The organism is Amycolatopsis speibonae, from assembly GCF_042647925.1.
GTDB classification, from domain to species: domain Bacteria; phylum Actinomycetota; class Actinomycetes; order Mycobacteriales; family Pseudonocardiaceae; genus Amycolatopsis; species Amycolatopsis speibonae.
Map to the genome: position 1 here is coordinate 1 of NZ_JBHRWK010000025.1, position 108,032 is coordinate 108,032.

Annotated in this window: 117 protein-coding genes and 2 pseudogenes (1 of these 119 running past the window's edge); 74 read left to right on the forward strand and 45 right to left on the reverse strand. The window is 69.1% G+C overall.

Going from position 1 to position 108,032, the window contains the following annotated elements:
• Window positions 1–96: 96 nt before the first annotated feature.
• Window positions 97–990 carry a RecB family exonuclease gene (locus ACFOSH_RS18590; RefSeq protein WP_378240215.1) on the reverse strand — a complete coding sequence of 298 codons (894 nt, stop codon included), beginning with the start codon at window positions 988–990 and terminating at the stop codon, window positions 97–99.
• A gap of 128 nt (window positions 991–1,118) precedes the next feature.
• Here ACFOSH_RS18590 and ACFOSH_RS18595 point away from each other — a divergent pair, with 128 nt between their 5' ends.
• Complete coding sequence (locus ACFOSH_RS18595; RefSeq protein ID WP_378240216.1) at window positions 1,119–2,270, forward strand: M50 family metallopeptidase; 1,152 nt, start codon at window positions 1,119–1,121, stop codon at window positions 2,268–2,270.
• Window positions 2,271–2,368: 98 nt separating this feature from the next.
• The gene (locus ACFOSH_RS18600; protein WP_378240217.1) at window positions 2,369–3,193 is read left to right on the forward strand and encodes a tRNA (adenine-N1)-methyltransferase; all 825 of its coding nucleotides are present in this window, start codon (window positions 2,369–2,371) and stop codon (window positions 3,191–3,193) included.
• Window positions 3,194–3,474: 281 nt separating this feature from the next.
• Here ACFOSH_RS18600 and ACFOSH_RS18605 read toward each other — a convergent pair whose 3' ends face one another.
• Both ACFOSH_RS18605 and ACFOSH_RS18610 read right to left on the reverse strand, forming a co-directional pair.
• Window positions 3,475–3,924 carry a hypothetical protein gene (locus tag ACFOSH_RS18605; protein ID WP_378240219.1) on the reverse strand — a complete coding sequence of 150 codons (450 nt, stop codon included), beginning with the start codon at window positions 3,922–3,924 and terminating at the stop codon, window positions 3,475–3,477.
• 10 nt (window positions 3,925–3,934) lie between these two features.
• The gene (locus ACFOSH_RS18610; RefSeq protein WP_378240220.1) at window positions 3,935–4,783 is read right to left on the reverse strand and encodes a hypothetical protein; all 849 of its coding nucleotides are present in this window, start codon (window positions 4,781–4,783) and stop codon (window positions 3,935–3,937) included.
• A gap of 363 nt (window positions 4,784–5,146) precedes the next feature.
• Between ACFOSH_RS18610 and arc the strand changes: the two genes are divergently transcribed.
• Window positions 5,147–6,949, forward strand: a complete 1,803-nt coding sequence (gene arc / locus ACFOSH_RS18615; protein WP_378240221.1) for a proteasome ATPase — start codon at window positions 5,147–5,149, stop codon at window positions 6,947–6,949.
• Between the two features lie 59 nt (window positions 6,950–7,008).
• Here arc and ACFOSH_RS18620 read toward each other — a convergent pair whose 3' ends face one another.
• Window positions 7,009–7,920, reverse strand: a complete 912-nt coding sequence (locus ACFOSH_RS18620) for a DMT family transporter (protein WP_378240222.1) — start codon at window positions 7,918–7,920, stop codon at window positions 7,009–7,011.
• 142 nt (window positions 7,921–8,062) lie between these two features.
• Here ACFOSH_RS18620 and ACFOSH_RS18625 point away from each other — a divergent pair, with 142 nt between their 5' ends.
• Genes ACFOSH_RS18625 through ACFOSH_RS18635 form a run of 3 tightly spaced genes read left to right on the forward strand, consistent with a single transcriptional unit; the run spans window position 8,063 to window position 10,018 of the window.
• Window positions 8,063–8,407, forward strand: coding sequence for a hypothetical protein (locus ACFOSH_RS18625; RefSeq protein ID WP_378240223.1), 345 nt, complete (start codon window positions 8,063–8,065; stop codon window positions 8,405–8,407).
• On the forward strand, window positions 8,404–9,357 hold the full coding sequence (locus ACFOSH_RS18630; protein ID WP_378240224.1) for an aldo/keto reductase: 954 nt from the start codon (window positions 8,404–8,406) through the stop codon (window positions 9,355–9,357). Before ACFOSH_RS18625 ends, ACFOSH_RS18630 begins: the two co-directional genes overlap by 4 nt.
• 55 nt (window positions 9,358–9,412) lie before the next feature.
• Window positions 9,413–10,018 (forward strand): hypothetical protein, encoded by a 606-nt coding sequence (locus tag ACFOSH_RS18635; protein ID WP_378240225.1) that lies wholly within the window; start codon window positions 9,413–9,415, stop codon window positions 10,016–10,018.
• On the opposite strand, the gene ACFOSH_RS18640 is transcribed toward ACFOSH_RS18635, so the two are convergent.
• Window positions 10,015–10,533 carry an NUDIX hydrolase gene (locus ACFOSH_RS18640; RefSeq protein ID WP_378240226.1) on the reverse strand — a complete coding sequence of 173 codons (519 nt, stop codon included), beginning with the start codon at window positions 10,531–10,533 and terminating at the stop codon, window positions 10,015–10,017. The two genes, ACFOSH_RS18635 and ACFOSH_RS18640, sit on opposite strands and share 4 nt — an antisense overlap.
• A 43-nt stretch (window positions 10,534–10,576) precedes the next feature.
• Here ACFOSH_RS18640 and dop point away from each other — a divergent pair, with 43 nt between their 5' ends.
• From dop to prcA, 4 genes are all read left to right on the forward strand, one after another.
• Window positions 10,577–12,079, forward strand: a complete 1,503-nt coding sequence (gene dop / locus ACFOSH_RS18645; RefSeq protein WP_378240228.1) for a depupylase/deamidase Dop — start codon at window positions 10,577–10,579, stop codon at window positions 12,077–12,079.
• A 97-nt stretch (window positions 12,080–12,176) separates the two neighbouring features.
• Window positions 12,177–12,371: a ubiquitin-like protein Pup gene (locus ACFOSH_RS18650; protein WP_037319666.1), complete on the forward strand. Its 195-nt coding sequence runs from the start codon at window positions 12,177–12,179 to the stop codon at window positions 12,369–12,371.
• Between the two features lie 72 nt (window positions 12,372–12,443).
• Complete coding sequence (gene prcB, locus ACFOSH_RS18655; protein ID WP_378240229.1) at window positions 12,444–13,280, forward strand: proteasome subunit beta; 837 nt, start codon at window positions 12,444–12,446, stop codon at window positions 13,278–13,280.
• Window positions 13,281–13,331: 51 nt separating this feature from the next.
• A complete protein-coding gene (gene prcA, locus ACFOSH_RS18660) occupies window positions 13,332–14,093 on the forward strand; it encodes a proteasome subunit alpha (RefSeq protein WP_378240230.1) in 762 nt (253 codons plus the stop codon).
• Window positions 14,094–14,440: 347 nt separating this feature from the next.
• Here the strand turns inward: prcA and ACFOSH_RS18665 are convergent, their stop codons facing one another.
• Window positions 14,441–15,079, reverse strand: coding sequence for an RICIN domain-containing protein (locus ACFOSH_RS18665; RefSeq protein ID WP_378240231.1), 639 nt, complete (start codon window positions 15,077–15,079; stop codon window positions 14,441–14,443).
• Window positions 15,080–15,367: 288 nt separating this feature from the next.
• Here ACFOSH_RS18665 and ACFOSH_RS18670 point away from each other — a divergent pair, with 288 nt between their 5' ends.
• Window positions 15,368–16,342 carry an ArsR/SmtB family transcription factor gene (locus tag ACFOSH_RS18670; RefSeq protein WP_378240232.1) on the forward strand — a complete coding sequence of 325 codons (975 nt, stop codon included), beginning with the start codon at window positions 15,368–15,370 and terminating at the stop codon, window positions 16,340–16,342.
• On the opposite strand, the gene ACFOSH_RS18675 is transcribed toward ACFOSH_RS18670, so the two are convergent.
• Window positions 16,339–17,817 (reverse strand): bifunctional phosphatase PAP2/diacylglycerol kinase family protein, encoded by a 1,479-nt coding sequence (locus tag ACFOSH_RS18675; RefSeq protein WP_378240233.1) that lies wholly within the window; start codon window positions 17,815–17,817, stop codon window positions 16,339–16,341. The genes ACFOSH_RS18670 and ACFOSH_RS18675 overlap by 4 nt on opposite strands.
• A 147-nt stretch (window positions 17,818–17,964) precedes the next feature.
• Here ACFOSH_RS18675 and pafA point away from each other — a divergent pair, with 147 nt between their 5' ends.
• The 4 genes from pafA (at window position 17,965) to ACFOSH_RS18695 (ending at window position 21,740) form a co-directional block, all read left to right on the forward strand.
• Window positions 17,965–19,323, forward strand: a complete 1,359-nt coding sequence (gene pafA / locus ACFOSH_RS18680) for a Pup--protein ligase (RefSeq protein WP_378240234.1) — start codon at window positions 17,965–17,967, stop codon at window positions 19,321–19,323.
• 84 nt (window positions 19,324–19,407) lie between these two features.
• Window positions 19,408–20,451 (forward strand): WD40/YVTN/BNR-like repeat-containing protein, encoded by a 1,044-nt coding sequence (locus ACFOSH_RS18685; protein ID WP_378240236.1) that lies wholly within the window; start codon window positions 19,408–19,410, stop codon window positions 20,449–20,451.
• Between the two features lie 12 nt (window positions 20,452–20,463).
• Window positions 20,464–20,805 (forward strand): ArsR/SmtB family transcription factor, encoded by a 342-nt coding sequence (locus ACFOSH_RS18690; RefSeq protein ID WP_378240237.1) that lies wholly within the window; start codon window positions 20,464–20,466, stop codon window positions 20,803–20,805.
• A 71-nt stretch (window positions 20,806–20,876) separates the two neighbouring features.
• On the forward strand, window positions 20,877–21,740 hold the full coding sequence (locus ACFOSH_RS18695) for a TIGR03620 family F420-dependent LLM class oxidoreductase (RefSeq protein ID WP_378240238.1): 864 nt from the start codon (window positions 20,877–20,879) through the stop codon (window positions 21,738–21,740).
• Here the strand turns inward: ACFOSH_RS18695 and ACFOSH_RS18700 are convergent.
• The 3 genes from ACFOSH_RS18700 to ACFOSH_RS18710 are packed head-to-tail and all read right to left on the reverse strand — an operon-like array spanning window position 21,737 to window position 23,860.
• Entirely contained in the window at window positions 21,737–22,435 is a 699-nt protein-coding gene (locus ACFOSH_RS18700) for an SDR family oxidoreductase (RefSeq protein ID WP_378240239.1), read from the reverse strand. The genes ACFOSH_RS18695 and ACFOSH_RS18700 overlap by 4 nt on opposite strands.
• On the reverse strand, window positions 22,432–22,884 hold the full coding sequence (locus ACFOSH_RS18705; RefSeq protein ID WP_378240240.1) for an SRPBCC family protein: 453 nt from the start codon (window positions 22,882–22,884) through the stop codon (window positions 22,432–22,434). The genes ACFOSH_RS18700 and ACFOSH_RS18705 overlap by 4 nt, the downstream gene beginning before the upstream one ends.
• Window positions 22,885–22,921: 37 nt before the next feature.
• Window positions 22,922–23,860, reverse strand: coding sequence for an NADP-dependent oxidoreductase (locus tag ACFOSH_RS18710; protein ID WP_378240241.1), 939 nt, complete (start codon window positions 23,858–23,860; stop codon window positions 22,922–22,924).
• A 103-nt stretch (window positions 23,861–23,963) separates the two neighbouring features.
• Here ACFOSH_RS18710 and ACFOSH_RS18715 point away from each other — a divergent pair, with 103 nt between their 5' ends.
• The 7 genes from ACFOSH_RS18715 to ACFOSH_RS18745 all read left to right on the forward strand — a co-directional run bounded on the left by ACFOSH_RS18715 (window position 23,964) and on the right by ACFOSH_RS18745 (window position 28,921).
• Window positions 23,964–24,395 carry a winged helix-turn-helix transcriptional regulator gene (locus ACFOSH_RS18715; protein ID WP_378240242.1) on the forward strand — a complete coding sequence of 144 codons (432 nt, stop codon included), beginning with the start codon at window positions 23,964–23,966 and terminating at the stop codon, window positions 24,393–24,395.
• Between the two features lie 9 nt (window positions 24,396–24,404).
• A complete protein-coding gene (locus ACFOSH_RS18720; RefSeq protein ID WP_378240243.1) occupies window positions 24,405–25,385 on the forward strand; it encodes a helix-turn-helix transcriptional regulator in 981 nt (326 codons plus the stop codon).
• Window positions 25,382–26,359, forward strand: a complete 978-nt coding sequence (locus ACFOSH_RS18725) for a helix-turn-helix transcriptional regulator (protein WP_378240244.1) — start codon at window positions 25,382–25,384, stop codon at window positions 26,357–26,359. The genes ACFOSH_RS18720 and ACFOSH_RS18725 overlap by 4 nt, the downstream gene beginning before the upstream one ends.
• Before the next feature lie 9 nt (window positions 26,360–26,368).
• Window positions 26,369–26,578: a bacteriophage holin gene (locus ACFOSH_RS18730; protein ID WP_005150907.1), complete on the forward strand. Its 210-nt coding sequence runs from the start codon at window positions 26,369–26,371 to the stop codon at window positions 26,576–26,578.
• Between the two features lie 37 nt (window positions 26,579–26,615).
• On the forward strand, window positions 26,616–26,960 hold the full coding sequence (tatA, locus tag ACFOSH_RS18735; RefSeq protein ID WP_378240245.1) for a Sec-independent protein translocase subunit TatA: 345 nt from the start codon (window positions 26,616–26,618) through the stop codon (window positions 26,958–26,960).
• A 108-nt stretch (window positions 26,961–27,068) separates the two neighbouring features.
• Complete coding sequence (gene tatC / locus ACFOSH_RS18740) at window positions 27,069–28,037, forward strand: twin-arginine translocase subunit TatC (protein WP_378240246.1); 969 nt, start codon at window positions 27,069–27,071, stop codon at window positions 28,035–28,037.
• An 8-nt stretch (window positions 28,038–28,045) separates the two neighbouring features.
• The gene (locus ACFOSH_RS18745; protein ID WP_378240247.1) at window positions 28,046–28,921 is read left to right on the forward strand and encodes a diacylglycerol/lipid kinase family protein; all 876 of its coding nucleotides are present in this window, start codon (window positions 28,046–28,048) and stop codon (window positions 28,919–28,921) included.
• Here ACFOSH_RS18745 and ACFOSH_RS18750 read toward each other — a convergent pair.
• The gene (locus ACFOSH_RS18750) at window positions 28,905–29,492 is read right to left on the reverse strand and encodes a hypothetical protein (protein ID WP_378240248.1); all 588 of its coding nucleotides are present in this window, start codon (window positions 29,490–29,492) and stop codon (window positions 28,905–28,907) included. The genes ACFOSH_RS18745 and ACFOSH_RS18750 overlap by 17 nt on opposite strands.
• A gap of 112 nt (window positions 29,493–29,604) precedes the next feature.
• Between ACFOSH_RS18750 and ACFOSH_RS18755 the strand changes: the two genes are divergently transcribed.
• From ACFOSH_RS18755 to ACFOSH_RS18775, 5 genes are all read left to right on the forward strand, one after another.
• Window positions 29,605–32,382: a DEAD/DEAH box helicase gene (locus tag ACFOSH_RS18755; RefSeq protein ID WP_378240249.1), complete on the forward strand. Its 2,778-nt coding sequence runs from the start codon at window positions 29,605–29,607 to the stop codon at window positions 32,380–32,382.
• A 738-nt stretch (window positions 32,383–33,120) separates the two neighbouring features.
• Window positions 33,121–33,915, forward strand: coding sequence for a DUF4333 domain-containing protein (locus tag ACFOSH_RS18760; RefSeq protein WP_378240250.1), 795 nt, complete (start codon window positions 33,121–33,123; stop codon window positions 33,913–33,915).
• Between the two features lie 41 nt (window positions 33,916–33,956).
• The gene (locus tag ACFOSH_RS18765) at window positions 33,957–35,156 is read left to right on the forward strand and encodes a GNAT family N-acetyltransferase (RefSeq protein ID WP_378240251.1); all 1,200 of its coding nucleotides are present in this window, start codon (window positions 33,957–33,959) and stop codon (window positions 35,154–35,156) included.
• A gap of 35 nt (window positions 35,157–35,191) precedes the next feature.
• Complete coding sequence (locus ACFOSH_RS18770) at window positions 35,192–35,587, forward strand: DUF4333 domain-containing protein (RefSeq protein ID WP_378240252.1); 396 nt, start codon at window positions 35,192–35,194, stop codon at window positions 35,585–35,587.
• Between the two features lie 44 nt (window positions 35,588–35,631).
• Window positions 35,632–36,852, forward strand: a complete 1,221-nt coding sequence (locus tag ACFOSH_RS18775; RefSeq protein ID WP_378240253.1) for a GNAT family N-acetyltransferase — start codon at window positions 35,632–35,634, stop codon at window positions 36,850–36,852.
• An 81-nt stretch (window positions 36,853–36,933) separates the two neighbouring features.
• Here the strand turns inward: ACFOSH_RS18775 and ACFOSH_RS18780 are convergent, their stop codons facing one another.
• The 3 genes from ACFOSH_RS18780 to ACFOSH_RS18790 form a co-directional block, all read right to left on the reverse strand.
• Window positions 36,934–37,911: a pirin family protein gene (locus tag ACFOSH_RS18780; protein ID WP_378240254.1), complete on the reverse strand. Its 978-nt coding sequence runs from the start codon at window positions 37,909–37,911 to the stop codon at window positions 36,934–36,936.
• Window positions 37,908–38,852: a 5'-3' exonuclease gene (locus ACFOSH_RS18785; RefSeq protein WP_378240255.1), complete on the reverse strand. Its 945-nt coding sequence runs from the start codon at window positions 38,850–38,852 to the stop codon at window positions 37,908–37,910. Before ACFOSH_RS18785 ends, ACFOSH_RS18780 begins: the two co-directional genes overlap by 4 nt.
• Window positions 38,853–38,929: 77 nt before the next feature.
• A complete protein-coding gene (locus tag ACFOSH_RS18790) occupies window positions 38,930–39,466 on the reverse strand; it encodes an NADPH-dependent FMN reductase (protein ID WP_378240256.1) in 537 nt (178 codons plus the stop codon).
• A gap of 118 nt (window positions 39,467–39,584) precedes the next feature.
• Between ACFOSH_RS18790 and ACFOSH_RS18795 the strand changes: the two genes are divergently transcribed.
• From ACFOSH_RS18795 to ACFOSH_RS18820, 6 genes are read left to right on the forward strand one after another with little or no spacing between them, the layout of a single operon-like run.
• Complete coding sequence (locus ACFOSH_RS18795) at window positions 39,585–40,163, forward strand: ArsR/SmtB family transcription factor (protein WP_378240257.1); 579 nt, start codon at window positions 39,585–39,587, stop codon at window positions 40,161–40,163.
• Window positions 40,160–41,410, forward strand: coding sequence for an MFS transporter (locus ACFOSH_RS18800; protein ID WP_378240258.1), 1,251 nt, complete (start codon window positions 40,160–40,162; stop codon window positions 41,408–41,410). The genes ACFOSH_RS18795 and ACFOSH_RS18800 overlap by 4 nt, the downstream gene beginning before the upstream one ends.
• A 10-nt stretch (window positions 41,411–41,420) precedes the next feature.
• Window positions 41,421–42,563 (forward strand): M24 family metallopeptidase, encoded by a 1,143-nt coding sequence (locus ACFOSH_RS18805; RefSeq protein ID WP_378240259.1) that lies wholly within the window; start codon window positions 41,421–41,423, stop codon window positions 42,561–42,563.
• Complete coding sequence (locus ACFOSH_RS18810; protein ID WP_378240260.1) at window positions 42,560–43,012, forward strand: Lrp/AsnC family transcriptional regulator; 453 nt, start codon at window positions 42,560–42,562, stop codon at window positions 43,010–43,012. Before ACFOSH_RS18805 ends, ACFOSH_RS18810 begins: the two co-directional genes overlap by 4 nt.
• Before the next feature lie 46 nt (window positions 43,013–43,058).
• A complete protein-coding gene (locus ACFOSH_RS18815; RefSeq protein WP_076166772.1) occupies window positions 43,059–43,286 on the forward strand; it encodes a hypothetical protein in 228 nt (75 codons plus the stop codon).
• A complete protein-coding gene (locus ACFOSH_RS18820; protein WP_005150941.1) occupies window positions 43,273–43,572 on the forward strand; it encodes a hypothetical protein in 300 nt (99 codons plus the stop codon). The genes ACFOSH_RS18815 and ACFOSH_RS18820 overlap by 14 nt, the downstream gene beginning before the upstream one ends.
• Here the strand turns inward: ACFOSH_RS18820 and ACFOSH_RS18825 are convergent.
• Together ACFOSH_RS18825 and ACFOSH_RS18830 are read right to left on the reverse strand one after the other, a co-directional pair.
• Window positions 43,569–44,642: a GDSL-type esterase/lipase family protein gene (locus ACFOSH_RS18825; protein ID WP_378240261.1), complete on the reverse strand. Its 1,074-nt coding sequence runs from the start codon at window positions 44,640–44,642 to the stop codon at window positions 43,569–43,571. The two genes, ACFOSH_RS18820 and ACFOSH_RS18825, sit on opposite strands and share 4 nt — an antisense overlap.
• 70 nt (window positions 44,643–44,712) lie before the next feature.
• Window positions 44,713–45,615: a LysR family transcriptional regulator gene (locus ACFOSH_RS18830; RefSeq protein WP_378240262.1), complete on the reverse strand. Its 903-nt coding sequence runs from the start codon at window positions 45,613–45,615 to the stop codon at window positions 44,713–44,715.
• 96 nt (window positions 45,616–45,711) lie between these two features.
• Between ACFOSH_RS18830 and ACFOSH_RS18835 the strand changes: the two genes are divergently transcribed.
• The gene (locus ACFOSH_RS18835; protein ID WP_378240263.1) at window positions 45,712–46,551 is read left to right on the forward strand and encodes an oxidoreductase; all 840 of its coding nucleotides are present in this window, start codon (window positions 45,712–45,714) and stop codon (window positions 46,549–46,551) included.
• 4 nt (window positions 46,552–46,555) lie between these two features.
• On the opposite strand, the gene ACFOSH_RS18840 is transcribed toward ACFOSH_RS18835, so the two are convergent.
• Window positions 46,556–48,130, reverse strand: a complete 1,575-nt coding sequence (locus tag ACFOSH_RS18840; RefSeq protein WP_378240264.1) for an FAD-dependent oxidoreductase — start codon at window positions 48,128–48,130, stop codon at window positions 46,556–46,558.
• Window positions 48,131–48,196: 66 nt separating this feature from the next.
• Here ACFOSH_RS18840 and ACFOSH_RS18845 point away from each other — a divergent pair, with 66 nt between their 5' ends.
• The gene (locus ACFOSH_RS18845) at window positions 48,197–48,805 is read left to right on the forward strand and encodes a TetR/AcrR family transcriptional regulator (protein WP_378240265.1); all 609 of its coding nucleotides are present in this window, start codon (window positions 48,197–48,199) and stop codon (window positions 48,803–48,805) included.
• Window positions 48,806–48,812: 7 nt separating this feature from the next.
• Here the strand turns inward: ACFOSH_RS18845 and ACFOSH_RS18850 are convergent, their stop codons facing one another.
• The 5 genes from ACFOSH_RS18850 to ACFOSH_RS18870 all read right to left on the reverse strand — a co-directional run bounded on the left by ACFOSH_RS18850 (window position 48,813) and on the right by ACFOSH_RS18870 (window position 53,082).
• Window positions 48,813–49,439: a maleylpyruvate isomerase family mycothiol-dependent enzyme gene (locus tag ACFOSH_RS18850; RefSeq protein WP_378240266.1), complete on the reverse strand. Its 627-nt coding sequence runs from the start codon at window positions 49,437–49,439 to the stop codon at window positions 48,813–48,815.
• 19 nt (window positions 49,440–49,458) lie between these two features.
• Window positions 49,459–49,983, reverse strand: coding sequence for a hypothetical protein (locus tag ACFOSH_RS18855; RefSeq protein WP_378240267.1), 525 nt, complete (start codon window positions 49,981–49,983; stop codon window positions 49,459–49,461).
• Between the two features lie 344 nt (window positions 49,984–50,327).
• A complete protein-coding gene (locus ACFOSH_RS18860; protein WP_378240268.1) occupies window positions 50,328–51,623 on the reverse strand; it encodes a M20/M25/M40 family metallo-hydrolase in 1,296 nt (431 codons plus the stop codon).
• Window positions 51,616–52,443 carry a M55 family metallopeptidase gene (locus ACFOSH_RS18865; protein ID WP_378240269.1) on the reverse strand — a complete coding sequence of 276 codons (828 nt, stop codon included), beginning with the start codon at window positions 52,441–52,443 and terminating at the stop codon, window positions 51,616–51,618. Before ACFOSH_RS18865 ends, ACFOSH_RS18860 begins: the two co-directional genes overlap by 8 nt.
• A gap of 42 nt (window positions 52,444–52,485) precedes the next feature.
• Window positions 52,486–53,082: an Rv1733c family protein gene (locus tag ACFOSH_RS18870; RefSeq protein WP_378240270.1), complete on the reverse strand. Its 597-nt coding sequence runs from the start codon at window positions 53,080–53,082 to the stop codon at window positions 52,486–52,488.
• Between the two features lie 282 nt (window positions 53,083–53,364).
• On the opposite strand from ACFOSH_RS18870, the gene abc-f reads away from it, so the two are divergent.
• Window positions 53,365–54,987, forward strand: a complete 1,623-nt coding sequence (gene abc-f / locus ACFOSH_RS18875; protein WP_378240271.1) for a ribosomal protection-like ABC-F family protein — start codon at window positions 53,365–53,367, stop codon at window positions 54,985–54,987.
• Here the strand turns inward: abc-f and ACFOSH_RS18880 are convergent.
• Window positions 54,971–56,236 (reverse strand): family 1 glycosylhydrolase, encoded by a 1,266-nt coding sequence (locus ACFOSH_RS18880; RefSeq protein ID WP_378240272.1) that lies wholly within the window; start codon window positions 56,234–56,236, stop codon window positions 54,971–54,973. The genes abc-f and ACFOSH_RS18880 overlap by 17 nt on opposite strands.
• 181 nt (window positions 56,237–56,417) lie before the next feature.
• On the opposite strand from ACFOSH_RS18880, the gene ACFOSH_RS18885 reads away from it, so the two are divergent.
• Together ACFOSH_RS18885 and ACFOSH_RS18890 are read left to right on the forward strand one after the other, a co-directional pair.
• Window positions 56,418–57,263: an LLM class flavin-dependent oxidoreductase gene (locus tag ACFOSH_RS18885; RefSeq protein ID WP_378240273.1), complete on the forward strand. Its 846-nt coding sequence runs from the start codon at window positions 56,418–56,420 to the stop codon at window positions 57,261–57,263.
• Between the two features lie 149 nt (window positions 57,264–57,412).
• Complete coding sequence (locus tag ACFOSH_RS18890; RefSeq protein ID WP_378240274.1) at window positions 57,413–58,006, forward strand: CGNR zinc finger domain-containing protein; 594 nt, start codon at window positions 57,413–57,415, stop codon at window positions 58,004–58,006.
• Here the strand turns inward: ACFOSH_RS18890 and ACFOSH_RS18895 are convergent.
• Window positions 57,995–58,747 carry a PIG-L deacetylase family protein gene (locus ACFOSH_RS18895; RefSeq protein ID WP_378240275.1) on the reverse strand — a complete coding sequence of 251 codons (753 nt, stop codon included), beginning with the start codon at window positions 58,745–58,747 and terminating at the stop codon, window positions 57,995–57,997. The genes ACFOSH_RS18890 and ACFOSH_RS18895 overlap by 12 nt on opposite strands.
• A gap of 177 nt (window positions 58,748–58,924) precedes the next feature.
• Here ACFOSH_RS18895 and ACFOSH_RS18900 point away from each other — a divergent pair, with 177 nt between their 5' ends.
• Window positions 58,925–60,004 (forward strand): glycoside hydrolase family 5 protein, encoded by a 1,080-nt coding sequence (locus ACFOSH_RS18900; protein ID WP_378240276.1) that lies wholly within the window; start codon window positions 58,925–58,927, stop codon window positions 60,002–60,004.
• A 72-nt stretch (window positions 60,005–60,076) separates the two neighbouring features.
• Here the strand turns inward: ACFOSH_RS18900 and sigJ are convergent, their stop codons facing one another.
• From sigJ to ACFOSH_RS18915, 3 genes are all read right to left on the reverse strand, one after another.
• A complete protein-coding gene (gene sigJ, locus ACFOSH_RS18905; protein ID WP_378240277.1) occupies window positions 60,077–60,964 on the reverse strand; it encodes an RNA polymerase sigma factor SigJ in 888 nt (295 codons plus the stop codon).
• Between the two features lie 81 nt (window positions 60,965–61,045).
• Window positions 61,046–62,080: a (4Fe-4S)-binding protein gene (locus ACFOSH_RS18910; protein ID WP_378240278.1), complete on the reverse strand. Its 1,035-nt coding sequence runs from the start codon at window positions 62,078–62,080 to the stop codon at window positions 61,046–61,048.
• Window positions 62,077–63,258: a thiolase family protein gene (locus ACFOSH_RS18915; RefSeq protein WP_378240280.1), complete on the reverse strand. Its 1,182-nt coding sequence runs from the start codon at window positions 63,256–63,258 to the stop codon at window positions 62,077–62,079. The genes ACFOSH_RS18910 and ACFOSH_RS18915 overlap by 4 nt, the downstream gene beginning before the upstream one ends.
• 87 nt (window positions 63,259–63,345) lie before the next feature.
• Here ACFOSH_RS18915 and ACFOSH_RS18920 point away from each other — a divergent pair, with 87 nt between their 5' ends.
• A complete protein-coding gene (locus ACFOSH_RS18920; RefSeq protein ID WP_378240281.1) occupies window positions 63,346–63,792 on the forward strand; it encodes a winged helix-turn-helix transcriptional regulator in 447 nt (148 codons plus the stop codon).
• A 215-nt stretch (window positions 63,793–64,007) separates the two neighbouring features.
• Here the strand turns inward: ACFOSH_RS18920 and ACFOSH_RS18925 are convergent, their stop codons facing one another.
• Both ACFOSH_RS18925 and ACFOSH_RS18930 read right to left on the reverse strand, forming a co-directional pair.
• Entirely contained in the window at window positions 64,008–64,586 is a 579-nt protein-coding gene (locus ACFOSH_RS18925) for a DUF2867 domain-containing protein (protein WP_378240282.1), read from the reverse strand.
• Window positions 64,583–64,867, reverse strand: a complete 285-nt coding sequence (locus ACFOSH_RS18930; protein ID WP_378240283.1) for an antibiotic biosynthesis monooxygenase family protein — start codon at window positions 64,865–64,867, stop codon at window positions 64,583–64,585. Before ACFOSH_RS18930 ends, ACFOSH_RS18925 begins: the two co-directional genes overlap by 4 nt.
• Window positions 64,868–64,959: 92 nt before the next feature.
• Between ACFOSH_RS18930 and ACFOSH_RS18935 the strand changes: the two genes are divergently transcribed.
• Both ACFOSH_RS18935 and ACFOSH_RS18940 read left to right on the forward strand, forming a co-directional pair.
• Window positions 64,960–65,526, forward strand: a complete 567-nt coding sequence (locus tag ACFOSH_RS18935; protein ID WP_378240284.1) for a TetR/AcrR family transcriptional regulator — start codon at window positions 64,960–64,962, stop codon at window positions 65,524–65,526.
• Entirely contained in the window at window positions 65,516–65,965 is a 450-nt protein-coding gene (locus ACFOSH_RS18940) for a hypothetical protein (RefSeq protein WP_378240285.1), read from the forward strand. The genes ACFOSH_RS18935 and ACFOSH_RS18940 overlap by 11 nt, the downstream gene beginning before the upstream one ends.
• On the opposite strand, the gene ACFOSH_RS18945 is transcribed toward ACFOSH_RS18940, so the two are convergent.
• A complete protein-coding gene (locus tag ACFOSH_RS18945; RefSeq protein WP_378240286.1) occupies window positions 65,947–66,567 on the reverse strand; it encodes a TetR/AcrR family transcriptional regulator in 621 nt (206 codons plus the stop codon). The two genes, ACFOSH_RS18940 and ACFOSH_RS18945, sit on opposite strands and share 19 nt — an antisense overlap.
• Before the next feature lie 245 nt (window positions 66,568–66,812).
• Here ACFOSH_RS18945 and ACFOSH_RS18950 point away from each other — a divergent pair.
• Both ACFOSH_RS18950 and ACFOSH_RS18955 read left to right on the forward strand, forming a co-directional pair.
• Window positions 66,813–66,920 (forward strand): annotated as a pseudogene (locus ACFOSH_RS18950) (nitroreductase family deazaflavin-dependent oxidoreductase); the annotation flags it as partial.
• Window positions 66,895–67,074, forward strand: a pseudogene (locus tag ACFOSH_RS18955) (hypothetical protein); the annotation flags it as partial. The pseudogenes ACFOSH_RS18950 and ACFOSH_RS18955, both read left to right, overlap by 26 nt.
• A gap of 66 nt (window positions 67,075–67,140) precedes the next feature.
• Here the strand turns inward: ACFOSH_RS18955 and ACFOSH_RS18960 are convergent.
• The 3 genes from ACFOSH_RS18960 to ACFOSH_RS18970 are packed head-to-tail and all read right to left on the reverse strand — an operon-like array spanning window position 67,141 to window position 68,869.
• Window positions 67,141–67,287 (reverse strand): hypothetical protein, encoded by a 147-nt coding sequence (locus ACFOSH_RS18960; RefSeq protein WP_020635224.1) that lies wholly within the window; start codon window positions 67,285–67,287, stop codon window positions 67,141–67,143.
• Window positions 67,284–68,507, reverse strand: a complete 1,224-nt coding sequence (locus ACFOSH_RS18965; protein ID WP_378240287.1) for a hypothetical protein — start codon at window positions 68,505–68,507, stop codon at window positions 67,284–67,286. Before ACFOSH_RS18965 ends, ACFOSH_RS18960 begins: the two co-directional genes overlap by 4 nt.
• Window positions 68,504–68,869, reverse strand: coding sequence for a hypothetical protein (locus tag ACFOSH_RS18970; RefSeq protein WP_378240288.1), 366 nt, complete (start codon window positions 68,867–68,869; stop codon window positions 68,504–68,506). Before ACFOSH_RS18970 ends, ACFOSH_RS18965 begins: the two co-directional genes overlap by 4 nt.
• 113 nt (window positions 68,870–68,982) lie before the next feature.
• Here ACFOSH_RS18970 and ACFOSH_RS18975 point away from each other — a divergent pair, with 113 nt between their 5' ends.
• The 6 genes from ACFOSH_RS18975 (at window position 68,983) to mptB (ending at window position 78,145) form a co-directional block, all read left to right on the forward strand.
• Window positions 68,983–70,788, forward strand: a complete 1,806-nt coding sequence (locus ACFOSH_RS18975; protein WP_378240289.1) for a hypothetical protein — start codon at window positions 68,983–68,985, stop codon at window positions 70,786–70,788.
• A gap of 337 nt (window positions 70,789–71,125) precedes the next feature.
• Window positions 71,126–72,913 (forward strand): ABC transporter substrate-binding protein, encoded by a 1,788-nt coding sequence (locus ACFOSH_RS18980; protein ID WP_378240441.1) that lies wholly within the window; start codon window positions 71,126–71,128, stop codon window positions 72,911–72,913.
• A 9-nt stretch (window positions 72,914–72,922) separates the two neighbouring features.
• Window positions 72,923–73,954: an ABC transporter permease gene (locus ACFOSH_RS18985; protein WP_378240290.1), complete on the forward strand. Its 1,032-nt coding sequence runs from the start codon at window positions 72,923–72,925 to the stop codon at window positions 73,952–73,954.
• On the forward strand, window positions 73,951–74,856 hold the full coding sequence (locus ACFOSH_RS18990) for an ABC transporter permease (RefSeq protein WP_378240291.1): 906 nt from the start codon (window positions 73,951–73,953) through the stop codon (window positions 74,854–74,856). The genes ACFOSH_RS18985 and ACFOSH_RS18990 overlap by 4 nt, the downstream gene beginning before the upstream one ends.
• Window positions 74,853–76,502 (forward strand): nickel ABC transporter ATP-binding protein NikE, encoded by a 1,650-nt coding sequence (gene nikE / locus ACFOSH_RS18995; protein ID WP_378240292.1) that lies wholly within the window; start codon window positions 74,853–74,855, stop codon window positions 76,500–76,502. The genes ACFOSH_RS18990 and nikE overlap by 4 nt, the downstream gene beginning before the upstream one ends.
• Before the next feature lie 83 nt (window positions 76,503–76,585).
• A complete protein-coding gene (gene mptB, locus ACFOSH_RS19000) occupies window positions 76,586–78,145 on the forward strand; it encodes a polyprenol phosphomannose-dependent alpha 1,6 mannosyltransferase MptB (protein ID WP_378240293.1) in 1,560 nt (519 codons plus the stop codon).
• A gap of 115 nt (window positions 78,146–78,260) precedes the next feature.
• Here mptB and ACFOSH_RS19005 read toward each other — a convergent pair whose 3' ends face one another.
• Complete coding sequence (locus tag ACFOSH_RS19005; protein ID WP_378240294.1) at window positions 78,261–78,677, reverse strand: TIGR03668 family PPOX class F420-dependent oxidoreductase; 417 nt, start codon at window positions 78,675–78,677, stop codon at window positions 78,261–78,263.
• A gap of 248 nt (window positions 78,678–78,925) precedes the next feature.
• Here ACFOSH_RS19005 and ACFOSH_RS19010 point away from each other — a divergent pair, with 248 nt between their 5' ends.
• Window positions 78,926–79,090: an ANTAR domain-containing protein gene (locus ACFOSH_RS19010; protein WP_378240442.1), complete on the forward strand. Its 165-nt coding sequence runs from the start codon at window positions 78,926–78,928 to the stop codon at window positions 79,088–79,090.
• A 1-nt stretch (window position 79,091) separates the two neighbouring features.
• A complete protein-coding gene (locus ACFOSH_RS19015) occupies window positions 79,092–79,250 on the forward strand; it encodes a hypothetical protein (RefSeq protein ID WP_378240295.1) in 159 nt (52 codons plus the stop codon).
• Between the two features lie 248 nt (window positions 79,251–79,498).
• Here the strand turns inward: ACFOSH_RS19015 and ACFOSH_RS19020 are convergent, their stop codons facing one another.
• The 3 genes from ACFOSH_RS19020 to ACFOSH_RS19030 are packed head-to-tail and all read right to left on the reverse strand — an operon-like array spanning window position 79,499 to window position 82,998.
• On the reverse strand, window positions 79,499–80,125 hold the full coding sequence (locus tag ACFOSH_RS19020; RefSeq protein ID WP_378240296.1) for a class I SAM-dependent methyltransferase: 627 nt from the start codon (window positions 80,123–80,125) through the stop codon (window positions 79,499–79,501).
• 48 nt (window positions 80,126–80,173) lie between these two features.
• Window positions 80,174–81,061 carry a S66 peptidase family protein gene (locus ACFOSH_RS19025; RefSeq protein ID WP_378240297.1) on the reverse strand — a complete coding sequence of 296 codons (888 nt, stop codon included), beginning with the start codon at window positions 81,059–81,061 and terminating at the stop codon, window positions 80,174–80,176.
• Complete coding sequence (locus ACFOSH_RS19030) at window positions 81,058–82,998, reverse strand: S9 family peptidase (protein WP_378240298.1); 1,941 nt, start codon at window positions 82,996–82,998, stop codon at window positions 81,058–81,060. Before ACFOSH_RS19030 ends, ACFOSH_RS19025 begins: the two co-directional genes overlap by 4 nt.
• 144 nt (window positions 82,999–83,142) lie before the next feature.
• On the opposite strand from ACFOSH_RS19030, the gene ACFOSH_RS19035 reads away from it, so the two are divergent.
• From ACFOSH_RS19035 to ACFOSH_RS19065, 7 genes are all read left to right on the forward strand, one after another.
• Window positions 83,143–83,718 (forward strand): DUF3090 domain-containing protein, encoded by a 576-nt coding sequence (locus tag ACFOSH_RS19035; protein WP_016334235.1) that lies wholly within the window; start codon window positions 83,143–83,145, stop codon window positions 83,716–83,718.
• 4 nt (window positions 83,719–83,722) lie between these two features.
• Complete coding sequence (locus tag ACFOSH_RS19040) at window positions 83,723–84,505, forward strand: SCO1664 family protein (protein ID WP_378240299.1); 783 nt, start codon at window positions 83,723–83,725, stop codon at window positions 84,503–84,505.
• The gene (locus ACFOSH_RS19045) at window positions 84,490–85,389 is read left to right on the forward strand and encodes an aminoglycoside phosphotransferase family protein (protein ID WP_378240443.1); all 900 of its coding nucleotides are present in this window, start codon (window positions 84,490–84,492) and stop codon (window positions 85,387–85,389) included. Before ACFOSH_RS19040 ends, ACFOSH_RS19045 begins: the two co-directional genes overlap by 16 nt.
• A gap of 50 nt (window positions 85,390–85,439) precedes the next feature.
• Entirely contained in the window at window positions 85,440–86,255 is an 816-nt protein-coding gene (locus tag ACFOSH_RS19050) for a DUF3097 domain-containing protein (protein ID WP_378240300.1), read from the forward strand.
• A gap of 95 nt (window positions 86,256–86,350) precedes the next feature.
• The gene (locus tag ACFOSH_RS19055) at window positions 86,351–86,782 is read left to right on the forward strand and encodes an NfeD family protein (RefSeq protein WP_378240302.1); all 432 of its coding nucleotides are present in this window, start codon (window positions 86,351–86,353) and stop codon (window positions 86,780–86,782) included.
• 62 nt (window positions 86,783–86,844) lie between these two features.
• The gene (locus ACFOSH_RS19060; RefSeq protein ID WP_378240444.1) at window positions 86,845–88,191 is read left to right on the forward strand and encodes an SPFH domain-containing protein; all 1,347 of its coding nucleotides are present in this window, start codon (window positions 86,845–86,847) and stop codon (window positions 88,189–88,191) included.
• 106 nt (window positions 88,192–88,297) lie between these two features.
• Window positions 88,298–88,780 (forward strand): pyridoxamine 5'-phosphate oxidase family protein, encoded by a 483-nt coding sequence (locus ACFOSH_RS19065; protein WP_378240303.1) that lies wholly within the window; start codon window positions 88,298–88,300, stop codon window positions 88,778–88,780.
• On the opposite strand, the gene ACFOSH_RS19070 is transcribed toward ACFOSH_RS19065, so the two are convergent.
• The 3 genes from ACFOSH_RS19070 to ACFOSH_RS19080 are packed head-to-tail and all read right to left on the reverse strand — an operon-like array spanning window position 88,770 to window position 91,185.
• A complete protein-coding gene (locus ACFOSH_RS19070; RefSeq protein ID WP_378240304.1) occupies window positions 88,770–89,150 on the reverse strand; it encodes a MerR family transcriptional regulator in 381 nt (126 codons plus the stop codon). The genes ACFOSH_RS19065 and ACFOSH_RS19070 overlap by 11 nt on opposite strands.
• A complete protein-coding gene (locus ACFOSH_RS19075; protein WP_378240305.1) occupies window positions 89,147–90,604 on the reverse strand; it encodes a DHA2 family efflux MFS transporter permease subunit in 1,458 nt (485 codons plus the stop codon). Before ACFOSH_RS19075 ends, ACFOSH_RS19070 begins: the two co-directional genes overlap by 4 nt.
• Window positions 90,601–91,185: an NADPH-dependent FMN reductase gene (locus ACFOSH_RS19080; RefSeq protein WP_378240306.1), complete on the reverse strand. Its 585-nt coding sequence runs from the start codon at window positions 91,183–91,185 to the stop codon at window positions 90,601–90,603. Before ACFOSH_RS19080 ends, ACFOSH_RS19075 begins: the two co-directional genes overlap by 4 nt.
• A gap of 323 nt (window positions 91,186–91,508) precedes the next feature.
• On the opposite strand from ACFOSH_RS19080, the gene ACFOSH_RS19085 reads away from it, so the two are divergent.
• The 4 genes from ACFOSH_RS19085 to ACFOSH_RS19100 are packed head-to-tail and all read left to right on the forward strand — an operon-like array spanning window position 91,509 to window position 93,329.
• A complete protein-coding gene (locus tag ACFOSH_RS19085; protein ID WP_378240307.1) occupies window positions 91,509–91,895 on the forward strand; it encodes a VOC family protein in 387 nt (128 codons plus the stop codon).
• The gene (locus tag ACFOSH_RS19090) at window positions 91,895–92,212 is read left to right on the forward strand and encodes a metalloregulator ArsR/SmtB family transcription factor (RefSeq protein WP_378240308.1); all 318 of its coding nucleotides are present in this window, start codon (window positions 91,895–91,897) and stop codon (window positions 92,210–92,212) included. The genes ACFOSH_RS19085 and ACFOSH_RS19090 overlap by 1 nt, the downstream gene beginning before the upstream one ends.
• 59 nt (window positions 92,213–92,271) lie before the next feature.
• Window positions 92,272–92,760, forward strand: a complete 489-nt coding sequence (locus ACFOSH_RS19095; protein ID WP_378240309.1) for an SRPBCC family protein — start codon at window positions 92,272–92,274, stop codon at window positions 92,758–92,760.
• Window positions 92,757–93,329, forward strand: a complete 573-nt coding sequence (locus ACFOSH_RS19100; protein WP_378240310.1) for a TetR/AcrR family transcriptional regulator — start codon at window positions 92,757–92,759, stop codon at window positions 93,327–93,329. Before ACFOSH_RS19095 ends, ACFOSH_RS19100 begins: the two co-directional genes overlap by 4 nt.
• Here ACFOSH_RS19100 and ACFOSH_RS19105 read toward each other — a convergent pair.
• On the reverse strand, window positions 93,320–94,078 hold the full coding sequence (locus ACFOSH_RS19105; protein WP_378240312.1) for an SGNH/GDSL hydrolase family protein: 759 nt from the start codon (window positions 94,076–94,078) through the stop codon (window positions 93,320–93,322). The two genes, ACFOSH_RS19100 and ACFOSH_RS19105, sit on opposite strands and share 10 nt — an antisense overlap.
• Before the next feature lie 75 nt (window positions 94,079–94,153).
• Window positions 94,154–94,771, reverse strand: coding sequence for a TetR/AcrR family transcriptional regulator (locus tag ACFOSH_RS19110; RefSeq protein WP_378240313.1), 618 nt, complete (start codon window positions 94,769–94,771; stop codon window positions 94,154–94,156).
• Between the two features lie 50 nt (window positions 94,772–94,821).
• Between ACFOSH_RS19110 and ACFOSH_RS19115 the strand changes: the two genes are divergently transcribed.
• The 6 genes from ACFOSH_RS19115 to ACFOSH_RS19140 all read left to right on the forward strand — a co-directional run bounded on the left by ACFOSH_RS19115 (window position 94,822) and on the right by ACFOSH_RS19140 (window position 99,895).
• Window positions 94,822–95,160, forward strand: coding sequence for a cupin domain-containing protein (locus ACFOSH_RS19115; RefSeq protein ID WP_378240314.1), 339 nt, complete (start codon window positions 94,822–94,824; stop codon window positions 95,158–95,160).
• Window positions 95,161–95,254: 94 nt separating this feature from the next.
• On the forward strand, window positions 95,255–95,704 hold the full coding sequence (locus tag ACFOSH_RS19120; protein ID WP_378240315.1) for a hypothetical protein: 450 nt from the start codon (window positions 95,255–95,257) through the stop codon (window positions 95,702–95,704).
• 139 nt (window positions 95,705–95,843) lie between these two features.
• Window positions 95,844–97,322, forward strand: a complete 1,479-nt coding sequence (locus ACFOSH_RS19125; protein ID WP_378240316.1) for an FAD-dependent oxidoreductase — start codon at window positions 95,844–95,846, stop codon at window positions 97,320–97,322.
• Window positions 97,319–98,401, forward strand: a complete 1,083-nt coding sequence (locus ACFOSH_RS19130) for a hypothetical protein (protein WP_378240317.1) — start codon at window positions 97,319–97,321, stop codon at window positions 98,399–98,401. Before ACFOSH_RS19125 ends, ACFOSH_RS19130 begins: the two co-directional genes overlap by 4 nt.
• A gap of 27 nt (window positions 98,402–98,428) precedes the next feature.
• Window positions 98,429–99,028, forward strand: coding sequence for a TetR/AcrR family transcriptional regulator (locus tag ACFOSH_RS19135; protein WP_378240318.1), 600 nt, complete (start codon window positions 98,429–98,431; stop codon window positions 99,026–99,028).
• A 138-nt stretch (window positions 99,029–99,166) separates the two neighbouring features.
• Entirely contained in the window at window positions 99,167–99,895 is a 729-nt protein-coding gene (locus ACFOSH_RS19140) for a VanZ family protein (RefSeq protein ID WP_378240319.1), read from the forward strand.
• Between the two features lie 10 nt (window positions 99,896–99,905).
• Here ACFOSH_RS19140 and ACFOSH_RS19145 read toward each other — a convergent pair whose 3' ends face one another.
• Window positions 99,906–100,373, reverse strand: coding sequence for a glycogen operon protein GlgX (locus ACFOSH_RS19145; RefSeq protein ID WP_378240320.1), 468 nt, complete (start codon window positions 100,371–100,373; stop codon window positions 99,906–99,908).
• Window positions 100,374–100,477: 104 nt separating this feature from the next.
• On the opposite strand from ACFOSH_RS19145, the gene ACFOSH_RS19150 reads away from it, so the two are divergent.
• Complete coding sequence (locus ACFOSH_RS19150) at window positions 100,478–101,209, forward strand: TetR family transcriptional regulator (protein WP_378240321.1); 732 nt, start codon at window positions 100,478–100,480, stop codon at window positions 101,207–101,209.
• A gap of 54 nt (window positions 101,210–101,263) precedes the next feature.
• On the opposite strand, the gene ACFOSH_RS19155 is transcribed toward ACFOSH_RS19150, so the two are convergent.
• On the reverse strand, window positions 101,264–101,890 hold the full coding sequence (locus ACFOSH_RS19155; protein ID WP_378240322.1) for a TetR/AcrR family transcriptional regulator: 627 nt from the start codon (window positions 101,888–101,890) through the stop codon (window positions 101,264–101,266).
• Window positions 101,891–101,999: 109 nt separating this feature from the next.
• Between ACFOSH_RS19155 and ACFOSH_RS19160 the strand changes: the two genes are divergently transcribed.
• The 4 genes from ACFOSH_RS19160 to ACFOSH_RS19175 all read left to right on the forward strand — a co-directional run bounded on the left by ACFOSH_RS19160 (window position 102,000) and on the right by ACFOSH_RS19175 (window position 106,698).
• Window positions 102,000–103,493, forward strand: coding sequence for a hypothetical protein (locus ACFOSH_RS19160; RefSeq protein WP_378240323.1), 1,494 nt, complete (start codon window positions 102,000–102,002; stop codon window positions 103,491–103,493).
• 27 nt (window positions 103,494–103,520) lie between these two features.
• Complete coding sequence (locus tag ACFOSH_RS19165; protein WP_378240325.1) at window positions 103,521–104,762, forward strand: sensor histidine kinase; 1,242 nt, start codon at window positions 103,521–103,523, stop codon at window positions 104,760–104,762.
• Entirely contained in the window at window positions 104,759–105,421 is a 663-nt protein-coding gene (locus ACFOSH_RS19170; RefSeq protein ID WP_378240326.1) for a response regulator, read from the forward strand. The genes ACFOSH_RS19165 and ACFOSH_RS19170 overlap by 4 nt, the downstream gene beginning before the upstream one ends.
• A 104-nt stretch (window positions 105,422–105,525) precedes the next feature.
• A complete protein-coding gene (locus ACFOSH_RS19175; RefSeq protein WP_378240327.1) occupies window positions 105,526–106,698 on the forward strand; it encodes a glycosyltransferase 87 family protein in 1,173 nt (390 codons plus the stop codon).
• Window positions 106,699–106,776: 78 nt separating this feature from the next.
• Here ACFOSH_RS19175 and ACFOSH_RS19180 read toward each other — a convergent pair whose 3' ends face one another.
• On the reverse strand, window positions 106,777–108,032 hold the 3' portion of the coding sequence (locus tag ACFOSH_RS19180; protein ID WP_378240328.1) for an FAD-dependent monooxygenase. It continues 226 nt past the right edge of the window; only the last 1,256 of its 1,482 coding nucleotides appear in the window; its start codon lies beyond the right edge, outside the window — the gene reads right to left on this strand; its stop codon occupies window positions 106,777–106,779.

Below are 108,032 nucleotides of genomic sequence, written 5' to 3' on the forward strand. Positions count from 1 at the left end.
TCCGCAGGCATCTGGCACAACTGGCAAACCGGCGTGACCAGCAAACGCTCACTCATCGCCTACGACCACTAACACCAACTTCACGGAATCAATCATCTAGTCCGCACGGTCCAATACGGACTCCTCACCGGGATCCGGCTCCGGCCAGCCGGGATAGGGCGGGGGAGTGCCGCCGTACTGCGGACAGAGCGCCTGGTGGTCGCACCACGCGCAGAGTTTGCTCGGGTTGGGCCGGAAATCGCCGGTCTTGCCCGCTTTGAGGATCGCCTGCCAGATCGCCTCCAGCGTGCGCTCGAAGCGGATCAGTTCGCCCTCGTCGGGGGTGTAGGCGAGCGACTGGCCATCGGTCAGGTACATCAGCTTCAGCTGGCGCGGCACGATCCCGCGAAGCCGCCAGAGGACCACGGCGTAGAACTTCATCTGGAACATCGCCTTGGCCTCGCCGATCTCGCGAGGCGCGGCGCCGGTCTTGTAGTCGACGACGCGGATCTCGCCGGTCGGCGCCACGTCCAGCCTGTCGACGTAGCCGCGCAGCAGCACCCCGGAGCCCAGCTCGATCTCGACGTGCAGCTCGCACGCCTCGGGCTCCAGCCTGCGCGGATCCTCGAGGCCGAAGTAGGTGTCGACGAGTTGTTCGGCCGACGAGAGCCATGAGGTGACGGCCTCGGGATCCTCCTGATCGAACAGTTCGATCCATTCCGGACGTTCCGCGGACAGGACCTCCCAGGCCGGCGCGAGCAGCTCCTTGGCCTGCGGAGGAGTGCGCTCGGCCTGGGGGAGGGAGAACAGGCGCTCCAGCACGGAATGCACCAGCGTGCCGCGAAGCTGGGCCTTCGTCGGGATCTCGGGCAGTCTGTCGACGGCGCGGAAGCGGTAGAGCAGCGGGCACTGCTTGAAGTCGCTGGCACGCGACGGGGACAGGGCCGGCCGACGGCGCGGGACTTCGGCGCCGGGCGGCGGATCGGCGGTGACCGTGTCGGTGTCGGGCATACGAGGAGGGTATCGCCGGGCACCGACAGTTTCGGGACCGCAACGCACCGGAGCGGCATGACCGACACCACCCGGACGGGAAGGGCTGGTTACCGGCACCCCACACCAGGGCATCTACGCTCTGGCACATGGCGGTCACGGGTGAGCAGGGCCCGCCTCGACGAGGTGTGGCGCCGGAGGGTGGTCTCCTGCTGTTCCGCGTCTCCGGGATCCCCGTGCTGCTCGCCCCTTCGTGGTGGATCGGCTCCCTGATCATCGTGGTGCTCTACACGCCACTGGTCGGACGGCTCCTGCCCGGAGCGACGACGCTGACCTCGTGGCTGCTGGCGGCCGCGTTCGCGGTCCTGCTCGGACTGTCGGTGCTCGCGCACGAACTCGGGCACTGTCTGGTGGCGTTGCGCCTGGGTATCCCGGTCCGGCGCCTGCGCCTGTTCCTGCTCGGTGGTCTCTCCGAGGTCGCCAGGACCCCCCGCGAGCCGCGGCAGGAAGGACTCGTCGCCGCCGCGGGACCGGTGGTTTCGTTGCTGCTCGGCGGTTTCTGCGGCCTGCTCATGTTCGCCGTCCCGTCGGAGAGCGCGGCATGGCTGCTCATCGCCGAATGCGCCGTCGCGAACTTCGCCGTCGGGATCTTCAACCTCCTGCCCGGGCTCCCGCTCGACGGCGGACGCCTGGTGCGCGCCGGGGTCTGGGCCGCCACGGGCCGCCGGGACAAGGGCACGCGGGCCGCCGTCGTCGGTGGTGGCCTGGTTGCGGCGGGACTGGTCGTCTGGGCGCTCTTGGGCCTGGCAGCGGGCAGCGAGGACCGCTGGCTCAGGCTCGGTGTCTGCGTCGTGACGGCGTGGTTCGTGATCCTCGGCGCGCGAAGTGAACTCGCCGCCGAAACCCGTCGAGGCTGGCCCGAAGGTGTGCGGCTGAGCGAACTCGTCCGGCCCGTTCTCCAGCTCCCGGCGGAAAGCCCCGTCTCGGACGCGCTGGCCGCTTCGGCGGGCCGCGGGGTGGTGCTGGTGCGCGCAGACGGCGTCGCGGCCGGACTGCTCGACGAACAAGCCGCCGCGCAGCTGGCCGGAACGTCACCGCACGCGCCCGCGGAGATGGCCGCGGAGCCGATCCGCGCCGACACCGTGCTGCTTTCGTCGGAGTCGGGCGAGGAGATCGCCGAGCGGGTCCGGGAAACCGCCGCTTGGCAGTTCCTGGTCGTGGACGACGAGGGCAGGCCCGCCGGGGTGCTCCGGCGTGAGGACCTGCGTGCCGCGATGACGCGGAGCCGACCCCCGGCGTAGCTCGGTACGGCCACCTGCGAGGATCGGTCGTCCCGTCCGAGGCGATCTTTCCCGCCGAGGACGCATGGGCTCAGTGTGTTCGCGCGTATGGAGGTTCAGTGTCGGTCCGTGGGCCGTTTCGTATTGGTGACCGGGTTCAGCTGACCGACTCCAAGGGGCGGCACTACACCATGGTGCTCGCCGAGGGACAGCAGTATCACACCCATCGCGGCGCGCTGGCGCACGACGACGTGATCGGGGCGCAGGAGGGTTCGGTCGTCACTTCGGCGGGCGGCAGCCACTACCTGGCGCTGCGCCCGCTGCTGCCGGACTACGTGCTGTCGATGCCGCGCGGTGCGCAGGTGATCTACCCGAAGGACGCCGCGCAGATCGTGATGTGGGGCGACATCTTCCCGGGCGCCCGGGTGCTCGAGGCAGGTGCCGGTTCCGGCGCGCTGACCTGTTCGCTGCTGCGGGCGGTCGGCTCGGAAGGCAGCGTGCAGTCCTACGAGATCCGGGACGACCACGCCGAGCACGCCGAACGGAACGTGGAGAAGTTCTTCGGCCACAAACCGGACAACTGGTCGCTGACGGTCGCGGATCTGTCGACGCACACCGGCGAGGTCGACCGCGTCGTCCTTGACATGCTGGCGCCCTGGGACCAGCTGGAGACGGTCGCCGCGCATCTGGTGCCCGGCGGCGTGCTCACGGTGTATGTGGCGACGGTCACACAGCTTTCGCGGATCACGGAAGCCCTGCGGGACCAGCAGTGCTGGACCGAGCCGGAATCGTGGGAGACCCTCATGCGGCCCTGGCACGTCGTGAGCCTCGCGGTGCGGCCGGACCACCGGATGGTCGCGCACACCGCGTTCCTGCTGACGGCGCGCCGTCTGGCCGACGGGACCGTGTCGCCGCGGGTCCACCGTCGCTCCGGCAAGGGCTGACGCAAGCGGCTTGAGGCGTGCTTGTGGCTGACACTTCAGCCAGGGTTGTGAACGGCGATTCGGGTTCTAACCCTGATCGCCACTCACGACCACCCGATCAACGCGGAACTCGACCTTCGCGGACCGGGTGCCCGGATCGACGATGGAGGTTTCGGGACGTTCAACGTCCGAAATCCTCCACGCTCGACGGGCGTCGGCGGGAGGCACACGCGCCCGCCGAAAGCGCCCTCACGACCACTCCCGCGCACAACGCAAGTTGCAAGCGACACGCCCGGCGAAAATCACGGCACGCACCACTTGCCGTCGCGCTTCTTGAGCGGGAACGGAGTGTCCTTCTGGCCGCCCGCACCCTCGACGTGCACGGTCACGGTGGCGGAATCGCCGCCGACCGACGGCGGGTCCGGGACGGTCGCGGAGACCTTGCCCGCAGCCTCCCACTTCCGCTTGAGCGCGGCCAGGTCGGCAGACGACTGCTGGACGCAGGTGAGCTTGCCGAACGCCGTCGCGTCGTGATTGACGATGGCCGCGGCGATCGCCTTGCCGACCACCTCGACCGCCGCCACGTCCGGATCCACCGGGACCGGACGGGACGAACTCGGCCACGACGTGGGTGTCACCGTGTCCGGCGCGGCCGGGTCGGAGCCGGACGGGGCCACCAAGAGCAGCCCCACCACGACACCCACCACGACCGCGCCGCATCCGGCGAGGACGGCGATCAGCCTGCTGGACACCGGTTCCGGGTCAGCCCTTGCCGCCGGTGAAGCACCAGAGGTCGGACTCCTTCTTGAAGTTCAAGTTGCCCGAGTCGGTCTTGGTGCCCTGGGTGACCTTCGCGGGCTGCTTGGCGCTGTCCCCGGTGATCTGCATGTCGCCGGTCGCCTCCATCTTGATGTCCTTGCCGATGGGGACTTCGTCCTTCGTGTTCACGCTGCGGCAGGCCGACTGGGCCACGGTCTTCCCGTCGCCGGCGTTGTAGGCGGCGATGACCGCCTGCGCCACTTCCTGCGGCGTGGCCTTGCCCAGCGGAGCCGGTCCCGAACCCTTGGGGGCCGACGACGTGCTCGGCGAGCTGGACTTGCTCCGGGTCGAGGAGGTGGACGGCTTCGAGGACGACGAAGAAGCGGAACCCGTCGGGGCGGCGCTGCTGGAGCCGGAGGGCGGCGCGGCGGTCGGGGTGTCGTCGCCCGAGTTCAGCGCGATGACGAGGGCGGTGACACCGCCGCCGACCAGCACGACCGCGCCGATCGCGATCCCGACGATCAGGCCGGTCTTCTTTTTCTTCGGCGGCTCGCCCCCGTATCCGCCTTCCGGCGGGTAGGCGTTGTAGCCACCCTGCTGCTGCCCATACGGGTCCGCCTGGCCGAACTGCTGCGTGGCACCGGGGTATCCCTGCTGGGGCTGAGGGCCGCTCTGCGGGTACCCGCCCTGCTGCTGGCCGTACTGGTCCTGTCCGTACTGACCGGGCTGCTGGCCGTACTGGCCGCCACCGGGGTATCCCTGCTGCGGCTGGGGACCGCTCTGCGGGTACCCGCCCTGCTGGCCGTACGGATCCTGTCCGTGGCCGCCGGGCTGTTGCGGCGGGTAGGTCATGGCTGTTGCCCCCTAGCTGTTCTGCGAAAATGCTCAACTCGGCCTGCCGGTCCGCCTCCCCGGCGAACGGTGGCCCGATGCTAGCCACCGAGCCGGATCGGCGCTCGATTAGGGCCGAACTGATACCGGAAACCCGTTTGCACCCGGACGGAGCCGGGTATCCCGCCGCAGGTCAGGGCAGGTGGACGGATTGTGACGAGAAGAGTGCCGGACCCGGCACCGGGATGGCCCCTTGCGTGGCGCGAACGTACGTGCTGTCAGGTCGTCCGGAACGCGACGCGCCGATCTTGTGATGCGGAAAGGCCTTTTATTGTCGGTGATCGCCGGTACCGTGGAATGAAAAGCACTCCGAGGAGGTGCCCAATGCATCATGACCTTCCCGGAGGTCGGCGCGAGGAGGCCGACCCTTCAGAAACGACCGGAGCTGGAACCACATCCGACGAGCAGGCACGTCAAATTCGCTTCCTCGAGGAGGAAGTAGCTCTGCTGCGCCGGAAGCTCACCGATTCGCCACGTCAGAACCGAGTGCTGGAGCAGCGACTCGCCGAGGCGTCGGAACGAGTGAGCCAACTCACGGAACGCAACACGAAACTGGTCGAGACGCTCCGCGAGGCGCGTGGCCAGTTGCTCGCGTTGCGAGAGGAGGTCGACAGGCTGGCCCAGCCTCCGAGCGGTTACGGCGTGTTCGTGACCGCGTACGAGGACAACACGGTGGACGTGTTCACCGCGGGCCGCAAAATGCGGGTTTCGGTCTCACCCGCGGTCGAGGTCTCGTCGCTGCAGCGCGGACAGGCGTTGCGGCTCAACGAGGCGCTCACCGTCGTCGAAGGCGGTGACTTCGAGCGGATCGGCGAGGTCTGCGCGCTGCGCGAGGTGCTGGCCCCGGACGTCGAGGGCGGCAGCCCCCGTGCGCTCGTGGTCGGGCACGCGGACGAGGAGCGGGTCGTCCTGCTCTCCGATCCGCTGGCCGAACAGCCCCTCAAGCCGGGCGATTCCCTGCTGATCGACTCGAAAGCCGGATACGCCTACGAGCGCGTGCCGAAGGCGGAGGTCGAGGATCTCGTGCTGGAGGAGGTGCCCGACGTCCGTTACGAGGACATCGGTGGCCTCACCCGGCAGATCGAGCAGATCCGCGACGCCGTCGAGCTTCCGTTCCTGCACGCGGATCTCTACCAGGAGTACCAGCTGCGTCCGCCGAAGGGCGTGCTGCTCTACGGGCCTCCTGGCTGCGGTAAGACCCTCATCGCCAAGGCGGTGGCCAACTCGCTCGCGAAGAAGGTCGCCGAAGCACGCGGCGACGCGGAGGACGGGAAGTCCTACTTCCTGAACATCAAGGGTCCGGAGCTGTTGAACAAGTTCGTCGGGGAGACCGAGCGGCACATCCGCCTGATCTTCCAGCGGGCTCGGGAAAAGGCCTCCGAAGGCACCCCGGTGATCGTGTTCTTCGACGAGATGGACTCGATCTTCCGCACCCGCGGTTCGGGCGTGTCCTCCGACGTGGAGACCACGATCGTCCCGCAGCTGCTTTCGGAGATCGACGGTGTCGAGGGCCTGGAGAACGTCATCGTCATCGGCGCCTCCAACCGTGAAGACATGATCGACCCGGCGATCCTGCGGCCGGGCCGGCTCGACGTCAAGATCAAGATCGAGCGTCCGGACGCCGAAGGCGCGAAGGACATCTTCTCCAAGTACCTGTCCGACGGTCTGCCGATCCACGCGGACGACCTGGCCGAGTTCGGTGGTGATCGCAGGGCGACGTTCGACGCGATGATCCAGCACACGGTCGAGCGGATGTACGAGGAGACGGACGAGAACCGGTTCCTCGAGGTCACCTACGCCAACGGTGACAAGGAGGTCCTGTACTTCCGTGACTTCAACTCGGGCGCGATGATCCAGAACATCGTGGACCGGGCGAAGAAGTCGGCCATCAAGTCGGTGCTGGAGACCAACCAGCCCGGCCTGCGTGTGCAGCACCTGCTGGACGCGATCGTCGACGAGTTCGCGGAGAACGAGGACCTGCCCAACACCACCAACCCGGACGACTGGGCCCGGATCTCCGGCAAGAAGGGCGAGCGGATCGTCTACATCCGCACGCTCGTCACCGGCAAGAACCAGGATTCGGGGCGGGCGATAGACACCGCCACGAACACCGGTCAGTACCTGTAGAGCGAGCCGAAGGGGCCCTTCATCGCATGCCACGCGGTGAAGGGCCCCTTCGTCGCGTCTTAGGCGGGTACGGCGTCCTTCAGCTTCTTGCGCGGGCTCAGCCGTCCGTGCGCGGCCAGGATCCCGGAAACGACGAGCAACGCGCCGACGGGCTGGTTCCACGCCAACGGTTCGTCGAGGACCAGAACGCCGAGCAGCACGCCGACGACGGGTGTGAGGTAGGTCACCGCGGACGCGTTCGACGCGCCCCACGCCGCGATGATCGACGCGTTCCAGGCGTAGGCGAGTCCGGTACCCAGCGCCCCGAGCGCGATCATGCTGAGCACGATCGGCGTGTCGAGCCGTACCGGCGTCGTCGCGATGAACGGCGCGAGCACCAGCATCACGACGGCGCCGCAGCAGACCTGCCCGAGCGCGATGGTCGGCGCGTCGAGGTTCCGCCAGGAGATGAACCGCCGCACGTAGACGAACGAGATCCCGTAGCAGGTCGTCGCGCCGAGGCACGCCAGCTGCGCGGTCAGTTCGTGGGAGACGTCGATCCCTTGCCAGACCCCGACGATGGTGAGCACGCCGAGGAATCCGAGGACCAGGCCGGTCGTGCGGGCCTTCGTGAACCGCTCGGACGGCAGGGCGGCCGCGGCGATGAGCATGGTGATCAGCGGCGTCGTCGCGTTGAAGATGCTGGCGAGCCCGGACGAGATGTACTGCTCGGCCCAGGAGAACAGCAGGAACGGGATCACGCACAGCAACACGGAGACGACCGCGAGATGGCCCCAGATCGCCGGATCACGGGGGAGTGGCTTGCGGCGCCAGGTGGCGATGACGATCAGCGCCACCGCGCCGAGGCAGACGCGGGAAAGCGCCACTTGAGCGGGCGACAAACCGGTGAGCCCGATTTTGATGAACAGAAAACTCGCGCCCCATACGATCGCGAGTGCCGCGAATCGGATCGCGATACCGAAACGTCCCAATTGTCCTTCTCCTGAGTCTTCAACTTCAGGCTCAGTGAATCCGGAATCCGCTTTGTACTCCAGCGGTTTTCGGACGATGTGTCCGACGCCTCGCGCGCGGCGATCGGCCGATTCTTGCGTATAACGCCCTATACTCCGGGGCGTGAGCGAAACTCCCCGGCGCCCGCGCGCGCCGATCACCGAGGCCGATGTCCTGGCGTGGCTCGAAACGACGGCCGCCGCCGTCCAGTCGGGGGAGGTGAGCGCTCCCGAGCTCATCGAGCTGCTGGGCGAGTTGCGGCGTGCCTCCGCGGCCTGTGCCGACGCGTCCGACTGGGCGCTTCTCGCCGCCAGGGAAGAGGGCGCCAGCCTCCGTCAGATCGCGCCGGTCTTCGGCAAGGGTTACGTTCGGGCTCCGGCGGCCCGCCTCGAAAAGCTCCACCGGCAGGCGCAGAACTCGGGCCAGTGGCTCGCGATCCTCCGCCACAAGAACGAAGGAGCCCGGTGACAGACTCGGACATCCGCGTCGGCGAACGGATCGCCGTCGGACTCGCGGCGCTCGGCAGGCCCGCGTACATCAACCTCGGCCGGGTCGAGGCGCTGCCGCCCGGTCGCGAATTCGAGGCGATGCGCGCGGCGACCTACACCGTCCTGGACGACGCGTACCGCGCGGGAGTCCGCTGGATCGACGTCGCCCGTTCGTATGGTTCTTCGGAGGAGTTCCTCGCCGGCTGGCTCGCCGATCGCGGTCACCGGGACGTGACGGTGTCGAGCAAATGGGGCTACCGCTACGTGGGGGAGTGGAAGCTCGACGCGGACGTGCACGAGGTCAAGGAACACACCGCGGCGCGCTTCGCCGAGCAGTGGGCGGAAACCGTTGACCTGCTGGGGAAAGCCGTCTCGCTCTACCAGGTCCACTCGCTCACTGTGGACAGTCCGCTGTTCACCGACGAGCGGCTCGTCGGCGCGCTGGCCGAACTCGCCGCCGACGGTGTCCCGGTGGGATTCTCCACGTCCGGGCCGTCGCAGGCCGACGCGGTCCGCTGGGCGTTCGAGCTGGAAGTGTCCGGAACGCCGGTCTTCAGTGCCGTGCAGTCGACGTGGAACCTGCTCGAACCCTCCGCCGGACCTGCCCTCGCGGAGGCGCACGCCGCCGGGAAACGAGTGCTGGTCAAGGAAACCGTCGCGAACGGACGGCTGGTGGTCGAGCCTCCGCCGTCGCTCGCGCGGATCGCGCGGGAGCACGGAACGGGCCCGGACGCGGTGGCGATCGCGGCGGTCCTGGCGCAGGACTGGCGGCCGGTCGCGGTCATCGGCCCGTCGAGCACGGCCCAGCTCGCGGAGAATCTCGTTGCAGCGAAGGCGAAGCTGACCGCCGGCGAACTCGCCGAGCTGGCCACGCTCGCCGAAGAACCGGTCGCCTACTGGCGGCACAGGTCCTGCCTCGGCTGGCACTGAGGGGCTGGACTAGTCTCGCGGCAAACGTCAGGCGGGACACCGGGGAGGCTCGAGGGTGCGTCATCGTCAGGTGCTCGCGGTGGCGACGGTCGCGCTGTTCGGTTTGTCGGGCTGCGCCGATCGTCCCAACGACCTCGACACCTACTACGACGACCCGACACCGACGCCCACGGTCGAACCCGTGCAGCCTTCGGTGAAGCCGCAGGCCGCCCCGGTCTCGCCGCCGTCGACCAGGGCTCCGGTCCCCGCGGCCGTTTCCGCCGCGCTGCTGACCGACGAGGACGTCGCCGAGGAAGAGGTCGTTCCCGGCGAGAGCAAGGTGTCCGGCTGTCTGACCGGTCTCACCCGCGGCAGCAGCCGGTCGACGGCGTGGTCGTACCCGAGCGGTTCGACGCTGGAACATCAGGTCACCGAGTACACCGACCGGGACGCTTCGAACGTCGTCGCCCAGGCGGACTGCGAAGGCAAGAAACTTACGCTGACGAAGCAATCCGGTGTCGAAGTCCAGCGCGCGTGGTGCGAAGGCACGACGTGCACGGTGTTGCTCGCCAAGGGGAAACTCGTCTCCGCCCTCAGCGTGACCGCCGGGACCGAGGCACGGGCGACCGACGCGGCGAAGCGGCTGCTGCCGATCGTCGCGCAGCGCCTCCGTTCGGCCTAGCGGGCGGCTTCCCGCCGGAACCACTCCAACGCGCCGAGCCGTCCGTCGGGGATGAACCGGCTCTCCGGATCGTCGAGCCACGAACGCAACTCGGGCAGCGTCAGCCACCGTCCTTCGACCACTTCGGACTCCTGATGGACGAAGGGGCCGTCCCACCGCGCTTCGAAGGCGAAGTTATGGGCCCGGATCGTCTCGTCGTCGGTGACATGGACGAAGAGCGGCCGTAGTTCCACTCCGTGAACACCCAGTTCTTCACCCAGTTCACGGCGGGCGCAGTCCTCCGGTGTCTCGCCCGCCGCGACGATGCCGCCGGCCCAGCAGTCCCAAGTGGAGGGATAGACATCCTTGGTGGCCGTACGGAGATGCACGTAGACGCGGTTTCCGTCACCCGAACGGACCAACACCACGCCCGCCGCGTGCCAGAGTCCTTCGGCACGGACCCGGGAACGGGTGGCCGTTCCCACCACGGTTCCGTCGAGGTCATAGAGCGCAACGAGTTCGTCACTGCCTGACATGGGGGGCATCGTCGCACGCCTCCGACCCCGTAGGGTGGTGGGTATGCGGCGGATCATGGGAACCGAAGTCGAGTACGGCATCGCGGTGCCGGGCGACGCGACGGCGAACCCGGTACTTACCTCGACCCAGGTCGTGCTCGCTTACGCGGCCGCGGCGGACATCCCGCGGGCTAGGCGGGCGCGGTGGGACTACGAGGTGGAGTCGCCCTTGCGCGACGCCCGAGGGTTCGACCTGACCGGTCCGAGCGGCCCTGGACACGACCCGGACGTCGAGGACCTCGGCGCGGCGAACGTGATCCTGACCAACGGAGCGCGGCTGTACGTCGACCACGCTCACCCGGAGTATTCGGCGCCCGAGGTGACGAACGCGCGCGACGCGGTCATCTGGGACAAAGCGGGGGAGCGGGTCATGGAGGAGGCGGCGCGCAAGGCCGCCACCGTCCCCGGCCAGCCGCCGCTGCAGCTGTACAAGAACAACGTGGATGGCAAAGGCGCGAGCTACGGCACGCACGAGAACTACCTGATGCAGCGCTCGACGCCGTTCACCGCGGTGATCGCGGGGCTGACGCCGTTCTTCGCGTCCCGCCAGGTGATCACCGGTTCCGGCCGCGTCGGTGTCGGGCAGCAGAGCGAGGAAGCGGGCTTCCAGCTCTCGCAGCGTTCCGACTACATCGAGGTCGAGGTGGGCCTGGAGACGACGCTCAAGCGCGGGATCATCAACACCCGCGACGAGCCGCACGCCGACGCGGACAAGTACCGCCGCCTGCACGTCATCATCGGCGACGCGAACCTGGCCGAGTACTCGACGTACCTCAAGGTCGGGACGACGGCGCTGGTGCTGGACCTGATCGAGGCGGGCATCCGGTTCGACGACCTGAAACTGGACGAACCGGTGCGGGCGGTGCACCAGATCAGCCACGACCCGACGCTCAAGGCGAAGGTGGCGCTGGCCAACGGACGGAAATACACCGGGCTGGACCTGCAGTTCGCCTACCACGAGATCGCGTCGGCGAACCTGGAGCGCACCGGCGCGGACGAGGCCTCGAAGGAGGTCCTGCGAGTCTGGGGCGAGATCCTGGACGCGCTTGCGCGGGACCCCCAGGAATGCGCGGACAGGCTGGACTGGCCGGCGAAGCTGCGGTTGCTCGAGGGCTACCGCGCGCGGGACCAGCTGGCCTGGGGCGCGCCGCGGTTGCGGCTGGTCGACCTGCAGTACTCGGATGTCCGGTTGGACAAGGGCCTGTACAACAGGCTCGTCACCAGGGGCTCGATGAAGCGCCTGGTGTCCGAGGAGGAGGTGCTGGAGGCGATCACGACCCCGCCTTCGGACACCAGGGCCTACTTCCGGGGCCGCGCGTTGGAGAAGTACGCCAACTCCATCGCCGCGGCGTCCTGGGATTCGGTCATCTTCGACGTCGGCAGGGAGTCGCTGGTGCGGATCCCGACGTTGGAGCCGTTGCGGGGCACGAAGGCCCACGTGGGGAAGTTGCTGGACGACTCCGCGACCGCCGAGGAGCTGGTGGAGGCGCTCACCGGTTCGGACTAGCGGTATTTCCTTTCATCGGGGTTAAGCGATCACGGATCCCACGGAATGTCGGGACCGCTGGGTAGGCTAGGAAACATCGGCCACACCGGGAGGCGAGATGGCTCAGGAAAAGATCGAAAAGCACGGCGGCGGCGACTCGGACGAAGAGTTCGAGGACGGCGGTCCGGCGGGCCAGGAGCGGCGCGAGAAGCTCGGTGAGGACGTCGACACGATCCTCGACGAGATCGATGACGTACTCGAAGAGAACGCCGAAGACTTCGTGCGTGCGTACGTGCAAAAGGGCGGCGAGTAACCGTCTTCCGGCGGCCCGCGCGGCCGCCTGCGCGGAGCCGGCGGATCACACAGATTGGAACTTTGAGCACGTATGGAACACACCTCGGGTAAGTCGGCGCTGCCCGCCGCGTACTTCTCGTCGGCGACCTCGTCGTTCTCGGACTTCCTTCGGGCGCAGGCGCCCGAGCTGCTCCCGGAGCGGCGTGTCGCGGCCGGCGCGGGCGGGCTGGACGCGCCGCACGGCACGACGATCGTCGCGGTCAAGTTCGCGGGCGGGGTGCTGATCGCCGGTGACCGGCGGGCGACGTCGGGCAACCTGATCGCTTCGCGCGACATGGAGAAGGTTCACGTCACCGACGAGTACTCGGCGGTCGGTATCGCGGGCTCGGCCGGGCTGGCGATCGAGATGGTGCGGCTGTACGCGGTCGAACTGGCGCACTACGAGAAGATCGAGGGTGTTTCGCTCTCGCTCGACGGCAAGACGAACAAACTCGCGGGCCTGGTGAAGTCCAATCTCGAGATGGCGATGGCGGGGCTGGCCGTGCTGCCGCTGTTCGTCGGGTACGACCTCGACGCGGAGGATGCCAAGCACGCGGGCCGGATCGTGTCGTACGACGCGACGGGCGGGCGCTACGAGGAGAGCGCCGGCTACCACGCCATCGGCTCGGGTTCGCTGTTCGCGAAGGGCTCGCTGAAGAAGCTGCACGACCCGGACGCGGACGCCGAAGGCGCGATCCGGGTGGCGGTGGAGGCGTTGTACGACGCGGCGGACGATGACACCGCGACCGGCGGGCCGGATCTGGTGCGCCGGATCTTCCCGACGATCGTGACGGTCACCGCGGAGCAGGGTGCGGTGGCGTTGCCGCTCGAGCAGACGACCGCGGTGGCCGAGGCGATCGTGGCCGCACGTGCGGAGCGCGGGCGCTAGCCGTCCTCCCTGTCCCTTTCCGATGAGAGCCAGAAAGAGCGGAGCACCACAGTGACGATGCCGTTGTACGCCTCTCCCGAGCAGTTGATGCGGGAGCGTTCCGAGATCGCGCGCAAGGGCATCGCGCGCGGCCGGAGCGTGGTCGTGCTCAAGTACCGCGGTGGCGTGCTGTTCGTGGCCGAGAACCCCTCGGCGACGTTGCACAAGGTGTCGGAGATCTACGACCGGATCGGTTTCGCGGCCGTGGGCCGCTACAGCGAGTTCGAAAACCTCCGCGTCGCCGGGATCCGGCACGCGGACCTGAAGGGCTATCAGTACGACCGGCGGGACGTCAGCGCGCGTGCGCTGGCGAACGCGTACGCCGCGACGCTGGGCAGCATCTTCACCGAGCAGCTGAAGCCGTTCGAGGTCGAGGTCTGCGTCGCGGAGGTCGGCGCGACCGCTGCCGAGGACCAGCTGTACCGGTTGACCTACGACGGCTCGATCTTCGACGAGCCGAAGTTCGTCGTGATGGGTGGCCAGGCCGACACGCTCAGCACGAAGCTGAAGGAAAGCTACGAAGCGGACCTGGAGCTGGAGGTGGCGCTCGGTGTCGCGGTGAAGGCCTTGCGCGACAACACCCCGGCGCCCGCCAACGGCGACTCGGACCCGGTGAAGCTCGAGGTCGCCGTCCTCGAACGGGAGCGGCGCGGCCGCAAGTTCCGCCGGGTCACCGGTGCGGCGCTGGACGCGCTGCTGCCTGCCGAGCCGGAAGAGCCGGAGGAGGACGAGTCCAAGGGCGACAAGCCCGCAGGTGAGTCCAAGAAGGACTGAGCCACTTCGGTATGTGAAGGCCCCCTTGTCCGCGCCCAGCGGGGAAGGGGGCCTTCACATATTCGGCCCGCCGTACACAGTGGACGCAACCCATGGCGACGAGGGAACTCGTGTGGTGCGAGGGGGCACCTGGGTTTGGTGACTCGACGTCGCGTCCTGCCGCGCGGCTCAGAGCACCGGAACCCTTGCGGACATGACCGGCAGGACACCTTTGCCTTACGCCTCAATAGAACTACACCTTGCCTGGCCAGTGGCGAAAAGCCCGTGAAGGCCTCCTTCCCTACCTTGACAGTAGGAAAGGAGGCCTTCACGGCGTTGAGCCGGGACGATCAGCGGCCCGCCTGGGATCAGGCGGCGCCGGTGCCCCACCACTGGCTGCGGCCACCGGCGATGAAGCTCCACAGCTGGAGCCGCGTGCCGTTGGAGGCCGAGTTGCCTTCCGCGGTCAGGTAGCGGCCGCTGCTCGGGCTCTGGAAGCGGATGTAGTTCTCGGGGTTGACGGTGCCGCCCCACCACTGGTTCTTGGCGCCGGGGATGTAGTCCCAGAGCTGCACGATGGTGCCGTTCTGGTTCATGGTGTTGAGGTCCGCGTCCAGGTAGCGGCCGCTGGCCACGTTCTGGAAGCGGGTGAAGCCCTCGGGGTTGTCGGTGATGTAGAACGCCTGGTGGTCCGCGTCGAAGTTGCAGTCCCACACCTGCATCTTGGTGCCGTTGCGGTTGAGGGTGCCGAGGTCGGCGTCCCAGCACTTGTTCGAGTCCAGTCCGGACGGGATGAGGAACATGTCCGCGTCCGCGACACCGGCGGCCTGCGTGCGGGCGCCGGTGGAGGTGCGCTTGACCGGGATGAGCTTCATGCCGTTCACGGTGACCGTCTTGAACCCGTCGCCGGTGGGCTGCGGGGCCGCGGTGGCGGCGGGCGCGGTGGCCAGGGTCAGGACACCCGCGGCGGCGGCGATGATTCCCGCCAGGCGCTTCATTTTCGTCATTTTCTTTCCCCTTTGCGGAAAGCGTTTTCTCCCAGTGAAGTGAAGGGGAACGGCAGGGCTCGTCAGGCCGCGACGAAAAGCGGCCTGGTGGCCTTGCCGGTGAATCCCCCTCATGGAAGGCTCCGCGTAAACCCCCGAGAAGCGGACCTTCTGTGGACATCATTCAGGTCTGAACCACGGCCGTCGAGGAGATTTCCGATGGCGGCAATACGGCAGTTCAGCGATGTAACGGAATGACCTGGCTCGCGATCACACGGCAACGACTCCGGGCAAAGGCGAGGACCATCCGTGCGCATCGAGCTGACGTTGCAGGACCTGACGCGCGTCCGGCTCGCGCCCGAAGCCGATCCCTTGGCCGAGCTCGTTTCCAGCCTGCAGATCCTGCAGCGGCGTGACGCGGGCTCGGCGTTGTTCAACCGGTGGCGATACCGGGTCCGGCTCGGGTTGGCGGAGTCGGCTTCGGTGCTGCTGTGGCTGTGCCGCCCGTACGCGCCGATCCCGGCGTTTCTTGTCCCGGGCGCGGAAGAATGCGGTTTGGAGGCCGGGCTCGCGGAGATCGCCCGCACCGACTCGGTGTGCTTGAAGTCGGCTTTGCGCGACGCCCCGGTGAACCGGGAGCTGCCCGCTTGGGCGGCGGGATTGCCGGACGGGGACACCGCCGGGTTGCCGAAGCTCGTCCAGGCGATGCACGACTACTTCGAACTGTCGCTGGCGCCGGGCTGGGAGCCGGCACGGGCCCAGGTCGACGCCGACCGGGGGATGCGGGCGCAGCTGCTGCTGCACGACGGGGTGGACGCGGTGCTGGCGAGCCTGCGGCCGCTGGTGCGCTGGTCGTCCCCGGTGCTGGAGATCGGAGACGGGATCGTCGGCTCCTGTGGCACGGACGGTGCGGGGCTGCTGATCTCGCCGACGTACTTCGCGGTGTGCCCGGTGGTCGTCCCGCCTGCGGGCCGGGCACCGGTCCGGCTGCTGTATCCGTCCGTGCGGCAGGCGGCCCCGTCGACCGGGTATGGCCGCGACGTGCGGAGATCGCCGGAAGCCGCGCTGGCCGACCTGCTCGGGCCGACCCGCGCGGCCACACTCGCTGTCCTCGCCGTCGGTTGCAGTACGTCGGAGCTGGCCGCGAGGCTGGGAGTGACACCGTCGGCCGCCAGCAAGCACACCACCGTGTTGCGGCGCGCGGGGCTGATCACCACCGCACGCGACCGCAACGCCGTGCTGCACTCGCTGACGCCGTTGGGCAGTGCCTTACTCGAGGCTTAGAGCCGGTAGATGGTGAGCGCGCTGGACCGCGACCGGAACAGGAAGTCGTTGCCGAGCGGGCCGACCTCGCCGTCGGTGGCGACGCGACGGTTGCCGTCGAGCAGCCGGACGTGCAGTTCCGGGACGTCGAGTTCCTGGTAGACGTGGCTGGCGTTGAGGCTGTTCGTGATCGTCGCGAGGATGAACCGCGCCCGCGAATAGGGCAGGTCGGCTCGCAGGTAGCGGACGTCGAGCAGGCCGGTGTCGAGCGCCGGGCGGTGCGAGGGCGCGAACCCCTTCGGCGAGTAGGTGCCGTTGCCGACGAACAGCAGCCAGATGCTGGTGTGCTTGCCGTTGAGGGTCACTTCCAGCGGTTTCGCGCGCCGGAGGGTGCGGGCGAGCGCGATCGCCGCGGACGGCCACTTCGGATGCCGCTTCTGCAGCTTCTCCCTTATCCGCACCATTTCCGGGTAGCCGCCGAGGCTGGCCGTGTTGACGAAGTAGCGGTGGTCATCGTCGTCGTTGATCTCGACCTCGCCGAGGTCGACGCCGACGGCGTTGCCCGCTTCGGTGGCGGCGTCGGCGTCGGGCATCGAGCGCATGCCGACGTCGCGGGCGAAATGGTTGAGGGTGCCCGCCGGGATGAGCGCGAGCGGCAGGTCGTGGTCGGCGGCGACGGCGGCCACCGCGGCTACCGTCCCGTCGCCGCCGGCGACACCGAGAGCGCGCACAGTGTTGTCGCGGGCGGCGATCTCGTCGCAGAGCTGCTCGCGCAGGTCCCGCTTGGAGTCCGGGTAGAGGATGGTGGCCTTGGGCCAGGCGAAGCGGGCTTCCTCGGTCGGGTCCTGGCCGTCGATCCCCGAATGCGGGTTGACCAGGACGAGCATGTCCTCGCCATCGCGCATTTCGGGCGCTTCCGCGGTGTGCGCGGTGCGGCCCGGGGCGTCGGGGTTCAGCGGCCACCAGTGCCGCGTCAGCAGGCCCGCGCCGACGCCGATGCCGATCCCGACGCCGACGTCACTGGGCCAGTGGACGCCGGTGTGGACCCGGGAATAGGCGACGGCGGCGGCCAGCGGCACGAGGGCCGCCCCGGCCTTGGGCGATTCCATCGCGACGGCCGTGACGAAGGCGGCCGCCGACGCCGAGTGGCCGGAGGGGAACGACGACGAGGTCGGACGCCGGACGAGGCGGCGGTGCACCGGCACCTCCTCGGCCGCGGGGCGGCGGCGGGGGAACAGCGGCTTGCCGATCAGGTTCGCCGCGGCGCTCGCCCCGGCGATGGCGGCCACGCCGCGGAGCGCGCCCCGGCGCGCCGGGCCCTTCTTCGTCGCGAGCAAGATCGCGACACACCACCAGAGCTTGGACTTGTCCGCACTTCTGGAGAGTGAAGTGATCACGTCGTCGGCCCTGGTCCTCGGCAGGGCGGCACTGCGCGCCATCAGCCGTCGGTCGGTCCGCCCGACCTTGCGGAAAGGGCGCTTGAGCTGCTTTAACACGGGTTCCCCACTTCCGGGCCGGGACGACATGTGCGTGATACCCGATCGGGACTTCCCGCACACCTTTCACCGAATGCAACGTACCGACCGCGTGTCGCCGCCCGAACGGCGCACCTTCGGTGGGTCTTCACCGCCTACTCTGGTGGAATGCAGCGGCGGATCTTTGGCATCGAGACCGAGTACGGGGTGACGTGCACCTTTCACGGGCAACGCAGGCTCTCCCCGGACGAAGTGGCGCGTTACCTGTTTCGGCGTGTCGTGTCCTGGGGGCGTTCTTCGAACGTCTTCCTGTCCAACGGCTCGCGGCTCTACCTCGACGTGGGCTCCCACCCGGAGTACGCCACGGCCGAATGCGATGACCTGGTGCAGCTCGTCACGCACGACAAGGCCGGGGAGCGGATCCTCGAAGACCTCCTGGTCGACGCCGAGCGACGGCTGGCGGACGAGGGCATCGGTGGCGACATCTTCCTGTTCAAGAACAACACCGACTCGGCGGGCAACTCCTACGGTTGTCACGAGAACTACCTGGTGACCCGTGCCGGGGAGTTCTCGCGGATCGCCGACGTGCTCCTGCCGTTCCTGGTGACCCGGCAGCTGATCTGCGGCGCGGGCAAGGTGCTGCAGACACCGCGCGGCGCGGTGTACTGCCTGTCCCAGCGAGCGGAACACATCTGGGAAGGCGTCTCCAGCGCCACGACGCGTTCGCGGCCGATCATCAACACCCGCGACGAGCCGCACGCCGACGCCGAGCGCTACCGGCGCCTGCACGTGATCGTCGGCGACTCGAACATGGCCGAGCCGACCACTCTGCTCAAGGCAGGGTCGGCGAACCTGGTGCTGGAGATGATCGAGGCAGGCGTCCAGTTCCGCGACTTCACCCTGGACAACCCGATAAGGGCCATCCGCGAGATCAGTCACGACCTCACCGGCCGTCGTCAGGTGCGGCTCGCCGGCGGCCGTGAGGCGTCCGCGCTGGACATCCAGCGGGAGTACCACGCCCGCGCCGTCCAGCACGTCAAGGAGACCGGTTCGTCGCCGCAGTCCGAGCGCGTCGTCGAGCTGTGGGGCCGGGCGCTGGAGGCGGTGGAGCAGCAGGACTTCAGCAAGATCGACACCGAGATCGACTGGGCGATCAAGCACCGCCTCGTCGAGCGCTACCGCAACAAGCACGACCTCGACCTGTCGAGCCCCCGGATCGCTCAGCTCGACCTGGCCTACCACGACATCAGGCGTGGCCGCGGCATCTTCGACCTGCTGCAGCGCAAGGGCCTCGTGCGCCGGGTGACCGACGACGGCGAGATCGAACTGGCCAAGGACACCCCGCCGCAGACCACGCGGGCGAAGCTGCGCGGTGACTTCATCGCCGCCGCGCAGGCCGCCGGGCGTGACTTCACCGTGGACTGGGTGCACCTCAAGCTGAACGACCAGGCGCAGCGGACCGTGCTGTGCAAGGACCCGTTCCGCTCGGTGGACGAACGGGTCGAAAGGCTCATTTCCTCGCTCTGAATTACTCCGTGAAGGCCATCTTGGAAGGCACTGAGCCCTCTAAGGTGGCCTTCACGGATCTTCGACCGAGGGAGAGGTGCGCCGATGCGCCGTGCGTTGCTGGTCCTGCTGGGAGCGATCGTCCCGTTGGCGTTCACCGGCGTCGCGCACGCCGCGCCGGAATGCCCCGATCCCGCGTGGACCGAGACTCCGACGGGCACGGACGCGCAGTTGCGCGGGCTCTCCGCGGTGGATTCCCGCACGGCGTGGGTCAGCGGGAGCAAGGGCACGATCCTGCGCACCACCGACCGCGGGCGTACGTGGAAGCCGGTCGCCCCGGCCGGCACCGAGGCGCTCGACTTCCGTGACATCGAGGCCTTCGACGCCGATCACGCGGTCGCCCTGTCCATCGGGCCCGGCGACGCGTCCCGGATCTACCGCACCGACGACGGTGGCAAGAGCTGGCGACTGTCCTTCCAGAACAGCGACCCGGCCGCGTTCTACGACTGTGTCGCCTTCTTCGACCACCGGCGCGGCCTCGCGATGAGCGATCCGGTGGACGGCAAGTTCCGGCTGCAGTCCACTTCGGACGGTGGCCGGACGTGGAAGCCGGTGCCCGCCGAGGGGATGGTCCCCGCGCTCGACGGCGAGTTCGGCTTCGCCGCCAGCGGTCAATGTGTCACCACGGTGGGCCCGCGTGACGCCTGGATCGCCACCGGCGGCGGGGCCCGTGCGAGGGTCCTGCACTCCGGCGACGGCGGTACCACCTGGGAAGCCGCCGACACCCCGCTGCCCAGTGGCGCTTCCGCCGGGGTCTTCTCGGTGACGTTCCGGGATCCGCGGCACGGCGTGGCCATCGGCGGCGACTACGCGGCGCCGAACGCGCCCGGTCCGGCTGTCGCGCTGAGCGCGGACAAGGGCCGCACTTGGCGGACGCCGCCGGAGGCCCCGGTCGGCTACCGCTCCGGCCTGGCGTGGCTGGGGAACACGGTCATCGCCGTCGGCCCCGGCGGGAGCGACCTGAGCCCGGACGGCGGACGGCACTGGAAGTCGTTCGACACCGGATCCCTGGACTCGGTCGACTGCGCTCGCGGCGCGTGCTGGTCGAGCGGCGCCAAGGGGCGGGCCGCCCGTCTCGGCGGGGTCTAAACTCGAAGGACCATGACCGCACACGCCGAACCCCTCCCGGAGACCACCGAGCATCTGGTCGAGGTGCTGAAGGCGCTCGCCAACCCGATCCGGCTCCAGGTACTCGGCTGGCTGCGCGAACCGGACAGGCATTTCCCGCCGGAGAGGGCGATCGCCGACCAGAACGAGGTCGGTGTGTGCGTCAGCCATCTCCAGGAGAAGCTGGGGCTCGCGCAATCCACGGTGTCGGCGTACCTGGCGTTGCTGCAGCGCGCCGGGCTCGTCCAGTCCACCCGGGTGGGGAAGTGGACGCACTACCGGCGTGACGAACAGCGGATCGCCCAGCTCGTCGACCTGCTGGGACGCTCCATCTGAGCCCGGCCGGGAATAACATATCGAGAATCTGCGATACTTCGATATGTAAGACCCGACTTGAGGAGAGACAGATGGAACTGGGGCGTTTCGGGATCTGGACGTTCGACTTCGAGGAGCAGCCCGCGAGCCTGCTCCGCGATTCGGTGCGGGAACTGGAAGAGCTTGGCTGGCCCGCGATCTGGATCCCGGAGCGGGACGGCCGTGAGGCGCTGACCCACGCCGGCTTCCTGCTCGCGTCCACCGAGCGCATCGCCGTGGTCAACGGGATCGCGCGGATCGGATCCCGTGGTGCGCGCTGGACCCGCGGCGCGGCGGTCCTGCTGGCCGACGCCTATCCGGACCGGCACGTGCTGGGGCTCGGCTTCGGCGGCGCTCAGGCCGGAGTGAAGCCGCTGGACGCGATGAACGGCTACCTCGACGAACTCGACGCGATCACCAGCGCGAACCCGCTTCCCGCCGCGCCGACGCGGCGGCTGCTGGCCGCGTACGGGCCGAAGATGCTGGAACTGGCCCGCGATCGGTCTGAGGGCGCGCACACGTATCACGTGACGGTGTCGCATACCGTCCAGGCGAGGGAAGTGCTGGGGGAGAAGGCCTTCCTCGGCGTCGAGCACGCCGTCCTGTTCGAAACCGACCCGGGCAAGGCGCGCGAGATCGCCCGTGAACATCTGCACGGGTACCTGACGTCGAAGTACAACGTCGCCAAGTACCTCCGTCTCGGCTACACCGAAGCCGACATCGACGGCGGCCGCGGCAGCGACCGGCTCGTCGACGACCTCGTGTTCTGGGGCGATCTCGACACCGTCGCCGCGAAACTGCACGGGCATCTCGACGCCGGCGCCGACCACGTCGGGATCCAGGTCATCGGTGTCGAACCCGGCGAGTCGGCCATGCCGCACTGGCGGCTGCTGGCCGAATCGCTGCTGCCCCGCTAGCGGACCTGGCCGGTCGGGCGGACCACGATCTCGTTGACGTCGACCGAGGGCGGCTGCTCCAGCGCGTAGAGCACCGCCCTCGCGATGTCGTCGGGTTCGAGTTTCGGCTTGGACTTCGAGTCCTCCGGGATCATCGAGGTGTCGACCAGCCCCGGCTGCACGACGGTGACCCGGACCCCGGTGCCGATGGCTTCCTCGCGGATGGAGCCTGCCAGCCCGGTCACCGCCCATTTCGTCGCCGAGTAGAGGTTGCCCGGCCGGTGGTAGCGCCCGGCGACCGAACCGGTGAGCACGAGATGCCCCTTCGACTCCGCCAGTGACGGCAGGGTCGCCCGCGCGGTGAGGGCGGTGCCGTAGACGTTCGTCAGCACCATGTCCCGCCACTGCTCGGGGTCCGCGCCGCCGTCTCCGAAGAACGAGACCACGACGCTTTGCCCCGCGTTGGCGAACACCGCGTCCACTCCGCCGAAGGTCTTTTTCACCGTCTCCACGGCGGAGGACAGCGATGCCCAGTCGGTGACGTCCACCGCTAGCGCGAGGGCCCTGTCCTCGCCGAACTCGGCGACGAGAGGGAGCAGCGCCTCGCGGTCGCGGGAGAGCAGCGCCAGCCGGAATCCGGCCGCCGCTGCCCGGCGTGCGGTGGCCTCGCCGAGACCACGGGAGGCGCCGGTGATCAGCAGTACTCGATCGTTCATGCGTCCAAACTAGGCGGCGTGTAGGTCTCCCACTCGGGCACCGGCTCGCCGACGAGGGAAGCGCCGAGCCGGTCGAGGTAGAAGTGCCAGCCCTTGAGGATGTCCGAGGTGTCCCAGTCGGTCGCGGGCAGATGGTGCACGAAGTCGAGCACCGTCCCGTCGCCCCGCGGGGTCAGGGTCAGCTCCACTCGCCACGCGGCCTGGCCGGTCACGCCCAGATCCACCACCAGCCGTTTCGGCGGATCGCATTCGCGGATGACGGCGGGCCCCGGTTCGGTCTCCTTCTCCGCGGTCATCAGCAGCATGATCGTGTTGCCGACCCCGGCCTCGCCGGTCCACGTGCCGATCCACCGGGCCATGCGGTCGGATTCGGTGAGTGCCGACCAGACGTCTTCGATCGGGTCCGGGTACTCGCGCCGGAGTTCGAGCCGGGTCTTGTCGTTGTCCACGAGATAAAGATAACCGTGGGCTTAATTAAGCGTCAACTTATTCGTTTGTCAGGACCAGTCGCCCGCGAAGCCCTCCCGTCGCCAAACGCTCGTGTGCTTCCGCCGCCTCGGTCAGAGGCAAAGTGCCCGCGATCCGCGGGGTGAGCACGCCGTCGTCGACCAAGGCTGCGAGGTCCTTCAGCGCGGCGCCGTCCGCGCGGATCCAGACGTGCTCGACCCTGATGCCGCGCAGGGGAATCGGAGCCGCGCCTGCCGCGAACACCACGAACCGGCCGCGGCTCGCCACTGCGTCCAAAGCTTCGAGTCCGAGCAGGGCCGGGTCGAGCGCCGCGTCGGCGCCGCCGGGGACCACCGCCCGCACGCGATCGGCCAGGAAGTCGCCGCGTGGCACGAAAACCTCCGCGCCGAAGCCCCGGACCAGCGCTTCGTCGGTGGAACCGGCGACCGCCACGGTGCGGAAACCGCGGGCCTTGGCCAAGGCGACCGCGTAGCCGCCGACGGCGCCCGCCGCGCCGGTCACCAGGACCGTCGCTCCCGGCGGCAGGTCGAGCAGGTCGAGCGCCTGCGCCGCGGTGAGCCCGTTCAGTGGCAGGGTCGCGGCTTCCGAGAGAGACGCGGTCTGTGGAGCCGCGGTGACCGCGCTCGCGTCGAGTACGACGAACTCGGCGTGCGTGCCGAGCGCTGCCGACGGCCGATCCCGCAGGCCGATCACGGCGTCGCCCGTGGCGAACCCGGTGACGCCGTCACCGACCGCGTCGATCGGTCCGGCCACGTCCCAGCCGATCCCGAGCACCGCCCGTGGCGGGATGACCCCCGCCTCGGTCAGGAATCCCGACCGGGTCGCGGCGTCGACCGGGTTGACCCCGGCCGCCGCCACCTTCACCCGCACCTGACCGGCCCCCGGTGCCGGGACCGGCATCTCGGCGAGCTCCAGGACCTCCGGGCCGCCGAACCGGCGGACCACCACCGCACGCATCGTTTCTCCTCCAAGGTGTCGTCCCCGGTGAACGTATGGGGAGTTACTCTCCATCGGGAAGTACGCACCTCGAGGTGCCCAACCCACGCGGAGGTACGCGCACGTGGTCACGCGCACGGCACAGGAACGACGGGACGAGGAGAAACGGGCCTACGACGCCTATCTCGCGGCCTGCCCGGCCCGGAAGCTGCTCGACGAGGTCTCGGGCAAATGGGTCAGCCTCGTCCTCGTCGCCCTCGGCGACGGGCCCCAGCGCTACAGCGACCTCTCCCGCCGGATCGCCGGAGTCAGCCAGAAGATGCTCACGCAGACCCTGCGGACCCTGGAACGGGACGGTCTGCTGACCCGCACCGTCACCGCTTGCGTGCCGGTCCGCGTCGACTACGAACTGACCGATCTCGGCCGGAGCCTCCGGCAACTGGTGGCCGGGATCAAGGACTGGGCCGAGACCCGGTTCGACGAGGTCGAGTCCGCCAGGGTTCGTTACGACGCGCGATCGGCGGCTCTCACCATCGGGTCGGACGGCGCGGGCTAGGGTAACCGGGTGTCCACCGCACGCGCCGAACGATTGGTCAACCTGGTTCTGGCCCTCCTGTCCACCCGGCAGTACCTCACCGCCGAGCGGATCCGGGGCATCGTGCCCGGGTACGCCGACGCGGCCAGCGACGAGGCCTACTTCCGCATGTTCGAGCGCGACAAGACCGAACTGCGCGAACTCGGCATCCCGCTGGAGACCGGCCGAAACTCCGCGTTCGACGGGATCGACGGCTACCGCATCGCGCGCCGCGACTACGAACTCGGCGAAATCGACCTCGCGCCCGACGAGGCGACCGCCGTCGGCCTCGCCGTCCGGCTCTGGGATTCACCGGAACTGACCGGCGAGGCCCAGGGCGCGCTGGTGAAGCTCCGCGCCGCCGGGGTCGAGGTCGACGACCACGCCCCGACCGTCGTCGAACCCCGCGTCCGCGCCGAACCGGCGTTCGGCCCGCTGCTCGCCGCCGTCCAGGCCGGGCAGGCGGTGCGCTTCGAGTACCGACGCAGCGGTTCGGCCGAGCGCAAGATCCGCACCCTCGAACCGTGGGGCGTCGTGTCGTGGCGGGGCCGCTGGTACGTCGTCGGGCACGACAGGGACCGTGGCGCGCCGCGGTGCTTCCGCCTGTCGCGCGTGACAGGGAAGGTCGACGCCTTCGGTCAAACCGGCGTCGTCGAGCGGCCGGAAGGGATCAACCTGCTGCAGATGGTGTCCGCCAGCAGCAGCGAGGATCCGTCCGCGCCGACCACCGCCAGCGTCTGGGTCGCCGACGGCCGGGCCGCCGGGGTCCGCCGCCGTGGCCGGGTGGTCGGCCGCAGCGCCGCCGGGGGAGAAGAAGGCGACCTCGTGGAGATCGAGCTGTACTACCCCGAATCCGCCGCCGACTGGCTCACCGCCCACGGTCCGGACGTCCTGGTCCTCGAACCCGAGGTCCTCGCGAAGTCGGTACTCAGCCGCCTCGAAGCCGTCGCGCACGCCGGTGGTGCCCGATGAGCGCCACTGGACGGATGCCGCGCCTGCTCGCGCTCGTGCCATACCTGCTCGCCCGGCCGGGGATCAAGATCGTCGACGCCGCCCACGACTTCGACGTCACGCCCAAGCAGCTGCGCAAGGACCTCGAACTGCTGTGGATGTGCGGGCTGCCCGGCTACGGCCCCGGCGACCTGATCGACCTCTCCTTCGAGGGCGACACGATCGTCGTCACGCACGACGCCGGTATGAACCGCCCGTTGCGGCTCACCGGCGGCGAGGCGACGGCCATGCTCGTCGCGCTGCGAGCGCTCGCCGAGACGCCCGGCGTGGTCGACGCCGACGCGGTCCGCCGCGCCATCGCGAAGATCGAGGCCGCCGCGGGGCAGGCCCAGCCGTCGGGGATCGTCGTCGGCGGGGGAGTGCGGGAAGGCAAGAAGACCGCCGGCACCCGCGAAGCCGTCCGCGCCGCTCTCACCGCGAGGCGCGCGTTGCGGATCCGGTACTACACCGCGTCGAAGGACGAGATCACCGAACGCACCGTCGATCCCATGCGGCTGCTCATCGTCCAGGCGGTCGGCTACCTCGAAGCATGGTGCCGCCGCGCCGAGGGGGTCCGGCTGTTCCGGCTCGACCGCATCGACGAGCACACCGTGCTCGACGAACCCGCGGTGCCGCCGGCGCACGCCCGGCCCACTGACCTTTCCGATGGTGTTTTCCGCCCGCGTCCCGATCAGCAGGAAGCCGTCCTCGTCCTCGATCCCGACGCACGCTGGGTAGCCGAGTACTACCCCTGCGAGGAACTCGACGAGCTCGACGGCGGGCGCCTGCGGATCCGGATGCGCTACGCCGACGAGTCGTGGATGGTCCGGCTGATCCTCGGTCTCGGGGGAGACGCGCAGGTCGAGAGCCCGGCCACACTCGGCGAGGCGGTTCGTCGACGGGCCGCCGACGCGCTGGCCCGGGCTCGTCACCTTGCGTCAACCTACGAGCAGTAGGGTGACGCCGTGTCGTACCTGCCGAGCATCGCGCTCGCCGTCGCCGGGCTGATCCTGCTCTTCGTTCTGCTAATCAAATTACGCAGAGTCTTGCGCGTACTCACCCATACGATGAGCATGGTGGCTACGAACACCCGAAAACGGACAGGGCTGCTTCGTGCCCGGTCGGCCGCGCTCCGCGTGGCGATCGCGCAACGACGTGGGCTCGAAGACCGGTAACATCTCACCCAGAGACTCGAGAAGGAGGCCGCAAACGATGAACGCGCTGCAGCCGTGGCACATCATCATCCTGGTGCTCGTCGTTGTTCTGCTGTTCGGCGCCAAGAGGCTTCCGGACGCCGCGCGGTCCATCGGCAAGTCCATGAAGATCTTCAAGGCCGAGACCAAGGACATGGCCGGCGGAGACAAGGACAAGGCCGCCGAGACCGAAGAGGTCGACACCAAGCAGCTGCCGCAGGCCACCACGCCCGCGCCCGCCGCTCCTGCCGCGTCCGCGCAGGACAAGCAGGTCGCCGACCTCCAGCGTCAGCTCGACGAGCTCAAGAAGCAGCAGGCCCCCACGCCCGCACCGGCCGAGCAGGCGCAGAAGAACGCCAGCTGAGCGGTTCCGGCCAAGCAGCTTCCAGCCAGCCCAGCTGAGCCTGTTCGCGGATGAGCGCGCCGAATCACGGCGCGCTCATGGTGGACCCTGACGAGAACGGACTGTTCAGTGGCGGATTCCGCCTCAGGTGACGAGCACCGCGGGTCGAAGCGGAGCAAGCGCAGCCGTCGGAGCAACCCCGACGGCACGATGACACTCGTCGAGCACATCTACGAGTTCCGGCGCCGTCTGGGCTTCGCGCTGCTCGCCCTCGTCGCGGGCGGAATCATCGGTTTCATCTGGTTCCAGACGACGATCGGCCCGATCCCGTCGCTGGGCAAGCTGCTGACCGATCCCTACTGCGCCGTTCCCGCGGATCGCCGGTTCGACGGCCCCACGGGTGGCTGCAAGCTCCTGCAGACTGTGCCCTTCGAAGCGTTCATGACGCAGTTGAAGGTGGGTCTCGCCGGTGGCGCTGTCCTGCTTTCGCCGTTGTGGCTCTATCAGATCTGGGCGTTCATCGCGCCCGGTCTGTACTCGAAGGAGCGCAAGTACGCGCTCACCTTCGTCGCGTTCGCGTCGGCGCTCTTCGCCGCCGGCGCCGTGCTGGCGTACCTTCTCGTCCCGCACGCTCTCGCACTGCTGATGGACTTCGGTGGAGATCAGTTCATCACCGCGCTCACCGCGGACAAGTACGTCTCGTTCATCCTGTCGCTGCTGCTGATCTTCGGCGTCAGTTTCGAACTGCCCCTGCTCGTGGTGATGCTGAACCGCGTCGGCGTCGTGAAGTACCAGATGCTGAAGAAGTGGCGTCGCGGCCTGATCATGGCCCTGTTCGTCTTCGCCGCGTTCGCGACTCCCGGTTCGGACCCGTTCTCGATGCTCGGCCTGGCCGTGGCGCTGATCTTGCTGCTGGAGATGTCCATCCAGATCGCGCGCTTCCACGACCGCAAGCTCGACAAGGAACGCGGCACCGAGGGCTGGGACAAGCTCGAAGACGACGAGGCCGCGCCGTTCGACTACACGCCGAGCACGATCGACGACGAGCCCCCGGCCACCACGGGTGGCAAGCGGACCAACACCGACGACGTCACCTGATCCCCGGGATGCACGCGGCACTGGCCGTCCACCCCGCTTCCGGGAACGGGGCCGCGGGACGGCTGATGGAGTCGGTCGCGGCGCGGCTGCGGCCCGTCGTCGACCGGCTCGACGTCCTCGTCGCCGAAACGGTCGAGGAATCCCGCGCGCTGATGACCGACTCGCGCGCGGCCGGGCTGGACGCCCTCGTCGTCCTCGGCGGTGACGGCGCGGCGCACCAAGGCGTCCAGTTCTGCGCCGAATCCGGCGTCGCCCTCGGTGTGGTCCCCGCGGGTACCGGCAACGACTTCGCCAGGGCGCTCGGTATCCCGGAGAACCCGCACGCGGCCGTCGATCTCGTCGCCAGGCGACTCGCGAAAGGCGATCGCCGGAGGATCGATCTCGGCCGGGCCGGAGGCGAATGGTTCGCCACCGTGCTGTGCTCCGGCTTCGACGCGCTCGTCACCGAACGCGCCAACCGGCTGACCTGGCCTCGCGGCCCGCGCCGCTACGACGTCGCGATCCTGGCCGAACTCGCCGCGTTCCGGCCCCGGCCCGTCGTGCTCCGCACCGACGTCGAGACACTCGAACTCGACGCCACCATGATCGCGGTCGGCAACACCCCGTTCTACGGCGGTGGCATGCGGATCTGTCCCGGAGCCGATCCTGAAGACGGCCGGTTCGACGTCACCGTCGTGGGCGCCGCGACCCGGCGGGACCTTCTCCGCATGTTGCCCGGTGTCCGCTCCGGCAGGCACATCGAGCATCCGGCGGTCCGGACCCTCAAGGCCACCCGGCTGCATCTCGCGGGCAGTGACCTGCCCGTCTACGCCGACGGCGAGCCGCTGGGCGGCCTGCCGATCGACATCACCTGCGTCCCCGGTGCCCTCACTGTCGTCGGATGAGACCGGCGTAGTCGCCCGCGCGCCATACCTGCCCCCGGAACGTCCCGGCCGACATGAGGTCGCCGCGCGGCAAGAACACCCCGCCGCACCGGTGGCAGAACCACGCCTGCCGCCAGTACGCCAGCGCGTCGGGGATACCCCGCCGGATCCGCGCGTTGCGCCGGAGCCGTAGCACGAACAGGACGGCGAACAGCGCGACCAGCGCGAACGCGCCGAACGGGAAGATCCAGGCCCCGATGGCCTGCCCGACGCGGCCGCCTTCGGTCGGAGCGGGGTTCTCGGCGAGCAGGTCGGTGGCGAACGAGACGAACACGAACGCGGGGATCAGCAGGACCAGCGCGAGCGCCAGGAAACACCCGCCGCCGCGGACCACCGGGTACGGATTGAGCGCCGCCGCGGTCGCGGTCACCGACACGCCACGATGCGCCGTCGCGGTGTAGACCACGCCGTCACCGGCGGGGATGGCTGTCATGCCGCCCTGTACCCGGTAGGTGGTCTGCCCGCCCTGGAACACGGCCGGCACGCTTTGCACCTGGTCGACCTGCGCGCACTGCGGGCAAGCGATCTCCACGGTGTCCCCTCTCGATCACGGATCCGCCTCTTGGATGACAGAGCCGTGTCGGCCGTTCCCGAGATCGTCACACCGAATGCGAACTGTCGGTGGGGTATGGAACGCTGACGAAGTGGTCAATAGCCCTTCTCAGACCCCGGCCGAGGCCTACGCCGCCTCCCAGCGCCGAGCTCGGTACTCCCAGCTGACCCGCTTCGCGGCGGAGTCGGAATTCGAATTCGACGATTTCCAGGTCCGCGGCTGCGAGGCGCTCGAAGACGGCCACGGTGTGCTCGTCTGCGCGCCCACCGGCGCCGGGAAGACCGTGGTCGGTGAGTTCGCGGTGCATCTCGCCCTCGCCGAGGGCCGCAAATGCTTCTACACGACACCCATCAAGGCGTTGTCGAACCAGAAGTACGCGGACCTCGTCGGCCGCTACGGCGCCGACGCCGTCGGCCTGCTGACCGGCGACACTTCGATCAACGGCAACGCGCAGGTCGTGGTCATGACCACCGAGGTCCTGCGCAACATGCTCTACGCCGGGTCCTCGACCATCGGGGAGCTCGCGTACGTGGTGATGGACGAGGTCCACTACCTCGCCGACAGGTTCCGCGGCGCCGTCTGGGAAGAGGTCATCCTCCACCTGCCCGAGCACGTCCGGGTCGTCGGCCTGTCGGCAACGGTGAGCAACGCCGAGGAGTTCGGCGAGTGGCTCGTCGAGGTCCGCGGCGACACCACCGTCGTCGTCGACGAGCACCGCCCCGTGCCGCTGTGGCAGCACATGCTGGTCGGCAACCGGCTCATGGACCTGTTCGCCGGCCAGGAGGAACACGCGCCCGGCGCCGAACTGCGGATCAACCCCAGCCTGCTGCGCCGCACCGAAGAGGTCGGCCGTGGTTTCGCCCCGGCGGGGATGCGCGGGCCGAGGGGGCGGCGCGGGGCGCCGTCCCGGATGCCGCGGTTCCGGCCGCCGTCCCGGACCGACACGGTCGAGCGCCTGGACAACGCCGGTCTGCTCCCGGCCATCGTGTTCATCTTCTCCCGCGCGGGCTGCGACGCCGCCGTCGGCCAGTGCGTCCGATCCGGTCTGCGGCTCAACGGTCCCGAAGAGGTCGAGAAGGTCCGTCGCATCGTCGCGGAGCGCACCAAGGACCTGCCCGAAGGCGACCTCGGTGTCCTCGGCTACTGGGAATGGCGTGAGGCGCTCGAACGCGGCATCGCCGGGCACCACGCGGGGCTGCTCCCGGCGTTCAAGGAGACCGTCGAGGAACTGTTCGTCCAGGGCCTGGTGAAGGTCGTCTTCGCCACCGAGACGCTCGCGCTCGGCATCAACATGCCCGCGCGCACTGTCGTCCTGGAACGGCTGGTCAAGTACAACGGCGAGGCGCACGTCGACCTGACACCGGGGGAGTACACGCAGCTCACCGGCCGCGCCGGGCGCCGCGGGATCGACGTCGAAGGCCATGCCGTCGTCGCCTGGCAGCCGGGAATCGACCCGAAGCAGGTCGGCGGTCTCGCCTCGACCCGGACGTACCCGCTGCGGTCGTCCTTCCGGCCCGGCTACAACATGGCGGTGAACCTGGTCGCCCAGGTCGGCGCCGAGGCGGCCCGTGACCTGCTGGAACAGTCGTTCGCGCAGTTCCAGGCCGACCGGTCGGTGGTCGGGACGGCGCGGCGGATCGAGCGGAACAAGGAGGCTCTGCGGGGCTACACCACCGCCATCACCGGCGAATTCGACGAGATGCTGGAGTACGTCGAGCTGCGCGCGAAGATCTCCGCCAGGGAGAAGGCGCTCTCGCGGCAGAACACCTCCGCTCGCCGGGCAGGCACGGCCGAGTCGCTGGAGAAGCTCCGCAAGGGTGACGTCATCGCCGTGCCCGCGGGCAGGCGCGCGGGGCTCGCGGTCGTCGTCGACCCGGGGCTCGACCCGATCCGCGAACCGCGGCCCGTCGTGGTCACCGAGGACCGGTGGTCCGGGCCGCTCTCGGTCGCCGACTTCCCGGCGCCGGTGGAGGCGCTGGGGAACATCAAGCTGCCGAAGCACATCGAACTGCGTTCGCCGAAGACCCGCCGTGACATCGCCGCGAGCCTCCGTAACGCGGGAATCTCCTTGCCCGGCAGGCAAAAGCGCCGCGCCGGGGCCAATGAGGACGGTGAGCTCGCCGCGTTGCGACGCGCGCTGCGCTCGCATCCGTGTCACGGCCTGGCCGAACGCGAGGCGAACCTGCGCTGGGTCGAGCGGTACCAGCGTCTCTCGGCGGAGACCGAGCAGCTGGAACGCAAGGTCGCAGCGACGACGCATTCGCTCGCGCGCGCCTTCGACCGCATCCTGCGCCTGCTCGGCGAGCGCGGTTACCTCGGCCCCGAGTCCAAGGGTGACGGCGAGGACCGCGTCACCGAACACGGCAAGCGGCTCACCCGCCTCTACAGCGAGTCGGACCTGCTCGCCGCCGAGTGCATCCGGCACGACGTCTGGAAGGGCCTGGCGCCCGCCGAACTCGCGTCCGTCGTCTCGACGCTCGTCTTCGAGGCACGCCGGGACACGGCGGGCGAGCCGCGCCTGCCCGCGGGCAAGGTGCTCGACGCCTGGCAGGCGACCACGCGCCTGTGGATGGAGCTCACCGAGGACGAGCGAGAGCACAAGCTGGACCGCACCCGCGAGCCCGACGCCGGGTTCGCCTGGCCGATCTACCGCTGGGCGCGCGGCGAATCGCTGGAGAAGGTCCTCACCGCCGCCGAGGCGAACGGGCAGGAACTCTCCGCAGGCGACTTCGTGCGCTGGTCACGGCAGGTCATCGACCTGCTGGACCAGATCCGCGACGTCCTCGGGCGGGCCGATCCGGTCGGGGCGGCCGCTTCGGACGCCGTGAAGGCCTTGAGACGGGGAGTCGTGGCGGCCGGCGGCGCCTGACCTGCCGCTGACCTGCACGATCCCGGCGGAGGTCCGATCGACGGTGGAGGAATCGGGACACTCAACGTCCCAATTCCTCCACCGTCGCGAGGACGTCCTGACCGGCGGCCGAGCGGGGAAGGACTAGTGCCTCGGGAGTGGCAAGGTTGGTTAGACCTCTACCGCTGACCTGCACGATCCCAGCGGAGGTCCGATCGACGGTGAAGGATTTGGGACAGTCAACGTCCCAAATCCTTCACCGTCGCGAGGCCGCCCGATCCCTGACCTTGATCAACGGAGGATTCGGGACGTTGAGTGTCCCGGATCCTCCGTTGATCAAGGTCGTGCCACTCAGTCCTGCGGCCGACAGCCGAGCGGGTGGCAAGGACGGTTAGTGCGGTCCGGTATTTGCCTGCCTGCCGCTGACCTGGGCGAAGGTGGCTTTTCGGGAGAGTGCTGGGGTCGACGATGTAGGAATCGGGACGTTCAGTGTCCAGATTCCTGCATCGTCGCGAGGACGCCCCGGCCAGTTGCCGACGGGGGTAGGCGAATACGAGTCCGCCAGAACCGTCCTTGCCACTCGCGAGGCATTGGGCTGACCGGCGGACCGGATGCCGCCACCGGTGTGAGCACGGTCGCGGCCAGTTGCCCCGACACCACCCGGGAACAGTGGGCAGGGGCGCCGACCTGTGGTTGGATCGCCCACGACGGCCATGCAGGTCGGCCGGTGACGATGGCGGAACAGGCGGAGGCGAAACGATGAGCACGCCGTATGGCGGCAACGACCCGCAGCAGCCCCAGTGGGGCCAGCAGCCGGGCTACGGGCAAGAGCCGGGCGGCGCTCAACCGCCGAGCGGCCCGCAGCAGCAGCCGCAGTGGGGTCAGCAGCCGCAGTACGACCCGTCGCAGACGCAGCAGCAACAGCCCCAATGGGGTCAGCAGCCCGCACCCTACGACCCGTCCCAGCAGCAACCGGGCTACCCGCAACAGCAGCAGCCTGGGTACGACCCCTCCCAGACGCAACAGCAGCAGCCTCAGTGGGGCCAGCAGCCGCAATACGGCCGGCAGCCGGGTTATCCGCAGAGCGGCCCCCAGCAGCAGCCTGGCTACCCGCAGAGCGGCCCCCAGCAGCAGCCGCAGTACGGGCAGCCGCAGCAGCAGCCCGGCCAGTACGAGTACGGCCAGGGCCAGTTCCCGGGCACCCAGGGCGAGGCACAGGACAAGCCGAAGTCCAAGAAGGGCCTGTTCATCGGGATCGGCGCGCTCGTGGTGATCATCGCCGCGGTCGGCATCCTCGGGTTCGTCACGCCGGGCTGGTTCAACACCCAGGTGTTCAACAACACCCAGATGCAGACCGACGTGCAGAAGCTGCTCACCGAGACCTACGGGATCAAGGAGATCAGCGCGGTCACCTGCCCCTCCGGCCAGGAGGTCAAGGACGGGGTGAAGTTCACCTGCACCGCGACGATCGAGGGCAAGCCGCAGGAGGTGCCGATCACAGTGAAGGGTGACACCGGCAACTACGAGGTCTCGCCACCCGCCGTCACCAAGTAAACGGCGGGCGCCGGGGACGGTCGATCCTGCATGATCGTCCCATGAGCGACTTCTCTGTGCGGCTGCTGCGGTCCGACGAGGAACGGGCCGCGACCGATTTGTTCAGGCGCGCCTTGCACGTCAAGGAGATGACCGACGAGGAATGGTCGGCCATCTCCGGGTCGAGGCAGCCGAGCCGGGCACTCGGCGCCTTCGACCCGGAACTGATCGGTACCGCCCGGTCCTTCGACTCGGAAGTGACCTTGCCCGGCGGCGGTACCACGCCGCTCGCCGCGGTCAGCCTCGTCGGTGTCCGCGGTGATCGCACCCGGAGAGGCGTGCTGACCGGGTTGATGCGTGCCCAGTTCGAGGATTTCGCCGCCCGTGGTGTTCCGGCGGCGATGTTGCACGCCTCCGAGGGCACCATCTACGGCAGGTTCGGGTACGGCATCGCCGCGCGGGCCAAGTCGATCGAGATCGACAGGCACCGTGCCCGGTTCCGCCCCGAGGTCCCGGTGGGCGGGGAGATCTCCTTGCTGGATCTGGAAAGCACCATCGAACAATGGCCGTCGCTCTTCGACGCTCTCCCGCGTATCCGGCCCGGCATGATCGCGCGGAGCCCCTATCTGTGGCCGGGTTACGAGCGGGAGGTGCGCCGGGCGACCACGCCGGTCGCGACCGCGGTGCACCGCGGCCCGGACGGCGTCGACGGCTATGTCACCTACACCGTCGAACGGGCCAAATTCGGGGCCCAGTCGGAGTTGAAGATCCAGTCCTTTCACCACGCGGGCTCCGCCGCGTTCGCCGGATTGTGGCGCTACCTGCTGTCCGTGGACCTGGTCGACCGCGTCACCGCCGAGAAGCGACCGCTCGACGAACCGATCGAATTGCTGTTCACGGACCCGCGGCACGTGACCGTGCAGAACATCCAGGACGAGGGCTGGCTCCGGCTCGTCGACGTCGCCACGATGCTCGACGCCCGTACGTACCGGGGTGAAGTGGTCGTCATCGAAGTCACGGATCCGTTCCTGGAGCACAACTCCGGCCGCTACCGGCTGTCGGGCGACGGAGCCGCCCGCACCACCGAGCCCGCCGATCTCGAAGTACGGGCCGACACCCTGTCGATGCTGTATCTCGGCGGCTGGCGCGCGTCGGATCTCGCGGCCGCCGGACGCGTCCGTGCCACCGGTGAAGCCGCTTTGGAACGGGCGGACCTGCTGTTCGGCACGCGGGTGAACCCCTGGTGCGGTACCTTCTTCTGACGTTGGATGATCACATTCGGTGGGGGTGGGGAAGCTTGAGCAGGCGAGCCGTCGCGACGGTCGTTCTGTGCGGTGCCGCTTTCGCGGGACTGACGGCGTGTTCGGACACCCCGGCACCCGCGCCGGCGACGAAGACCGTCACGGTCCCGCCGACGACGAGTGCGTCGTCGAGCGCTCCGGCCACCGGCGGTTCGCCCTCCAGCACCGCGGGCAGGGTCTTCGATCCCCGGACCATGCAGGCGGACGTGCGGAAGATCCTCACCGAGACCTATCAGGTGAGGGAGGTCGGCGACGTACTCTGCCCGTCGAACCAGACGGTCAAGGACGGCAGCACGTTCACCTGCACGGTCCAGGTCCGCGGAGAGGGCAAGACGGTCACGATCACCGTCACGGGTGAAGACGGCCGGTACGAGGTCGGCGCGCCCGCCTGAAAACCGGTTGGGTTCGCCGGGGCCGGACGGCAGTATCTCGTGGCATGAGCGAATTCCACGTGCGTGCGGTGGCCGAAGGCGAACAGCGGGCCTGTCTCCAAGTCCTCGAAGAAGCCTTGCACGCCAAGCCGATCGCGGACGAGGCCTGGGCCAAGATGGCGCCGAGCTGGCCCGCCGAGGGGAAGTTCGCCGCGTTCGACGACCATGACACCCCGGTGGGGATCACCAGTTCCTTCGACGTCGAACTCACCGTCCCAGGTGGACGGAAGCTCCTCACCGCGGCCGTCGACGGCGTCGGCGTCCGCGCCGACTGGACCCGCCGCGGGATCCTCACCACGCTGATGGCCGTCCAACTGGAGGACTTCGCCGCGCGCGGCGTTCCGCTGGCGGCGTTGCACGCTTCGGAAGGCGTGATCTACGGCCGCTTCGGTTACGGCCCGGCCACCTTCTGCAAGGGCATTTCCGTCGAACGGCCGCGAGCCCAGGTCCGTGACGGCGTGGGACGGGACGGGGCGGTCAGGATCGTCACCCCGGCTGAGGCGGTCGAGCGTGTCCCCGCGCTGTACAACCGGTTCGAGGGGACGCGGCCGGGGTTCACCACGCGCCCCGCGCAGTGGTGGCCCGGCTTCTTCGATCGGGTGGTCACCGGAGGCGGTGGCTATCGGGTCGCCATCCACAGTGGACCGGACGGGGACGACGGCTTCGTCGTCTACCAGACCGTCGACATGCGCGATCGGCAGGCGCCGGAACGCGGGGCGCTGCTCGACATCCGGGAGCTCCAGGCCGCGACGCCGGAGGCCTGGGCGGGGCTGTGGCGGTTCCTGCTGTCGGTCGACCTGGTTTCGGCCGTCGCCGGACGGGGCCGCCCGCTGGACGAGCCGATCGCCGGACTGCTCACCGACCCGCGCGCGGTGAACACCACCGAGGTCATGGACGACCTGTGGGTTCGCCTCGTCGACGTGCTCGCCGCCCTGCGAGGGCGTACCTACGGCGCCGCCGAACCCGTGGTGCTGGAGGTGCTCGACAAGCAGCTTCCGCACAACAACGGCCGATATGCCGTCGGGCAGGACGGTGTCGAGCGCACGACCGCCGAGCCGGAGCTGCGGCTGGACGTCGCGACCCTGTCGTCGCTGTATCTCGGCCACGGCTTCTTCGCCGACCTGGCGCCGGCCGGGCACGTCGAGGTACTGGACGAGGCTGCGGTCGACCGTGCCGACACGCTGTTCCACACCGCGCGGGTCCCGTGGTGCGGGACCTTCTTCTAGGCCGTGGACGCTGCTGCCGGGCGGATTCGCATGACTGGATGGACGACACACGTGTGTCCGGACGGACGACGCGCCGCGGGTTCAGGCCGGATTGCGCCGCGGTTTGATCCGCACCTGCGGCAGCGTGGGTGCGGGCAACCACGCCGTGGTGCCCTGATAGCCCTCCACGGAGCCGAACCGGTCCGCCTGTGCCTGCCAGGTTTCGCGGTACTCGGCGATCTCTTCGTGGCTACGGCCCACGAAGTTCCACCACATGACGAGTTCCTCGGCGAACGGGGTCCCGCCGAGCAGGAGCACCCGGGCCGGTTCGCCGCCGGTGTTCGCCAGCGCCAGCCGTCCGGGGCCGGGGGCGAGATAGGCGAGTTCTCCGGTGCCCAGCGCGGTTCCGGCGACGGTGACGGAGCCGAGGTCCTGCAGGACACCGTGTTCGAAGGCCGGGTCGACGTCGAGGGTCACGGTGGCCCCGGGCTCGACGGTGAGCTCGGCGCCCAGCAGGGGAGTGAACACCGGGACCGGTGAGGTGGTCCCGGCGAGCGTGCCGAGAAAGACCCGTGCGGTGGCACCGGACAGATGGTGCAGCGGCGGCGCGTAGTGCTGGAAATCCCGTGCGGTGTCGCGGTGTTCGTCCGGCAGCGCGATCCAGAGCTGGACGCCGTGCAGCGTCACAGTGTCCGATTTGGACACTGTGGATACTTCAGAGTGCGCTATGCCGTGTCCGGCGGTCATCAGGTTGAGTTCCCCCGGCCGGACCACGGCGTGGGTGCCGATGCTGTCGCGGTGCTCGATCTCGCCGCTGAACAGCCAGCTCGCGGTCTGCAACCCGGTGTGCGGATGCGGCGCGACGTCCATCCCGCCGGACTCCGACACGTCCTGCGGCCCGTAGTGGTCGGCGAAACACCACGCGCCGATCAGGGACCGCTGCCGCTGCGGAAGGGTCCGGCGGACCCGGATCGCGCGCGGCCCGCCGAGGGGGACGTCACGCGGGGTCAGCACGGTGACGCCGTCGCCGGGGTGGTCCCGGCACAGCAACTCGGCCGGGTCGGCTTCGGTGTTGCTCACGGCTTGGGGAGCGCGGCCAGCAGGCGCTCCACCGAACGGCCGAGATTCCAGCGTTCCGCCAGCTCCGCGACCTTGTCCGGGTCGGCGGGCTCGGACGGGACGGTGTCCGGGCGGGACTGCTCGACAGGCGCGTCGGCCGCGACCCGGACGACGGTCGGCGCGACCGCGAGGTAGTCGGCGGCGTCGCTCAGCCGGAGCCGGGTCTTGAGCGGCACGCGCGAGTCGCCGGCGTTGGACGCCTCGATCAGCTCCTGCAGCGAACCGAACTGGGTGATCAGCTTCGCCGCTGTCTTCTCGCCGATCCCGGCGACGCCGGGCAGCCCGTCCGACGGGTCCCCGCGCAGCGCGGCCATGTCGGCGTACCCGGGGCCGGCGTTCCCTGCCGGGATGCCGTACTTCTCGGCGAGTTCGTCCGGGCCGAGGATCTCGGCCTTGTTCCAGCCCTTGCCGACGTAGATGACCACTGTGGACGTCGGCTCGTGGCGGACCAGCTGGAACAGGTCGCGGTCACCTGTGATGACCTCGACCGGAGAGTTCTGCTCGCGGATCGCGAGCGCCCCGATGACGTCGTCGGCCTCGTAACCGGCCGCTTCGGCCGTCGCGAGCCCGAAAGCCTCCAGCAGTTCGAGGATGATCGGCACCTGCGGGGTCAGCGTGTCCGGCACTTCCTCGACGTCGCCGCCCTCCGGGACCTCTTCGGCCACTCGGTGCGCCTTGTAGCTGGGCAGCAGATCGGTGCGGAACTTCGGCCGCCAATCCGCGTCCAGGCACGCGACGAGCCGGGCGGGCCGTCGGTCGACGAGGATCCGCGCGACGGTGTCGGTGAACCCGCGCACGGCGTTGACCGGTGTCCCGTCGGGGGCGGTCATCGACTGAGGCAGTGCGTAGAACGAGCGGAAGTAGAGGCTCGCGGAATCGAGGAGAGCGAGTGGTCCGGTCACGCGGACAGCCTGCCATGTCCGGGCCCGGATGTCCGTGAAGGACCCGACCCCCAGCCGGGTCCTCCCACGGAGACCGGTCAAGCGGCGTAGGGCCGCACCCGGCGTGCGTCGCGCAGGGCGTTGGCCCACCAGCTCAGCTGGTTCAGCAGGGTGGTGGCCGCGAGAGTGGCGCCTTCGGTGTCGTCGTGCGCGCCGTCGGGGCCGAAGTGGTTCCAGGCGTAGGGGAAGCTCACGGTCTCGCGGATCGTGGCGGCGTGGAGTTCGGCGAAGACCGGGCGCAGGTGCTCGACCGCGCGCAGGCCGCCGGAGATCCCGCCGTAGGAAACGAAAGCGACCGGCTTTCCGTGCCATTCCGGGCCGGTGGCGTCGAGCGCGGTCTTGAGCGGGCCGGGGTAGCTGTGGTTGTACTCGGGGACGATCACGACGACGGCGTCCGCGGCGGAGACTCCGGGGGAGAGGCTGTCGGGGGCTTCGGCCAGGTCGATGACGGACAAGGTGACGTCTTCGCGCTGTTTCGCACGATCGAGGAACCAGTTCGCGACGACGGGGGCGAAGCGGCCCTCGCGGACACTGCTGATCACGACGGCGAGCTGGTAAGGCGTGTCGGTTGTCATGCCGCAAACCGTAGAACCTGAACTTAAGTAGAGGTCAAACTCCGGAATCGCTTCCTTGGCCGACTTCAATCGCAGAGGACCCTTTGCAAAGTGTCCTCTGCGTTCTAGGCTGCGAGGCATGGGGAAGAACGGGAGATATCTCGCGCGGATCGACGGACGCCTTCTGCGGGCGTTGTCGCATCCACTGCGGGTCAGGATCTTGGAACTGCTGCGGGAGGACGGCCCGGCGACGGCGTCCGGACTGGCGAAACGGGTGGGGGAGAGTTCCGGGACCACGAGCTGGCATCTGCGCCAGCTGGCCGAATGCGGCCTGATCACGGAGGACACCGAACGCGGCAGTCGTCGCGACAGATGGTGGAAGGCCGTGCACGAGGGTGACCAGATGAGGGCCAGGGACTTCATCGACGACCCGGATCTCGCCGGCCCGTTCAGCGCCTACGCCCACACGATGGTCGAGCGGCGCTACGCCGCCGAAGCGCAGTTCGTCGCCGAAGTGCGGGACTGGGCGGACGAGTGGATCGACAAGGTCGAATTCCACGACTCGCCCCTGTCGCTGACACCGGACGAAGCCGCCGCGCTGAGCGACGAAATCATCGAGGTGGTCAACCGCTACCGCCGTCCCGAGAAGGAGGGCGATACCCAGGTTCGCGTGCATTGGGCGGCCTTCCCGAGGAAATCGCGGCCGGAGACGCCATGAGCCGGATGCCACTGGGGGCTCTGGTCGTGGCTTCGGGGATCTCCTCGGCCGGGGTGATGATGACACTGCTCGCGATTCCCTGGTTCGTCCTGCAGAGCACCGGCAGCGGAACGAAAACGGGTCTCGTCACCGCGGCCGAGGTGCTCGGCTTGATGGTCGCCGCGTTGCTCGGCGGGCCGATCGTGGACCGGGTCGGCACGCGCCGGGCCAGCGTCGCCGCGGATCTGCTGACCACCGTCACGGTCCTGCTGATCCCGCTCGCGATGAACACGACAGGGCTCAGCCTGCCCGGACTGATCGCGCTGTCGTTCGTGATGGGCGTGTCCCGCGGTCCCGCCGACACGGCGAAGCAGGTGCTGCTTCCCGGAGTCGCCGAACTCGCCGATGTTCGCATGAGCCGGGCAGCGAGCGCGGTCGAAGCGGCGATGAGGACCGGCCGGATGGTCGGCGGACCCGCGGCCGGCGCACTCATCGCGCTGATCGGCCCGATGCAGGTGCTGTACGCCGACGCCGGCGCGCTGCTGCTGTCCTCCGCGCTGGTGTTCACGCTGATCCCCACGGCGGCCGGTCCGCCGAGGCCCTCATCGGGCGGATACCTCAAGGAACTGCGCGAAGGACTCGGGTACATCAAGCGTGACAGTCTGCTGCGCGCGATGGCGGGCATGCTGATGCTCACCAACAGTCTCGACTTCGGGCTGCTCGGCGTCCTGTATCCGGCGTACGGCGATCAGGTCCTGCACAGCACCGCGCTCATCGGCGCGATGATCACCGCCGTCGCGGTCGGCGCGCTCATCGGCTCGGCTCTCTACGGCTGGGCGGGACATCGGTTTTCCCGGCGGACGGCGATCCTCGTCGCCATCGGCATCGAGGGCGCGCCCAGATTCGCCTTGCTCGCACTGGAACCGGCGCCCGCCGTCCTGCTCACCGGACTCGTGGTCGCCGGGATCGGGGCGGGCGCGCTCAACCCGATCGTGCTCCCGGCGGTCTACGAACGGGTCCCGGAAGCGGTCCGCGGCCGCGTACTCAGCCTCCTCGTGGGCGGGGTGCTCGCCGCGATGCCGCTCGGCTCGATGGCTGCGGGGCTTCTGCTGGACGGCGTCGGGCTCGTCGGGGCACTCGCCGTGTTCGGTGGCCTGTACCTGATCGCCGGCACCTTCCCGGCGATCTTCCGGGTCTGGCGCGGGCTCGACGATCCCGCCCCGATCGGGGGTGACCGGCTGGTGAACGAAGGGGCACGGACCGACTAGGCTCGCCATCATGTCGCGCCGTTCCCTTCACAACCCAGCCCCCGACGCCGCCGGCCTCCGCGCCCGTCTCGATCGGGCCCGTGCCGCCGCGGTCGCCGCCGGCACCGACGCCCTGCTGATCGCACCCGGCTCGGACCTGCGCTACCTCATCGGCCAGGCCGGGGGCTCCTTCGAACGGCTGACCACGCTGGTGATCCCGGCCGACGGCGTCCCGGCGCTGGTGCTGCCGAAGCTGGAGGCGCCCGGCTACGCCGACGTCCCGGCCGACGAACTCGGCATCGAGATCGTCACCTGGGTCGACGGCGACAACGCCTACGAACTGGTCGCCGACAGGCTGGGCAAGCCTGGCCGGGTCGCGGTCAGCGACTTCACCCCGGCCCTGCACGTCCTCGCCTTCCGCGGCGCGCTCGGCGACGCCGAGCAGACGCTGGCCGGGCCGATCGTGCGCGAACTGCGGATGCGCAAGGACGCGGCCGAGATCCAGGCTCTGCGCGACGCCGGTGCGGCCATCGACCGCGTGCACGCCCGCGTGCACGAATGGCTGCGCCCCGGCCGCACCGAGGCCGAGGTCGGTGCGGACATCACCGCCGCGATCGTCGAAGAGGGCCACACCCACGCCGACTTCGTGATCGTCGGCTCGGGCCCCAACGGCGCCAGCCCGCACCACGACGTCTCCGAGCGGGTCATCGAGCGCGGTGACGTCGTCGTGGTCGACATCGGCGGCCCGATCGCCGAGGGCTACAACTCCGACTCCACCCGCACCTACGCGGTCGGCGAGCCACGCGACGCCGACGTCGCCGAGACGTACGCGGTCCTGCAGCGGGCCCAGCGCGCCGCGGTCGAGGCCGTCCGCCCCGGTGCCACCGCCGAGTCGATCGACGCCGCCGCGCGCGACATCATCGCCGAAGCGGGTTACGGCGAGTTCTTCATCCACCGGACCGGTCACGGCATCGGCCTCGACGTGCACGAGGAGCCCTACATCATCAAGGGCAACGAGCTGCCGCTCGAGCCGGGCATGGCCTTCAGCGTCGAGCCCGGCATCTACCAGCCGGGCCGCTGGGGCGCCCGCATCGAGGACATCGTCGTGGTCACCGAGGACGGCGTCGAGCCGGTCAACCAGCGTCCGCACGACCTGATCGTGCTCGACGCATGACCGGTTCCCTGGAGCCGCTGGACCAGGCCATCGCGCAGGAGCTGGCCGCGGACGGACGGCGCAGTTTCACCGACCTGGCCGAGCGGGTCGGACTTTCGGTGTCGGCGGTGCACCAGCGGGTGCGGCGCCTGGAGCAGCGCGGGGTGATCCTCGGGTACACCGCGCGGCTCGACGGCGAGCAGATCGGCCTCCCGCTCACGGCGCTGATCTCGCTGACACCGAACGATCCGGCCGCTCCGGACGACTATCCGCAGCGTCTCGAGCACATCAAGGAGATCGAGTCCTGCTACTCGGTCGCCGGGGACGAGTCGTACATCCTCCTGGTCCGGGTGGCTTCGCCGCTCGGCCTGGAGGACCTGCTCCGCCGCATCCGCGAGTCCGCCAAGGTCTCGACCCGGACCACGGTGGTGCTGTCGACGCCGTTCGAAGGGCGCTCTCCCACACTCTGAAACCGGAAAACGGGTGGGCTTGCGCGGCGCTGGTACGATAAAAGGTATGGCAACACGTAAGGTCACTCTCTCACTCGACAGTGGTGCGCTCGAGTTCGCCGAGCGGGCCGCCAAGGCACACGGGATCTCGGTCTCGTCGTGGTTGTCCAAAGCGGCCCGCCGGGAAGCCGTCCGCACCGGATACACCCCGCAGCGCGCTCCGGTCGCACCGTCCGCCGAATCGGACGAGGCCGAGCTGACAGCCGCGGAGAAGGATCTGCGTGCACAGGGGTGAAGTCTGGACGTACCACCCCCCGACCGAACCGGCACGGCAGCGCACCGTCGTGCTGCTGTCCTCGGACGGGGTGAACGAATCCGAGCGGCCGTGGCTGCTCGGCACCGAACTGCTGGACCGTGATCCGCAGGACATCCTCGGTGTCGCCGTCGACGCGCGGTACTGGGTCTCCACGCTGAACCTCACGCGCCTGTACCGGCCGTGGTTCGACGAGAAAATCGCGGAGATCGACCAAGAGGTCCAGGAGCGCATCGACATCGCGCTACGCGCCGCGTTGGATCTCTAGCGGGCGACGACCTCGGGCGCGGCGTGCAGTTTGCCGTCGGCTCCCGAGAGGCACGAGGCGTTGCCGCCCCGGGCGGCGAGGAACTCGTTGAGGCAGTTCGCGATCTGCGCGTGGCCGTTCGCGTTGGGGTGGAACGACTCCTGCAACGCGTGGCTCGCGCGGTCCACCTGGCCGAGGTCGCTCAGCTGCAGCGTCAGCCTGCTGAACCACTCGTTCGCCGGGTCACTGCTGCACGCTTCACGGCCGGCGCCCGCCCGCGAAAGGTCAAGGAACCGCGCGGTGGTCGCCCTCGACGCCTGCTTGAGCCCGTCCGACAGCACGGAGACGCCGTCGCGGCGCATCCACTCCAGATCCTCCGTACGGAACGGGCAGCCGTTGAGGCTGCGCAGTGTTTCCGGGATCTGGGGCCCGACAGGCGAGGCGTACGACATCAGCACGAGCTGATAGTCCGCCGGGACGTAACCGGCCTGCGCCAGCACCTTCTTGACGTCGGCGACGGCGTTGGTCACCTTCGGCACCATCGCGTCCACTTTGGACTTCCAGGTCTTGCGGAGGGCTTCGCTGCACGGCGGGTTCTGCGGGGAGAACCACGCCTTGAAGCACTCGCTGACCTGAGCGGAGAACTTCGGCTCGTCGTTCGCGCCGATCGCGATCACCACCGCGGCGACCCGGTGGTCCTTGATCAGGTTCGCCAGCTGCTGAGCCTGCGACGGCTCGGTCCACTGCTTGGCCTCGCCGAGGGCGATCTGCTCGGACGGCGCCCCCGAACACGCGAGGTTCACCCGTGCGGTGACGTCGGGGATCTTGACCTGTTCGACGAAGGCGTTGGGGGAGCGGTGGCACCAGTTGCCGCCCTGCCCGTTGGTCGTGGGCGTGTAGTTGCCCGCGCCTTCGCCGGAAACGGTGCTGTCACCGAGGGACACGACCGTCAGCGGCCCCGTTCCCGGCGGTCCTTGGCGCGGGGAGGGCTGCCCTGGGCGGCTCTCCGGCCCGGTAAAGGCAATCAACCCGACGAGAACCACCACGAACGTGAGCGCGAGAGCACCCCACCACCACCGGAAACGTCGCATCGTCACCGGATTCTACGGAAGCCCGGTCCCGGCAGGGTGATCATGGCGGTGTGACGATGGCTATGCCGGGTCAGCCCGCCTCCGTCAGGTCCGTTCCGGCCGCCAGCTCGGACACGATGTCGAGCACGCCGGGCAACGCGGGCTTGTCGTTCCCCGGCGCCCAGGCCACCACGGTCCGGGCGGTGTCGCCTGCCATCGGCACGAACACCACGCCGCTTCGCCGCAGGCTGTGCGAAGACCGGGCCAGCCTCGTGACGCCGATGCCGGCGGCGACCAGGCCGAGCAGACCCTGCACGGTCGCCGCCCGCTGGACGACGTGAGGGGTGAACCCGGCCGCCTCGAATTCGTTGTCGTAGCGGCGGTGCCAGGGCTCCCACGAACTCCGCGGAGTGAGCACCCACGGCTCGTCGGCCAGGTCCGCGAGCTTCACTTCGGCCGCGTCGGCGAGCCGGTGTCCCTCCGGCAGGACTGCGCAGACCTCTTCGGTGATCAACGTGCGGGTCTCGAAGCCGTCGACCAGCGGAGGCCGCGTGAAGATCAGGTCGTAGCGTCCGCCGGTAAGCCCGTCGACCAGCGGCGCGATCTGGGTGTCGTCGGTGGTGAGGGTGAGGTCGGGGAGACGGTCGCGGACGGCGCGCACCACCGGCGGGAGCAGGTAGTTGGCCGTGGTGGTGAGGAAACCCAGGTGGAGTGTGCCGATCTCGCCGCGCACCGCCCGGTTCAGCACCGAAAGTGCCTCGTCGTTGCGTGCGAGCACCGCGCGGGCCTCCGGCAGGAACAGCGACCCGATCTCGGTGAGCCGTGTCCCGCGACTGCCACGCCGCAGCAACCTCGCGCCGAGAACCCGTTCCAGGACGGTGATCTGCTGGGAAAGCGACTGCTGGGCGATGTGCAGGCGGCGCGCGGCCTTGGTGAAGCTCGCGTCTTCGGCGACCGCGACGAAGTAGCGCAGCTGCCGCAGCTCAGGGGTCACAGTCTCTGACTGTAGCCGTACCAGGAAGCCGGTGTTGGCGGGCAAAGCGCGATCTCCGCAGGATGGGTGGCAGGAACTTCACTGGAGGAAACAGGAATGACGAAGGAAACCGACGGCCGCGTCTGGTTGATCACCGGCTGCTCGTCCGGCTTCGGCAGGCACCTCGTCCTGGCCGCGCTCGACGCCGGTGATCGCGTGATGGCCACGGCACGCCGTCCGGAAACCCTGGCCGAGCTGGAAGAGCTCGGCCAGGGCCGGGTGCGTGTCGCGGCGCTCGACGTCACCGATCCCGCTCAGGTCGAGGCCGCCGTCCAGGCCACGCTCGCCGAGTTCGGCCGGATCGACGTCGTGGCCAACAACGCCGGTCATGGCTCGGTCGGCGCCGTCGAAGAACTGACCATGCCCGACCTGCGGAAGCTGATGGACGTGATGTTCTTCGGCGCCGTCGAGGTGACGAAGGCCGTCCTGCCGCACCTTCGGGAGCAGGGCAGCGGGGCGATCGTGCAGATGAGCTCGATGGGCGGACAGCAGAGCCCGCCCGGATTCGGGGCCTACTGCTCGGCGAAGTTCGCCCTGGAAGCGATGTCAGAAGCTCTCGCCGCCGAGGTCGCGCCGTTCGGGGTGAAGGTGCTGATCGTGGAGCCCGGCGCTTTCCGGACCGGGTTCGGCGGCAGCGCGTTGCAACGCTCGCGGGTGATCGACGCCTACCGCGAATCCACCGGCGCCATCCGGGACTTCGTCGAGGGGATGGACGGTTCCCAGCCCGGCGACCCGGCGAAGGCCGCCGCCGCGATCCTGAAGGCACTCGACAGCGACAACCCGCCGCTTCGGCTCGCCCTCGGGGATGACGCCGTCGATGGCCTCCGGGCTTCGCAGGAGGCCAGGGCGGCGGAGCTGGCCGCCTGGGAAGCCTTGAGTCGCTCCACCGCCTTCTGAGAGGTCAGGCGCCGACCCAGCGTCCGATCGCGATGTCGAGCAGCTTCCGTGCGTTGTCTGTTGAGTCATCCGCCCAGGCGATGATCCCGTCCGGGCGCACGAACAGGCTCGGCTGAGAGGTATCGGAAATCGGATCCGCCGTGTACGCGACGCTGTCCGCCAGTCCGCGGACGGCGTCGGCGTACCGGCCGTCGGGTGAGCGGTCGACGAGCACGAAGCGGCCGTCGTGAGCGTGGTCGGCGAGCCGGCCCCCGGACTCCAGTTCGACGTCCCCGGCGATCGAGCCGACCGGGGCGCAGGCGTCATCGGCGACGTCGTAGTGCTGCAGGATTCCGGAGGAGAGCGCGATCATCCGGTTGGTCGCGCCGGGGACTGCGAACAGTTCGTCCCCGACGACCTTCCGCAGCTGCGCGGTCCGTTCGTCGCCGTGCATGAGGGCCACCTGGGCGCGCGTCCAGTCCAGGACCCACGCTCCGATCGGGTGCCGTTCGGAGTGGTAGGTGTCGAGGAGTCCGGCGGGCGCCCACCCGTTGACGGTCGCGGCGAGCTTCCAGCCGAGGTTCACGGCGTCGCCGAGGCCGAGGTTGAGGCCCTGGGCGCTGAACGGCGAGTGCACGTGAGCGGCGTCGCCCGCCAGGAACACCCTGCCGTGGCGGTAAATCCGGGCCTGGCGCGCGTTGTCCGACCAGCGGGTCGCCCGCCCCCGCAGCCGGGTGATCGTCACCGGGACGCCGGTGACTTCCCGTACCGCGCTTTGGAGTTCTTCGAGGGTCACGGGAGCGTTCTTGTCCTCGGGCTGGGGCGCGAACCTGGCGACGAGGACGCGTCCCGGCATCGGACCGTAGGTGTAGATGCCGCGAGGCGTCCAGTTCCACCCGCGGCGCAGTTCGCTCGCGTCGTCGAAGTCCGCGATGGCCTGGTAGCCCACCAGTTCCGGGTCGGTGCCCACGAAGTCGACGCCGAGCCGTTTGCGGACGACGCTCCGGCCGCCGTCGGCCGCGACGACCCAGCTCGCGGTGAAGTCGCCCGCGCTGGTCTCGACGACCACGTCCGCGTCGTCGTCGAGACCGGTGCCGGTGCTCCGCAGGTCCCGCACCTCGACACCGCGGCGGATCTCGACGCCCAGCCGGGCGCAGTGCTCGCCGAGCAGCAGTTCAAGGTCCTGCTGCGGCACCAGGATCCCGTTGGCCACCGCCGTATGCGCGGCGAGTGCCGGATCGTCCTGGTCGACCAGATCGTGCCGGAACATGATCCCCGCGAAATGCCCGATGACCGCGAACCGGCGTGAGGTCCGGCCCGCGGCGTCCGTCAGCTCGCGCACGGTCCGGTTCGAGCGGCCGCCGGTGAAGGCGGTGGCCTCGGCCAGGCGGCCGCGCTGCACCTCTTCCGCGGCGGGCAGCAGGCCGCGCCGGTCCAGGATCTCGGCGCTGGCGACGTTGATCGAGCCGGATTTGATCGTCGTGTCCGGCTCCTCGAGCCGCTCCAGCACGGTCACGCGGACTCCCCGCAAGGCCAGCTCGCTCGCGAGGAACAGGCCGGTGGGTCCGGCGCCCACGACGATCACATCGGTCTGACGCATCTCGACTCCAAGGTTTACTCAGTAAGATTACTTGGTAAGCTTAACGAGTAAAGGTAGGGTTGTCACATGGCGAAGCGAGGAGACCGGGGCGGCTCGAAGACAAGGGCGCATCTCGCCGCGGTCGCGACGGAGCTGTTCGTGGAGCGGGGTTTCGAGGACGTCACCGTCGCCGAGATCGCGGCCGCGGCCGGTGTTTCGAAGGTGACGGTGTTCTCGCATTTCGATCGCAAGGAGGACCTCGCGCTCGACCGTCTTCCGGATGTCGCCGGCATGGTGAGGGCGGCGATTCGCGAGCGGGCGGACGAGGTCACCGCCGTCGAGGCGCTGCACGCCATGGCCGCCGGACTGGCGAAGGAACAGCATCCGCTGTCGGGATTGAGCGAAAACGCCCTGCCGCTCGCGCGCACGGTCGCCGGATCACGCGCGCTCATTTCCCGGCTTCGCGAATTCGAGCACGAGATCGACGCCGAGCTGGCAGGCGAACTCGAGAGAGACACCCGGTTCTCGGGCGACAGCGAACTGCTCGCCGCGCTGCTCGTCGCCGCGTATCGCACGGTCATCGCGACGACGGTCCGGCGCCGCCTCGCCGGGGAGGAGCTCGCCGCGCTCGTCCCGGGCCATCGTCAGCGGCTGGACTCGGCCTTTACCGTGCTCGCGAAAGCCTTTCCGAGCTGACGCGGGTTCAGCCGTCCACCCTGGACGCGAGGATCGCCGCACCGGGCCCGGAAAGCTCGGCCAGGGCCGCGCCCCGTCCGGCGATCGCCATCAGGATCGCCTCGCCGGGGCCGAGGAGTTCCGGGCCGGACCCGGCCGACCAGTCGATGTCCGTCGCGACGAGCCGGAGTTCCCGTGCGCGCTTGTCCGCCTTGATCACCTTGGCGTGGCGCGCGAAGGCCAAGGCGTGTCGCAGCCGCTCCGGCGGAATATCGCGAGGGAGACCCAGCGGACGCCGGATGTCCTGCTGATGGACGAGGCTGTCGAGCAGCCCCACCCGGCCGCCGAACACGGCTGTCAGGCCACGAGGATCGAGGTTGTCCTCGATCCTCGCGATCAGTTCGTCCGGTGTCCGCTCGGGTTCGCGCGCGACACCGAGCGCGTTCATCCGGTCCAGCCGCAGCCCGCCGCGGACGGCCTGGGTGAGCAGATCGCGGAAGCGCAGGGCGTCGTAGTCGACGACGTGGACGACCAGGTCCCGCACCGTCCACTCCGGACACAAGGTCCGCTCGTCCCATTGCCCGGGGGTGAGTGTCCGCAGGAACGCGGCGAAGTCCGTCCGTTCGTCCCGTACGAGTCGCGCGACCGATTCCACCGGCGGCCTCCTCCTGGAGTCACTTGTAGTCGAGCCATCCGCAAACGTAGTAGTTCGTGTCCTCGTTCCGCTCGACATGCCAGGAATAGACGACGTCACCCGCGAGCTTGCCGGTCCGCGCGTTGCGCTGGGTGACCGTGGCCCGCACGGTGACGAACTCGTATCCGGGCGGGACGGAGTAGGGCAGCATCTGCCAGCGCTCGACGTAATGCCCGTGGAGTTCGAACCCGAGCAGGGTCTCCCGCAGGCGCGGGCAGGTGCCGCTGCGCAACGCGGTCATGTCGTGATTGGCCAAGCCGTTCATGTAGACCTGGAACACCCGGTCGATCGCGGCGGGTTCGAGGCCCCGCGCGGTCGACGAGGCCGGCGCCGGGGGCGTCACGGTCAGGGTGTGGGTCTGCGCCGGGGGAGCGGAGTACGACGTCGACGTCGTGGGCAGAGAGTCGGAAGACAGCACCGGAAGCCCGCCTCGGCACGCCGAAAGAGCCGTGCCGAGGCCGATCAAGAGCACGCCTGCCCGGACGCGCGAAGTCAGAGGTCTCACTTCGCCGACGCTAGGCGACCTTCATGAAATTCGGATGAAACCCGGTTCAGTGCCGGGCCCAGTGATACTGCAGCCGGATCTCCAGCGGGAAACGGCCCGGTCGAGGACACGTCGACGCGAGAAAGCGCTCTCTCACGTTCGGTCCGTGAAGGCCTCCTTGCCTACCCTGAAGGTAGTGAAGGGGCCCTTCACGCACCGCCGGCACCCAAAGCTGCGGTCCAGCGCCTCGTGAGTGGCGAGGCTGGTTCTGGCGGACTCGTATTTGCCTACCCACTGGGATCCGGTGTCTTCGTGGTGGGGGCCAGCCAGGACCTCCTCACCACGAGGCACGAGGCACGAGAGGCTCAGCAGTTCGCCAGGAAGTGCCGCAGCACCCGGGTGCCGAATCGCAGTCCCTCCACCGGGACGCGCTCGTCCACCCCGTGCGCCATCGCGCGATAGGGGAAGCCTTCCGGCAGCCACAGCGGCGCGAAGCCGTAGCAGTCGATCCCGAGCGGACTGAACGCTTTCGCGTCCGTGCCGCCGCCCATGCAGTAGGGGACCACGACGGCTTCGGGGTCTTCCGAACGCAGCGCGTCCGCCATCGCGTCGAACCACGGCGAATCCACCGGAGCCTGGACAGGCGGCTGATGCGCGACGAACTCGCGGGTGACGCCCTCGCCGAGCATCGTGTCGAGCTCGGCGAACAGCTCCGGCTCGGCATCGGGCAGGACGCGGACGTCCACCTGGGCCTCGGCCGAACTCGGGATCACGTTCACCTTGTAGCCGGCGTCGAGCATGGTCGGCGTCGTGCTGTTGCGGACGGTCGGCACCACCAGCGCCCCGGCGGGCCCGAGCCGCGCGATCGTTCCGTCCACATCGGACAGATCGACCGGGACGCCGAGCGCTTCCCCGGTGCGTTCCAGGAACGCCTGGACGGTCGGGGTCAGCTGGACCGGCCAGCGATGCGCGGCGATCTCGCCGAGCGCGGTGACCAGCCGGGTGACGGCGTTCTCGTCGTTGGGACGCGATCCGTGCCCCGCGCGCCCCTTCGCGGTCAGCCGCAGGTGCGCGGTGCCGCGTTCGGCCGTCGCCACCGGATAGAGCCGCACGGTCCGGCCGTCGGCGGCGGGAACGTGGTAGGTGTACGCGCCGGACTCGCTGATCGCGGCCGCGCAGCCGTCGAACAGGTCCCGGTGCGCCGCGGCGAGCCAGTGCGCGCCGTAGTCGCCCTTGTCCTCCTCGTCGGCCACGAACGCCAGGACGAGGTCCCGTCGCGGCCGGAAGCCGGTGGCGAGGGCGGCGAGCACCATCGCGATGAAGTCCTTCATGTCGACCGCGCCGCGGCCCCAGAGGAACCCGTCGCGGACCTCGCCCGAGAACGGGTCCACCGACCAGTCGGCGGCGTCGGCCGGGACGACGTCGAGATGTCCCTGCACGAGCAACGCGGGCAGGCACGGGTCGGTGCCGGGGACCCTGGCGATCACGTTCGCGCGTCGGGGCGCGGACTCGATGATCTTCGAGTCGATCCCGAGCCCGGACAGCAGCGACGCGACGTACTCGGCGGCCTCGCGTTCGCCCTCGGAGTCCCCGTTGCCCCGGTTCGTGGTGTCGAAGCGGATCAACCGCGAGCAGACTTCGACGACATCCAGCTCAGCCATAGATACCCTGCACCGCCCCGGCCGCGATCGCCGTGACGATCTTGAACGCCTTCATCGCTTCGGTCATGTCCGGAGCGTCGAAACCGACCCGCCGCACGCCGATCTGTTCCACCGTCGGGATCACCGCCGCGGCCTGCGCGAGATGGCTCGCGTCGAACTCGACCTCGATCCGATGGGGAGTGGTGAACCGCTCGACCCGGCCTGCGCGGTTCATCGCGTCCGCCGCGGCCGAGGACAGCAGTTCGGCGGTCCTGGCGGGCGGCAGGCAAATCGCAGCGTAGCGGCTGATGCACTCCTTCACCGTGACCAGTTCGGCTTCCGGCGCGTAGTCCTGGGCGTCGTCACAGGCCTTGTCGTCACCGGAGACGACCAGCACCGGGACGCCGTACTCGGCGGCCATCGCGGCGTTGAGCCTGCCTTCGCTGGCGGGGACGTCGTCGAGCCACACCCCGGTGATCTGATTCTCCAGGTAGGTGTGGGAAAGGACGCCGTCGAAGCCGGCACCGGCGTGGTAGCCGAGGAAGACGACCCCTTCGACGCCGGTGTCGATTCCCTGCATCATCGAGAGCGGCTTGTGCCTGCCGGTGAGCATGCGCGCGCGGCCGTCGAGGTCTTCGAGCAGGAGGTTTCGCTGCGACGAATGCGCTTCGTTGACCAGTACGTCTGTAGCACCCGCGTCGAACAGGCCGGCGATGGTGGCGTTGACGTCGCCGGTGAACAGGCGCCGGAATCGCTGCCACTGCTCGGTACCGGGGATGACGTCCTCGGTCCAGGTGACGCCGGTGGCGCCCTCCATGTCCGCCGAGATCATGATGCGCATGCCGGGCACCCTAGCCGAGGCTCTTTGTCCCCGCCCCCGGGATCAGGGCCAGGAACCGGACCGCGGGTAGACCGCCCACGCGCGCTCCCAGGCGGCCGCCCGGTGCCGGTTCAGCACCAGCCGGACGACCCGGTGGAGCAGGACGAGCGCGGCGATCACCGCGAACCAGAGCCAGACGCCGACGAGCACGGAATCGAAGACGGCCGTCGACGCGGTCCTCGGGGCGGCGGTGAGATCGCCGCGGGCGTCGATCCAGATCGGCACTGGCGCTCCGGCGGGACTGCCGGGTGTCGCGAAGACACCGCCGGTGTGCCGGGCGCCGCGTGAGTCGGTCCAGGTCGCCTCGGTGGCGGAGGCGTCGACCCCGACGCTCTCGCTGTCGACGATGCGGATGGGCGCGGCCTTCAGCAGGTACGCGGTGGTGGCCTGACGTCCGGCCGCGTCGGTGGCGGCCGCGGCCACCTGCCTGCCGTGATTGGCCGAGCCGACGGCGGCCGCGACGGGGACGGCGAGGAGCGCCGCGAGGATGACGAGTTTGAGGACGAGGGCTTCGAACCGGTCCGAGCCGCGAGCCAGTGAGTTGTGACCCGGGAAGAGCCGTCGCCGGAACCGGGCGATCGGACCGCTGGACCCGTGCACGAGGAACCCCATTCCCTCAGACCGCGAAAACCTCCACTGTCGATTCTCGGTCACCGGGGCGCCGCTGTCGCGGTATGGGGACACAGCCCACTCTGTGAACCCGTACACAACCTTTTATTCGTTTTACCCGCCCGCGTTCTCCCGCTACCGTCTTCGCCATGGGGATTTTGTTCTACCTGTGATTCTCGCCTTCGACGCGGCCCTGGCGTAGAGCCTTCGCTCCGCCGGGCCGCGTCCTTCCGCATGTTCTTCTTCCTTGCGAGAATTCAGGAGGACGCCCCTGTGCGCACCCCGCAACGAAATCCCGGAACACAACTCGTGCTCTCCGGTGTCACCAAACGTTTCGACGACCATGTCGTGCTCGACCAGGTCTGCTTCACCGTCAAACCGGGGGAGAAGGCGGGAGTCATCGGTGACAACGGCTCGGGCAAATCCACCCTGCTGAGGCTGATCGCCGGCCGCGACGAGGCGGACAACGGCGCGGTGACCGTCAGCGCGCCCGGCGGTGTCGGGTATCTCCCGCAGACGGTGGAGCTGCCGGAAACCGCCACGGTCGGGGACGCGATCGACCTCGCGCTGGCCGACATCCGGGAGCTGGAATCCCGGTTGCGGGCGGCCGAGACGTCGCTGGAGACCGACGAAGACATGGTCGTCTACGGCGACCTCATGACCGCCTACGAAGCTCGCGGCGGCTATGAGGCAGACGCCAGGGTGGAGGTGGCCTTGCACGGGCTCGGGCAGCCGGGCCTCGATCGCGGCCGCGCGCTGGGCACACTGTCCGGTGGGCAGCGATCCCGGCTGGCGCTCGCGGCCACCCTGGCCGCGTCGCCGGAACTGCTGTTGCTGGACGAGCCGACCAACGACCTCGACGACGAAGCTGTCGCCTGGCTGGAGAACCGCCTCCGAGGGCATCGCGGCAGGCTTGTAGCGATCACCCACGACCGGATGTTCCTCAGCCGGGTCACCACCACGATCCTCGAGGTCGACGCCGATCGCCGCACCGTGCACCGGCACGGCGACGGCTACATGGGCTACCTCGCGGCGAAGGAGGCCGCGCGAGCCCGGTGGGTCCGCGAGTACGAGGAGTGGCGGCTGGAGAAGTCCCGTTACGAGAGGATGGCGGACGTCAACATCGACCGGTTCTCGGTGATCCCGCGCAAGGCCCCGGCGGCCTTCAGCGGGGCAGGGGCGTTCCGCGCCCGCTCCCGGGCACACGGGGCGAAGAGCCGGATCAGGTCGGCTCGCGAGCGGATTCAGCGGCTCGAAGCGGACCCCGTTCCGGCTCCGCCGCGGCCCCTCCGGTTCACCGCGCGGATCGCCGCCGGGGAGACGGAAGCCGATCGGTACGTGGTCAAGGCGGACGCCGTGTCGGTGGACGGCAGGCTCCCGCGGACGTCGCTCTGCGTGCTCCCCGGCGAACGGGTGCTCGTGACCGGCCCCAACGGGGCGGGCAAGACGACCCTGATGCGGGTGCTCGCCGGTGAGCTGGCGCCGTCGACAGGCTCGGCGGATCGGGCGGGCCGGATCGGGTTCCTGCGTCAGAACGGCGGGCTCGGCGGCGACGCCCGGACCGTCCTCGCCGTCTTCGCCGGGGACGATGACGAAGAGGAGGCGGCCGAGCGGTTGCTGTCGCTGGGCTTGTTCAGGGCGCCGGATCTGCGCAAGCCGGTCCGGGACCTGTCCGTCGGGCAGCGTCGCAGGCTGGAACTGGCCAGGTTGGTGACGGCCAGGACCGACCTGCTGCTGCTCGACGAGCCGACCAACCACCTCGCCCCGGATCTCGTGGAGGAGATGGAGCAGGCACTCGCGGAGTACTCCGGCGCGCTCGTGGGCGTCACCCACGACCGGCGGATGCGGCGTACGTTCGAGGGGAGGCGGCTCGAACTGGTCACTTCAGCGGCGTGAGAGGTCCGTCCACTTCGGCCGGATTGAGGCAGCTGTTCAGTCCGTCCACGAGTGAACAGGTCCCGGGCCCGCGGTTGAGCCGGTAGCCCTGCGGCACGCCACCCTCCGCCACCAGATCGCGGTAGGCGGGGACGGCGTCCGTGGGGCGCCGGGTCAGCGCGGGGTCGGTGAGGGCGTCCACTGTGTACAGTCCGAAGCGGGCGCGGTAGCTGCCCCATTCGTAGTTGTCGGTGAGGCTCCAGTAGTTGTAGCCGATGAGGTTCATCCCGTCGGCCTTCGCCCGCTGGAGCCAGTACACGGTGTCGCGGACGTGATCGCCGCGGGAGTAGTCCGCGTCACGCTGTTTGCCGTTGTCGGTCGCCATGCCGTTCTCGACGATGTAGAGCGGCAGGCGCGGGAACCGGTTGTGGTAGCTGCGCAGCGCGTAGTAGATGCCTTCGGGCTGGAGCTTGACGTCCCAGAACTTGTCGGTCGCGGCCGCGAACACCGTCCAGTTGTCGAGGCTGAGGCCGTAGTAGTAGTCGATGCCGATGAAGTCGAGCTTGTCCTTGACCTGGTCGAGGAAGAACCAGTCGGCCATCCCGTTGACCCCGGTGATGTAGGCCTGGTTGCTGGTGACCTTCGAGGTCGGATCGAGCTCGTGGATCAGGTCGTAGGCCCGCCTGTGCGCCTGGACGACGTTGGATTGCGCCGCGAAGTACCGCGTGGCGCTCAGCGCGCCGACCTTCTGTTCGTTCCGGAGGAAGATGAGCGGCTCGTTGAAAGTCACCCAGAGGACGTCCTGGCCGGCATAGCGCTGGACGATCTTCCGGCTGAACTCCAGCCACGCGTCGGCGGTCCGTGCCTCGGCCCAGCCGCCCTGATCGAGCGCCCAGCCCGGGTAGACCCAGTGGTTGAGCGTGATCATCGGGGTCATGCCCGCGGCCCGGACCTGGCGGAGCACGTCGTCGTAGAAGGCCAGCTCGGTCTCGTCCCAACGGCCGGGCGAGGGTTCGACGCGAGCCCACTCGACGCCGAAGCGGTAGGTGTTGACGCCGAGCCCGGCCGCGAGGCGGATGTCGTCGGCGTAGCGGTGCCGGAAATCCACGGAGTCCCGGTACTCGTCGACGCCGTCCTTGCCGGCGGAGCGGTCGACGAACCGCTTCCAGTTGCTGTCCGGGGCACTGCCCTCGGACTGGTAACCCGACGACGCCACGCCCCAGTAGAAGTCACGGGACCAGCCGTCATCCTGCGATGCGGACGCGTTCACAGCCGAAAGTGTCGCGCATAGTGAGACGGCGACCAGGAAACCGAGTCCCCGGCGTAATCTTCTCCGATGCTCCGGCCATTTCGTCGATCGTTCACCGGTGTCCGCCATCTTCCGGACGCTAACGTGGGTGAACGGCGTAAACAAGCGGCCGTCCGGGGACTTCGACGATGACGTTGGGGAGATGATCGACTTGACCGGCAGCACGGTCCGCCATGCCGTCTATCTGCCGCCTTTCGGCCCGTTCGGCGAGCCCGGGGTGCTCGTCGACCTCGCCGTGCGCGCCGAGGCGGCGGGCTGGGACGGCTTTTTCCTGTGGGACCACGTGGTCGCGGACACGATGCCCATCGCGGATCCGTGGACGACGCTCGGCGCCATCGCGCACGCCACCAGCGGACTGCTGTTCGGGCCGATGATCACGCCGCCCGCGCGGCGCCGCCCGTGGGTGGTCGCGCGGCACGCGTCGACGGTCAGCCGGCTCTCCGGTGGGAGGCTGATCCTCGGCACCGGGCTCGGCTCGGACGAATCCGGCGACTTCAGCCGGTTCGGTGAGCAGACCGACCTGCTGACCCGGTCGGCGATGTTCGACGAGGGCCTCGACGTCATCCGCGCGATCTGGTCCGGCAGGCGGTTCGACCACGACGGGGCGCACTACCAGGTCGCGCTCGCCGAGGCGCCGCCCGAACCGTTCCCGATCCCGATCTGGGTGGCGAGTTCCACCGACAACCCGCGCGTGGTCCGGCGAGCGGCGTTGTGCGACGGGATCTTCCCGAATCCGGAGGGCCACACGCCGACGGCCGAAGAAATCGCCGATACCCACCGAGCGCTCGGTCTCGCCGGGCTGGAGCCGGGCCGCCCCTTCGACGTCGCGGTCGCCGGGAACGCGAGTCCGGCCTGGGAGGAGCCGATCAAGGTCGATCTGCCCGCGCTGGGGCAGGCCGGGATGACGTGGTGGATGGAGTCCCTGATGCATCACGACCCGCTGGAGCTTTCGCAGAAGATCGTGGACGCGGGTCCGCCTCGGTGGTGAGCCGCCCCATCTGTCCACAGTGGACTGAAGTTGCGTCGTTCGCGGGAATTCGTTGCTCCAAAAGACTTCACCGCCCTTGCGGCGTCGCGTGCCTTTGGTAACGTCACCGTTGGCGTCCTGCGAACCAGTGACGTCGGGGGAGGGGCGGGATGGCTGACGAGCTGGACGGGGCCAGGCTCGACGGGCACCACGCGATGCACCTGGAAACAGGGGTCGCGCTGATCAACGCCCTGACCGGGGAGCATGTCCAGGGCAGGGCGAAACCCGCGCTCGGCGGCCACGACCTGGTCCGCGCCGCCGCGGGGGCGCTCGCGCCGGCGGACGGTCAGGTGGATCTCCTGTCGGCGGAACGCCTCCAGGCGGTGGCGTCGCGGCTTCGGGAGATCATCGAATCGCTTTCCCGGCGTGAGCACGACGAGGCGGCCGGACTGCTCAACCGGATGCTCGCCGACAGCCAGGCCCGTCCGTACCTGCACCGGCACGGCGAACAGTCGTGGCATCTGCATTTCCACAGCCCCGACGCCGATCTCGTCCAGCAATGGGCGGTCGGGCTGGCGGTGTCGGTGGCCGCGGCGCTCGGTGACCACATCCCGCATCGCGTCGGGCTGTGCGCGGCGCCGCGCTGCGATCAGGTGTACGTCGACGCGAGCCAGGCGCAGATCAAGCGGTTCTGTGGCCTGGCCTGCCAGAACCGGGTGAAGGCCGCCGCGTATCGCGCCCGCGCGCGCCGGTCAGGACCGTGAGGCGGGCGGTGTCGCGTCGATGTACCACTCGCGGTTGAACGCTAGCCCGAACAGTGGCGCGGGAAGCCGGGTCACGACGCGCATCACCGGCGCGAGCCTGCCGTTCCCTTTCACCTGCGAGGAATGAGCGGCGATCGCGGCCTGCTTCTGGCGGGCGAAACGCCGGATGTCGAAGGTGTGCGTGATCTCGGACCGGGCGCTGTAGGCGCGGAGAAGCACGTCGGCGTCGTAGCGGAACGGGATCCGCGCCAGGCGCACGAGCCGCACCAGGCGTGCGACGGTGTCGCGGGGGATGGTCGCTTCCAGCAGCCGGACGTCGCCGGCGAGCTCAGCCGCCCGCTTGCCGACCTGGTGCACTTTGACGTGGTCTCGGTGACCGTAGCCGCCGTTGCGGTCGTAGCTCAGCAGTACGGACGCCTGCTCCTCGCGCAGGATCGTGACGAGCCGCGCGGCCGCTTCGTCGGTGCTCGCGCGGACGAAGCGGACCCAGCCCGGCGGGTCCGGGTAGAGGATCGCGCCGTGACCGCTCCCGGCGTATCCGAGGTGCACGACCCGCTCGACGCCCAGTACCTTCGCGCTCGTTTCGAGCTCGGCCCAGCGCGGGGCGTCCGCGCCCTTCAGGCCGATGGTGGCGACCACCAGGACGACCCGGTGACCGTCCGCCGCGGCGCGGGCGAGGGTCCCGCCGGTCAGCAGCGCCTCGTCGTCGGGGTGCGCGTGGAAGGCCACGATGGTCGTCACGCTCCGAGCATGCCCGAGGTCGTCGAAACAGTCGGTGGTCAAGTCTTGACCGTCCGTCGATCCCGTGGGTAATCTCTCCTTTACTTTCCAATAGTAAGGAAAGTTTCCTATTTAATCCCGCCGCCCTGACCGTCGGCGCACCGGCCCCGGTGCCGTCGACGCGAGAGGAGAAGCCGAATGCGTTGGGACAAGATCCGTCTCCGGGTGACGGCCGCCCTGGCCGCCGGACTGCTGGCCCCGGTCGCCGCCGCGAGCACCTCGATGGCGACCGAGACCGCGGCAGAACCCGCAACGCAGGCAGCCGCCGGGCTGCCGCCGGGCAGCCCGGCGGCGATCAACGGACAGCTGAAGGTCTGCGGCCTCCAGCTCTGCAACTCCGCCGGCAAGCCGATCCAGCTCCGTGGCATGAGCACCCACGGAATCCAGTGGTACAGCCAATGCGTGAAGGCCGCTTCGCTCGACGCGCTGGCAAACGACTGGAAGGCCGACGTCCTCCGGATCTCGATGTACATCCAGGAAGGGGGCTACGAGACCAACCCGCGCAAGTTCACCGACATGGTGCACGGTTACATCGAAGAAGCCACCAAACGCGGGATGTACGCCCTGGTCGACTGGCACCAGCTCACCCCCGGCGACCCGAACGCGAACCTCAGCCGCGCCAAGACGTTCTTCACCGAGATCGCCCAGCGGCACAAGGACAAGACCAACATCATCTACGACATCGCCAACGAGCCCAACAACGTCAGCTGGGACCGCGTCCGCGGCTACGCGGAGCAGATGATCCCGGTCATCCGCGCCCAGGACTCCGACGGCGTCGTGCTCGTGGGCACCCACGGCTGGGGCTCGCTCGGCATCTCCGATGGCCGCGACGAGACCGACGTCATCAACAACCCGGTGCGCGCCACCAATTTCATGTACACGTTCCACTTCTACGCGGCGTCGCACAAGACCGAGTACTTCACCGCGCTGACCCGGGCAGCGAGCAAGATCCCGCTGTTCGTGACCGAGTTCGGCACCCAGACCGCCAGCGGTGACGGCGGGAACGACTTCACCAACTCCCAGAAGTATCTGGACTTCCTGGCGTCGAAGAAGATCAGCTGGACCAACTGGAACTTCTCCGACGACAACCGTTCGGGTGCGGTGTTCAAGCCGGGCACCTGCTCGGGCAGCTCCTTCACCGGCACGGCTCCGCTGAAGCCCGCCGGTGTCTGGATCCGGGACCGCATCCGCACCGCGGACTCGTTCCCGACCTCCTGATCCCGGCAGCGCGCGTGTCATGAAAGTGTCGTTCAGGACGAGAAACGTCCTGAACGACCCTCTCATGACACTTCAGCCGAGGGGCTCGAAGTCGAGAGCGGCGAGGCGGTCCGGGTCGGCGAGGATGTCGATCGCCGCGATCTTCCCGTCCACGACGGTGAACGCGAAGACCGTCACCGGGACGCCGTCCTTGGTGATGACCATCCCGGCCGCGCCGTTGACCAGTGCGGGCCGTGGTACTCCGCCGGCACCCGCCGAGCGGAACATGAGCGCCTGGCCCGCGACCGTGGCCGCCCCGCGCACGAAACGCGAGGTGCCCGCCGGAGCCGCGCCGCCCTCGGCGCGGAGGATGACGTCCGGGTCGAGCACCGACACCAGCGCGTCGAAGTCCCCGCTTCGCGCGGCGGCGAAGAACGCGTCGACGACTCGCCGCTGACGGCTCAGGTCCGCGTCCGGGACCGTCGGCGAGCCCTGCAGCCGTCGGCGCGCGCGGCTGGCGAGCTGCCTGGTCGCCGCGGAAGACCGGCCCACGATCGGCGCGATCTCGTCGAACGGCAAGGCGAACATGTCGTGCAGCACGAACGCGAGCCGTTCGGCGGGGTCCAGCGTGTCGAGCACGACCAAGAGCGCCAGCCCGACCGAATCCGCCAGCAGTGCCTGGTGTTCCGGATCGATCCCGCCCTCACGGCCGATGATCGGGTCGGGGAGCTGCGCGCCGACCGGGTCCTCCTGCCGCGACTTGCGCGAACGCAGCATGTCGAGGCAGATCCGGCCGACGACGGTGGTCAGCCAGCCGCCGAGGTTGTCCACCTCGCCGGACTCCGACCGGCTCAGCCGCAGCCAGGCCTCCTGCACGGCGTCGTCCGCCTCGCTCAGCGACCCGAGCATCCGGTACGCCACCGCCCTCAGGTGCGTCCGGTGTCCCTCGAAACGCCGCGCCAGGCGGTCGTGTTCGTCCACGGTCCCCATCCTTCATCGATCAGTCGTAACCCTGACGCGTGGGGGAGCGAAGATGTGACAGGACCGCTGTAGCTTCCGGCCTTACCGTTTCGGATAGCCGCCGTCGACCTCCTTCACCGGCTTGTGCGGGAAGCGGCGTTCGGCGTAGGCCTTCGCCGCCGAACCCTCCCGCACGTACAGCGTCTCCACCTTGTCCTGCAACGGTTTCACGACGGTTCCGAGGAAGCCTCGGCGGTCGTCGAGATAGGGCCCGAGCACGTCTTCGCCCGCCGGGCAGACGGCCATGCAGTACGCGGCCTTGTAGTTCGGCTTGAACGCGAGGCTCTGCCACATCGACACGTTCTCCGAATCGGTCACCCTGGACCGGAAATCGGCGGCGTCCTCGCTGTCGGCCACGGTCTGCGCCCAGTCGGTGAAGCCGCTCATGAACTCGCGGTAGTTGTGCGTGGAGCAGGCCAGGAAGTCGAACTCGCCGGTCTTCGAGATCGCGCCGATCGGACAGGCCGCGACGCACAGCTTGCAGTCCAGGCAAGGGTTGTAGTCGAGGGCTTCGCCGTGGTCGGACACCTCGGCGTCGACCAGCAACGTCGCCAAGAGCACGAAGTTGCCGAACTTCGGGTGGATCACGTTGTGGTGCAGCCCCATGGCGCCGAGCCCGGCCGCGACGGCGACCGTCTTGTGCGCGACCACCCAGATCCGGCCGGGATAGTGCTCCATCTCCATCGGGAACGTCGCCGACGGGTTGATCGCCCGGTATCCGGCGTCCTGCAGTGTCCGGACGATCGTGTGCCCGGCCTCGTTGATGATCTCGCCGCTGCGATGGAACTCCTGGTTGGCCACGCTCCGGGCGGGGGAGCGGACGTTGTCGCGGTTCATCCGCACCACGAGCGAGACCAGGGTCTTCGTACCGGGCAAGGCCCGCAGGACGTGCTCACGTTCGCCTGCCAGATCCGGGTGGGCGAGCGGGACGGCCGCCGCGTCGTCGGCGCCGGCGGCGAGGCAGATCTCCTTCAGCCAGGCGGCGTCGATCACCGGTGACGGCTTCTGACGCTGTCGGGCCAGCACCGCCTCCACCGACGGATGCCCCGCCAGTTTCCTGGGGAGCCCGCCGGTCACAACGCTTCCAGGATGGTCGCGTTGGCCTGGCCGCCGCCTTCGCACATCGCCTGCAGGCCGTACCGGGCGCCGTGGTGGTGCAGCGCGTTGACCAGGGTGCCCATCAGCCGGGTCCCGCTCGCGCCGAGCGGATGGCCCAGCGCGATCGCGCCGCCGTGGACGTTGACCTTCGCGGGATCCGCCCCGGTCTCCTGCTTCCAGGCCAGCACGACACTGGCGAACGCCTCGTTGATCTCGAACAGGTCGATGTCCGCCAGGCGCAGACCCGCGCGCCGCAGCACCTTCTCCGTCGCCGGGATGACGCCGGTGAGCATGAGCAGCGGGTCGGACCCGGTGACGGCGAAACTGTGCAGGCGGGCGCGAGGTCGCAGGCCCAGCCGGGCCGCGGTCTCACTGGAGGTGATGAGCACGGCGGAGGCGCCGTCGTTGATCGGGCTGCTGTTGCCCGCGGTCACCGACCAGTCGATCTGCGGGAACCGCGTGGCCACGTCCGAGTCCTGGAACGCCGGCCGCAACCTGGCGAGTGTTTCGAGATCGGTGAGGGGTCGGACGGACTCGTCGAAGGACACCAGGCCGGATGGAGTCTCGATCGGCACGATCTGGCTCGCGAACCGTCCGAGCTCGTGCGCCCGCGCCGCCTTCCGATGCGAGGACACGGCGAACTCGTCCATCGCCTCACGGCTGAGCGACCACTTCGCGGCGATGAGTTCGGCGCTGATCCCTTGCGGTACCAGGCCTTCCGGATAGCGCTCCGCGACGCCGGGGCCGAGGGGATCGGTGCCGGGCAGCACGTTCGACCACATCGGGACGCGGCTCATGGACTCGACACCGCAGGCGATGACGACGTCGTACGCGCCGGCCATCACGCCCTGCGCGGCGAAGTGCACGGCTTGCTGACTGCTGCCGCACTGCCTGTCGACCGTCGTGGCTGGCACGCTTTCCGGCAGCCCGGCCGCGAGGGTCGCCCAGCGCGTGACGTTCTGGGCCTGCTCGCCGACCTGGTCGACCGCGCCGCCGATGACGTCGTCGATCAGCGCCGGGTCGATTCCGTTGCGGTCCACGAGCGCGCGCAAGGTGTGGGCGAGCAGTTGGACCGGATGGATCTCGTGCAGGGTTCCGCCGGGCTTGCCCTTGCCTATCGGGGTACGGACGGCGTCGACGATGACCGCGTCGTGCACGGCTGCCTCCAGGTGAGTTGGGATTGCCAACTCACTGTGGCATCGAGTGGGTTGGAAATCAAGACTCACTGGGTTTACGCTGGTCGCATGACCGAAGGACCGAGAGACTGTTCGATCGCCAACGCGATGGAGGTGATCGGGGAGCGCTGGAGCCTGCTCGCGCTGCGCGAGGTGTTCTTCGGGGCACGGCGGTTCGACCAGATCGTCCGCAACACCGGCGCGAGCCGCGACATCCTGACCGCGCGGCTGCGCAAGCTCGTCGAGGCGGGAATCCTCGAAAAACGGCTCTACGAGGAGCATCCGCCGCGCTACGAGTACGTGCTCACCGAGGCCGGGCACGCCCTCAATCATGTGCTGCTGAACCTTATGGCCTGGGGCGACGAGTACGTCACGGAAGGGCCTCCGCCGACGGTGTGGCGCCATGCGTGCGGCGAGGAACTCGCGCCGGTGACGGTGTGCGCGCACTGTCGTGAACCGGTGCGCGAGAAGGACATGACGCTGGTTCGGAGCAGTCGCCGAGTTCGTGCCTCGTGAGTGGTCGCGGCGGTTCTGTTGAGGGGTATGGCAGGCGTGCCGGGCTGATGAAGGGCCCCTTCAAGACACGACGTCGAGTAACCGAACCCCAGGTGCCCCCGATGCGGCATTGGGGACACCCAGCGTCCTCAATGCCACATTCGGCGCACACCTCAACGGCACGCCACGCTTGCCCAACCCCTCGAAAGCCCGAAACGCCACTCACGAGGCCGGGTTCAGGAACCGCGCTTCCACTCCCGCGCGATCATCCGCATGAGCGCCGGATAGACGAACAGGTACCGGAACGGCTTGATGAACCCCATGTACGCCCGGCCGAACCGGCCGTTGGGTTTGACCAGTACCGCCATCTGACCGCGATACCGGCCGGGCCCGTCCTCGATCCACGCGAGATGCAGGACGCCGTGCATGGTCCGGTTCGCCATCTCGGCGGCGAATTCGTCGTCGAGCCGGTACAGCGGCGTGAACGGCAGCCAGTCCTCGTCCGGCCCTGTCGGTGTGTCGCGCAGGTCTTCGGGCAGCCGGTCCCGCAGCGACCCGACCCGGGTGTCGAGACCGGAGTCGCGGCCGTCGAGCCGGAGCAGTGCGCCGAGTTTCCAGCGCAGTGACCAGAGTGCGCGGACGATCAGCGGTGCCCCGTCCGGGAAATCGCCCGAAGAGAACTGCTTCACCAGCTTGGCGAAGTCGTCCGGTCCGCCGGGCGTTTCCAGTGCCCAGACGTCTTCGAGATCGAAGTCCCCGGCGATCTCGTGGATCCGCCAGGAGTGCCCGGTGTGGGCCGTGTTCGCGAGTTTCATGCCAAGACCAGCTGGACGATCTCGCGCGGGCGGACCTCGCGGTCGTCGAAGGCGACGTCCACGTCCGCGGATCCCAGTGCCCGCATCGAAGCCGCCTGCGCCGCCTCGGATTCCCATCGCACGATCGACACCACGGCGTCGCCGGCGGTGGTGACCCAGCATTCGGCGGCGAGGCAGCCCGGAGTGGAGCGCAAGACGTCGGCGACTCGCTGGACACGCGAGACGAAAGCGTCGTGATGGTCGGTGTGCGGGTAGTGCGTGGCCACGAATCCGACAGTCATGTCGTTGTTTCCTCCCAGTGAACTCCGCCATCTATACGGTAGCGTATATATCGTCGTCGTGGTGCCGGGGTGACGGGGGATACGGTGATCACATGCCCGCCGAAACCCGGACCCCGCCGAGCGCCTGGATCGACGCCGGACTGCTCGCCCTCGCCGCCGGAGGCCCCGACTCGGTCCGCGTCGAGGCGCTCGCGAAAGCGCTGAGGGTCACCAAAGGCGGTTTCTACGGCCATTTCGCCGACCGTGGCGCGCTGCTCGAAGAAATGCTCGGCACCTGGGAACGGAGGAGTACCGAGCTGCTGTTCGAGACCGTCGAACGTGAAGGTGGCGACGCCAGGGCGAAGATCCGGCGCGCGGGCCTGCTCAGCAGCGAGCGGCTGCTGCCGATCGACCTCGCCATCAGGGACTGGGCCCGGCGCGATCCGGCGGTGGCGGAACGGCTCAGGCGGGTCGACAACCAGCGGATGGACTACCTGCGTTCCCTCATGCGCGAAATCTTCGACGACGACGACGAGGTCGAAGCCCGTTGCCTGCTCGCGTTCTCGCTCCTGATCGGCAAGCATTTCATGGCGGCCGACCATGACGGCCGTACTCGTGACCAGGTCACCGAACTGGCCGGGAACCTGATTCTCGGCGGCAAGCCTGGTCATGACGGCTGAAGCGGGTCACCGGCTCTTGGCCTTCCTTCGTGAGCTTCAAGCGGTAGAGGTCATCGAGTCGAGGTGGCGGCTCACTGGCTCGATTTGGCACGCCACCGTGGACGTCGAGCCGCGGCGCTGGCTCGGGTTGGCGTTCGAGGCGATGGATCCCGTGACCGGCAAGCGCGCCACCTACGACATCGACACCGATTCGTACGACCTGTCGCAGGACGAGCAGCGCGAGTTCGCGGAGGAGATCGAACGCGACATCATCGAATTCCTCGACAACCTGAGAAAGGGCGTCATGCTGCGCGGAAACAACGGGCGGAAGTTCGTGCTCGTCTTTCCGCTGGGCGGTTCCTATGTCCGCGTCGTCCAGGGGCGCTTCATGGCTGCCGCGTCCGCGCACGCCGATCTCGCCGCCGCTCGGGCCGGCGGTGACTACGTCCCGGTCGACTGATGAGTGGGGAGTGGCTCGCGGTGGTCGGCGCGCAGGCCGTCGAGGGAGATGTGCAGCAGCCGGTGCCACATCTGAGGACGGCAGTCGGCGGTGACCTGGACCGCATGGCCCAAGGAGACCAGCAGGAGCAGCAGGTCGTCGGTGGTCACGCCGGGGCGCAGGATGCCCTTGGCGCCATCGCACAGCCGCTCGATGACGAGGCGAAGCTGCTGGATGCCCTCCAGATCGGGGTCTGACCAGGTCAGCGCGAAGTTCTCGACGATCGCGCGATGACGTGCGTAGCCGGTGAGAGCCTGCCGGTAGAAGTCGGTCAGTGCCGCCCAGGGGTCCTCGGCGTCGATCGCGGCCAGTCGTGCGGATTCCGCCCATCTCGTGAAGTCCTGGCGCAGGACGGTCTTGACGAGATCTTCCTTCTTCGGGAAGTGCCGGTAGAGGGTGCCCATGCCGACCCCGCTGAGGCGGGCGATCTCTCGCACGTCCACCGCGGTGCCCTGTTCGGCCAGCACCTTGGCGGCGGCCTCGACGATCGCTTCCTGGTTGCGGATCGCGTCCGCGCGCGGCGCGCGGCGCCGTCGGGTGCTTTCGGGTTCGGCCACTGCCATGTGGTGACCCTGCCTCTTGTGCGGGGCATGCGCTCCGCTCTGCATTAGTTTGAGGAGCAAGTGCTCCGGATAGTGAAGGGATGTCATGACCGACCCGTCCACGCCCACCGCGAACGAGGCCAAGACCAGCTGGAACGACCGGATCATCACCGAGTTCCGGGCGAACGCCGGGTACGTTCCCTGGAGCAGCGAAGAGGAATTCGCCGCGGGCCGCCCCGTCCCGCCCCGGTTTCGACGACCAAGGCATGCCGCTGATCCTGGTACGCCACATCGGGGCCAAGACCGGTCGCGAGCGGATCAGCCCGTTGTTCTGCCAGCCGGTCGGCGATGGCTGGGCCGTCTTCGGAACCCACGGCGGCAGTCCGCGGCATCCGGTCTGGTACCACAATCTCGTGGCGAATCCCCGGGTCACGGGTCGAGGTGGGTACGGAGCGAGTGCCGGTCGTGGCCCGGCTCGCGCAGGGCGTGGAGCGCGAGCGAATCTGGGCGGAAGAGGTGGCGCTCGTCCCGAAATTCGCCGACTTCGAGGCGGCCTCGGGCAGGCAGGTCCCCGTCGTCGTACTGAAACACGCCCTAGTCGTCGTCCTCTTCGGGCGTCGTCGGGACCTGCTTGCGCGCGACGTAGATGAGCAGCCCGATGATCACCACGGGGCCGACGAAGATGAGGATCTCGTCCCAGCCGCCCTGGTGCATCATCATCACCCGCGCCGCGATGGTCATGAGCCGGAGACCAGCGCGATCCCGAGCGCGGTGTAGCCGATCATCAGCGCCAACATGGGGTACTGGCCCACCTTGACGTAGTTCGCGCGCAGCACGCCGACGGACCGATCATGTGCCGAGGTTACGGCCATCACGTGCCCGACGACGATTCCGGCGATCTGCACCAGCGCGATCACGCCGGTCGAGACGACCGTGTAGTCGATCGTGCGGCCGAAACCCTGCTGCCCGGAAAACACGGCGAACGAGAAGTAATGCGCGACGGTGTAGCCGACCATGATCGGGATCAACGACGGCGCGAACGCGGGATACGGATCGAACCCTCGGCGCAGATACGGCCTGGTCAGGCTGATGGCGCCCGCGTAGGCGCCGTAGGTGAGCGCGATACAGGCCGCGAGCCCGGCCGTGCCACCGAGGACGCCGGTATCCAGCGACGTCCAGAAGGGGAGCCGGGTCAAACCATCGAACGCGGTCGAGCCGAGCACGACCAGCACCAGCGCGGTCAACCACGGCGCGGGGGAGATGGTGAGCAGCCCGTCCAGTGGATTCCGGACCACGAGACGCCCGTCGCCGCGCCTGCCGAAGGGGGAGAGCGCCGCGATCAGGCGTGCGTAGACCTCGAAGGCGTCACCACGGTCGAACCAGCGCGGACCGAAGACCACGCCGAAAGCAATGTGTATAACGGCATATACGGCACAGAAAAGAGCGATCGCTTGCGGCGAGTCCGAGTGCGGAAAGACCAGTTCCAGCCAAAGAAACGCGACGAGGCCGGCGATCGCGGGCAGATAGCCCAGCCGGTCCGGGAGCTCGCGGTGCCGGGCGGGGATCAGGGACGCGACCGTCCTCAGTGGATTCAGGCGTCGCCAGACCGGACCGAACAGGAGGGAGAGCGGTACGAGGCCGACCCAGAACCAGGCGTAGAACCAAGCCGGAGCCGGGTTGTCGGCCGAACTGGCAGGGCCTGCCCAGGCCATTGTCAGGAAGCCCGCGAACAGCACCAAGCCGATCACGCGCGACGCGATCCGCGAGAACGTGCTGTCGACGAACCGTTCCAGGCCGAGGGGGAGTGCGCGGCCGGCGTCGGCCCCGCGGAGCCGGGGTTCCTTCCAGAGTGCGCTGAGGGCGAAGAAGGAGACCACGACGGCCGCCGCTCCCGCATAGAGCGCGAGCCACAGCGGGACCGGCAGATCGGACCGGCCGCCGAGACCGTGCGCCAGGATCATCCGCTCACCCGGAGCTTGGTCACCGCCGCGCCGCTCTTGTGCAGTTCCACCTCGAAGATCCCGTCGATGTTCGCGGTGAAGGCGACCGTCCCCGGAACCCCGGGAGCCAGCTGGGCTGCTTTGTCATAGCCGTGGACGTGCAGTTCGTCCGCCTGGTCGGAGGTGACCTCCAGCGCTACGTTCTCGCCGGTGCGCACCGCGACCTCTTCCGGGCCCGCCGTCCGCTTGCCCTCGGTGATCGAGAACTTCACGGTCCGGGTGCCGGTGGCCGGCGCCGGTTCGGAGCCGGTCGATCCCGAACAGCCGGTCACGGCCAGCAGCGCGGCCACGGTGATCCCGCAGATTCCGCCGATCCTCCGCATCGAGGGTCCTTCCGAAGTCGTACGCCCCGGCTTGCCTGGCCGGGACCATGCCCCTATCGTGTTACCCCAAGGTAACAGTTACTCAGGTTAGCAGGAAGGCGAACGCGGTGTTCATGGCTCAGCTGTTCATGGCACAGGAGAGCCCGCCTGCCGGCGGTGCGCAATTCGGGCAGATCGTCATCGCGGGCCTGATGTTCACCGCGGTCTTCCTGCCCTTGGCCGTCTTCGTCCTCCGCGAGCGCGCGGGGAAGCGGACCGTCTTCGGTCGCGTCGCCGACTGGATGGGTGACTTCAGCGGCCTGCCGCGCTGGGCGGCGCTGCCGATGTTCGTCGCCTTCCTTTCCGGGATGTCGGCGCTGATCGGCGTGTACTGGGACGTGCCGATCCACATGGAGCTCGGCCGCGACGAAGGTCCGCTCGCGAACCCGTCGCACTACCCGATCTACTTCGGGCTGATGGGCATCTTCGCCAGCGGCGTGCTCAGCGCGACCCTCGCGACGAAGAACCTGCCCAAGCGCACGTTCAAGATCGGCCCGCATTGGAAGGCGCCGATGGGCTCCATCCAGATGATGGCGACCGGTCTGGTCGGCATCGCCGGGTTCCCGCTCGACGACGTCTGGCACCGGCTGTTCGGCCAGGACGTCACCGAATGGGGTCCGACCCACGTCCTGATGATCGGCGGCGGCGTCTGTGTCGTGCTGGGCCTGCAGTTGCTGCTCGGAGAGGCCCGCCAGGTCGGCGCGACCGGGCCGATCGTGCGCCTGCTCGGCCCGGTGCTCGCCGGTGCCTGGATGATGGGCGCTTCGGCGTTCCTCATGGAGTTCGACCTCGGCGTCCCGCAGTTCCCGATGCTGTCCCAGGTGGTGCTCGTCGGCCTGATCGGCGCCTGGACGCTGACCTACGGACGGCTGTCCTGGGGCCCGGGCGGCGCGCTCATCGTCGTCGCCGTCTTCCTCGTCACCCGTGCGTCTTTCACCGTCATCCCGCTGTTCGCCGACCTGCACGTGGCCTCGCTGCTGCCGTACCTCGCCGAAGCGGTGATCATCGAGGTCGTCGCCCTCGCGATGCGCAACCGGCAGGGCTACACCTTCGCCGCTTTCGCCGGCCTGCTGGTGGGAACGGCCGGGATGCTCGCCGAGGCGGCGTTCACCCAGTGGCTGATGCCGAACCCCTGGCCGTCCGCCCACCTGCCGTTGTTCGTCCTGTTCGGGACCGGCGCGGCGCTCGCGGGCGCGTTCATCGGCGTCTGGCAGTACCAGCGGGTGGAAGAGACAGCGACCCAGGTGCCCGCGGCCGGTCCCCGGCACGCGATCGGGCTCGTCGGCGCGCTGGGCGCGGTCGTGCTGATGTCAGCTGTCGCCGTCCCACAGGACCCGGAAGCCGACTTCACCGCTGACGTCCGGCTGACCGAGGCCTCGGCCGGGCAGCCGATCTCGAATCCGCACGGCGGGGGCGCGCCAAGGTGGGTCGACGCCACGGTCACCCTTTCGCGGCCTGACCTGGCCGACGATTCCGTCTGGCTGAACGGCTTCGCTTGGCAGGGCGGCGACTTCTTCACCGCGCCGCTGGAGAAGATCGGCGACGGCGTGTACCGCACGGCTCAGCCGTTGCCGGTGTTCGGCCAGTGGAAGACCGGGATCCGAGTGCACGTCCCGAACCGGATGATGGGGCTCGCCCCGATCTACGCGCCGGCCGACCCCGCCGCGAACGCCCCGGCGATCGAAGCGGCGTCCGGCTCTCGGCCGTTCATGTCCGAGATCGAGTTCCTGCAACGGGAACGGAAGTCGGAGACGCCCGCGGTGCTGTGGACGGTCGCGTACGCCACGGTGGGGTTGATCTTCGCCGGCATGTGGGCGCTGTTCGCTTGGCTTTACGCGGGCGCCGCCACCGCGCGGCGACGCGAGGTCTCCGTCGGCTGACGGCCCGAAGCGCTTTGCTCGCACTTCGTCGCACGTATCGATTGAGCATCATCGCGCGCAAGCCTTTTGCAAGCACGCTTCCCTTGAATACCCAGGACACTGCACGTGATGCCGCCTCGCGCGCCCAAATGGTGACTCACTGCTACGTCGTTGAAGCGTAAAGTAGCTGTTGACCACGCGACGGCATCCGCTGTGCACGATCGGTATTGGCGAGTCATTGCGCGGTTACCGCGATATGTGGTTACTTTTCCGCCTCGGGGGTTGGGACACAGCGAGTTTCGATGGGGTGGTCTTCGTGCGCACAGAGCGTTTTCCGAAGCGACGGCGCGGTCTTCGCGTGGTCGCGGTCCTTGCCGCTTCGGCGGTCGCGACGGTGCCTTTCGTGCCCGCCGCGGCGGCGCAGCAACAGGGCAAGGTCCTCCGGGTGGCGCTCACGACCGGCATCGACCACCTGAACCCCTTCACCGCCCAGTTGTCGGCGGCGACGCAGGTCGGCCGGTTCAACTACGAGTTCCTGACGCTGCCCTCGGCCGAGGACACCCAGCCCACGGGCGGCGTCGCCGAGTCGTGGACGACGTCCGACGACAAGCTCACCTGGACCTTCGCCATCCGCCAGGGGATGAAGTGGTCCGATGGCAAGCCGGTCACGGCGCAGGACCCCGCGTACACCTTCCAGCGCATGCTCGACGACGAGAACGCCCGCACCGCGAACGGCAGCTACGTCGGCAACTTCGCGTCGGTTTCGGCGCCGGACGACAAGACGCTGGTCATCAAGACCAAGACGCCGCAGTCGAGCATGACCTCGCTCGACGTCCCGATCGTGCCCAAGCACATCTGGGAGCCGATCAAGGACCTCAACGCCCCTTCGACCGACGAGATGGCCGTCGCCGGTGTCGGCAGCGGGCCGTACCTGCTGACCGAGTACAAGAAGAACGAGTTCGTGAAGTTCAAGGCGAACAAGGACTACTGGCGTGGCGCGCCCAAGGTCGACGAACTGCAGCTGCTGCAGTTCAAGGACGCCGAGGCCGCGGTGAACGCGCTGAAGCAGGGCGAGGTCGACGTCATCAACCGGCTCACGCCGACGCAGTTCGACGCGCTCAAGGGCGAGAAGAACATCACCACGAACAAGGCCCCCGGCCGCCGGTACAACGAGCTCATCATCAACTTCGGCGTCAAGAACGTGGTCGACCAGCCGATCGGTGACGGAAACCCGATCCTGAAGGACGCCCGTGTCCGCAAGGCGATCGCGCAGGCCATCGACACCAAGACCATCGTCGACAAGGTGATGAACGGCTACGGCCAGGCCGGGACCGGTGTCGTGCCGGCGATCTACAAGTCCTACACCTGGACTCCGTCGGACGCCGAGAAGACCAAATTCGACATCGCGGCCGCGAACACCACCCTCGACCAGGCGGGCTACGCGAAGGGACCGGACGGGATCCGCGTCGCCCCTGGTGGCGCGAAGCTGGAGTTCCGCCTCGCCGGCCACGCGAACCGGCCGTTCGACCAGCGCACCGCCCAGTTCGTCAGCGGCTGGTTCAAGGACGCCGGCATCGGCGTCAAGCAGGAACTCGTCTCCGACGACGAACTGGACGACCGCACCACCGCGGGCAACTACGACCTCGCGATCTCCGGCTATGGCACCTCGCCCGACCCGGACTACGCGCTGAGCCTGAACACCTGCGCCGGCCGCCCGAACGCCCAGGGCAACGGCGGCAGCTCGGCGACGTTCTTCTGCGACCCGCGCTACGAAGACCTGTACAAGAAGCAGCTGACCGAGTTCGACCCGGCCAAGCGCGCCGAGATCGTCAAGCAGGCCCAGGCGATCCTCGCCGGGGAGTACGTCGACGTCGTCCTCGACTACGACAACGTGCTCGAGGCCTACCGCTCGGACAAGTTCGCCTCGTTCACCAAGCAGCCGCAGCCCGATGGCGCGATCCTCGAGCAGTCCGGCTACTGGGGCGTCTACGGCGCCACCCCGGCCGACGCGGCCGCGGCGAACGCGGACGACGGCGGAAGCAACACCGGATTGTGGATCGGCATCGGCGCGGTCGTGCTCGTGGTGCTCGTCGGCGGCGGCGTGCTGCTCGGGCGGCGCGGCAAGTCGGCCGACGACCGGGAGTAAAGGACAGCGTTGACCGAAGCACTCAGTTCCCTCGATCAGCCCTCGGCGCTCGTCGATCTCGACGAGCGCCGGGGCGGGACCGGTACCACCCGGTTCGTGCTCTCCAAGATCGGCGGCGCGCTGGCGAGTCTCGTGCTCGTCATCGTGCTGGGATTCTTCCTGTTCCGGACGCTGCCCGGCGATCCCGTGCGGTTCATGGTCCGAGACCGGCCGACCGACCCGAAGATGATGGCGGAGCTGCGCGAGCAGATGGGGGTCGACAAGCCCCTGCTGCAGCAGTTCTGGGACTACTTCGTCGGTTTGCTCCACGGCACCATGGGCGATTCGTACCTGCAGCGGCGCCCGGTCGTCGACATGATCAGCGAACGGCTGTGGCCGACGATCCTGCTCGTCGGCAGCGCGACCGTGCTCGCGATCGCGCTCGGCCTGTGGCTCGGCATCCGCGCGGGCTGGCGCCGGGGGAGCCGGTTCGACAAGGTCCAAACAGGACTCGCGCTGACCCTGTGGTCGGTCCCGCAGTTCTGGCTCGGGCTCATGCTGCTGGTGGCGACCAACGGGCTCTTTCCCAGCCGGGGCATGCATTCCCCGGATGCCGCGCCGGGTTTCTTCAGTGAAGGCCTCGACGTCCTGCACCATCTGGTACTGCCGTGCGTGACCTTGCTGGTGGTGTTCTACGCGCAGTACATGCTGGTCATGCGGTCGTCCCTGATCGGCGAGATGAACTCGGACTACCTCACCACCGCGCGGGCCAAGGGGCTGCGCGAAGACCTGGTGCGCAAGCGGCACGCCGTGCCCAACGCCCTGCTCCCGACGGTGACGCTGGTCTTCATGCAGTTCGGCATGGTGGTCTCGGGCGCGGTCTCGGTCGAGGCCGTTTTCAGCTGGCCAGGACTCGGGCAGCTGCTCTACGAAGCCCTCCGCGGCCCTGATCTGCCTGTGTTGCAGGGGGTCTTCGTCACCCTCGCGGGCGCGGTGGTGCTGATGAACCTGCTCGCGGAGTTGCTCTACCGCGTGCTCGACCCCAGGGTGCGGACGGCATGACCACAGCGGAAAAACCCGGTTCGATCGTCTGGCGCCGCCGCCGCGAGGCCGTGGCGAAGCACTGGCACGAGTTCACGACGAACAAGGCGGGCGTCTTCGGGCTGGCGTTCCTGGGCCTCATCACGGTGCTGGCCATCCTCGCCCCGGTGATCACGGACGAGACCGGTCTCGACGTCACCAAGGCCCAAGGCAGCACGCTGGAGCCGCCCAGCGGGGAGTTCTGGCTCGGCACCGACATCGACGGCCGTTCGGTGCTGCTGATGACCTTCTGGGGCGCGCGGATCTCCCTGCTCACCGGGTTCTCGGCGGCGCTCCTGTCGGTACTGATCGGCACCCTCATCGGGATCGCGGCCGCGCATATCCAAGGCTGGGTCTCCGGGCTGCTGCTGCGGTTCACCGACTTCTTCCTGGTGCTGCCGTCGCTCGTGCTCGCCGTGGCGCTGGCGTCGGTGCTGGACCAGGGCGCGATGACGGTGATCATCGCCATCGGTGTCACCGCCTGGCCGAGCACCGCGCGGCTGGTCCGGGCCCAGACCCTGACGATCGAAGGCCGTCCGTACATCGAGCGTGCCAAAGCGCTCGGAGGCGGTCACCTGCACGTCATCGGCAAACACGTCCTGCCGGGCGTCATGCCGCTCGTGCTGGCCAACACCACGCTCGTCGTCGGCAACGCGGTCATCGCGGACGCGACGCTGGCCTTCCTCGGTGTCGGCAACCCGAACACCATCTCCTGGGGCACCATGTTGCAGACCGCGTTGAACAACGGCGCGATCAGCAAGGGCGCCTGGTGGAATCTGCTGCCGCCGGGCCTCGCGATCGTCGTGGTCGTCCTCGGCTTCACCCTCGTCGGACGCGCGCTGGAAACCGTGCTGAACCCGCGCCTGAAGGGACAGCACTCATGAGCCCCTTGCTGGAACTGAAGAACCTCGGCGTCACCTATGCCACCGGCGGCGGCGAGGTCGCCGCCGTCCGCGGCGTCGATCTGGTGCTCGAACCCGGTGACACGCTCGGTGTGGCGGGGGAGTCGGGGTCGGGGAAGTCGACGGTCGCGATGAGCGTGCTGCGGCTGCTCCCGCGGTCGGCGAAGGTCAGCGGGGAGATCCTGCTGGACGGCGAGGACGTCACGGCCATGAAGTGGGGCAGGCTGCGCGCGGTGCGCTGGGCCGAGGCCTCGGTCGTGTTCCAGGGCGCGATGCACGCGCTCAACCCGGTCCGCAAGATCGGTGAGCAGATCGCCGAGCCGATCCGGCTGCACCCGCCCGGCGGCAAGGCGTTGTCGGACGGCGAAGTCCAGGCCAAGGTCTCGGAGCTGCTCGAACAGGTCGATCTGCCGTCCGGCCGCGCCGGGGCGTACCCGCACGAGCTGTCCGGCGGTCAGAAGCAGCGCGTCATGATCGCGATGGCGCTGGCGTGTTCGCCGCGGCTGATCATCGCGGACGAGCCGACGACCGCGCTCGACGTCGTCGTCCAGGCCCAGGTGCTCGATCTGCTGGGCAGGCTGGTCGCCGAGCAGGGGATCGGGCTGATCATGATCAGCCACGACCTCTCGGTGCTCGCCGCGACCTGCCGCCGGATCGCGGTGATGTACGACGGCGAGATCGTGGAGGAACGCCCGAGCGCGGAGCTGATGAGCGCGCCGCACCACGAGCACAGCAAGGCGCTGGCGGCCGCGTTCCCGACCGTCGGCGACCCGGCGTCCCGGTTCGCGCCCGCCACCAGCACGCCGTTGCCGCCTGAACCGGACCGCGACGGCGACCGGCCCGCGCTGCTGGAGGCCGAAGACCTGCGCGTCAGCTTCCGCGATCGCACGGGCAAGCGCATCGACGCCGTCGCCGGGGTGAGCCTCCAGGTTCGGAAGGACGAGATTGTCGCGCTCGTCGGCCAGTCCGGTTCGGGCAAGACGACACTGGCCCGGACGCTGCTCGGGCTGCAGAAACCCGACTCCGGCGCGGTCCGGTACGACGGCAAACCGGTCCCGCTCGGCGGTGCCGGGCTCAAGGCGTACCGGCGGCAGGTCCAGCTGGTCCTGCAGGATCCGACCAGCGCGCTGAACCCGAACCACACGGTGTACGAGGCCGTCGCGGAAGGCCCCCGCATCCACGGAATGGGCGCCGACGAGCACGAGATCGTCACCAAGGCCCTCGAAGCGGCCGAACTGCGGCCCGCGGAGAAGTTCCTCGACCGGCTCCCGCACGAGCTGTCCGGCGGGCAGCGGCAGCGGGTGGTCATCGCGGGCGCGCTCGCGCTGGGTCCCGGCGTGGTCGTGGCCGACGAACCGGTGGCGTCGCTCGACGCGTCGGTGCGAGGGGAGATCCTCGCGCTGCTGCTGCGCCTGCGGCGTGAGCTGGGTCTCGCGGGGCTGGTGATCACCCACGACCTCGGGCTCGCCTGGAACATCGCCGACCGGGTCGCGGTGATGTACCGCGGTGAGCTGGTGGAGGTCGGGACCGTGGAAGAGGTCCTGCTGGACCCGAAACACGACTACACGAAGTCGCTGCTGGCCGCGTTGCCCGGTGGTACCGCTCAGCGAGAGACGGCCGACCGCTGAGCGAGGGGACCCCCGTGCCCGGCGTGGGAAACACCCATTGCCGCGCACTCGCACAGGCGCGGTGTGTAACCTCCAATCTCGAAATGGCGACCACGACTGACTCCCCGCAGACGCCCTCGGCCGGTTCGCTCGGCGAGCGGCTCCGGGTGCCTTCCCGGTTCCCGTATCGCACCATCGCGATGGGGACCATCGGCAGCACGCTGCTGATGCTGGCCGCGCTCGGCGCCGGTGGCATCCTCATCCGTGACCCGATCCTGGGACACGGACCGTTGTCGTGGATCCGCTACGGCCACGGCCGCATCCTCGCCAACACGATGCTCTACACGGGCTTCGCGCTGATCATCTGGGCCTGGGTCCGGCTGGGCCGATACGCGCTGGCCGGCCGGATCGGCAGCCGCCCGATCGTGATCGCCGCCGCCTGCTGGATGGCGCCGCTGCTGGTCTCGCCGCCGCTGTTCACGCGCGACGTCTTCTCCTACCTCGCGCAGGGCGCGCAGCTGCTCAACGGGCTCGACCCGTACGCCAACGGTCCGGCTGAACTGTCCGTGCTGCCGGACGTCGTGCAGAACGTCCACCCGCTGTGGCAGACCACTCCCGCGCCGTACGGCCCGCTGTTCCTGCTGTTCGCCAAGTGGATCGTCGCGATCACCGGCAACGACATGATCGCCGGCGTCATCGCGACCCGCCTGGTGCTGATGATCGGCCTGGTCGGGATGCTGTGGTCGCTGCCGCGGCTGGTCAAGCACCTCGGCGGCAAGCTGCCCATCACCCTGTGGCTTGCCATCGCCAGCCCGATGACGGTGATCCACCTCGTCGGCGGTCCGCACAACGACCTGCTGATGCTGGGCTTCCTCACCGTCGGCGTGCTGGCCGCGCTGGAGCGCAAGCACGTCGTCGCGATCGTCCTGGTCACCATCGGGATGCTGATCAAACCCACCGCGGCGTGGGCGCTGCCGTTCCTGGTCTGGGTGTGGGCCAACCACCTGCCCGGTGACCGGAAGGTGGTCAACTTCTTCCGCGCGGGCGCCGCGTCGGTCGGGATCTTCCTGCCGGTGTTCGTCGCGGGCACCTGGCTCTCGCTGGGCTCGGTCAACCTCGGCTGGCTGGGCGGTCTCAAGGCGCCGACGCTGATCGCGAACTGGATGAACTTCCCGACGGGGATCGGCGAGATCTTCTATTCGCTGGTGAACCTGGTGATCGACGTCGAGGTCTCGCCGTTCGTCACCGTGTTCCGGGCGATCGCGATGGTCGGCCTGTTCGTCTTCGCCGGTCGTCAGTGGTGGCTCGCCCGCGACGGCGGGAACCCGGCGATCCACCGGATGGCGATCGTGCTGCTGGCCGGCGCGATCGTCCCGCCGCCCTCACTGCCGTGGTACCTGACCTGGGGTTTCGTGGTCCTGTCCGCCTTCGAATGGCGCCGCCGGAACCTCGCGGTCGTCGTCGCGGTGTCGGTGTTCGTGACGCTGGTGTACTACCCGACGGGGGAGCAGGCGCTCTACGACTGGTGGTTCATGGCGGGCGTCGTCGCCGCGAGCGTGTACGCGGCCGCCTCGCTGCTGCGGCCGGATCCGCTGGGGATCATCGCCGCCTGGCGGGGGAAGCCGGTGGAGCAGTTCCTGCCTGCCGAGGCTCCTCGTTCCTGACGCTGGTGTGAAGGGGTCCTTCACAGACTTCGGATCCGCTATCAAAGTGTATAACGATCTATACGCCCCGGCGATGGCGTCGTTCCCGTTTCACGGCAACGACGCCAAAAAAAGCTCAGGAAGCGCGCCACCCGCTCCATGAGTGAACCAGCGTGCTCACCACGGCATGCGGAGCAGGTTGTGCCTCGTACTGCGGGTACTTCTCCCGCAGCAGTCGCGCCGGCGCCGCCTGCTCGTCGGGATCGGTCAGGACCCGGGCGACGCCGTCCACCCGTGCCCACCACAGTCCGGCCCAATCCTCGTCGTAGTGGTCGGTCAGAAAACTGACCACCGGGTTCTCCGCGATGTTCGTCAGCCGTCGCAATGCCGTCGTGCTCTTGGGTTTGTGATCGATCGCGAACACCACGGAATCGCCATCGATGACGAACGTCACCGGCACCAGATGGGGGACACCGTCCGAGCCGGCCGTCGCCAGTCTCGCGATTCGTTCGCCTTCGAACCGTGACCGGGCCTCCGCAGACGTCATCCGCATGGCGCAACGGTACCGAGAGAATCACTCGATCGTCCCCCTCGCGGAGTACGGTATGGGGTTCCGGCGGCTGTTCTGAGCACCCGTCCCGTGGTTCACCGACGGGACCCACGATGAAGACACTCGACTTCGAAAGCAACGATCTCGGGATCACCGGGAGCCGTCCCCGGCCAGGTGCGGGCTGACCGGGGACCGCCCGGTTTCGCCGACCATGGCCCGGCACTTGTGGCACACGATCGCCTGTCTCCGCGATCGAACAGGCCAAGGGGGTGCTGGTGGCCACGCTGGGAATCGACGTGGAGGAAGCTTTCCAGTGGCTGCGCGCACACGCCCAGGAACGACAGCTGAAACTCGCCGACCTCTCCGCTCGCGTGGCACGCGGCGAGATTCCGGCCGAACTGATCACGCCGTTCTGAGATGCCGGGTCGCGACGTCGGCACCTTGCTGGCCGAGCTCGTCGAGGCGACGCGGACAGGGAGTGGGTTGCGCGCGGTGCCGGAAGGAGCCGTGCGCGTCTTGGACATGGACGCCCTCACTGTGAGCACGATCCATGGCGGCTTGCCCGAACTGGTGTGAAGCGATCCGGCGAGAGGTATGGGGCCCGAGTTGGAGGAGTTGCGGTTCGCTCTCGGCGACGGTCTCACGGTCCAGGCCGCCGCCCGCCCGCGCCGTGATCTCCGTTCCTCTTCAGTTCGGTGCCGCCACGGTCGGTGTCATGACCGGTAACCGCGTCGCTCCCACGGTGCTGACCACCGCGCAACGGCGTGAGCTCCGCTTGTCCGCGAAGCTGGGGATTCCGCCGCCCGAAACGCTGGATCAGTGAGCTAGGCCGAGCGCCGTACGCGGAGCACGTTGTCCGAGCGTGTCCCTTGTTGTCCCTCGGGTCCGGGGAAGTCGCGGGTGATCAGGTCTTGCCGTTCCACGGTCCATTCGCCGTCGGTCAGTTCCAGTGTTTCGAGGACTTCGGCGGGAGTCGGGAAGTGGACGTCCTTGTGTGGTGGCTCTTCCATCCAGGTCGGCCAGCCCGCGTGGCCGGCGACCAGCAGTGTGCCGTCCGGTGCCACGGCTTCGGCGGCGCGGTGGAGCGCTTTGTCCCGCTCGCCGTTTTCCGCGACGGGGGAGTGGAAGAACTGTGCCGAGATGAGGTCGAAGTGGCCCTCCGGGAACGATTTCGCGAGGTCGTGGCGTTCCCAGGTGATGCCGTCGGCACCGGCTTCGGCCGCGTGTCCGGCGGCTCGCTGCAGGGCGACGTCCGAGATGTCGACGGCGGTGACGCGCCAGCCCTGCTGGGTGAGCCAGATGGCGTCGCCGCCTTCGCCGCAGCCGAGGTCGAGTGCTGTGCCCGGGGTCAGCGAGGTGACCTCGCCCACCAGGATCGGGTTCGCTTTGCCGCTCCAGACCTGGTCTTTGTCCCGGTAGAAGTCTTCCCAGAACTGTTGTGTGGAATCCATGCCTGAAAGATGCCTGCGGTCGGGCCGGGACCGCAAGTTCTGTTGCCGTTATGGCAAGATCAGGAGGGTGCCCGCGTCGGCGTCGAGGGTGGCTTGTGCGCCGAGGGGGACGGTGGGGGACGCGGGGACGTGTCCGATGCCGAAGTTCCAGGCCATGGGTACGCCGAGTGGGCCGAGCCGGTCGAGCATCAGGGCCTGGATGGTCTCGGGATCGCCGCAGGACTCCCATGAACCCAGTACGAACCCACGGATGCCGTCGAGCCAGCCGCAGCGCAGCAGCTGGGTCAGCATCCGGTCGATCCGGTAGGGGCTTTCGGTGACGTCTTCGAGCAGCACGATCGCCTCGCGGGCCGAGCCCTGTTCCGGAGTGCCGAGGCCCGAGGCCAGCAGGGCGAGGTTGCCGCCGATGAGGGTGCCGGTCGCGGTGCCCGGCGCCAGTGGTGACGAGGTCGGTGAGGTGATCAGTCGTACTTCGTCCGGCTCGAACAGTGACAGCCGCAGGTGTTCGGCGGCGGCGTTGTCGAAGAGTGTGGTCGCGGGCAAGGGGGAGAACAGTGTCTCCAGTCCCAAGTGGACGTTCACGGCGCGGTGCAGTGCGGTCACGTCGCTCGATCCGGCGAGCGTTTTGGGCCTGGCCGCGGCCAGGGCCGTCCAGTCGACCAGGTCGAGCATTCTCTGCGTGCCGTAGCCGCCGCGGGCGGTCAGGACGCAGGTCACCCGTGGATTCAGCCAGGCGTCGGTGAATTCGGCGGCTCTGGCCTCGTCGGGTGCCGACAGATAACCGGTGGGGGTCGCGCGGACGCAGTCGCCGATGTGGACGTCGACGCCCCAGCCGCGGAGCACGGGCAGTGCCTTGTCGAGGAGCTCCGGCGGGACCGGTCCCGCCGGAGCGACCAGGGCGATCGTGTCGCCTGGCTGGGTTTTGGGTGGCTTCACCGGCTGAGCCGGAGCTTCGGGACGCCGGGTGTTTCGAAGCCGAAGACCTGGCCGTAGAACGACAGTTCGGCTTCGAGGGCGGCGACGATCGTTTCCGCTTTCCGGAAGCCGTGCTGTTCGCCTTCGAACCTCAGGTAGGCGTGGTCGATGCCGCGTCCGGCGAGCCCGGCTACGAACCGGTCCGCTTGCTCGGGCGGGCAGATCTCGTCTTCGAGGCCCTGCAGGAACAGCAGCGGGCCGGCGAGGGTGTCCGCGTTGTTGATCGGCGACCGATCCCGGTAGCGCTGTTCGGTTTCCGGCAGTGGCCCGATCAGCCCGTCGAGGTAGCGGGACTCGAAGTCGTGTGTTTCGCCGCCGTCGCCGGTCCACTGGCCGAGGTCGAGGATCGGGTACATCACGGTGCCCGCGCGGTAGGTGGTCGTGGTGGTCAGCGACGCGGCGGAGGTGTAGCCGCCGGCGCTGCCGCCGCGGATCGCGAGCCTGTCGCCGTCGACGGTGCCTTCGGCGGCGAGGGTTTCGGCGACGGCGACGCAGTCCGCGACGTCGATGATGCCCCATTGTTCCCGGAGCCGTTCGCGGTAGGCGCGTCCGTAGCCGGTCGAGCCGCCGTAGTTGACCGTGACGACGGCGATCCCGCGGCTGGTGAAGTAGGCGATCTCGAAATCGAGTACGGCGCTGTCCCGGCCGGTGGGTCCGCCGTGCGGGTACACGAACAGCGGTGGCCGTTCGCCGTCCGGCGCGGCGAAGTCGGCGTTCGCGGGCAGGTAGACGAAGGCGGGGATCCGGTCGCCGTCGTCGGTCTTGAAGATCCGTTCCACGGGTGTGGACAGGTAGGCGGGTGACGGGGGTTCGGGTACCGACGCGAGTTCGGTCACCGTCGCGCCTTCGAGGTCGACCTTCACGACGGCGCCTTCGCGTTTCGGGCCCGCCGCGACGCCGACGACACCGCCTTGGTGGACGGCGAAACCGTTGGTGGACCACGCGGTCAGGTCGGTGGCGGCTGCGACCGGGGTGATTTCCCGCGTCGCTTCGTCGAGGATGGCGAGCTTGCCCGACGCGATGACGGCGAACCGGCCTTCGTCGAGCGGGGTGAACCAGCGGGCGCCGAGTTTCCACTGGGCACCGCCGATCTCGAGTTCGCAGGGCGCCAGGTTCGTGATGCCGCCGTCGAGCCCGACGCGGTGCAGGTTCCACCAGCCGTCCGGGTCGAGCAGGGCGAGCAGGCTGTCCGGCGACTCCCATTCGACCTGGCAGACGGCGATGTCCGTCGCGCCGGCGAGCACGCTGTGCGGCCCGAAGGTGCCGTCCTCGTCGATCTCGGCGACGCACAGTTCCGTGCCGTCCCACGGCATCGCGGGGTGATTCCAGCCGATCCACGCCGCGCGTTCGCCGTCGGGGGAGAGCTGCGGTGCGGTGAGGAAGTGGTGGCTGGCGGTCAGCACCCGTTCCGGGCCGCCGTCGAGGGGGACCGCGATGAGGTCCCTGGCGATGTCGACGCGCCGGGGACCGGTGCTGCGTTCGCGGACCAGCCACACTTCGCCGGTGCGGCCGGGCCGCAGGTCGCTGTAGCGGATCCCGTGGCGGGTCGCGGGCTCCGGTGTCAGGGGGGTCGTCTCGCCGGTGGTCAGGTCGCGGCGGTAGACGCGCTGGTCGGTCCAGTGGGTGAAGACGAGGACGTCGCCGAGCACGAGCCAGGGGCGTCCGCCGTATTCGTGGACGCGGTTGCGGACGTTCCACGGGGCGGGAAGGACGTCTTCGACGGTGCCGTCCGTGCGGGACCTGACGAGGGTGACGCGGCCGCCTTCACCGGTTCTCGCTTCGGCCCACCAGACCTCGTCTCCGGCTGTCGCGAGCCATTGCGCGCTGACTCCCGACGCGGCGACGTCGGCGGCGGACAGGGGGGACGTCCAGGTGCCGTAAGGGGCGATCTCAACCACAGCTGAAGACTAGGAGCGGCCCTTTGCCCGCGGCTGCGCGGGGCACTGCTCGGACGGGCGGTTTTGTCGAGCGGTTTCGCCCTCGGCGGAACCGTGGGGCGGCGGATGCCGATCATGGGGGCGTGGCCTAGGGTCAAAGGTGCCATGTCTCGCGTAATCCACGTCTTCCGCCAGCCCGACCGGTTCGTCGCAGGAACCGTCGGTGAGCCCGGCGACCGCACGTTCTACCTCCAGGCGTCCGAGGACGTCCGCACGATCAGTGTGACGATCGAAAAACAGCAGGTCGTGGTCTTGGCCGAAAGGCTGAGCTCGCTGCTGGAAGAGGTCGCCAGCCGGTTCGGCGCGGACGTACCGGACGACGCGCCCGACGAGCTCCTCGACGTCGACCCCCTGACCGTTCCGGTCGAGGAGGAGTTCCGCGTCGGCACGATGGGCCTCGGCTGGGACGCCGACAGCAGCGCCGTCGTCATCGAGCTGCTCGCGATGACGGAAGGCGAGGTGGACGAAACGGTCGTTCTGGACGACACCGAAGAGGGGCCGGACGCCGTCCGTGTCTTCCTGACCCCCGGTGCGGCGCGGGCGTTCGCCGAACGCGCCGACAGGGTGGTCAACGCCGGCCGTAAACCGTGCCCGCTGTGTGCCGAGCCGCTCGACCCGGCGGGCCACATCTGCCCGCGGCAGAACGGGTACCGGCGCGACGTCGACGTCCTCGAGGACTGACGAGGTGTCGGAGACTTCGCGGGAGCTGGTGACGCGCGGCAAGATCGACGTCGAAGGAAGGCTCGTCGACGCTTCGAACGTCACGCTCTTCTGCACGATCGAACTCGACGGCGTGACCGGGAACGTCGTGTACAAGCCGGTGTCGGGGGAACGGCCGCTGTGGGACTTCCCGGACGGGACGCTGGCCGGCCGCGAGGTCGCGACGGCGATGGTCGCCGACGCGTCCGGGCTCGGCGCGATCCCGCCGACAGTGCTGCGCGACGGGCCGTTCGGTCCCGGCATGGTGCAGCTGTGGATCGAGACCACCGACGAGGAACTGGTCGACGTCCGCTCCCCGGAGAGCCTGCCGGACGGCTGGCGTGTCGTGCTGCACGCGCACGATCGCGACGGTGAGCCCGCGGTGCTCGCGCACGCGAACCGGCAGGGCATGCGGGAACTGGCGTTGCTCGACATCGTGGTCAACAACACCGACCGCAAGGGCGGCCACGTGCTCGCCGGCACCGACGGCCGTGTCTACGGCGTGGATCACGGGATCTGCCTGCACACCGATCCGAAGCTGCGGACGGTGCTGTGGGGCTGGATCGGCGAGCGGCTGACCGAGGCCGAGGTCGGCAAGCTGCGAGGCCTGCGTGAGCGGCTGGACGGCGAGCTCGGCGACGCGCTCGGCGAGCACCTCACCGGCTTCGAGATCCGGGCGCTGGCGGAGCGTACTGAGCTGCTGCTGGCGGAGGGTGTCTTCCCGGAGCCCGGCGACGACTGGCGCGCGATCCCCTGGCCGCTGTTCTGAACGTCATGGACGATCAGGCCCGTGCCCGCCTGATCAGGCGCTTCGGCGAGGACGTCGCGACGTGGTGTGACGAGCTGCCCGCGCTCGTGGCGCGGCTGGCGGAACGCTGGGGTCTCACCGTCGTCGACGCGAAACCGGGCAACACCGGCCGCACCCTGATCTGTGCCGGGGACGACGGCGCCATGAAGGTCCTCAAGCTGACCCCGGATCACGCGATCGCCGAGTCCGAGGCCGCCGCGCTGCGGGCGTGGGACGGGTGTTCGCGGGTCGTGCAGGTCCTCGCCACCGAGGTCGCCGACGGCGCGATCCTGCTGGAGGGGATCGATCCGGGCACGCAACTGCTGGAAGCGGGGGCGAACGTCCCGTGGGCGGAGGTCGGTGACCTGCTGGCCCAGATCCACGCCGTGACACCGCCGCCGGGTTTCTCGACACTGGAAGACCGGGTCGTGTTCATGTACCGGCTCGCCGAGCGGGGGCTGCGGGGCTCGGTGGCCGAGGCCACGCTGTCGCTGGAGACCCTTGACCGCGCCCGGCTCCGGGCGCTGGCCCTCGCGACCGACGGGGGAGGGCACGCGATCGTGCACGGTGACCTGCACCCGGGCAATGTCCTCGACGGCGGGCACGGCAGGGGAGCGGTCGCGATCGACCCGCGCCCGAGCATCGGTGACCCGTCCTTCGACCTGGCCGACTGGGTCACCCTGCCGATGACCGGCGGCGGCACGCTCGAGGACGGGTTCGACGCGATCGCGCCGCATCTGCCGGGGTTCGACGCCGAGCGGGTCCGCGCGTGGTGCGTCGCGCTCTCGCCGCTGTTCGTGATGCGGCCGCTCGAGCGCGGTGAGCGGACCCCGTTCGTCGAGGCAATGCTCCGGATGGCGGCCTGACCGGCGTGGCGGGGAGACGCTGACCCCGGGCACCGCTAGCGTCGTCCGCCGTGCGCTCCCATTCGTACGACGACGTGCTGTCCGGCCCGCGCAAGCGGAAGATCCCCGAGGTGCCCGCCGAGCCGGGTCTCGTGGTCGAAGACCCTGCCAGCGGATACTGCGGCGCCGTGGTGAAGATCGAGTACGGCAACGTCGTCCTCGAAGACCGGCACGGCAAGCATCGCGTGTTCCCGCTGAACCCGGCGGGCTTCCTGCTCGAAGGCAAACCGGTCACGCTCGTGCCGGCGAAGGCGGCCCCGGCGACCCCGGCCCGGCGGATCTCCGCGTCCGGGTCGGTGCATGTCCAGGGACTCAAGGCCAGGGTCGCGCGTGATTCGCGCATCTGGGTGGAAGGCAAACACGACGCCGAACTCGTCGAACGGGTCTGGGGACACGACCTGCGGGTCGAAGGTGTGGTGGTGGAACCACTCGATGGGGTGGACGTGCTCTCCGACCGCATCGGCGAGTTCGGTACCGGACCCGGCCGCCGTCTCGGGGTGCTGGTCGACCACCTGGTCGCGGGCAGCAAGGAGTCCCGGATCGTCGACGGGATCCGCGACGGGAACGTGCTGATCACCGGGCATCCGTACATCGACATCTGGGAGGCCGTGAAGCCGTCGGTGGTCGGTATCCGCGCCTGGCCGAAGGTCCCTCGTGGCACGGAGTGGAAAGAGGGCGTCTGCGACGCGCTCGGCTGGGGTGAGCCGTGGGAGGGCTGGCAGCGGATCCTGTCCGCCGTTTCCAGCTACCGGGATCTGGAAACGCCGCTGATCGGAGCGGTGGAGCGGCTCATCGACTTCGTCTCCGACCCGGGCGAGGAGTCCTGAATGACCGGTTTGCGTGAGGTCACTCAAGGTCACGCGTCGGTCACGTCAGTTTCGCTTCTTCGGTATGAATCGGCGCGATCTGGGAGCATGAACGCATGACAGGCGCTCTCATCTGGCTGATCGCCGGCATCCTCTTGATCATCGCCGAGCTGCTCTCGGGTGACCTGTTCCTGCTCATGGTCGGCGCGGGGGCCCTGCTCGGGGCCGGCTCCGCAGCCTTGACCGGGAACCCGTTCATCGACGTCGCGGTGTTCGCCGTCGCCTCGGTCGGGATGCTCGCCCTCGTCCGGCCGACGCTCAAACGCCGGTTCCTCGCGGGACCGGACATCAAGACCAACACCGACGCGCTGATCGGCGCGCGAGCGGTAGTAGTGTCCACAGTGGACGTCGAGGCGGGCAGGGTGAAGCTGGCCGGTGACGTGTGGTCCGCACGGTGCATGACCGACGGGGAACCGATCGCCCCGGGGACATCGGTGACGGTCGTCGAGATCTCGGGCGCCACGGCGGTCGTTTCGGCCGAGCTGTGAGCCGGACGGCCGCACAGCAACAGATTTGTTTCTACGTAAGGGGAAGGTAGTTGTCAGAGACAGTGGTGTTCATCGTCGTCGGACTGCTCGCGTTGTTCGTGGTCGTTGTCGTGGTCAAGGCGATCATGGTGGTGCCACAGGCCCAGTCGGCCGTGATCGAACGGCTGGGCCGGTTCCGGACGGTGGCCTCTCCCGGCCTGACGTTTCTGGTGCCCTTCCTGGACAAGGTGCGGGCGCGGATCGACCTCCGCGAACAGGTCGTCTCCTTCCCGCCCCAGCCGGTGATCACCGAGGACAACCTGACCGTGTCCATCGACACGGTCGTGTACTTCCAGGTGACCGACTCGCGGGCGGCGGTCTATGAGATCTCGAACTACATCGTCGGTGTCGAGCAGCTGACCACCACGACGCTGCGTAACGTCGTCGGTGGCATGAGCCTTGAGCAGACGCTGACCTCGCGTGACTCGATCAACAGCCAGCTGCGCGGTGTGCTCGACGAGGCCACCGGCCGCTGGGGCATCCGCGTCGCCCGTGTCGAGCTGAAGGCGATCGACCCGCCGCCCTCCATCCAGGACTCGATGGAGAAGCAGATGCGCGCCGACCGTGAGAAGCGCGCGATGATCCTGACCGCCGAGGGGCAGCGTGAATCGGCGATCAAGACCGCGGAAGGCCAGAAGCAGAGCCAGATCCTCGCGGCCGAAGGTGCCAAGCAGGCCGCGATCCTGGGCGCGGAGGCCGAGCGGCAGTCGCGGATCCTGCGGGCGCAGGGTGAACGTGCCGCCCGGTACCTGCAGGCCCAGGGCCAGGCGAAGGCCATCGAGAAGGTCTTCGCGGCGATCAAGGCCGGACGCCCTACTCCCGAGGTCCTGGCGTACCAGTACCTGCAGACCCTGCCGCAGCTGGCGCAGGGCGACGCGAACAAGGTCTGGATGATCCCGAGCGACTACGGCAAGGCCCTGGAGGGCTTCGCCCGGGCGCTCGGCGCCCCCGGCGACGACGGCGTGTTCCGCTACGAACCGCCGAAGGAAGACCCCGTCGAGAAGCCGGACTTGGAGGACGAAGAGGTCCAGGGCTGGTTCGACACCTCCAGCGACCCGAAGGTCGCCGAGGCCGTCGCGGCCGCGGAAGCCGTGGCGCGCAAGGAGGTTCCGGCACTCGGCGTCGCGACGCCGCGGCAGGAGCCGCCCGCTCCGCGCAAGGTTCCCAATGTCGCTCCCGAGCCGGAGGCCGCCCCGGAGCCCCCGCAGCAGCAGGCTCCGCCGCCTCCGGCCCGGTTGCCGCAGGCCCAGCCGCCCGCCGGCCCGCAGGGAGGCCCGTACCAGGGGCCGCCGTCGCAGGGACCGGGCAGCGGCCCGTTCCCGCAGCAGGGCCCGTTCGGCGGGCCGCAGGGTGGTCCGCCGCAGCGCTGATCCGGAATCGTGAGAGGGCCGTCCCGTCCGGGGCGGCCCTCTTCGTTTCGCCCGGGGTCCGCGGGACGCTGGACCTCGACCGCGGCCGAGGTTGCAGGGTGGCCTCATGGACCGACCGACTTTCGCCGTACCGGGCTTCCTCGACGAGCCGCGCCTGCCTGCCAGCGTCGCCACCACCACCGGCCGGGGGAACCCGGCCCTGGCGATGATGTGGTTCGTGGCCGAGGAAAGCAGACTGTGGTTCCACACCCCTGCATCCGGGGACAGGCCGTCCCCGTTCCTGGCCGCCGCTCGTGACGAGCGCGAGGTCGCGGTCATGGTCGCGACGTTCGACCCGCCCGGCGACGTCCGCCAAGTGCGGATGACCGGGCCCGCGAGGCTGGAGACCAAGGACCTCGCCCGGATCCGCCGCATCTACGAGCGCTACATCGCGGCATGGTCCCCGGAATGGGCGGACCATGCCGCGTCGCCTGACGCTCGGCTGTGGTCGATGTCCCCTGTCCGGGGTATGGCCGTGGCCTACCCCGGACTGGAGGACCACCCGGTGTTCCGCTGGTCGACCGCGGCGGACGGGCCCTTCAGCTCCTGAGGAACCCGAGCGATCGGTACTCGCCGACCACCTCGGTGAGTTCGGCGATACGCGCCTGCCCGGCGTCGATGAGCCGCTGCCCGGCCCGGGACCACTGCTCGAGGTCGGGGGACATCGGCGGGATCTCGGCCAGGATCTCCGCGCTGTCGGCGAGGCTGAGCCCGACCCGCTGGGCGGCCACCGCGAGCCGGATCCGGCAGATGGCGTCGACGGTGAACCGGCGCGCGTTGCCCGCGGTGCGTTCGGCGGTGATGACGCGGTAGCGCTCGTAGTACCGGACGGCGTTGGCCGACACGCCGGCCCGGCTCGCGACCTCACCGATGGTCAGGTGGGCATCGAGCCGGGGAAGTGCCGGGGTCGGCGTCGTCATGCTGCGCTCCGTACCGTCGTGGGTTCCGCCGCCGAGGCTACCGGGGCGGGCCGGGTCTTCAGCCTCACCACCAGGGCGATCACCATGACCGCCAGGACACCGACGAGCGTCACGCGATACGAAGAGACGAGCTCCTCGGCCAGCCCGGTGCTCGCCGACGGGTCGCTCAGCGCCGCGAGCCCCCGCCCTCCGGTGGCCGCCGCGATCAACCCGGTGAACACCGCGCTCACCACCGCCGTACCGACCGCGCTCGCGATGGTGCTGGCCAGGGGAAGGATCGCGGAACCGGACGCGAGGTCCGATCCGTGCAGGTTCCGGCCTGCACTGACGATCGTGGGCATCATGATCGCTCCGGTGCCCGCCCCCTGGAACACACCCAAGATCGCCAGCACCGGGTACGGCGTGTCCGGCGCGAGGACGAACATGGTCATCCCGGTCGCGATGATGGCCAGGCTCAGCCCGGTCCCGACGACGATCCGCGGCCCGAAGCGTTCCAGGACGCGAGCGGCGAACTGGATGGTGATGCCCATCCCGAGCGCGCCCGGCACCGACAGCAGCGCGCTGACCATGGGCGAGTCACCGCGGATGACCTGGACGTAGGCGGGCATCAGCAGCATCGAACCGAAGTATGGCGCGGCGTACAGGACGAGGACCGCGGTGTTGCGCCCGAACGTCCGGTCACGCAGGAGCCGGACATTCAGCAGCGGCGCGCGATGGTGCCACGACCGGCGGGTGAACACCGCCATGAGCGCCGATCCGGCGACCACGATCGCCACGCGGGCGCCCCAGCCGAGCGCCTCCTCACTGAATCCGTAGGCCACCGCGACGACACCGGGGACGAGCAGCAGACCACCCAGGAGGTCGATCGGGGAGCGTTCCGCCGACGGCGCATCGGCGGGAATCCAGCGCAGCACGCCCACCACGGCGAGCAGCGCGGGCGGGACGGTGATGAAGAACAGCGCCCGCCACGACAGGCTGTCCAGCAGGAAGCCGCCGAGCACCGGGCCCAGAATAGGCCCGACCAGCAGAGGCAGCCCGGTGATCGTGGTCATCCGGCTCCGGCGTGCCGGATCCACCGTGCCGAAACCGATGGTCATCCCCAAGGGATTGATCAGGCCACCGGCGAGACCCTGTACCGCCCGTGCGGCGATCAGCCATCCGAGATCGCCGGCGGCACCGGCGGCCGCGGACGCCGCCGCGAACACGAGCAACGCGACCAGGTACACCCGGCGCGTTCCCCAGCGTTGAGCCATGGTCGCCGCGAGAGGCATCGCCGCGACCATGGCGAGCGCGTAGGCCGTCGCGACCCACTGGATGGTGGTGAGCGACGCGGAGAAGGTCGTCATGAACCGCGGCAGCGCGACGGCGACGATCGTGGTGTCCAGAACGGCCATCAACCCGCCGAGCGCGATCACCGCGGCGATGCGCAGTTCCTGCGCGGTCAGGCGGTTCATGCCGCACCCGCCTGATCCGCGACCCGTCCGGCGCGCAGCGTGCGGGCCCACCAGTCCAGCTCGGTCATCGTCCCGGCCAGCGCGGCGCGCTCGCCTTCGGTGGCTTCGTACCCGTTCGGGCCGAGACGGGTCCACGGTGCGTTCAGCAGCACCGCGTCGCGGACGGTGGTGGCCCGCAGTTCGGGGAAGATCAGCCGCAGCTGCTCGATCGCGCGGATGCCACCCGAACCCGCCCCGTAGCCCACGAACCCGACAGGCTTGTACGCCCACTCGGTGAAGTGCCAGTCGATCGCGTTCTTCAGCGCGGCGGGGAAGCTGTGGTTGTACTCCGGCGTGACGACCAGGTAGGCGTCGGCCGCGTGCAGCCTGGCGCTGATCGCCGTCTCGGTGCCGCCGGGCCGCGTTCCCTGCAACGGGAGATCGACGTCGGCGAGGTCGATCGGATCGGCCTCCAGACCGTCGATCGCGGCGAGTTCGGTCAGAAGCCAGCCCGTGATGGCGTCGGCGAAACGCTCGTGCCGGACGCTGCCGATGATCACGGCGAGGCGAAGCGGGGACTGCGCGGTGGTTTCTGTGTTCATGACGACGACGCTAAAAGCTCGTCCATAGGTGAACTCAAGCTGTTGCGGCCCTGGTCACGATCCCTGGACTTCCAGCTAGATCGAGGTTGTAGGGAGGCGTTTTTGGTTGGCTTTCGGGCAGGGTTCGGCAAACGGATCAACGCCGACGTCGATCCCGGCCGCATCGCGATCAAGCCGGGCCCATCAACTCTGACTCCGTCAAAGGCAAGGCGTACGCGGATTGTTCACGGACTTCGGGATTGCCACGTGCGCGCCAGTGGTCACGGTGGCCGCGTGTGAAGGCCCGTTTGACACGTAGGAAATCTCCTACGTAAAGTCGCGGGATGACCATCGACCGCATCCAGTTCCTCACCGTGCCGGTCTCTGATCAGGCCAAGGCACGGGACTTCTACATCGGCAAGCTCGGTTTCGTCCTGCTCGTCGACGTCAGCGGCCCGCACGGCCCGTTCGTCATGGCCGGCCCCCAGGGAGCGGAGACCGGCGTCGTCCTGGTCGACCGCGCAGTCGGCGGGCCCGATCACGACACGCGCGTGCACTTCCAGCTCAGCACCGCCGACATCGATGGCGACATCGCGGAGCTTCGCGCTCAGGGCGTCGAGGTCGCCGACGCGGAGGAGATGCCGTGGGGCCGCGTGACGTCCTTGAAAGATCCCGACGGCAATGCGATGGGACTGCTCGAACCCTCCGGCTACGGGAACTGGCCACGCTAGTGCCGGTCAACGACGACGTCTTCGCCGCGCTCGCCAACCCGGCCCGCCGCGAGGTACTGGGCATCCTTCTCGACGGCCCGCGGGCCGCGGGTGAGATCGCCGAGCGTTTCGACATGCGGCGGCCGAGCCTGTCGGAACACCTTCGTGTGCTACGCGAAGCGGGGCTCGTCCGGGAAGAGCGGCAGGGCCGCAATCGCGTCTACTCTCTGGAAGCCGCACCGCTGCAGGAAGTCTCCGACTGGCTTTCGCCCTACGAACAATACTGGCGCGGAAAGCTGGCCGATCTGCGTGACCTGCTGGACGAGGAGGAGCTCTGAACGACGAGGATCCGACAGCCGTCCACGTCGATCAGTTCCTGGCGCATCCGCCGCGCAAGGTGTGGCGCGCGCTGACCGAGCCGCAGCTGCTGGAGCGCTGGCTCCGCATGCCCAACGACATCAAACCCGTTGTGGGCCACCGGTTCGAACTGCTCGCGGACCCCGTTCCCGCCGCCGGTTTCGCGGGCGGCCCGGTCGCCTGCGAGGTGCTGGCCGTGGAGCCGGAGCGGTTGCTCAGTATCAGCTGGGGTCCGGAGTGGACGGTCACGTGGCGGCTCGAGCCGGAGGGCCGGGGCACCCGGCTGTTCCTCAGCCACGAGGGCTTCGACCCCGACGACGAATTCCAGCGGATGTCGCGACGGATCATGGGGCGGCGGCCGGCGCACCGGCGTCCCCAAGGCGTTGGCGCGCGTGCTGGACGAGATGCCGGACTAGCGGCGGAAGCACTCCGGTCTCGTGAGTGGCAGGGACGGTTGGAACCAGCTTTACCACTCACGAGTCAGCCGCCGTACCGGCTCTCGACAACGGGTCTAAGATCCCCGCTGTGACGGACGAGAAACCGCTCCGAGCCGATGCCCGCCGTAACCGCACACGGGTGCTGGAGGCCGCGGAGCGCGTTTTCACGGCCAAAGGCACCAGTGCGCCGACCGAAGAAGTCGCCCGCGAGGCAGGCGTCGGCGTCGGCACCGTGTTCCGGCACTTTCCGACGAAAGAAGCGCTGCTGGAGGCGGTTCTTTACGCACGCCTGCACCGCTTCGTCGACGAAGCGGAATCCACGGTGGCCGCCGACTCACCGGACCCGGGCGCCGCGTTCTTCGGGTTCCTGACCGGCTGGATCGCGATGGCCGACGCCAAGAACGCCTACTTCGAAGCCCTGTCGGCGGCCGGGATCAGCGTTCCCTCGGCGGGATCGGTCATCGGTGTCCGCCTCAAGGACGCGCTCGGCATCCTGCTCAGCCGGGCGCAGGACACCGGCGACGTCCGCAAGGATCTCGGCGTCGACGAACTCATCCCGGTGATCATCGGAACGGCGAAGGCGGCGGAACATGCCGGGCCCGAACTACGGACCCGGACGATCTGCATCCTCTTCGACGGACTCAGGCCACGTCAGGGGTAAGGGTCCATCGTCGGGTGTTTCGGCGCGAGCGTGTCGCCCGAGGACTCGCCTCGCAGCCTGCGCTTGATCCACGGGACGGCATGTTCCCTGCCCCACTGGAGGTTCTCGGTGCGCCGCGCCTGCGGGCTCAGCAGCGGCCGCGGCCCGAGCTCGGCAGGCGTCAGCTTGTGCGGTTCGCCGAGCGCGTCGAGTACGGCGATGGCGATCTCGTTGTGCCCCGCGGAGTTCAGGTGCAGCCGGTCCGGCGCCCACAGACGCCTGTCGCGCAGCCGGCGCATCGCCCACATGTCCACCAGTAGCGCCCCGTGCCGGGCCGCGATCCCGCGGACGTGCTCGTTGTAGATCGCGACGCGCCCCCGGATCCGGCGGAACAGAGCGTCTTCGACCCCGTCGACACCGGTGAAGAGCACGACGCGCGCACCGGTCGCGACGACTTTGCCGACAGCGACGTCGTAGTCGTCAATGAGACCGTCGATGTCGACCTTCGGCCTCATCAGGTCGTTGCCGCCCGCGTAGACCGTCACGAGGTCCGGATTCAGCGCCAGCGCCGGTTCCAACTGCTCCGCGAGGACCTGCCCGAGCAGTTTGCCGCGGATCGCGAGGTTGGCGTAGCGGAAGTCCTGGCGAGTGGCCGCGAGCCCACCGGCGACCCTGTCGGCCCAGCCGCGGACGCCGTTGGGGGACGACGGGTCCTCGTCGCCGACACCCTCGGTGAAGGAGTCACCAAGACAAACTAAGCGGTTGGTCATCGCACGGGACACGGGGCAGGCCCGTCAAGTCGTGATGGCATATCCGGATGCTACCCAGACACTCGGACGTCCCGGCTACGGCCCGGGGCGTTCCGTCGGCCGGTCCTGGACGGCGGCCGCCAGCAGTGCCTGCGCGGTCCGGCACAGGAGGTCGGCGGCCTCGGGGCGGGGCAGGCCCGCGATGTCCGTGAGCCAGATCAGCGCCTCGATACCGGTGGCGGAGCGGATCGCCACCGCGAGCCGGTGGACGTCGATGTCGGGCCTGGAAGCGTGCAGCGGGGACAGCGCTTCTTCGATCCAGCCGATGGCGCGGCCCTGGCGCAGCACGGGCTGCTCGCCGTCGCGGATCGGTTCCAGGGACAGCCGCAGTGAGGCGCGCAGCTGCGGTTCCCAATCCAGCGTCAGACGGGTGAAAGCGGCCATCAGGACGTCGAGGCGGGCGGCCGGATCCTGTGGCGCGTCAGCCGGGAGCAGGGAGGTGCGGTCGATCTCCGGATGCGCCGCGGCGACCAGCGCCCGCTGATTGGCGAAGTAGCGGTAGGCCGTGGTCCGCGAGATGCCGGCCGCGGCGGCCGCCGCTTCGACGGTGGGTGCCACGCCGTCGGCGAGCAGCGTGCGGGCGGCTTCCACCAGTGCCGTCCGGGTGCGGTTCTTCTGGGCACGGCGGCCGGTCGCTTCATAGGGGACAGCCATGCCCATCATGGTACTATAGTGCCCATAAATGGGAGTGTCAGGAGGCGATCATGGGCCCGGATCCAGCAGCCACGAATCCCGACTTCTACAGCGTGGTCTTCGAGAACGACCGAGTCCGCGTGCTGGAGTACCGCGACAGGCCGGGTCACCGCACCACTCCGCATGGCCACCCGGACAGCGTCATGATCACTCTGACCTCGTTCCGCCGCCGGCTCTCGGCAGGCGGGCGGCAGGTCGAGGTGGAGCTGCCGGCGGGCCAGGCGCGCTGGCTCGACGCGCAGGACCACTCCGGGGAGAACATCGGAGACACCGAAACCCACTCGATCTTCGTCGAGCTGAAGGAAGGTCGGCAGGCGGCCTCGGGTGCGCTCGGCCCGCACGAGAGCTGACAAGTTCGGGACGGCTGCCGGAAAAACGAGCGGCATTTCCCTTGGCGCTTGCTACCTTCTCGCGGTTGATCTTCACCTGAAGGAGTGTTCCCGTATGTCGTCCGTTCTCCGCCGGGTCGTCGTGGCCGCCTCCGGTCTCGTCATGTTCCTGGGTCTCGCCCAGGCTCCCGCGCAGGCCTCCACCCAGGCCGTCTCCTGCTCCGGTACCAACATCTTCTCCAAGACCGTCGACGGGCTCGGCGAGCTGGTCATCTACTACAACTCCGGCAACGGCGGCACCAACAGCGCCTGCTTCTATCACCGCGGCGCGGCATACGGGAAGTCCTCGTACACCTACGTCGTCATCAGCCGCTGCAAGGAAACGGGCAGCGAAGGCCAGCCCTGCACGCCCACCGTCACCTCGTCGCCCGACGATGGTGACTTCGCCTACAAGGCGGGCCCGGTCGGCGTCACCGGCACCGGGAACTACTGCGTGTCGGCCCGGGGCTATCTGAACTGGGGCGGCAAGTACCACGCGGTCGAAAGCGGTCGCCAGGGCTGCTGAAACCCGCCACTGAGGGCCACCCGGCATCCGGGTGGCCCTTTGTGCTGTCCGGGGCCGGTTCCTTGACAGCCTCCGGCGACATTCATACATTCATGCAGGCGTTGTCAATCTGTATGAATGACGCTGGGAGTTGATCCGCATGCGCCTCGGGAAGACTGTCGTCGTCCTCGGTGGCAGCGCCGCCGGTCTCTGCACCGCGGGAGCGCTCGCCCCGTATTTCGACCAGGTCCTGGTACTCGAACGTGACGAGCTTCCGGCCGAGGCCGAACATCGGCGCGGGGTGCCGCAGAGCAAGCATCCGCATTTCCTGCTGAACTCGGGCCGCCGTGCGATCGGCGCGCTGTTCCCCGGGTTCGAGGACGACCTCATCGCCGCCGGGGGACTGCATCTCATGCCGTCCATGGACGCCGCCTATCTCGACGGCGAAGGCTGGTCGGCACGCAAACGCAGCGCCATGACGATGATCTACAGCTCGCGGATCCTCATCGAACGCGTGCTGCGCGACAAGGTCAGGGAGTTGCCCAACGTCATGATCCGCGAAGGTGTCGCGGCGAGCGGAGTGACCACACGGGACGGCGACGTCACCGGGGTCGGCTTCTCCGGGCGTGACGGCGACGAGCACGTCGACGCCGACTTCGTGGTGGACGCGATGGGCCGTGGATCCTCCGTCGGCGCCTGGCTGGCGGCGGCAGGCTGGCCCGAACCCGAGGTGCGGACCCTCGACGCCAAGGTCACCTACACCTCGCGCTGGTACGACCTGCCGTCACCCGACGACCGACCCGGGTCTTGGTGGTGGCAGCACCTGGTGATCATGCCGACCCCCGACAAGGGAACGCATCCGGACGAGCACGAGTTCCTGGTGAACTTCTTCCCCATCGAGGGCAACCGGGTCATCGCGTGCATGGGCTCGTGGGGACTCGAGATGCCGCGGACCACCGAGTCGTTCGTCGAGTCGGCCCGCCGGGTGAGGGCGCCGCTGTTCGCGGCCGCGATGGACCGGTCCACCCCGACCTCCGAAGTCCACTTGACCAGGTCGACAGGCAACAAGTGGCGGCGCTACGACCTGCTCCGCACTCCGCCGAGGCGCCTGGCGTTCATCGGCGACTCGATCTGCGCGTTCAACCCGTTCTACGCGCAGGGCATCAGTTCCGCCGCGGGATCGGCGCTGCTGTTGCGCGAGCACCTCGCCGACACTGACCGTCTCGACGGGCAATTCTCCGCACAGTTCCTTGCCGCGCAACGAAAGCTGCTCAACGTGCCGTGGAGCCTGGCGATGGCGAGGGACCAGGGTTACGCCTGCGCCGTGGGCACCGAAAAGGCGGCGGAGTGGAAGCGCCGCCTACTGTCGGCGATGTCCGGACCGGCGTTCAGGCTCATCGTCGGCGCCGCCCGCGAGGACGACGTCGTCGACGAGCACTTCGCGAAAGTGTTCAACCTCGACGAGTCCCTGCGCGACATGATGACGAACCCGCGAGTGCTCGCGGGGCTGCTGCGCTACCGGATCCGGGCCGCGCTGGGACGGCACCGGGTCCCGTTCGACTTCGACGCCCGGGCCGAACCGCCGGTCACGGACTACTCGCCGGGAGGCACCGCCGCGAAACCGGCGGTCTCCAGGTGAGCGCCGTATGCGGGCCGGAGGCGGAAGCCGTCACCCGCGGCCTCGGCTTCGACTGCCACGACGTGTCCCCGTGGCTCTCGATCCGTCCACCGTGGACAGCGGCGCACTGGACGATGCCGCTGCTGGAACTGCTCGTCCTCGGCGGCGCCGTCTTCGCGCTGGTCCACGCCGTCCGGCGGCACCGTCAGGGCGATTCGACCAACCTGGCACTGTGGTGCGCCTCGCTGGTCTACCTCTTCGTCATCGAGCCGCCGCTCTACTTCCCGGAGTGGTTCGGCCTCGAAGGACAGTACGGTTTCATCTTCGCCCACAACCGGTTCACCGTTCAGTTCATGTGGGACCGCCTGCCGCTCTACATCATCGCGTTCTACCCGATGATCAGCCAGCTCGTCTACGAGCTCGTCCGCTCGCTCGGGATCTTCCGCGCCCGCGGCGCGCTGATCGGCTCGGTGGCGGTCGCCTTCGCCTGCCAGGTGTTCTACGAGGTCTTCGATCACCTCGGCCCGCAGCTGAAATGGTGGGCCTGGAACGGGGACAACCGGATCGTCAATCACCCCGCGCTGGATTCGGTGCCCATGAACAGCATGCTGCTCTTCGCCTCCGTCTCGATGGGCGCCATGACCTATCTGGTGGTGCGCCTGGCCGGCGGACCGCGGCGCGGTCGGTCGCTCGCGGGGCGCGTCGTGCTGGCCGGTGTCCTCACCCCGCCGACCATGGCGATCGCCGGACTCCCGTCGAGCGTCTTCGGCGGAAGCGAACCGAACACGACCGCGCAAGCCTGGGTTCTCGGCGTCGAACTGGCCCTGCTGTGGCTGGCGGGGACCTGGATCTTCGTCCGGCATCGCGGTCCCGGCGAGCCCCTGGCGCCCTTCGCCCGGTTCTATCCCGCCGTGTACCTGGGTGGGATGGCCGTGTTCTGGCTGGGCGCCCTACCGGCCTACCTCGCCGCGGAAGACGGCATCACCGAAGACGGCGCCCCGATCGGGAACGGGCTCTACGCACTGGCCTGCTTCGCGGGCGCCGGTCTGATGCTGGCCGCGTTGTACCGCGTGCGCCGCGCGGCACCTGCCACCGTCTGAGATTCTCCGTTCGGGGAAGATGGAGCGATGGGGCACCACGGATGGCAGGGCAACCCACCCGGAACCGAGCACGAGGCTCGCCGCCGGATCGTCGCCGCGGCGACGGCCTGTATCGACCGGGTAGGCCTCGCCAAGACCAGCCTCTCCGACGTCGCCGCGGAAGCGGGCGTGACCCGGCAGACCGTCTACCGCTACTTCCCGAGCCTGGCCGACATCCTCGGCGCGGTCGCGCTGGACCGGGTCGAGGAGTTCGCGAGGCGGATGGAACGGCACCTGGCCTCGTTCGGCAGCGCCACCGAGGTCGCCGTGGAATCCGTGGTGTTCGGCGTCCGCGCCGTTCCCGAAGACCCCCATCTGGGGCTGCTCTTGAAAGCGGGCGAAGCCGACGTCTTCACCGTCGCGGTCACTTCGTTGCAGTCTTTCTCACTCGGCGCGCGGATCCTCCGGAACGTGCCGGTCGATTGGGCCGCGGTGGGCGTCACTAGCGATGAGGACTACGAAGGGCTCGCCGAGATGCTGATGCGGCTGTTCCTCTCGTTCCTGCAGTACCCCTCGACCCCGGCCCACACCGACGATCGACTGCGGGCCCTGGTCCGCCGCTGGATCGGCCCCGCCCTGGGCGGCTGACCGCACGGCCGTGACAATCGGACGCCGCGAAGTATCGACGCAAATGGTAGTTATTCACCGACAATAGTCGGGGTTCTTGTCTGGCCTTCACGATGCTGCCACTCTCGCCGAAGACGATCACCGGCGAAAGGGGAGTGCATGGGATGGTGGTGGCAGGCATTCTCCGGCGCCGCACCGTGGTCGCTGCTCGCCGCCGCGGCCGGTGCGGGCATCGCCGAATTCGTGGCGCGCTTTCAGGGAAAGCGGCGGCGTCCGTTCGCGGCGGCACTGGATTTCGGTTTGCTGGCCTCGTTTTTCGCGGTGCTCCTGGTCGTGTTCGTCCCGGCGCCGACGGCGGGACGTGGTTCGTCGGTGAGCCTTCACCTGCTGGCGGACGTCCTGCCCGTCTTCAGCGATCACCCGGACCTCGCCCTGATCCAGTTGGCGGGCAACGTCTTCCTGCTGACGCCGCTCGCGGTGCTGATGCCGGTGCGCTTCGGCTGGGCGAGGCCGGTGCCGCGGATCGTCGTCTCCGCGTTCGTGGTGTCCGTGTCGATCGAGTGTCTTCAGGTCTGGCAGGGCGCCGGCCGGGTCGGGTCGCTGGACGACGTGCTGTGCAACACGGCGGGCGCCGCACTCGCGGCCTGGCGCGCAAGCCGACGGCGCGCCCGGAGTACGACAACGGGCACCGTGCGCGTGTGGCGCCGCTCGGGGATCGAGGTCCGTCGTTCCGGCATGGCGAACACGCGCCGAGGGCAACGGCTGATCGGCCGCGTGACCCTGTGCGACCTCCCGCCGCTGGCCGAAGGCGCGACCCTCGAGATCACACTGTCCGAATCGGACGGTGGTGCCCTGCTCGTGTCGGCCCAGGCGTCGGTGGCGGCGTGAACGGCGAGCGCTATCTCGGCCGGACGCCCGCCATGACGGCGTCCAGGCTGGGCAGCCACCGCTGCCGGGGATCCGGTTCCACGAGCCATTCCGCGTGGGCCTCGACGCGTCCGGAGTCGGCGGGCAAGGGGAGCAGTGCGCCCCAGGCGAGCACTTCGACGTGCTGCGGAAGGGAGATCCGAGCGGGAATGAGCCCGTCGGTCTCCGCGAGTACGGCGACACGCGGGCCCTGCTGGGTCAGCACCGTCAAGGCGGGGCCCCCGCAGCCGGTCTCGGCGAGCCGGGCGAGGACCTGATTGCCGTTGATCTTGGGCAGGGTCACCGCGCAGACCCCGTTCTCCAGCACCAGGAACGGCTGCGAGCCACGCCATTTCAGCGACCAGCCGAACAGTCGGCCGTAGAAGGCGTCGCCTCGGGGGCGGACCGAGTCCCGTGGCAAGAGGGGCTCGACCGGTAGCACTTGCTGGTCCAGCGACATCGTCGGCGCCTTCCGAACGGCAGATGGGGACACGATGCCCCGGGAGTCTTCGACAGCCTAACGGCACTCAGTGTCACTAGCAAGTCTGCTGCTACCGTCCCGCTATGACCGATTCGCCGCGCCGAGCGCCGGTGACCAGAGCCGGGGCGACCCCCGCGGGCAGGCGCCGCCTGCGCCGCGCGCTCGCCGCGGCGGCCGTGGACCTGTTCGTGGCCAAGGGATACGAGGCCACCACGGTGGACGAGATCGCGGCCGCCGCCGGGGTGGGTCGGCGCACGTTCTTCCGGTACTTCGAGGCGAAGGACGACGTGCTCTTCGCGAACCACGACGAGATCGTGGCCGAGATGGAGGAGACGTTCGCCGCCGCGGGCCCGGATCGTGATCCCGTGGAGATGGCGTGCGCCGCCGTCAGCCTGGTCCTCGACTCCTACGCCGCGGAGCTCGACGTCTCGCTCAAGCGGTTCACGCTGACGCGGACGGTGCCTTCGCTGCGGGACAAAGAGGTCGCGACCGTCGACCGCTATCAGCGCGTGCTCGCGCGCTATCTGCGGGCGCGGTTCGCGGAACAGGGTGACGAGACGGCGAGCCTGCGGGCGGACGTGGCCGCCGCGGCGATCGCGGCCGCCAACAACCACGTCCTCCGGCGCTGGCTGCGCAGCGGCGGTCAGGACGACATCACCGCCAGCGCCGCCGAGGCCTTCGCGCTGGTCATCGACGCGTTCCGGCCCGGCGGCGCGTCCGAAGGGCCCGAAACGACGGTGGTGGCCGTGATGACCACAGCGACACCCCTGCATGCCGTCATCGCCAAGGTGAACGCCGCCTTGGCCGAGAAGTAGCACGACATCCAGCCTGGCACTCGGTGCCACACGGGGTGTCGGGGATCTTGATCGTCAACCGGCCTCGGTACGCGTCCGCACCAGGGGGAGGTAGATGGTGTCGATGATTTCGGTGAGGGTGCTGTCCGGGATGACGGTGACATCGCGGACGAGGTATTCGTTACGGAGCAGGTCGAGGGCGACGGTGGCGACGCGAGGTGTCAGCGCGTCTGGGCGGGCCTGACCGCGGTCGACAGCGCGGCCGAGCACCGTGAGCCATCGGCGCGTGCCTGCTTCCACGAGTCGGTCTCGAGCTTCGCGCAGCAACTCCGGCTCGTCGCGAAGCTCGGTGGCGAGAATGCGCAGCACTTCGCCATGTGGCGAAGCGATCCGTTCGGCCGCGGCACGCAACAAGGCGAGCACGTCGGCGCGCAGGTCGCCGGTGTCGGGCAGGTCCTCGGTCACCGCGGTGCGGCGATAGGCGGCCACCGCCAAGGCCGCGCGGTGGGGCCAGCGACGGTAGACCGCGGACTTGTTGGTCCCGGCGCGTGCGGCGACGCGATCGATGGTCAGGCCGGCGTATCCGCTCCCGAGCAGCTCGTCCAACGCTGCCCGCAGGATCGCCTGTTCCAGCGCGGCGCCCCGGCGTCGTGGCGCACGCCGGGGATCGTCGACGTCGCCTGATCTCGGTGAAACGGCCATCCTCACAGTTTAGGGGACTACTCGTCCTCTAAAGCGCGCCGGGGTGCTAGCTTTGAGCATCATAGGGGACGAACAGTCCCTTAAGGTTGCTGAAGCAAAGGAGCTCTCGATGACCCGGACCTCTTTGACGGAGGGTCGGTTGCCGGACATCCGGATCGGTGTCGCCCAGGGCTCGTCGTACGGCTTGTTCGGTCCACCTGAAACCTTTGTGCCGCAGGCCCGCGAACTGGGAGCCGGCATCGTACGGGTGAACATCTGCTGGTCGCAGATAGAGCCTGAGCCGGACTGTTTCGTCTGGGACACCGTGGACGCTGTGCTGGAGCAGCTCGATGGCGACGTCGAGGCCTGGGTCACGGTCGTGTCCGGCTCACCGTGGGCGACACGACGCTCGACGAAGTGGTTGCCTGCCTCACCCGCGGCCGACGCGGAGCGATACAGCCGATTCGTCCGTGCGATCGCGGAGCGTGGCGCCGGCAGGATCCGGTTCTGGCAATGCGAGATCGAGCCGTGCCTGCCCCTGTTCTGGGATGGCACCGCCGAGGAATACCTGGCGCATCTGCGGCTCTTTCGCGATGCGGTCAAACAGGCCGATCCCGAAGCGCTGGTGGTACTCGGTGGCGCGGTGCCCGGTGCGATGCTCGGCGACGGCGCGGCCGGCACCCGGACCTGGGCGACGTTCTTCGGGCAGGTGCTGCGCGGCGCCGCGGAATGTTTCGACATCTTCGACGTGCATCCTTATGGCGACCCCTATCTGGTCGCTTCACTCGTCGAGGCCTGCCACGCGCAGATGGCCGCGCACGGGTATCGGAAACCCGTGGTGGTCGCCGAACAAGGCGGTCCGCTGCCGACCGAGTTCCCCGGCAACCTGCCGTATCTGGCCGAGGTACTGGCCGTGCATCAGCGACAGTTCCTCGGGCAGGAACCGATGCCCGACACCGCCGAGACCGTGGCGGCAGCGGAAGATGCGGCGGTGGTCGAGCTCTACGACAGAATGGGCGAACTCCCGCCCGCGTTGCAGATGTTCATGGCCGGGTGTCCGGCCGAACTGGATGCGAAACGTCACCGGCTGGCCTGCCGGGACCTGGTGATGCGCACCGTCCTGGCCTTGTCGGCCGGTGCGCGGCGCAGCCTGTCCTTTCCGCTTGCCTACGAGCGGCAACTGGACTCCGGCAGCCGGGTGGTCGCCGCCCTGATGTTCGACAAGCTGAAGCTGATGGATCGTGTCGGGGACGCGATCGAGCACCGATACCCGGCCGCCGAGACTTTCGAACTCCTGGCTCGCCACCTCGACGGTGCCGGACAAGTCGACCGGATCACCGTCGACGACCGACCAGGCCTGTACTTGTTCGAGATCCCGCGAATCGGCCGTACCCCGGTGCTGATCGTCTGGGAACGCGCGGCCACCCAGGACACCGACGCGGTATCGGCGACCGAGTTCACCCGGGAATGGGCCCACCCCACCGCCTGCGCGGTGGACGTCTTCGGCGCCGAGGTGCCGGTCGAACGGGACGGCGGAACACTGCGCCTCTCCGTTTCGGCGACCCCGGTCTTCATCACCAGCGAGCCACCGGAAGGGGCGGCCCCTTCTGATCACGCAGGGTGAGTCGAGCTGAAGGTAGGGTCACGCCTGATGGCCGACCGACAACGCCTGCGGGTGTGGTGGGATGCCCTGCGCTACACGGCGTTCACCGGAACCGACGCCCCGCCGAAGCGTTCGGCGGGGCTGCGCTGGCTGCGTCTTCTCACCATCGTCGGCTGGGCGTTCTGGTCGGGTTTCGTCACGTTCTCGACCGTTTCGGTATCGCCGCCCGCGAAGACGTTCAACGTGCTCGTCACGGTGCTGCCCTGCCTGCTCGCGGTGCGCTCGCCACTGTGGGGATGGCGCACGCTGATCGTCGGCATCGCGACCACCCCGCTGACCCTGCCCGGCATCTCCGGTGCCTGGGGCTGGCATTGGGCGCCGGGCCTCGCGCTCACGGCGGCGCTTGTCTTCTACCTCGTGGGCGAGAGCAACGACCAGGCGGAACTGACCTGGGCGGGGCTGATCTCCTTCGCCGCCGCGGTGCCGTTCGTCCGCGACTGGCGTGACGCGGCACTGCTCGTGATGCTGGGCGGGATAGCGTTCTTCCTCGGCAACACGGTCCGCCAGCGCAGGCTCGCCGAGGAAGAGCGCAGGGCGCAACAAGAGCGCAGGCTCGCCGAGGAGGCCCGGGCGGCACTCTTGGAGGAGCGCGCGGGCATCGCGCGGGAACTCCACGACGTGGTCGCACACCACATGTCCGTGCTCGCGTTACGCGCGGACTCGGCCCGGTTCCGCTTCGCCGATCCGGGCGAGAACGGCCGCGAGGCCGAGATCTGGCAGGAGTTCGCCGACCTCGCCGGAACCGCCCGCGAGGGCCTGACCGAACTGCGCAGGCTGCTCGGAGTGCTCCGATCCGAGGATCACGCGCTCCTGGTCGCGCCACAGCCGGGGCTGGCGAGAGTGGTCGAACTCGTCGAAGGCGTCAAGGCCGCCGGCACGTCGTGCGAGCTCGACCTGCGCGGCGACCTCGACGCGGTTCCGGTCGGGGTCGCGTTGTCGGTGTTCCGGATCGCGCAGGAAGCGCTGAGCAACGCGATCCAGCACGCTCCCGGCGCGTCGATCTCCGTCGAACTCGCGGCCGGACGGGAATCGGTCCGGCTGTTCATCGAGAACGGCCCCGGAGACAGTCCGAAGAGGACAGACCAGGCGGGCGGCGGGCACGGCTTGGTCGGGATGCGGGAACGGGCCGCTATGCTCGCGGCGGATCTTGAGGTGGGGGAAACGCCGGACGGTGGGTTCCTGGTCGCCCTGACCGTTCCGCTCGATCGTGAAGGGCAGCCGAAACCGTGATCTCGGTGGTCATCGCCGACGACCAGACCATGGTCAGGCAGAGTTTCCGCGCGGTGCTCGACGCACAGCCGGACATGCGGGTGGTCGGAGAGGCCGCGGACGGGACCACCGCCGTCGCGCTGTGCGCCGAACTCGAACCGGACATCGTGCTGATGGACGTGCGCATGCCCGAACTCGACGGGATCGAGGCGACCCGGCGGATAGTGGCGGAGCGGCGAGAAGTCCGCGTGCTGATCCTGACCACCTTCGACATCGACGAGTACGTGTTCGGCGGGCTGCGGGCGGGCGCCAGCGGGTTCCTGCTGAAAGACGCCCCACTGGACGACCTGGTGACCGCCGTCAGAGTGGTGTCCTCGGGCAACGCGCTCTTCGCACCCACGATCACCAGGCGACTGATCGGCGAGTTCACCCGCACCCACGCGTCCGCTCACACCGGTCACTCCCTCGTCGCCGAGCTGACCGCCCGTGAGACAGAGGTGCTCCGGCTGATCGCACGCGGCCTGTCCAACACGGAGATCGCCGAGGCGCTGGTGATCGCGGAACAGACGGCGAAATCCCACGTCAGCAGGGTGTTCGCGAAGCTCGGGGTGCGTGATCGCGCCCAAGCGGTCATGGTCGCGTACGAGGCTGGCCTCGTCGTGCCGGGCACCACGCCCTGATACCGGGGTAGTGGTACACGCGAAGATCGAATACCGGGGTAGGGGCGCCGGAACTGGTCCCTGGGGCGATGCTTCCCGGTCCGGTTCCCGAGATCGTTTCCCCCATGAAGTGGTCGAAAGAGCTGCGTCTCAACCGGGTGCCGGTCGTCGTCGGCGGTGCGATGACCGTGTTCGCCTTGGTCGCGCTCGTCTGGTGGATTTCGGATACGCCGCTCGGCATCGATTCGGCTGTCTACCGGGCAGGCGGGTTCGCCGTGGTCCGCGGCGAAAGCGTGTATTCACCGCTGCACGCGCTTCCCGACTGGGCATTGGAACTTCCGTTCACCTATCCGCCGTTCGCCGCGCTGCTCTTCACCGCGTTGACCGCGCTGCCGACCCAGTTGTGCTGGGGTCTGCTCGCGCTGGCCGCGGCCCCCTCCCTCTACTTCGCGCTTCGGCCGTTCGCCGATCGAGCGCACCTTCCGCTTCTGCTGCTCGGAGCTTTCGCGCTGCAACCGGTGTGGCAGACCATCGGCCTCGGCCAGGTCAATCTCGTCCTGATGGCCGCCGTCGTGGCGGACATGGTCCTCCTGCGCGACTCGCGCTGGCGCGGAATCACGATCGGGATCGTCGCGGCGATCAAACTGATCCCGCTGATCTTCATCGTCCACCTCCTGGTGGTCAGGCGGTTCGCCGACGCGGTTCGGACGCTGGCGGCCTTTCTCGGGGTGACGGCGTTCGCGATGGTCGTCCTGCCGGGGGACTCCGTGCGGTACTGGACCTCGGCGATCCTCAACGCCCACTTCGCCGCGACGAAGGGCTGGGTGGGAAACCAGTCGTGGCAAGCGTTCGTCGCGCGGACGATGCCGGACGGGACGGCGGCCACAGTCGTGATCGTGGCGTTCGGCGTGGCTTGCGCGGCGCTGGCGATGTGGCTCGTGCACCGGCTCCACCGCGCGGGCGACGATCGAGCCGCGCTGCTGGTCACGGCCGGATGTTCCCTGCTGATCAGTCCGATCTCCTGGACACACCACTGGGTTTGGGTGGTGCCCGCGGTCGGCTACCTCGTCGCCAAGGGCCATCGTGGGGTAGCGGTGGCGATCGCCGTCCTGTTCACCGGGTGGACGGTCGCGGTCGTTCCGGGCGGGGGCGGCGTCGAGCGTGACTGGACCCTCGGGGAGGCGATCGTCGGCAACGCGTACTTGATCGTGCTCCTCATCGCAGGCGTCACGTGCCTGGCCCGACTCTCCCGGAACCAGGACAGGCTCGTGGCCGAGTCTGGCGTTACCGGCGCTTGAGGAACATCGGAGGCGACAGATGTATTCACCAATCGAACGGGTTCCCCCTCGTGGTCTGAGGGGGAACCCGGACGATCGTTACCGGCCGAACCATTGGTGCAGCGCGGCTTCTGGGCTCTCGGCACCCGCTGCCCAGCACACGTGGCCGTCCGGGCGAACCAGCACCGCCCGCGCGTCCACCGCGTCCCGCCAGTCCTCGGTCACGGTCGCCGACACGTGGTCGACCCGGCCTCGCGCGTGGCCGGCCAGCGTCGCCTCGCCGTCGAGTTCCAGCAGCAGGCCCCGACCGCCGCGGAGCAGGTCGTAGGTCCGGGTCGGGCCGACGGCCGTGGTCAGCCCGAGATCGGGCATCCGGGAGCCCACGAGGGGATGCTCCGAGTCGCCGTAGCGCACGTCGAGGCCGGAAATCATGCCGGCCAGGTAGCGGTTGCCGTCGGGTGTCCGCGCGAGATCGAGGACGATGTCGCGCAGCACCGCGACGTTCTCGTCCTCGATCATGTTCATCAGCACGCCCTGTGCCTTGGTGTTGTTCAGCACCCGGGCGGCTACCGGGTGGCGCTCGGCGTGGTAGCCGTCCAGCAACGCGTCTCCCGCCCGGTCACGCAGTCGCGCCGCGAGCTTCCAGCCGAGGTTGACCGCGTCCTGGATGCCGAGGTTGATGCCCTGCCCGCCGACCGGGAGGTGGATGTGCGCCGCGTCGCCGGCGAAGAACACCCGGTCCACCCGATACCGGTCGACCTGCCGCGAGGCGTTGCTGAACCGCGATGCCCACCGGATCTCCTGGAGGTCGGTTTCCTCGCCGTACACGGCCTGCAGTGCGGTGCGCGCCTCGGCCAAGGCGACCGGGGTATCCCGGGGGACCCGGGTCGGCGAGCCGAACATCAGCCGGTAGCACCCATTATCCAAAGGAGACAGTGCCGTCCAGTGGCCGTCCTTACCGCGGACATGCCGGCTGAAATGCTCCATCGTGGTCGGTATCGCGTCCGACCGGCTGGTCAGCACGACATCGGAGACGACCGCGGAGATCGTGCCCGCCGTACCGGGGAAACCGACGCCGACCAGCTTGCGCACCCCGCTGTGCGCGCCGTCGCAAGCGACCAGGTATTGCCCACGGAGCCGCACCGCCTCGCCATCCGGACCGGTCACGGTCCCGGTAACGCCCTCGGTGTCCTGATCCAGTGTCACCAGTTCGTGCCCGCGCAGCACCGGGATGCCGTACTCGACGACCCGCTTCTCCAGCACTTCCTCGACCCGGGCCTGCGGAATCGGCACACCCCACGGATGCCGGGTCCGCCAGGGCCGGCAGTCCAGTGGCACCGGCAGCGCCGCGAAGT

What these genes read in the sequence shown, in the direction of transcription:
- ACFOSH_RS18590 (WP_378240215.1), bottom strand. Translation starts at nt 990, where the DNA reads ATGCCCGACACCGACACGGTCACCGCCGATCCGCCGCCCGGCGCCGAA.
- ACFOSH_RS18595 (WP_378240216.1), top strand. Translation starts at nt 1,119, where the DNA reads ATGGCGGTCACGGGTGAGCAGGGCCCGCCTCGACGAGGTGTGGCGCCG.
- ACFOSH_RS18610 (WP_378240220.1), bottom strand. Translation starts at nt 4,783, where the DNA reads ATGACCTACCCGCCGCAACAGCCCGGCGGCCACGGACAGGATCCGTAC.
- arc (WP_378240221.1), top strand. Translation starts at nt 5,147, where the DNA reads ATGCATCATGACCTTCCCGGAGGTCGGCGCGAGGAGGCCGACCCTTCA.
- ACFOSH_RS18640 (WP_378240226.1), bottom strand. Translation starts at nt 10,533, where the DNA reads ATGTCAGGCAGTGACGAACTCGTTGCGCTCTATGACCTCGACGGAACC.
- dop (WP_378240228.1), top strand. Translation starts at nt 10,577, where the DNA reads ATGCGGCGGATCATGGGAACCGAAGTCGAGTACGGCATCGCGGTGCCG.
- ACFOSH_RS18650 (WP_037319666.1), top strand. Translation starts at nt 12,177, where the DNA reads ATGGCTCAGGAAAAGATCGAAAAGCACGGCGGCGGCGACTCGGACGAA.
- prcB (WP_378240229.1), top strand. Translation starts at nt 12,444, where the DNA reads ATGGAACACACCTCGGGTAAGTCGGCGCTGCCCGCCGCGTACTTCTCG.
- ACFOSH_RS18665 (WP_378240231.1), bottom strand. Translation starts at nt 15,079, where the DNA reads ATGACGAAAATGAAGCGCCTGGCGGGAATCATCGCCGCCGCCGCGGGT.
- pafA (WP_378240234.1), top strand. Translation starts at nt 17,965, where the DNA reads ATGCAGCGGCGGATCTTTGGCATCGAGACCGAGTACGGGGTGACGTGC.
- ACFOSH_RS18685 (WP_378240236.1), top strand. Translation starts at nt 19,408, where the DNA reads ATGCGCCGTGCGTTGCTGGTCCTGCTGGGAGCGATCGTCCCGTTGGCG.
- ACFOSH_RS18690 (WP_378240237.1), top strand. Translation starts at nt 20,464, where the DNA reads ATGACCGCACACGCCGAACCCCTCCCGGAGACCACCGAGCATCTGGTC.
- ACFOSH_RS18695 (WP_378240238.1), top strand. Translation starts at nt 20,877, where the DNA reads ATGGAACTGGGGCGTTTCGGGATCTGGACGTTCGACTTCGAGGAGCAG.
- ACFOSH_RS18700 (WP_378240239.1), bottom strand. Translation starts at nt 22,435, where the DNA reads ATGAACGATCGAGTACTGCTGATCACCGGCGCCTCCCGTGGTCTCGGC.
- ACFOSH_RS18710 (WP_378240241.1), bottom strand. Translation starts at nt 23,860, where the DNA reads ATGCGTGCGGTGGTGGTCCGCCGGTTCGGCGGCCCGGAGGTCCTGGAG.
- ACFOSH_RS18725 (WP_378240244.1), top strand. Translation starts at nt 25,382, where the DNA reads ATGAGCGCCACTGGACGGATGCCGCGCCTGCTCGCGCTCGTGCCATAC.
- tatA (WP_378240245.1), top strand. Translation starts at nt 26,616, where the DNA reads ATGAACGCGCTGCAGCCGTGGCACATCATCATCCTGGTGCTCGTCGTT.
- ACFOSH_RS18745 (WP_378240247.1), top strand. Translation starts at nt 28,046, where the DNA reads ATGCACGCGGCACTGGCCGTCCACCCCGCTTCCGGGAACGGGGCCGCG.
- ACFOSH_RS18760 (WP_378240250.1), top strand. Translation starts at nt 33,121, where the DNA reads ATGAGCACGCCGTATGGCGGCAACGACCCGCAGCAGCCCCAGTGGGGC.
- ACFOSH_RS18765 (WP_378240251.1), top strand. Translation starts at nt 33,957, where the DNA reads ATGAGCGACTTCTCTGTGCGGCTGCTGCGGTCCGACGAGGAACGGGCC.
- ACFOSH_RS18775 (WP_378240253.1), top strand. Translation starts at nt 35,632, where the DNA reads ATGAGCGAATTCCACGTGCGTGCGGTGGCCGAAGGCGAACAGCGGGCC.
- ACFOSH_RS18790 (WP_378240256.1), bottom strand. Translation starts at nt 39,466, where the DNA reads ATGACAACCGACACGCCTTACCAGCTCGCCGTCGTGATCAGCAGTGTC.
- ACFOSH_RS18795 (WP_378240257.1), top strand. Translation starts at nt 39,585, where the DNA reads ATGGGGAAGAACGGGAGATATCTCGCGCGGATCGACGGACGCCTTCTG.
- ACFOSH_RS18800 (WP_378240258.1), top strand. Translation starts at nt 40,160, where the DNA reads ATGAGCCGGATGCCACTGGGGGCTCTGGTCGTGGCTTCGGGGATCTCC.
- ACFOSH_RS18805 (WP_378240259.1), top strand. Translation starts at nt 41,421, where the DNA reads ATGTCGCGCCGTTCCCTTCACAACCCAGCCCCCGACGCCGCCGGCCTC.
- ACFOSH_RS18810 (WP_378240260.1), top strand. Translation starts at nt 42,560, where the DNA reads ATGACCGGTTCCCTGGAGCCGCTGGACCAGGCCATCGCGCAGGAGCTG.
- ACFOSH_RS18815 (WP_076166772.1), top strand. Translation starts at nt 43,059, where the DNA reads ATGGCAACACGTAAGGTCACTCTCTCACTCGACAGTGGTGCGCTCGAG.
- ACFOSH_RS18825 (WP_378240261.1), bottom strand. Translation starts at nt 44,642, where the DNA reads ATGCGACGTTTCCGGTGGTGGTGGGGTGCTCTCGCGCTCACGTTCGTG.
- ACFOSH_RS18835 (WP_378240263.1), top strand. Translation starts at nt 45,712, where the DNA reads ATGACGAAGGAAACCGACGGCCGCGTCTGGTTGATCACCGGCTGCTCG.
- ACFOSH_RS18840 (WP_378240264.1), bottom strand. Translation starts at nt 48,130, where the DNA reads ATGCGTCAGACCGATGTGATCGTCGTGGGCGCCGGACCCACCGGCCTG.
- ACFOSH_RS18845 (WP_378240265.1), top strand. Translation starts at nt 48,197, where the DNA reads ATGGCGAAGCGAGGAGACCGGGGCGGCTCGAAGACAAGGGCGCATCTC.
- ACFOSH_RS18860 (WP_378240268.1), bottom strand. Translation starts at nt 51,623, where the DNA reads ATGGCTGAGCTGGATGTCGTCGAAGTCTGCTCGCGGTTGATCCGCTTC.
- ACFOSH_RS18865 (WP_378240269.1), bottom strand. Translation starts at nt 52,443, where the DNA reads ATGCGCATCATGATCTCGGCGGACATGGAGGGCGCCACCGGCGTCACC.
- ACFOSH_RS18885 (WP_378240273.1), top strand. Translation starts at nt 56,418, where the DNA reads ATGATCGACTTGACCGGCAGCACGGTCCGCCATGCCGTCTATCTGCCG.
- ACFOSH_RS18890 (WP_378240274.1), top strand. Translation starts at nt 57,413, where the DNA reads ATGGCTGACGAGCTGGACGGGGCCAGGCTCGACGGGCACCACGCGATG.
- ACFOSH_RS18900 (WP_378240276.1), top strand. Translation starts at nt 58,925, where the DNA reads ATGCGTTGGGACAAGATCCGTCTCCGGGTGACGGCCGCCCTGGCCGCC.
- ACFOSH_RS18920 (WP_378240281.1), top strand. Translation starts at nt 63,346, where the DNA reads ATGACCGAAGGACCGAGAGACTGTTCGATCGCCAACGCGATGGAGGTG.
- ACFOSH_RS18925 (WP_378240282.1), bottom strand. Translation starts at nt 64,586, where the DNA reads ATGAAACTCGCGAACACGGCCCACACCGGGCACTCCTGGCGGATCCAC.
- ACFOSH_RS18930 (WP_378240283.1), bottom strand. Translation starts at nt 64,867, where the DNA reads ATGACTGTCGGATTCGTGGCCACGCACTACCCGCACACCGACCATCAC.
- ACFOSH_RS18935 (WP_378240284.1), top strand. Translation starts at nt 64,960, where the DNA reads ATGCCCGCCGAAACCCGGACCCCGCCGAGCGCCTGGATCGACGCCGGA.
- ACFOSH_RS18940 (WP_378240285.1), top strand. Translation starts at nt 65,516, where the DNA reads ATGACGGCTGAAGCGGGTCACCGGCTCTTGGCCTTCCTTCGTGAGCTT.
- ACFOSH_RS18945 (WP_378240286.1), bottom strand. Translation starts at nt 66,567, where the DNA reads ATGGCAGTGGCCGAACCCGAAAGCACCCGACGGCGCCGCGCGCCGCGC.
- ACFOSH_RS18960 (WP_020635224.1), bottom strand. Translation starts at nt 67,287, where the DNA reads ATGACCATCGCGGCGCGGGTGATGATGATGCACCAGGGCGGCTGGGAC.
- ACFOSH_RS18965 (WP_378240287.1), bottom strand. Translation starts at nt 68,507, where the DNA reads ATGATCCTGGCGCACGGTCTCGGCGGCCGGTCCGATCTGCCGGTCCCG.
- ACFOSH_RS18970 (WP_378240288.1), bottom strand. Translation starts at nt 68,869, where the DNA reads ATGCGGAGGATCGGCGGAATCTGCGGGATCACCGTGGCCGCGCTGCTG.
- ACFOSH_RS18975 (WP_378240289.1), top strand. Translation starts at nt 68,983, where the DNA reads ATGGCTCAGCTGTTCATGGCACAGGAGAGCCCGCCTGCCGGCGGTGCG.
- ACFOSH_RS18990 (WP_378240291.1), top strand. Translation starts at nt 73,951, where the DNA reads ATGACCACAGCGGAAAAACCCGGTTCGATCGTCTGGCGCCGCCGCCGC.
- nikE (WP_378240292.1), top strand. Translation starts at nt 74,853, where the DNA reads ATGAGCCCCTTGCTGGAACTGAAGAACCTCGGCGTCACCTATGCCACC.
- mptB (WP_378240293.1), top strand. Translation starts at nt 76,586, where the DNA reads ATGGCGACCACGACTGACTCCCCGCAGACGCCCTCGGCCGGTTCGCTC.
- ACFOSH_RS19005 (WP_378240294.1), bottom strand. Translation starts at nt 78,677, where the DNA reads ATGCGGATGACGTCTGCGGAGGCCCGGTCACGGTTCGAAGGCGAACGA.
- ACFOSH_RS19015 (WP_378240295.1), top strand. Translation starts at nt 79,092, where the DNA reads ATGCCGGGTCGCGACGTCGGCACCTTGCTGGCCGAGCTCGTCGAGGCG.
- ACFOSH_RS19020 (WP_378240296.1), bottom strand. Translation starts at nt 80,125, where the DNA reads ATGGATTCCACACAACAGTTCTGGGAAGACTTCTACCGGGACAAAGAC.
- ACFOSH_RS19035 (WP_016334235.1), top strand. Translation starts at nt 83,143, where the DNA reads ATGTCTCGCGTAATCCACGTCTTCCGCCAGCCCGACCGGTTCGTCGCA.
- ACFOSH_RS19055 (WP_378240302.1), top strand. Translation starts at nt 86,351, where the DNA reads ATGACAGGCGCTCTCATCTGGCTGATCGCCGGCATCCTCTTGATCATC.
- ACFOSH_RS19065 (WP_378240303.1), top strand. Translation starts at nt 88,298, where the DNA reads ATGGACCGACCGACTTTCGCCGTACCGGGCTTCCTCGACGAGCCGCGC.
- ACFOSH_RS19070 (WP_378240304.1), bottom strand. Translation starts at nt 89,150, where the DNA reads ATGACGACGCCGACCCCGGCACTTCCCCGGCTCGATGCCCACCTGACC.
- ACFOSH_RS19075 (WP_378240305.1), bottom strand. Translation starts at nt 90,604, where the DNA reads ATGAACCGCCTGACCGCGCAGGAACTGCGCATCGCCGCGGTGATCGCG.
- ACFOSH_RS19080 (WP_378240306.1), bottom strand. Translation starts at nt 91,185, where the DNA reads ATGAACACAGAAACCACCGCGCAGTCCCCGCTTCGCCTCGCCGTGATC.
- ACFOSH_RS19085 (WP_378240307.1), top strand. Translation starts at nt 91,509, where the DNA reads ATGACCATCGACCGCATCCAGTTCCTCACCGTGCCGGTCTCTGATCAG.
- ACFOSH_RS19105 (WP_378240312.1), bottom strand. Translation starts at nt 94,078, where the DNA reads ATGACCAACCGCTTAGTTTGTCTTGGTGACTCCTTCACCGAGGGTGTC.
- ACFOSH_RS19110 (WP_378240313.1), bottom strand. Translation starts at nt 94,771, where the DNA reads ATGGCTGTCCCCTATGAAGCGACCGGCCGCCGTGCCCAGAAGAACCGC.
- ACFOSH_RS19115 (WP_378240314.1), top strand. Translation starts at nt 94,822, where the DNA reads ATGGGCCCGGATCCAGCAGCCACGAATCCCGACTTCTACAGCGTGGTC.
- ACFOSH_RS19120 (WP_378240315.1), top strand. Translation starts at nt 95,255, where the DNA reads ATGTCGTCCGTTCTCCGCCGGGTCGTCGTGGCCGCCTCCGGTCTCGTC.
- ACFOSH_RS19125 (WP_378240316.1), top strand. Translation starts at nt 95,844, where the DNA reads ATGCGCCTCGGGAAGACTGTCGTCGTCCTCGGTGGCAGCGCCGCCGGT.
- ACFOSH_RS19135 (WP_378240318.1), top strand. Translation starts at nt 98,429, where the DNA reads ATGGGGCACCACGGATGGCAGGGCAACCCACCCGGAACCGAGCACGAG.
- ACFOSH_RS19140 (WP_378240319.1), top strand. Translation starts at nt 99,167, where the DNA reads ATGGGATGGTGGTGGCAGGCATTCTCCGGCGCCGCACCGTGGTCGCTG.
- ACFOSH_RS19145 (WP_378240320.1), bottom strand. Translation starts at nt 100,373, where the DNA reads ATGTCGCTGGACCAGCAAGTGCTACCGGTCGAGCCCCTCTTGCCACGG.
- ACFOSH_RS19150 (WP_378240321.1), top strand. Translation starts at nt 100,478, where the DNA reads ATGACCGATTCGCCGCGCCGAGCGCCGGTGACCAGAGCCGGGGCGACC.
- ACFOSH_RS19155 (WP_378240322.1), bottom strand. Translation starts at nt 101,890, where the DNA reads ATGGCCGTTTCACCGAGATCAGGCGACGTCGACGATCCCCGGCGTGCG.
- ACFOSH_RS19160 (WP_378240323.1), top strand. Translation starts at nt 102,000, where the DNA reads ATGACCCGGACCTCTTTGACGGAGGGTCGGTTGCCGGACATCCGGATC.
- ACFOSH_RS19165 (WP_378240325.1), top strand. Translation starts at nt 103,521, where the DNA reads ATGGCCGACCGACAACGCCTGCGGGTGTGGTGGGATGCCCTGCGCTAC.
- ACFOSH_RS19175 (WP_378240327.1), top strand. Translation starts at nt 105,526, where the DNA reads ATGAAGTGGTCGAAAGAGCTGCGTCTCAACCGGGTGCCGGTCGTCGTC.